Genomic DNA, 115,343 nt, shown 5'->3' with positions numbered 1-115,343 from the left:
AGCATTAATGAAGTTTTGGCTACATCACACATCGGGTCCCCCATGTTTGCGTTTGACCAATCAATTGCAACCGATTGATGTTTCGTCATTAAGATATTGTCGGGATGTAAATCACCATGACAAACCCAATGACCGGCTGGTAAAGTGTTCATAAATTCACAAATCAGCTTTGTTCTCTCTCCCAATAATGTTTTGGAGTCATTAATTGCTTGCTCCAATCTGTCTTTTTGGCGAGGAAGTGCAGTCGTTGAACAGCTATGAATGCTCCAATGAAGACGAGCCATCTCTCTTGCATATTTCAACATTTTATACGGGGAGCTTTGAATCATAGCAAGCATAGATACTCCCGGAATTCGTTCGTAAAGCAGTCCATGCCGCCCTTCTTCCTCCAACATCTCGTAAACGCCTGGGGCAGGTACTCCGGCTTCCTTGACAGCCCTGCCGATCTCGGCTTCAAATCGAACCCTTTCAGGCTGATAGCCATCGTAATAGAGCTTTAACACCTGCTGATTCCCCCATTCATAAACCTCAGCAGTCATACCTTTTCCGATCATTGCGCCTTTGCTCATTATGATTCCCCCATCCGCATTTGTTCCACCTATCACACTCTAGCCTTACACCGCCCGGTACTTACATACCTCCCGGAAATTACAGTCCCCACACGCTCTACGTGAAGGCATTGGGGTGAAAAAAGACTCCTGCTTTGGTCGATTATAGTAATCGTCATCAAGACAAGACTTCATTTCCTCGATGTATCGCCCGACATTACGAACCACCTTGTCGATATCCTCCTGCACAGGCCGGTACATTTCATGCTCTCCGGTCATCAAATATTCCACACGCACCTCGATCTTCTCCAAGGGGAGCTGGTAATGCTCCTGCACATAGGAAGCATACAAAAATAGCTGGTCGGAGAAGTCGCCTTCCTTACCTGTCTTCCAATCTACGATAACCATGTCTCCATTGGCTCTGCGGTAGAGCAAATCCATTTTGACATATACCTTCGTCTCGTAAAGCAGCATCGTATCCCACTTTTCCACCTCGACGATTCTAGCCTCGCCCTGCTGTAATTCGCGCCAAACCGCAGTACGGTACAGATTGTGTACCACCGCATGCTGTCGCTCCTTAATCCGGGCAATCCGTTCCGAAAGCACCTCGTCATCATAATAAATTTCAGCGAGCATAATGCGATTTTTGGGATTTTGCTGCCATAGCTCACGGTGCAGCGATTCCTTGTAACTGTTGTTCAGCATGTTCTTCATCGCTGTCTCCAGGTACGCCGGACGTGGAATCGCACCTTTTTCCATCCACCCTCGTATGACCGATTCACACATTTGGTGCGTAATATTCCCGAATAAAATATATAAGTTGCTCAGCTGCTTGAGCCGATACAACGTAACCTGCTCTTCACTGCCCTGTGCGGGGTTCCAGCCGTTATGCGAGCCGTAATAATGGTAGTAGTATTTGCGTAAGCATTCATCGAATGTTTGAGCCCTCGATTGCGAATAGGACCAGGACGGGTACATAGCCATAAATAGGCCCTCCTTCATTAGAACTTCCATGCTCTATTATAACGCAAGCCTGGGCTTCACCGTCCAAAAAGAACGAAGACTTTACCCCATGGGTTAAAGTCTTCGACTGTCTAGTATAGTCAATTCGCAATGACTCCTGAGGCCCATCCAGCCATGGCCTTATGGTCAATACTTCTTCTCCGCATGAATCAAATCACTAATCAAATCACTGACATTAACGGCACCGTGCTCACGGACGTTGACAACGAGTACGGGAGTTCCCAGCATTCCGCTGATCCACGTCTTATAATCTTCAACATAATCATTCGGAAGAATCGTCAAGATGACTCCAGCAAAGCCACCACCATGTACCCTGCATGCGCTGTCATCTATTGATTTCAAATACATTTCTGTTAAAGCAAGTGCAACGGATACGTCCTGTTCCCGGGCAACCTCACTTCTATATACGTTTTGAAGCCATTTCCATGAAGAATTACCGGATTCGGTGACGAGCCTCAAGAAATCAGAAAAGCGTCTCTCCTGCAGCGCCTTCACCTGTTCATCCACACGCTTGTTTTCTTCAAAAAAATGCAAGGCACGCAGCACTGCACGATCTCCTGCTGTTTCCCTGACCATTTTGAGATTGGCATACAGATCTTCCGGCGATAAGTCACGGCAAACAGAAGCCCCCAAGGACTGAGCCACTGCATACATTTCGTTTGGCACCGCAGCGTAATCATCTGTCAAATCAGCATGATTTCCGCCTGTATTTACGATAACCAGGGAATATCCGTTTTGCCCGAAATTCCAATGAACCGGGTTGATGATCGGTTCCTTGGGGTTTACAAAGTCGATCGCAACCAATCCCCCATATGCGCAAGCCATTTGGTCGAGCAGACCCGACGGCTTGTTCCAGTAGCGATTTTCCGCGTACTGGCCGATTTTGGATTTGGCGACAGCATCCAGCGTTCCCTCATTATAAAAATGACTGATGATCGTGCATATCAGAATTTCAAACGAAGCGGAAGAGCTTAAGCCTGAAGCAGAGAACACATTGCTGGATATATAAGCCTGGAATCCTCCGATTCGATAGCCGAATTCGAGCAGGCCAGCGATCATACCGCGAACCAGCAGCGTCGTACCGTCATCTTCCGGTTGTGGCGACAAGTCGTTTAAATGAATGACGTATTTCGTTTGGTAGCCTTCTGAAAAGAACGTAATTACAGGCTCCTCCACTTTAGCAGCTACAGCGATAGTATCAAGTGTAATACTGCCTGCCAGCACCTTCCCGTGATTGTGGTCTGTATGATTTCCTCCAATTTCGCATCGCCCCGGAGCACTAAACAGTTCAATATCCCCGACGCCGAAGTGCTCCTGGTATGCCTGTATAAGTGATTGATATCGCGTCGTTTGCTCTGAAACCTGCTGTTGACCATACATCCGGGCGAGTACAATTTGTCCCTCGCTGGAATTCAATAGTTCCATATCTTTCATCGTATATCCCCCTATTGTAGGTGATTTCCACTGTGGCGCCTGCCCGCAAATATATAATGGCGAAATAACACTATGATTATCTCAATTTTTCCTGTACAAAAACAGGGTACTTTTTTAATCTGTAGGCGCTTATTTTAATCGTTTTCCGAGAATGTTTCCTTACAAAATCAACAGAAAAAAAAAGGAACCGGCCCTTGAACGGGCCAGTTCCTGTGTCTATATCCGCCATATTCCATGCACCGACAGTGTTGGCTGGAGACAGATATGTGGCAGTTCTTTTTAATTGCGTTTCAGTACATATTCCCCATTACTGCTACGAGTTACAGTGGCACCAAGCGCCTCGGCAACTGTTTTGAAAGGAACATACAGCGTTCCATATTGATCCGTATATGGAGCTTGTGGCAGCGTCAACGTGCTTCCTTCCAGTGTAGCTTGTTTGGAGCCGCTTTTCAGCTTGAGTGTCTTGCCTGTAATATCATCCACTACTGTAATTTGCTTGGCAGCTGCATCCCATTTTAATTCGGAGTTCAGCTCGTATGTCAATTCACGCAGCGGAATGAAGGCTGTACCTCTACGATTCTCCAAAACGTAGTAATCGTCTTTCGGATCGAAGGTGGTTTCTACCTTTGTAATTTCCAGATCATTTTTTAAAATATTGTAGATCGGAGAATTCTCATCAAAATTACGGAGTGTCGCTCCCGGCGTTAATTCAGCTTGTTTATTCAGGTCAATAACGCCTTTCGAAATATCCACTTTGTCAGCCGTTACATTGCCATTGATATTCCAAGACTGGGTTTCAGTCAGAATCGAGAAGGACTTCACTGGAATACCTTCCACATCTGGCAAAGCCACCGTCAGGTCTGCCGATGATTTGCGGGCATTTCCTTTTTCATCAAAATACAGGTCGGTTTTCAGCACTGTATTCGCACTCAAAACTGTTTTAATTTCAGGGGACTGTGCGTACAAAGTACTAACTCCTGTATCATACTGCGCAACAGCCAGATCCAGATACTTTTTAACCTCGGTGTAAGCCTCATTAACCAGCTTTTCCTTGTTGGCATTCAGTTCAGTTGTTACTTTATCACTACCTTCAATAGCCATGCCGGAAGCGATATTTTTGGTCACATCAATGGCTTGCCCGATCAGTTCTTTCAAGCCTGCCTCGTCCTTGGCCAGATTAGTCAGGAACGGTTTCACAAGCGCTACCAGCTCATCGCCACGAAGTTCAGCATGCAGATGGGTCAGTTTCACTTTGTCCTTTTCACCATATACTTCCTCGGTTACAGATGTTGCAGAAATGGTTGAAGGGTTAGGAGCATGCTTGAGCACAAGTGCCATAGCTGTTTTGGTCAGGTCTTTTACATCCTTGGAGTATACATAAGGATCAAATCCGGCAGGCAGACCGCCTAAACCCTCATACGAGTTCAAAGGTATGTAATAAGGTTTTTTGGCACCTTCCAGTTGAATAGCCATACCTTGGCGATCCAAAGCAAGCTCAAACGGCAAATTATACTTATCGATGTGCAATGTACCCTTGGCAGAAGCGATCTCCTCCGATTGCACCTTGGCTTCATCCACCGTTACCGAAATGGAATTAAGAAGATCTATGATTTCCTGATCACCTTGCGTAATTCCTTCCCTTGGAGTCAATTTAAGAGATATCTTCTCTGTTGACTGCTGGGATTTCACATCAAGTGTTCCCAAAAGATTTTTACTTACATCAAATCCTCCTACTGCCTGACAACCTGTCAAAGCTACCATTAACAGAATAAGAGGGACAGCAATCCATTTTTTTATATTCATATTAATCCCCTTTCAAGATATTACCGTACTCTCTTCTATTATCTCAGTGTTAACACGCATTGTAAATAATCAGATTGGAAAATAGAACTAGTCATTTAGAATCAATTTTCAGCCTGCAGCATACGGTGAGCCAGTAGTGCCATCTCCAGACAGCGACGTTTGTCCGGGTCTGCCAGACTTCCCTCGACGATTTCATTAATTTTGTCCAGCCGATTATAAAGAGTTTGCCTGTGAATGTATAACATCCCGGCAGTATCACGCTTGGAGCCATGACATTGAAAGTAGGCATCCAGCGTGTCCAGTAGCTGCATATGATGCTCACGATCGTGCGCAATCAGTCCGCCCAAATGGTCCTGTACAAACTCTTGTAAAAAAGGAATACTGGGTGCTGCCTTCAATAGCTGATAGATTCCGATGCTGTCGTAAAACAGCCGATCCTTCATGGCCGGGACGCTTCGCGCTACTTCAATGACCTGATATGCCTCTTCAAAACTGCGATCCGTCCCTGTCATACGGTGCCTTACTTTACCAAATCCTGCATGAATGCGCACCTTGTCAAGCTGTCCTGCGGCATAATTCTGAATATATTGTACGGTATGGGCAAGCACTTTTCTCATTTGCGCTGCAGAACGCAGCGTTAATTCCTCCTTGGCACAAAGGATGTAGCATTGACTGCCCTTCATCATTAACAGATTATGGAGCGTCTCTTTTTTCAACAAAGAACGAAGCAGCACCAGCACATCCTGGTTGATGGATTCCTTGCGCACCTGACTGGCGTCCTTATCCTGATGCTCCACCTCGATAACCCCTGCCCAAAATAAATACTGTCCCTTCGATAATAATCGCAGCCCCATCCGGGTCTGAGCCTGTTCTTCGCTCGGAAGCTGCCCGTTCAATACATCCTGAATCAATTCATTCTGGTTGCGTAATAATCGGTCTTCGAGAAATTGTGTCCTCAGCACCAGTGTAGCGGCTGCCTTGGCTGTGTAATCAAGCAACAGTGACATTTCTTCCGTCGGGGGTTCACCGTGCAGCACCAAACCTACAGCGGAAAACACCTGACCAAAGCATACAACAGGCTGAAACAAGACGGCAGTGGATTCATTCAGCTGAAACAGCAGGTGCCCCTCGCGATCAGCAGTCATGCTGGATGCCACCTCATTGGCATAAAAATCTGCAATGCGGTCCGCCGCTTCCGACTGGACGGAAGGTACGAATCGGTTGGTGTCTATGGAGGACATGTAGATGATCTGCCGGGCGGTATAGTCATGGAGCACTCGCAAGAGAGCGTTCATATCGGTGCTGCGCAGCGTTTCCTGCTGAAGCTGACGTGAAAAGCGCTCCAGATCTTTTAGCAATTCATGATGGCGGTTAATAAGAAGGGAATGAATATCTTGCGTAATTTCCACAAAACGTACGGGCTGCTCAAATACGATGACCGGAAAATGGTGTTGTTCCGCCAGCTCCAGAATTTGCAGCGGGATTTCATGAATGCTTGTGCCCAGCTCCACACACAATCCCGCCGCTTCCGAGCGGATCAGCTGCTCCATATACTCGGCGCGCTCCTCCCCTTTCCGGGTTAGCCACAGGCCAGTCGTCAGAATCAGGTCATGGCGACTCACAAACGGAGAAACATTTGTGATTTCCAACACATGTACCCAACCAACCCGGCGGTTCGTACCCTGCTTCCCTGCCGCCAACTTGGCCCGCCGGAAAACAGGACGTTCCAGCACATCCGCAATGGTAAATGTTTTTTTACCGTTCATCGGCATTCTCCTTATGTATATGTCCTTATGTCATATTATATGACATATATTCATCAAAAAGTCGAGCCTTCAAGTCAGATAATCCGACAAAATGTATGATGTCAAGGAGCTTCACCCCCTGTAAACTGTACCTAATCTAACATGAATTGCATTTATCAGCTTGAGTCCATATAACTAATCGGCAGCTTGCACAAAATGATAATGCAATTTTTGTAATATTTAATGCCAGTAAACAGCATCATAGCAGCATAGCTGCCCTGAGTAACAATGATTGGCCGTTGGATAACTATTATTTTCAGGAGAGGTGAATGAAATGAAAATCGGGGTTCCGAAAGAGGTTAAAAACAATGAAAATCGTGTGGCTTTGACACCTGCGGGTGCCGCTCAAATGATCCAACACGGACATCACGTGTTTGTGGAAAGCCGTGCAGGGGTTGAAAGCGGCTTTAGCGATGGAGATTATGCCACTGCGGGTGCGACTATTGTGCAGCAAGCTGTCGATGTGTGGTCCCAGGCCGATCTGATTATAAAGGTGAAGGAGCCCCTAGCCTCGGAATACAGATATTTTCGACAAGGGTTGATTTTGTTCACCTATCTGCATCTGGCCGCTGAGCCAGCACTGGCCAAGGCTTTAACGGACAACGGTGTAGCTGCCATCTCCTATGAAACGCTAGACGTCGAAGGAAGCCTTCCGCTGCTCACTCCGATGAGCGAGGTTGCAGGTCGAATGGCTGTACAAATCGGAGCACAGCTGCTGGAAAAGCCAAAGGGCGGCAAAGGCATCCTGCTGGCAGGCGTACCGGGGGTCAAACGCGGCAAAGTAACCATTATTGGTGGAGGGGTCGTCGGCACGAATGCCGCCAAGGTTGCCATCGGTCTCGGCGCAGATGTGACCCTGATCGATCTGAGTCTGCAAAGGCTGCGCCAGCTGGATGATATTTTTGGCAACCAGCTCCATACGCTGGTGTCCACCCCATCCAACATTGCTGAGGCCGTGGCGCAAAGCGATCTGCTGATCGGGGCTGTGCTGATCACCGGTGCCAAGGCCCCGCGCCTCGTAACAGAAACCATGGTACAGACCATGCAGCCCGGCTCTGTGATCGTGGATGTCGCCATCGACCAAGGTGGTATTGTTGAGACGATTGACCACATCACGACACATGATCAGCCGACCTATGTGAAGCATGGCGTCATTCACTATGCGGTAGCAAACATGCCGGGCGCGGTACCGCAAACCTCGACGCTTGCCCTGACGAACGCCACCCTCCCCTATGCTCTCCAGCTCGCGGATCTGGGTGTACAGGAGGCACTTCGCAGAAGCAAGCCGTTGCTTAGCGGCACAAATGTCCTGAACGGACATATCACCTACGAAGCAGTCGCCCGCGACCTGGGTTACCCTTACGTTCCGGTGGAACAGGCATGGCAGGCGAAGGCTTTGCAATAAAATAGCGCACCTCAAAGAACCACACATTCTCTCCCCTGAGGGTTAAAGAGGTGTGGTTCTTTTTTCTGTTCACTGTAGCCAATGCATTCGTGTATTCGCTGCTTTCAGACGATTTCTGACGAAAGGAATATCTGCAGATGGCGGTAAATATCCGTGATCTCGTCCAGCGACATACGCACCAGTCCGCTGGACGAGGGTGCCACAAATTCATGCATCTCGGGGATGAGCGGTTCAGACTGAAATCCCCAATTTACTTTGGATTTTTTACTGTATTCGGTGTATACGCCTTTGCCGACAAAGCAAGCGACCTTCGGACGATATTCCTTTAGCTTCGCATGCAGCTCCAGACGTCCTTTGGCGTATTCCTCGCGCGTAATGTCCTCCACGCCCCTGGTAGGGCGGGAAACGATATTCGTAAAACCGTAGCCAAGCTTCAGCAGCTCCCGATCTTCCGATGGATCGTACAAGCGAGGCGTCAAGCCTGCTCCCTCCAGTATGCGCCAAAAACGGTTGCGAGGATTCGCATAATGATGGCCTACTTCGCCTGATTTCAAGCTGGGATTAAAACCAATGAATACGACGGATAATCCATAATCCAAATGATCATCTACCTCATGCAGCTCTGTCTCCTGCTCTGACATGGGCCTCCCCTTCCTCAAACAATATCCAGCGGCTGCTTCCGTGTTGGCGGAGAAAAAGCTTCGTCTATTCGTTGAAGCTGCTCAGAAGTAAGCCGCATATGGGCTGCCGCCGCATTTTCCCGTACGTGCGATTCCTGTATCGCCTTTGGGGATTGCCCAAACATCGCCATCCCGTATAACCCACGCGAGCGCAATTTGGGATGTTCAGTGGCCTGATGCCGCTGGCTTGTCAAAGACATGGCTCTGAGTCCAATGCTGTCCACCATCCGAGGTCGTATACATCACAGGTGCCTGCTCCGAATCCGAGAAAATAGCCCAGCCTTCCTTGGCATTCGCCATCCCGATTTGCTGGCTGCCATAGCCGTCAAAGCTTTGCTTGCCATTGTTCCACGTTTTGCCGCCGTCATTCGTCCAGCCAATCGTATTGGGCTTGTCGCACGGTGCGCAGTAGCCGCCCATCAATGCCGTATTGCTGTTAACCGCATAAAGCATCCCCGGTGCCACCCCTTCATTTTTGGGAACCTGATTGTCCTGCTGGCTAATACCGGGTGCGGGACCGCCGCCAGCCGTGGCATTGGCCAGTACAGCGCGCCAGCTTTGACCGCTATCGGCCGTATGCCAAAGCGAATACGAAGTCTGATTCATCCCCGTGCCTCCAATCAGCTCAATCCATGCGTTGCCTCGTTCCACCGAACGGATAATGGCCCCGTTCAGAGGCTCCTCGGTTGTCCGTGACATGACGGCAGTCCACTTTTGCCCCCCGTTAACGGTGTGTAAAATCTGGAACGAGCGGTCTGTGTCCTGCGCTACCACCCAGCCGTTTTGCCGATCATGAAAATAGGGCTGTCCCACTGTATGATCAGGCACAGGAAGCGCAGACCAGCTTTGTCCGCCATCCTTCGTATATTGGCTGCTGCTGAATCCTTCTTTGGAGGATATAAAGTGTAAAAAGCCTGCTATTCCTTGCTTAGGCACTGTCCCTACAGTCTCCCAGCGTTTGCCGCCATCGCGCGTTGCCAGCAGCGACCCGCTATCGGCCATAACAGCCCAGGCCTGCTGGTCGTTCAAGGCAAAAATCTGCTGCACCGTACCTTGGCCCTGATATTGCACATTCCAAGCCGATCCGACGGAGCCGGATGTACCTGCGTCTGTCCGGGCTATCCAGCCATTGCCACCGATCCAGCCGGATCGGCCGTCGATCAGACGCAGCGCGGTAATATCGTCCATGCGGACCTTCGCTGCATTGGCGTCCGTAGATGCTTGTCCTCCGGTCCCTGGCGTAGCGGATGGGGATGTAGTATTGCTCCCGTCAGAAGCGGTCTGCTGTTCCGGTGTATGTACAGCCGCTCCTGAACCGTTCGCCTGTGCCGACGTTGAACCTGGCTGCTCATTCTGGACCGCTTGTCCCTCCGATTTTTTCGGTCCGTTTTGTGCACCAGTTCCACATCCCGCCGCCATGATGGCTACGGCGAGCAAAAGCAGCCATGCCGATGTTTTTTTCTTCATTTTCGTTCATCCCCTTAGGTTGTTGATATACATGCTGTGCGGGTATCGTGATCACAGCAGGGCATATTCTATGTATTACCCTACTGTCCTCGTTTCACTCTTGCGAGTCCAGAGCAACAAAGCCTCCTCTTTCAATGGCCCGGGTTCCTTCTTCGCTTTGCAGCCAATCGAGCAATCGCTGCAGAGAAGGACGTGGCTTCTCACCTTCCCGTGTGACCACGAATAGTTGAGCCGTAAATGGATATTGCCCCGAACGGATATGTTCTTTGTTCGGCTCCACTCCATCAATAGGCAGAAACTTAACCTCTTGACGATTATGCATCACATTGGCAAAATAATAAAATGAATAGCCAAGCGCGTTGTGATCCTTGTTAAAATCTGCGACTGCATTAATCATACCACCCATAATGCCAATTTGGAGTTCCCGAGGCGGTTCAGTCATCTCATGGCCTTCCATTACCTTCTTTTCCATATACGTCTGACTACCTGAATTTTCCTCCCGCTGATAAGCAATGATTGGCTGATCCTTTCCCCCTACTTCATTCCAATTATGAATAGATCCTTCATATATGCGGCGAACCTGTTCTGAAGAAAGTCCCTTAACCGGATTTTCTTGATGTACGAGAAAAATAAATGCATCCCGTCCAATGGGGATGAGCTTCATGTGTACCCCGCGGCTTTTCGCCAGACGCAGTTCCTCATCGGATGGTCCGGCCACCAGAATCAGATCCGCCTTCTTTTCGATCAAATTTACATATGCCTGATGTGTCGTATTGAATCTCAGTTCGTGTGCTGCGCGCGCCTGGCTCATTCCGGTCAATTCATGCAGCATATCCTGTGCGAACGGAATGGCCGCAGTAGCTCCGTCAACTACCGGAAAATCCCTCTCGGCAATGTATGGATGTTGAGGAAGCCTCAATGCAATCGTCAGTACAATGATGAGCGCAGCGGACATCGAAACGACTACCCATTGCCATCTATGATCTGCCTTTCCGTCCTTGTCGGTTACCGCTGGATAACGATCTACCTCAACACCTATTACCATACCAGCTATCGGCAGCAGTACAGTCAGCAGAAACCAGATTTCACTATGCTGTGTATAAGGCTCCAATACCTCCAGCACAGGCGCCGCCCAAGCGTGATAAAGTGAAAACAGCTCCCACGAGCCTCCCCACACCTCAGCAGGTTGACCGCCAGATCCCTGTAGCCCCACAATCCACAGGCACAGCCCACACAATAATGATAACAGTCCGGTCAGCATCAGTGGAAGCTTATGCATGCTGGAAATACGTGCACTCAAGGCACCGTAAGCCGCAAAAATCAGTCCGACAATCCAAGCGTATAGCACCAGCATCACAATCACGGCTGTATCTGTTACACCTTCATGTCTCAGCAGAAGCTGCACATTGGATGCCACAACGATACTCCAAATGACATTAAACATGACTGAAAACAATCCAAACATAAACGTACCGCCCAGCCATGGCCAAAACCATGCTATCCGCACAGAAGCGCCTTTCTCCGTATCAGCTATAACTCCCTTTGGATCAGACATGCACATCCCCCTATACCTATATATGAAATGAGACTGTAAGCAATTGCTTCTTCATTGTACAATTATGGTAAAGATTAGTATACGAGGAGATGGTAAAATGTGCGTATCCGATCATCAGGATCATACATCCGATGTAACCTTGCTCCGAAAAGCACACGATGATCTATGGTATTCCTTACAGCATATTCCGAATGACGAGGCACTCAAGTTGCTTCACAGCTTTGCAACACAGGTAGCGTTCTATCATGAGAAAAAGGACAAGGAAGCGGACTGGAAAAGCTACTTCAGAACCCCCTTGCCCTATATAGCGATAGCCGTTGGTATTTCACTACCAGCCACCATGTGGCTTCTGATTTTGTTCTTACCCTAATGTGTATGGCAAAAAAGGCCTCCCCTGCAGGAAGGCCTTTTTGGTATTGGATCTTCTTTAGATTACTCTGGCATGAATCAAAAAACGGTGCTGCTTCACGTCCCAATATCCATCACGTTGGATGTCCAAATACAGACCATACAGCTGTTCTATATATTTCTGTGGCTGAAAGTCTGCAATCGCTTGACTCTCTATGCCTCTAATTACGTCAGTCCAAATGTGGAGAAGCTCTTGCTTGTTGTTCCGAGCCTTTTAAGGAGCTATCGGTAAAGCCTTCGCAAGCTCCGGTGTGATGTCTTTTGGGGCTAATAAGTAATAAACCGTATAAAAGCCGGAACCGCTGATGGACTTGATTTTGACTTGGAACAGATAAGTGCCTTTCTCCACTTGTGGATCATAGCTATAATTATTTCGGTTATCCAGCACAGTATTCCAAAGTTTTGGATCTTCAATTGCGGTGACTTTATACTTCTGCTGCAATATCCTGAATAAATTCACTTCATCAATATACTTGCCGGGTTGATACGGCTCCTTCTCTTGAGAAACCATTGGAATAGCTCGAACCGATATAATGTCTTTCGACGTGATAATCACCTTGTCGGCGTATCCTTTACGTTCCAGCCAAGCATTCAGCTTGTGGAAGGATATGCGCCAATTAAAGGAGACGTTGCGCGTCCATTCCGGTTCTTCTGCTGAAATAGATGAAGGTTTGTTCAGAATTTCAATATTCCCCAACGCATAAGAGCCTGCCTGCATTTCTCTATAGCTCATGTCCAAAACTTCTTCTTTCAGTACTGCTTCAAATTCACGAATATCTTTCGGATCAGTCAGAACAACTCGTCGTTCATTATCATCTGTCGATTGAATGCTGATCGTCTCCGCTGTACCATACAGCTTATCCAGTGAGTAGCTTACTGTTTTGTACGGCTCAGACAGCATCACTTTCGCCAGCGCTGCCTGAAAAGGCCGCTCAGGAAATGTATAGCTGCGAGTCATAATGGTACCATCATCCAAACGATAGGCAATGGATATCCTTTGTTGAGGTTCTTTATTCGACCCGGACGTCTCTCCAGCTGAATGTGCTCTTACAAGCTCACGCTGTAAATTCAGCACAGCGGCGATAAAAGCTTTATCTTGCGAAAAATAAAGATTTTTCCGTGTTGATCCCCCGTCCAGATACAAATTTGGCCCGGCATAGACTTGCTCGACTGAATGCGCGGTTGGAATTCGTTCCTCGTAGCCTATCCAACCAGACGTGGGGATGTACATTGCCAGACCCAAAACTGCACCGTATGCAATCAACTCCAGCAAAGCACGAACACGTACAATTTGCCATGTCTTGCGGATTACCATCTCCACAGCAATATAGCCCAAAATAGCTCCAAGCACATACCCGAAGATCGACCAGTCTCTCCCCTGGCCTCCTGTGCTATAAAAATATTCTCCTATCAGCAGCATGGCACATAACATGACTCCTGCCTTAAATAAGGGTTGGAAGAAAGTAAAGGCCATGGCCTGCGTTGCCTTCTCTGCGAGCCGTTTGCGATATAACACATAGCTTAAAATCATAAACAGCAAGGAAACACCAATATAAATAAGCAGCTCCACATATGAAAATGCGCTACTCGACAAATCCATAATGCGGGCGAACGGCGATAAACTATACCAAATATTATTGCCGCTACGCAACCCCACGCCATTACTATTTTGAACAATGGTTCCAATAATCTGAGAGTAACCATATAGATTGTGCCCCAGAAAACGACTAATCATGGAGTACAAAAAAAAGGGCAACAACAGCAAAACATACACTACAACGGATTGCAACAGCGATTGCCCTACACAGATACCTACAAACACGGTAAAAACAAACAGGAAAATCGTAAGAACCGATACAACCAAAGCCCATGATCCAATGTCATTGATATGGAAAATAAAAGGAAATTCAACCGACGTGTTTAGCAGGGCCGTTACTCCCGCAGTCAGCCATACGGGTACGAGTAAAAGGATAAGACCGCTAATTAAATGTGCCGTTAACAGATGCTCTCTGCGTAAGGGCAGGCTGTGATATAAATCCGAGGAGCCCTGACGCTGAATAAAACGAAGCAGCATCACACCCGCCAGCACAGGTACGGCCAATAAAATGATATTTTGCAATCCATCGCCTGAGCTCGTAACATCGAACAGGCTTCTCAAAACCGTGGGCACTCGCTCGTTTCCAGTACTCATAAATAACGGCAGTGGCACTGTAAACAGTAATCCCGCCAAGTACAACAGACCGATCCAGCCATGCTGTCTCAGGCTTTGGCGAACCACGCCGCCGCTATAGAAGAATCGGTTGGATGTCATAACCCGCGTCCTCCATTTCATAAATGAAAATTTCCTCCAGCGTCAACGGTAGCAAATCGAATACATGCGGCTCATACGCTTGAATCGTTTCTGCAATCCGCTCTCGTTCCCCACGGATAATCAGCAGCAGAACACTGCCTCTCCGCTCCTTATGTACAACCGAAAGTTGCTTGTATACGGCTTCCTCATGCGCGCTTTCACGAAAAGCAACCTGCACCTTATGGGTATCGGACTTGAGGTCGTCGACTTCCTTTTCCAGCAGCATGCGTCCCTGGTGCATAATGCCGACGTGATCACACATGTCTTCGATCTCACGCAAATTATGGGATGAGATCACGACGGTCAGCTCGCGCGCGGCGGTTTCCTGGAACAGCAGATTTTTGATCATTCGTCGCATCACAGGGTCCAGTCCATCAATCGGCTCATCCAAAATCAACAGTTCAGGCATACAGCTCAAGGCAAGTAAAAATGCAGCCTGCCGCTTCATCCCTTTGGAAAAACGGTGTAGTTTACGTTTGGGGTCCAGCTTGAAAATGCCCGTAAGCTGCATGTATCGTTCCTCACTCCAGCTTGGATAAATGGAGCGATAAAAACGGGCCATCTGTTGAATCGTCGCCTGCGGAAAAAAATAGGGTGTATCCGGCATAAACAGAATGCGCTGCTTGACTTCGGGCTGCTCATATACGGCTTGCCCCCCAATCAGCACCTTCCCTGTATCCGGTCGATAGATTCCGGCAATCATTTTGAGCAGTGTCGTTTTACCCGCCCCATTCGAGCCCAGCAACCCAAAAATGGAGCCCTTCTTCACCGTAAGGGCGAGTTGATCCACCGCCTTTTCATCTGCAAATGTCTTTGTGACTTCCCTTAATTCAATCAAGGGACATCCCCCTTTCCTTCAATTGCATCGCTTCCACGTATATGGCGTCCACTTCCGGCTGCGTAAAACCAAAATGGACGGCTTCGATCATCTGCTTTAACAGCGCTGCCCGAATCTCATCCCGCTTCATTTGCTGCGGCTGCTGCTCGGCAGGTGTGACAAAGCTGCCCTTGCCTTGGACAGAATAGATATATCCTTCGCGTTCCAGCTCACGATACGCCTTCTGAATCGTATTCGGATTCACTGTAAGCTGAGCGGACAATGCCCGTACGGAAGGCAATTGCTCATCCGGCTGAAGTGATCCGTACACGATCATTTCCTTCACCTTGTCCATTAGCTGCTCGTAGATTGGCTTGCGGCTGCGGATATCCAGCTCGAACATGGACTTCCTCCTTTCAAAACCTGATCAGATGTATCTGCATATTTCAAACTGTTCTAACTGTATTATTATTAATAGTACAGTTAGAACAGTTTGTCAATCATTTGTTTGGTTATTTATTACAAAAAATAGCCGTGATGCATGATGCATCACGGCTATTTCTTTTAACATTCCTTCGACCCATAAGGCTCATCACGGCTCATATTCGCCAGCGCTTCCTCTTCCGACAGCTTAAGATCCAGTTGGAAGCGGAACGTCGATCCCTGGGCCTCTTCACTATCCACGCCAATGGAACCGCCTATCAGGTTAACCAGGCTTTTGCAGATCGACAGCCCCAGACCTGTGCCTCCATATTTCCGGTTCAGTGCGGGATGGAGCTGAGAAAGGGGCTGAAACAATAGGTGCTGGCGATCAGTGGGAACACCGATGCCGGTATCGGTTACACTGAACTCAATCAAGCATTTCCTTTTACGGCGACTGTAAACCTTTTGCTCGGCAAAGATGTTTATCTGACATGATATTGGATGTCTATAGAGACTAATTTCAGTGGTAATCTTAGAGCTATTTGTTTATACCACCCGGCTAAGAAAATGACGCAAAAATCGCTCCGCATCGACCTCAAGTGCCACATCGACAGAGGGCAGCGCCTGAGCTTCGCGCTCGTTTTGCACCTCACGGGTGCGACCGACTTCAGGGGAATCCCCCACCTCAACAGCAATACGCATCGGACGCGTCTGCACAAAACTGGAATCTATGGCTAGTCCAACGGCCAATGGATCATGCAAAGCACAGCCTGCAATACCAGGTCTGAAATTGCCATAGGCTTCCATATAAAAGTCCGTCATATCTGCCATAAACTTGCCCAGCTCGGTTCCTTGCTCACGCCACTTGTCTACATCATGCTGGGGAAGCAGCGTCTGCATGGTCACATCCAGCCCGACGAGTGTAAGCGGGAAACCCGCTCCCAGCACATAGGCTGCGGCTTCCGGATCAGCGTAGATATTCGCTTCAGCGGCCTCGGTCACATTCCCTCGTATTGTAACCGCCCCGCCCATAATGATCAGGCGGTCAAGCAATTTCGGCAATTCGGGGCAGCGATCCAGCGCAATCGCAAGATTGGTCAGCGGTCCCACAGCTACCAGGGTAAGCTTGCCTTCATAGCGACGAGCCTGTCCAATTATAAAATCAGCCGCATCTCCAGACGCTGCCTGACGGAACGGCGCTCCTTTGAGCTGGTTGCCAATGCCGTCTTCACCATGAATATGGCGGGAATACGGCTTGAACAGCTCACGGGCATACGGCTTGTGAGCGCCGGACACGACCGGAGCCTCTACACCCAGCTTTTCCAGCAGAATCAGTGAGTTGCGTGTCGCCTCCTCCACCGAGATATTGCCAAAGGTGGTTGTAATGCCGAGCAGCTCCAATTCCGGCGAATGGACAGCGTATGCAATGGCAAGTGCGTCGTCGATCCCCGTATCTACATCTAAAATTAACTTTTTACTCATGATGACCTCCACAGTAGAACAGCATTCTTTTTTATTATACACAATTTGAATGCTTATTCCCTTGATCATGAGGTTCTTTCGCTGAAGACGATCAAAAAAGCTACGGCAGTTATGCCGTAGCTTTTCCTTCAGGGTTTTTCTTCTATTGTTTAAGCGCACATCTTCTGTCTTAATCTTAAGGCTCGATTCCCCATACCAGCTTATCATTTTGGAACAACGTTACTTTGTTCCATTCTGTATAAGAGGTTTTGGTTGGATCAAACGAGTAGTCATTGGATTCGTCGTGATTAGACCAGTCGCTTTTGTTAATGCGGACCTGAATTTCACCTGTTTGTGCTCCAGCAGCAAGCGTGCCGGCAGCAGAACTGAAACCAATTTCAATATATTTGTCTGTAAAGGTACGCAGCACGTTATCATTACCTATTTGTGCCCAGTCCACTGCAGACTGCATGTCTTGGTTACCCTCTTTAGTGAAGTAGTAGCGGATTTTCAGGTCACTCAGCTTCACAGGAGTTGTCCCATTATTTTTTACGTTAAAAAATGGTTTAATTGCATTATTCGTTGGGTCGGTATCTCCAGCCCGGTACAGAACAGCCAGGTCACCTGCAGGTTCTGGTGTAGGTGTTGGATCTGGTGTTGGTGTAGGTGTTGGATCTGGTGTTGGTGTAGGCGTTGGATCTGGTGTTGGTGTTGGCGTTGGTGTAGCCTTCGATCCAACGGTCACTTTCACTACAGCTGAATCCTTGCTTGAACCATTTGCATTCGTAGCACTTATTACATAATAGTAAGTCGTTCCATTCGTCAAATCTGTATCCGTGTATTGTGTACCTGTTACACGAGACGCAATCGTTGTAAAAGGACCTTCCTCACTGGTAGCACGCTTCACTGTGTAGCTTTGGGCACCAGTGGAAGCAGCCCAAGTCAGATTCACGCCCAATTTTCCCTGTAAGTCTGCCGGTACTGCCGGAGCTTCTGGTGTTGGTGTTGGTGTAGGTGTTGGCGTAGGTGCTGGGTCTACGCTACCATCAGCAGCTTTGATTACTGGATATGCATTGTTCACCAGCATAACGAACTGATCATGGAACCAGGCACCGGAAATCGGAGCATTCGGCAATGCGCCTGTCAATACGCCGTCACTGGTTGTGTAAGTAGGATCACACATCCGGTCAAAGCCTTTGCCCTCATCGTTCGGAATGAGCGAGCTGGAGCCGTCGGAAGCACCCGGAGGCTTCGCCCATACATATGCATCGACATGGGAAGCCGGAGCGGTTTGAGGAGGTGTCCCCATACCTGCGCCACTGTTGTTACACCAGTTACCGCGATGGTCGCGTCTGTCCACACGGCCTGAGTTCACGTACGAATTAATATCGTTACCTGTAGCTTTAGTTGGACGGTTCGGCCCACCCCAGCCGTTACGGCCGGTATCAATCAGCATACCGAGAGAACTTGGCCAGCCTGCATTTACAAAATCTTTGTGCAGACCTTCTGTGAAATGCAGCTCATCGAAGTAAGGGTTCCATTCGTAATACTTGGAAGACTTGATCGGCTGTCCGTTAATATTCAGGTTGGAATCAGGCAGATTGGGCTCAACCAGCGGCGTAGTGTTGGCTGTATTGGTGATAAAGCCGTCTACGCTGGACAGTCCTTTAGATGTGTTTCTGAAAACGTTGGTATACAGGGAAACTGTTGCTGAACGGTTGTTATCCCAACCGAGCCAGCCGGAGTGACCGATATCTACGTATTTGTATACGTTAGGAATTTCGTTCAGTTTGTTGATTGTGTACTGAATGCCGGTTTCATAGATACCGGTGGATTTGGCTTGAGCACATTTTGGATCGCTCATATTGGTTACCAGGTTCGGTAAACTGTCCGGTTCAATGATCGTTACGATACGAATGTCCTTATATTTGGGGTTGGCAAGGATCTCAGCAATCTTGTCGACATAATCCTTTTTGTACGTTTCCAGACCTGCCTGGGTCAGCGGAAGCTCACCGTTGGAAGCCAAGGCATGACAATCCCGTCCGGGCAGATCATATATAATAAACTCTGCCGTAATCGGCGTGTCGCCTTTCTTTTGGGCCAATACTTGATCCAAATGCTCTTCCAGACCAAGATTGCCTGGAGTCCCGTTAATGGCAGCGATGCGATCGAGCCATACGGATGTCGGGAACGTTTTGACGGTTTGCATTTTCGCTTTCAGCGTAGCATCGGTAACCTTGGCAATTGACGTATCGACGAAAGCGGCATAATCAGGACTAATATACTTTGTTGCCCCGATATAAGGATTGTCCACATGGGATTCTGCATTTATTTTACCTGCCAATCCTGTACCTGGTAAAAAACTACTTGCGACGAGTGATAGCGCAAAAGCATACTTCATGCCTTTACGAAGCACTTGCTTTGTTTTCAATTCTTTCACCTATCTTTCTTAAATTTTGTTTACTCATCCTATGTCGTCACCTGATTGTTACATGATTTTGCGTGATTGCACCCTCTTTCCTCAAAAAAAGTAGCGTGCATAGCCGCAAAAGTAAGCGCTTTCTGTACTTCCTCGCGCTCGAATTTCGTATTATCCCCTTTTTGTCACCTCCTATGTTAGATTATAGTAACCCTGAAATCTGCTGTAAATTGAATAAATTAGGGTCTAGATTATAAATTAGGCACTCGGATTGCCACATTTCCAGTTATTTCCGTCTTCCCGTTTCTGATGACCGAGTCCCTCGTATGATGAATCATCCCTGATGTTACAAGCTTTTCCAAGATTCGAGTTCGACACAAAAGGAGCAGATTCTTAAAAATTAGGGTGCATTCTTTAATTTCCGTCAGCTAAAATCGACAAAATAAATCTCGGACTGCGATCCATGCCAAATGGTTAAATCTATCAACAATAAAAGGGTATTTTCAGACCTCATAGCCATGAAATTACCCTTTCTTGTTGTGTAGTTATCGTTATAAATTATCGTTACGCAGCATCATGGTCATTCATCATGCATGTGAGGATTTTGCAAAAATCCAATAAGCGACTTCCAATGAACAATATATAGATCGAAATGGTCTAGTTCGTCTATATATTGCACTTTGGAGCGACTGGAATCGAATTTTGCAAAATCCTGATGTACGTACATGTAGTGAACGCTAATGCGATGGTACCAAGCTGCTAGGCTTGGCTTGGCTGCACCTTTTCACGTTCCTTGCCTTTGTCGGATTCGCCCGCATTTTTGTTGGCCGCCTCCCGGTCCAGTTGCATTTCCTCAATCGTCTTCACCTTAAGCCTTGCCGCTCCCTCATAAGGACGAGTTGGGATTAGATCACCTGCAGCCAGACGCTGACGCGCCTCGGCAATCGCCGCTTCGTATTGTGGAAGCCATGCTTCCTGCGCTACCAGCATTTCATCGACCATCTGCCAAATTTCTTGTGGGTTACAAACCGCACCCACCAGCGGGTCCATCATAAACGCTTGACGCAGCAGCTTATCATCCCCATGCACAGCCGCTTCGACAGCCAGACGCTGGACGGAAATACTTACATTGCAGACGGCCGCAGGACCAAGCGGAAGCTCCCCGACATGTGGCATGGAAATACCGTTCCGATCCACGTATCCCGGTGCTTCAATGATCGCATCGTCCGGCAGATTGGAGATTACTCCGTTATTGACGACATTAAAATGCCCGCGGTATACACGCCCGGTTTCCAGCCCTTCGATAATGTACGAGCCGTGCTCCTCACCACGATTCTCCGCCGTGTACACCAATGGGTCTTCTTTCATCCAGTTTGGAAAATCGGTCTCGAACCAGTTGCGTCCTTCCGTACATACGCGTAGATAGCCACCTGTTTCTCCGTTGATCCAGCTGCCCAGATCAATCCAGTCGAGAATTTCATCCGGGCGCTTTCGGTACCAGGGAACATATTCACTTAAATGACCGTTTGATTCTGTGCTGTAATAGCCAAAACGACGAAGCATGTCGATTCGTACCTTTTCGGTGCGGCTATATTCGGGATGCTTTTCAAAAGCCTCCAGCAGTCCTGCCGTCAGATCCTTCCCTTTATGAGATGCCTGGATGTACCACGTCTGGTGATTGATTCCGACGCACACAATGTCCACATCCTGCTTCTTCAGGCCGTACACCTCGGCAATTTGGTGATGACCGTGCTGGACGCCGTGACATAGACCAATCGTACGCACACCGCCGTACTTGTTGCAGGCCCACGTCATCATCGCCATCGGATTCGAGTAGTTCAGCAGCAGTACATCCGGTGCACTCAGCTCGCGGATATCCTTGCAAATGTTCAGCATTTCAGCAATCCCGCGCTGCCCGTACATGATCCCTCCGGCACACAGCGTATCTCCTACACATTGATCCACGCCATATTTTAATGGAATATCCACATCAGTGGAAAAGCCTTCCAGACCACCGACCCGGATTGTACAAATAACGTATTTGGCATCCTTTAAAGCTATCTTTCGATCCGTAGAGGACTGTATTTGTATGGCCAAACCGTTCTCCCGAATATCCCGCTGGCACAGCTCGGTGACCATATCCAGATTGTGCTGACTAATGTCCGTAAAAGCCACTTCAATCTCGTTAAATTCCGGCACTGCCAACAGGTCTCGCAAAATTCCACGGGTAAAACCTATGCTTCCCGCTCCAATAAAAGCTACTTTAAATGGCACGGCAAATGACACGGCAATCAACCTCCGACATTAGAGTTGTGATATACCGTCATTGTAGCAACATACCTGTGGGAAGCGTTATCAAAATCATGACCAGATTCGTGTTTAGGTGTCAAAAATCCTAACCCGTTTTCCTCTTTGCCTTGTTATATTTTGACGGCATGATTACAATTTGCAATTCCTCCTCAATTACCGCGCGTATACTGACGATAGCTGCGTGAGGTTGTTTTGTTGCTGTATAATGAGTTGAATCTGTAAATATTCCCAAAGGAGTAGGACATGTCAAACCGTAAATGGATATTTATCCTTATCCCCGTCTTCCTGCCATTTGCCTGGCTGCTGTTTCAGTTCACTCTGTCTTCTCTGCAAATTCACCAATTTTCAGAGCAATTGAAGACGGTTTCATCAAAAGACGGGGCTCCCGATACAAAAGTGGTATTGATATCGCAGGAGTTGGACAATTATTACTGGCGGTCAATCGAACAAGGAGCCCGAAAGGAAGCGGAACAGTACGGTATGCGGCTCGATTATATCGGGCCGGACCGCATTAATCCGTCCGAGCAGATCAAACTGCTGGATAAAGCGATCGCCGCCAAGGCGGATGCAATTCTGGTTCAAGGGATCAATGATCCGGAGTATCGCCGATTAATCGACAAAGCGGCCGGACTTGGCATACCCGTCATCACGATCGATACGGATGAGCCGGACTCCCGAAGACTGGCTTACGTTGGAACGGATAATGAAGGAGCAGGAAAGCGGATGGGCGTGCTGTTGGCGAAAGCCTCCGGAGAGCGTGGCGACATTGGAGTTATGATCAGCAACGAGCGCGTCGAGAACCAGCGTCTCAGGCTTGCTGGCTTTCGTTCCGTGATCAGCCGCTATCCCAAGCTCCGCATTGTGGAGATTCGCTCCTCGGACATTTCGCGGCTTCAGGCAGCCCAGCAAGCTCAGAACATGCTCAGCCGATATCCGCAGATCCGCTACATGGTCGGATTCAGTGCGCTGGACGGCCTTGGCATTCTGGAAGCCTCGGAGCGGAGCGGAGCGCGGAGTTTGCAGATTTTCGCTTTTGACGATATGGCCGATACGTTGGAGGCCGTCAAAGATTGCAAAATCGAACTGACCATTGTTCAGCAGCCTGTGGAAATGGGGGCTAAGGCCATAAAACTGCTGAATGATTATTTAAAGGGGAATGATCCCCAGAAATTAACATACACCAGGGTATATGAAGTGCATGCGAACACTCCCGACAACATGGCCGGAGATGACGAACGATGACGATCAGAACGAAGCTGCTTCTGTTCATCCCCCTCCTAGTTGTGTTCGCCAATATCATCGCTTATTTTGTATTCCAAAGCGGAAAGGTCGTACAACAGAGCTACGATGAAATGCTTGGCCGAATTCTGCTCATCGAGCAAACCTCTGAATCGGCGGAAAGCAACTTAAAGCTCCTTTACGCCTATCTGCTTAATCCGAGAGACGATAAGGCTGCGCAGGTCCCGACAGAACGCCAATTGATGCAGTTGAAAGGCAGAATTCAGGAAGTCTCCGACTCGGCCGCCCCTTCATTCGCCGAGGAGGACTACGTGAATCTGTTGGCCACATTTCTTGAACAGAAACAAGCCGCAGTTCTGGACGCAAATGCACAAGATCCTCAATCGGCTTTTGAACATTATATTGAAGCGGAGAAAACCGTCAGCTATATCCACGAGGAGGGGCAGCGACTGATCGACGCTGAACTGGCTTATTACCGGCCGATCATCGAGAACATCCGGAACAAGAATGAGCAAATGAACGGATTGGGAGTGGCGTTGTTCGGCATGAACGCGCTGATGGGGGTTTTGCTTGCAATCTGGGTCTCGCGCAGCATTACTGGTCCTGTCGGCAGACTTGTCGTACTGGCGAAGCGAATCGCAACAGGCGATCTGAATATCGAGCCCCAACCGCGACGGGATGACGAGCTAGGCGTACTGTCGGACGCCATTTCGCAAATGTCCACCGATTTGAGCATCCTCATCGAGAAGGATAAAAAGAGCCTGGAAATGCAGCGGCTTGTGAAGGAACTGGAGCTTCTGGCCCTGCAAAATCAAATTAACCCGCACTTTTTGTTCAATACCTTAAATGTGCTATCCAAGCTGGCGATCCTGGAAGGGGCGGAGAAGACCAGCGACCTGATCGTTTCGATGTCCAATCTGCTGAGGTACAGCCTGCAGAAGCTGGACAAACCCGTAACTCTCCAGGAGGAGCTGGATCATATCCGCGAATACGTAACAATCCAGCAGGCGCGCTTCCGGGACAGAATTCGCTTTGATCTTCACTTTGACGCTTCCGTACTTCAGCAGCAAATTCCGGCCCTGACGATCCAGCCGTTGATTGAAAACGCTTTTCTTTATGGTGTGGCAGATATGGAAAACGGAGCCATTATCGCGTTGACGCTGTCGAGAGCGGGCGAAGATGTGCAAATTGTAATTTCGGACAATGGAAAGGGCATGGCGGAGGAAACCCGACTGTCCGTGCTCCGTCTTGAAGGCGGAGCCGAAAGCAGCAGTTCAACGGGACTTGGAATGCAAAACGTGTTTAAGCGGCTACAGTTGTTCTACGGAAAGGAAGGAATGGTTGAAATCAGCAGCAATACCGGACAAGGTACTGCCATAACAATACGAATTCCAGTCAAGAAGGAGAGTGAGCGGACTGATGTATCGGTTGTTGATCGCGGATGACGAGGCTTTGGAGAGGGAAGGACTGGAATTGACAGTGGAACGGGCGATGCCGGGGGTATTCCGGTTTATTCATGCCGGCAATGGCCGCATGGCAATTGAATGTGCGGAAGAGCACCGTCCCCATATTGCCATTCTGGATATCAATATGCCCGGAATCGATGGGCTCGAAGCGCTTCGTGAATTAAAGGAGCGGCTTCCCGATACCCGATTCGTGCTCGTCACCGCCTATGATTATTTTGCCTATGCCCGGGAGGCGCTCTCTTTGGGCGTAAAAGAGTATATTCTGAAGCCGGCGAAGCGAGAGTTAGTCATCGGTACACTGAAACGACTGATTGAAGAAATTGAGCGCGAGAAGCGGGCACGTACGGAAGAATTGGAGCTTAAGCACAAAATTTCACAGCTGATGCCGCTCGCAGAAAATGAGCTGGCTTTAATGCTTATGGTCGACCAGACGGTGGATTCGAGCGCTTCCCAGCTGTCGGAATGGCTGGACTTTCCTCTTGATCAGGGAAGCGCCATCATTGCCGCCTTTGACGGATACATGGACGAGCAGGATAAAAAGAAAATTTACGATCATTTCCGAAGCTATGTAAAAACGCATGGCCCGAATTCCATTGTAAGCTCCTTGATCGACCATCATGTAGCCACTTTTTTACGAAAGCCGCCTGCCACCGGCGAAAACGGCTGGCGGCAGCTGGTTAAACACCTTGTCCAGCAGCTCTCCGAGCTTGCCCGGCAGCAACTTGGCATAAAGACGGCCATTGGAATCGGATCGCTGCATAACGGCGAGGAAGGACTTCGCAAGTCCTATTTCGAAGCCGTTTTTGCCTCCACCCTACGCAAGCGGGATGGGGGTTACTGCCACTTTGACGAACTGAAGTCGTCAGAGGCCGGAAACACTTCTTTGCTTGCCGTCAAAGCGGAGAAAGGAATGCTTCAGCAGACGTACGTCATGTCAGCACTGCAACGGATACGCGAACAGCGGGAGGTTCAAACACTGACTATGCTGGGCAGGGCGAAAATGTATATCGAGGAACGATTCAACGATGATCTTTCGCTGGAAGAAGTAGCTGATTTCGTCCATTTGAATCCTCACTATTTCAGCAAAATTTTCAAACAGGAATACGGAGAAACGTTCATCGACTTCGTAACCCGGCTACGGATTGATAAAGCCATTTCTCTGATTAAGGCCGGCAATCTTGCTCTTAAAGAAATCAGCTTTGAAGTGGGTTATAAGGACCCGAACTATTTTAGCCGCGTCTTTAAGAAGATAACGGGCGTTCCTCCCACTGAGTTCAAAGGCCAAAAATAGCAGAGATTCATCCATGCCGACCATCGGCATGGATTTTTTTAAGCTCGAATGACAAGGTAATGCTAGGTTTAGCCCCTCTGTCTCCAATTCGGGAATCGAAGCCAAAATCGTGCATGAAAAGGTCCGTTTATTGAAGACGATAACCGGCCTTTCTTTTATAAGCGCATGTTATACTTCTCCTCGAATAACGGAATGAGGTTCCAGGAATCTGGAGGGGAGATGATAATATGGCAGTAATCATCAATAATGAAAGCGCTCAACAGAAAGCGCTTCAATCAGAAAAACCCAATATGCTTTTTGTTACGCTGGTATCCATCGTAGCTGCGCTTGGAGGCATCCTGTTTGGTTTTGATATCGCGGTTGTTTCGGGAGCAGTCGAATTCCTACAACAGCGTTTTTCGCTGAACGAATTTCAGGTTGGTTGGGCGGTGTCGAGTCTGATTGTCGGGAGTGTCACGGGAGCGGCTCTCTCCGGCTACATGAGTGAAAGGATCGGCAGAAAAAAGGTATTGCTGGCCGCCGGATTTTTATTCGTCGTCGGCTCGATCTGCTCTGCACTTCAAGATACGTTCACCGGGTATGTGATCTTTCGCATGATCGGCGGCGTCGGCATAGGAATCACTTCCACCATTTGTCCGGTGTACAACGCGGAGATCGCTCCCGCCAAATACCGTGGCCGTTTGGTTGCTTTAAATCAGCTGGCGATCGTAACGGGCATTTTCCTGGTTTATTTTCAGAATTCGTGGATCGTCAGCCTGGGGGATGAAGCCTGGGGTGTCTCAACGGCCTGGCGCTGGATGTTCGGAGTGGGAGCCGTTCCGGGACTGATCTTTATGCTCTTGATGCTCTTCATACCCGAAAGCCCGAGATGGCTAATTAAACAGAATCGGCCTTATGAAGCGCTGCCGATTCTGCTGAAAATTCACGGTGAAGAAGCCGCTAAACAGGAAGTGCTTGATATCAAGGAATCGTTCAAAAATGAGAACGACTCACTTAAACAATTGTTCGCTCCCGGTATTCGGGTCGCTCTCTTTATCGGTGTCATGCTCGCCATTATGCAGCATATTACCGGCATCAATGCCATTTTGTATTACGCGCCGGTTATCTTTAAAGGAATGGGACTCGGTACGGACGCTTCTTTGACCCAGACCATCTGGATCGGGTTGATCAATGTGTTGTTTACCATCGTATCCGTATGGCTGATCGACAAAGCGGGACGAAAAGTCCTGCTGATGATCGGCACCTCGTTGATGACCCTCTGTTTGATCATTATCGGAGCCGCATTCAAAATGGGTTTGACCACCGGACCGCTCGTGCTCATCATGATATTGATCTACGTGGCCTCCTACGCTATATCGCTTGGGCCGATCGTATGGGTTATGATCTCGGAGATCTTTCCGAACCGCATTCGCGGCAAAGCGGTCGCCATCGCTTCGATGGCATTGTGGGCCGGCGATTATCTGGTATCCCAGGCATTCCCTCCTCTGCTGAGTTCAGCCGGTCCGTCCAATACCTTCTGGACATTCGGAGCCATCTCGTTGTTCGTCGTATTCTTTATATGGCGCAAGGTTCCCGAAACCAAGGGGAGATCACTTGAACAGATGGAAAATATGTGGCTCGGAAAATGACCCGGCTTTAGCTCTCAAGAAGCCCGGACACTTGTTATAATGCTTGAAAACATATGGCCTCTGAAGTCATACCGACTTAAAATCGGCAATACTTCAGAGGCTTTTTTTGCTTATTTGTAATTTACCCGGCGGTTAAAGGCTGCGGTTTCCCGCGCCAGATTCCTTCCGCCCAGTACAGCCTAGCCTCCTGATGGCACACTTGCCAGCATGGATAACCCTGCTGCTGCCGCGTACTTCAAGGCACGGGTTGGCCCTCCCTTGGCGACGTCACGGCGAATGGAGGTAAGCTTGCTGCTCACTATCCGGGCAGGCGTTCCCAATACAGGGGACTGTGCCGATGATACTCAGCACCTTCTGGGCTACATTCAGCATCCTACCGCTCCCGCCCAGCAGGTTTGCCTTCGGTGATGCAGGTGTGGCAGGGGGAGCACCTGTCCTCCCCGCCTGACCACCGCCTGACCCTCCCCCGTTAGGTGAGCCCATTCCAGATCCGCCAGCACTTTTGGGCGCATAAGCAGCCCGATAAGCCTGAATTGACATCAGCGGCGGTTCCGGTACAGGCTCTAGCTCTGTTGTTGTTCGTTCATCTTTTCTGCTACTACCTGTTCACGCTTTCCCATTTCATTCAGTTCTTTCATTGATTTCTCCATACTAAAAAGGCTCACTCCTAACTCATAATTCAAGTTGGAATAAGCCTTTGAAAGTTTATCAAGTGTTTGGCAAGTTTTAAAGTGTTTGGTTGGTTGAATTCTTAACAGACCCAGGTGAGGTTATTTATTCAGCCGCCAAGCAACCCTTGATTTCGTCAGCTAGTTCAAGTACTTTCCTCCATTTAGATGAACTTCTAACTGCGTCTATATTCCATTCATCGCCTTGTTGTAATTCTAGAAATAAGTTTCTTAAAATAGAACTTTTATTCATCATCTCATCACTAATTAGTCCAGCATCGTTTAGTCGTTGCAAGATATCAGCGTATAAAAAAGAAGTAACCCCTGTATCAAATTCCTCAAAGATGTTATACCCGATTACCATATCATCCTCGCTTAGCAGATATGTTCCACACTTATCAATCGTATCCACATATAGCTCCATAAGTTTTTCTATAGACATTTTCTCCATCCAACAAATCTCCCTTATTTTTGAATAATCGTAGCCTTATCGCCAGGTAACGGTTTATAGTCAGGTCCCACCACCTTGACTTTACCTGTTTGCCCACTGGAGAATCCAATGTATGACCCTTCATGTGGCACGCATCGGGTCCCATTTTGGTAAATCCTTGATCAATTGTCCAACCCCCTCACTAAGTAAACCAAACTCATAACCTTCATAACTGTTTATCGCCATATTTTTTATGTTATGTTTTAATAACTATTTTTCTAGTTTTATAATAAAACTTCTTCCGCTAGCCTGTATTTAATCGGGGGTATTCCCCAAACTCGCTTTAAGACCAGCCCCGATTCAGTCTGATACGAAAACAGCCCCTAAGGCAATTTCTGGACGCGAGAACGTCCTTTTTTCGCCGTTAGGGGCTTAAGACTTCTAATTCGGAGATACCTCTAAACTTTTTTAAAACTAACCAACGTGTATAACTGTTAGTAATTTTTTAGAACTTCAATTTGATTACGTGCTATATTTTCAAAACTTTCATATAAATGTGATATTTTCTTAATAAATATGCGGTCTTTCTCTAGTGACTTTTTATTCTCTAATTCATTTAAAATCATATAAAACTCTTCACAGGATACTGAAGATCCCTCTCCACCATCTGCTTCATCTCCTGACATTAATAGTAACTCACGCATAGAAATTTGTTTGGATAAAAATTTAAGATATAGAAATCCTATGACAGCATCACTAAAAAGAGAAGTATTTCTAATGGTATGGGACTCAGTAATTAATTGCTCACTTAATGCTTTACTTAAAGCATCTAGATCACTCGCCAACGAAACAGCAAAAACCCACTCTTCTGGTTTTTCTTCTTTCAGAATCAGTATATCCGCCCAATTTTGCCAGTCTTCTTTACTATAGTATCCGCTTAAAGAAGCAGCAAATAAATAATGTGCTATAGCTAAAATTTTTACCACCTCGGCGTTTCAGGATGTAGACCAGGTGTTCCTGGTCCATGTTGGTTGGGATTATACCATGGATTTGCATGATGATGAGGATTCGTATGTGTTGGAACATCAGGCCTCCCATGATCTGTGTAATCATTGTTACCTATTCTTCGACCATACTGATCGTATATTGTTTCCCTATCATATAACTCACCTGTCTTGCCATTAATTTTTTGATCAGTAATACTCCTAGTACCAGGTGCTGTGTACTGTCTTTGTCTTGTATTCATCTGACCTTTAGATATATCTTTATAGTCCTGTTCCCAATATCTTTTATAGCGGGCAGCTTCTTCTGTATCCATTTGATCAACGAACGTCTTATCTTTCCCCGTCCCCTTAGTCCCAATATTAACTTCTTGTTCGAGTATATTTTTCGATTGCTGTTTCAATGGGACACTATCGGAAATTATTTCCTCGGCTATTTGTTTCTTGCTCGCCTGTGAGAAAAACTGTTTAAATTCTTCTGCACTTGGGCCGCGTCCTCCGCCTCGTCCATCAAATATAAAAGGACCTTCCGTCATGTTAGATAATGACATCCACTTTTGCTCTTCTTGAGATATACCTTCTTTATCGGAAAATGCCTAAGCTCGTACTTCTTTTAACATTCTAGCAAATTTGGCACGTATCTCGGGTCCCATCTGTTGAACTACTTGTTCACTTTTTGCTATTTCATTCAGTTCCTTAGCTCATTTTCTAATGCAAAAAAGCTCATTCCTACTCATGGTTCAAGTGGGAAAGAGCTTTTGGAAGTTTATCGTTTAACAAGTGTTTGAATCATTTAGTGTTTGGTTGGTTGTATTGTACGATCTTGTTATTGGGATTGTAAACAGGTTTATACTAAAAAATCTTCTTCCGACATTAATATTAAGTGAAAATTCTACTCCACCCGTACTTTTTTGTGTTAAGCATATATTCTTTGACGGGTATAAAATTAGTACTGTTTAATTCAATATATACATTCGATCTGGTTACTATAGACAAGTCACATCTACCATAAGGCCAAGCGAGAGTCCCCTCTACTTCATAAATATTTCTTTCATCTTCCTGATATACTTCACCCCAGGTTTTGTTTATTTTCATTAAGCTATTATCTGGCCAACTTAGTTTGGTGTAAGGAGGTTCCTTACTAAATAGTTCGACTTCTATGTTTCCACCAGTAACATCATTAAATGTGAGCCTAGAGTAGCCCGATACGTAAATATCATCATTGAATGGTTTGGTATGTTCAGTTAATCCATACGCTTCTAAACCAAATACACTAATAGGTAGAGTTACCCCCATACATCTAGTACTAACTTAGTAGAAGACATTGAAGAATAATCAATGTTTATTGTGGACTCACCCAAATATATCAACTCAAATTTTTCATTAGAAATATTTAATATCAAGTTTATTTCAACCTCCTTAAAATTACTTCTAATTGTTTACTTAATGCTTTCTCACTGAAAGCATCGCCGCTATATGTGTTGTTGGTTGAATGATGGGTTCATTCGGCAACTGGGTAGCCCCCCTCAAGAAAAAAACCTTGAAAGGCATGTAGCCGATCAAGGTGTTCAAGTTATTTATCAATGATTAAGTCAGGATAAATTCCTGCATCTGTTCCTCTAGCAACAAGGTAATCTCACTCTCTTTGGACAAAATGCAAAATAAATCGCCATCTAAAATTCTAATTTCTAATTGTGCTAACTCATGCTGTATTTTGTTAAGATCTTTTGCCTCAACCTTTGGACGAAGATTATAATCAAATGGGACGTCGTTCGGAAAGCAAATAAGAACAGCGTTTCTTATTGTTTGAGTATCCTCCAGTACTTCCATGAACTGCGACAGTGTCAAATAAGCAATTTTTTCTCTTTCAACTTTGTTTCCAAAATCAAAAGCTACTTCAATAGATTTATTTTGTCCAAAACCAGGATAATCACCTTTATATTTGGGTATTATTTCAATATCACCCACTCCCCAATATATGTTACTCCATTTTTCATTGATAACTTCCAATAAATCGATAATAAAGCCACTATTGTTGTTTGCATCTGAGTATCGAAATTTCAACATACTTTTTCACGCCTCACTTAAAAGGTGGGTTTGTATCCATACGATGGTCAATTTTATACCCTCCTATTGGATATTTCTCATTCCATTGTACCTCATGCCAATGTGGAACACTATGATTCTCAGGATAGCCATGATTAGAATAATCAATCCATCCCTTTTCTCTTCCGTAATCATCATAGTATTTAGTTTGTTTAAGATTACCGAATTCGTCGTATTTATTTAGGCTTTTTGTTCCTGGTTCAACAAATTTGGGCAGATTCTTACCGTATGCCTCATCAGGTAAAAAAGGTTCTTTAGCAAAGTCATCAACTTTCCCCGTCCCCTTAGTCCCAATATTAACTTCTTGTTCGAGTATATCTTTCGATTGCTGTTTCAATGGGACACTATCGGAAATTATTTCCTCGGTTATTTGTTTCTTGCTCGCCTGTGAGAAAAACTGTTTAAATTCTTCTGCACTTGGGCCACGCCCTCCGCCTCGTCCATCAAATATAAAAGGACCTTCCGTCATGTTAGATAATGACATCCACTTTTGCTCTTCTTGAGATATACCTTCTTTATTCGATAAAATCAAAAAGTCGCCAGGATAACTTTTTTTCCAATCCTCATAATATTTAATATCAGGATCGCCATTTGCTGTGCGCACCACTCGATCTGCTGCCCAATAACTTCCTTCAGGTATATCAGGTCTGTAGTCTTCATTAACTGTTATATAAACATACGTTCCACGAATCCCCCACTTCTTTTTATCTTCCTCAGTAGGCTCTATCCTTTCCTGCACACTCATCTTTCCCCAAGGTTGCCTTGGAGGCTGTTCTGTATTCTTGGGCTTCCAGCCAGCTCTTACTTCAAGCGGAATTTTGTGATACTCCGTGTTCAGCTTATCCATATTATGGGCTAGACTTTTCACTAGCTCCCCTAATGATCTGGAGCTGGCGACGTTGCGGGCTGCCGTCCATACTTTGCCCCTATAAGCGGCGGCGTAGCGTTGTCCAACGCCGTTCTTTTTATAGGCGGCTACCCGGCGGTTAAAGGCTGCGGCTTCCCGCGCCAGATTCCTTCCGCCCAGCACAGCCCAGCCTCCTGATGGCACGCCTGCCAGCATGGATAACCCTGCTGCCGCGTACTTCAAGGCACGGATGGGCCCTCCCTTGGCAACGTCGCGGCGAATGGAGGTGAGCTTGCTGCTCACTATCCGGGCAGGCGTTCCCAATACGGGAACCATACCGATGATACTCAGCGCCTTCTGCGCTACATTCAGTATCCCGCCTAGCAAATTTGCCTTGGGCGATGCAGGTGTGGCGGGGGAAGCACCTGCCTTCCCCGCCTGGCCACCGCCTGAGCTTCCCCCGTTAGGTGAGCCCGCTCCAGATCCGCCAGTACTCTTCGGCGCATGGGCGGCCTGATACGCCTTGATCGACATCAGTGGCGGTTCTGGCACGGGCTCCAGATCAGCGACGAAAACCGGACGCTTGATTATCCCATCCAGCTTCACTCGCAACGAACGAATATCCGTCTCTCCGTCCATCACCATACTGCTGCTGCCTGCTTGCAAATAAATGGCCTCGCCTGCCGTAATATCCAGTGTGTCCTCCGCGTGGATCGTTAGCCCCCGTTTGGCTGCAATTAACAGCGCATGGTCACTGTGTACCTGTATTCCCTTCGCATCAAGTGAAATATATACGCTATTCATTTTAGCCGATACCAGCAACTCTTGCGCGCTTAGCTTAACCAGCTTGTCATGAGGAGTGCCCCAGTATTTAATGTCTGGATTGCTCAACTCGGGTACAGGCTTGCCACTGCGCCTCACAGACCTGGCTGCAAAACCATCCGACTCCTGCAGGGTCGGGAACTGTACCTGCACCATGTCTCCTTCTTCGGGCATCACATACCAGCCGCTATGGCCCTCTGCACTATAGCCTGTTGCATAGGGGAACCAGCATGCCTTTTCCCGTTCCTGTACAGCATCTATGGTGAGATGTACACGAACCTGATCCCGCTCAACTTCCAGTACCCGCCCCTCTAGTGAGGCCCCTCTCACTGAACCGTTCCAGATAGGCTTTTGCCGAATTCCATTTTCAGAAACCAGTGTATAGGTATGTAAAAACAACCCCCGGTCCATCCGGGACACGATATCCGCAACGAGCAGTTCCTTGCCTTGAAAAGAGAGTACATCTCCGGGGCGGAAATATCGTGCACTCTCCACAGTATAGGACGTACCATAGGGGGTGTTGGCTTCGTTATGGCGCATACCTGTTTGAATCCCCGGCTGTCTATGCCACAGATCTGCTCCCCCAGGCAATGCTCTACCCATGAAGCCATCCACGCTGACAGCAGATAGCCGCTCACTGCTGCTTGAATCACTCCAAAAATATTTTATTCCGTCGTCCACATGCCCCGATCCTGGAAGAGGGCCGCCAAGGATTGCTTCGGCTTCGTACACCGACGATGCTCCATATGACAAGCCGTCCCCATCAGAAAAAGCTCCATCTGCGTCGACAAAACTTTTTCTTGAGTGATACGGGACCTCATCCAGTGTTGCGGGTCGTCCCTCAGGAATGCCGAACCAGAACTTGGGGCCATCTGCGGCAGCCTCAGGCACAAGCACAGCTCCAAATCTGGAAGCCATCCTTTTCAAAAATGCCCAGTCTGTCTCTCTATATTGCAATGTCAAAGCGCCCAGTCGGGTATCCCCGCTGACTGTATCGATCACATCTGCTCCTGTATAACCAGCAAGCACCTGCTTCAGCAACTGCCCATACGTCATGGTATGATCTTGAAAAGACCGGGTCACGGGCCTCACATCGAGTCGAATTGTATGCGATACGGCCTCTAACTGCACATAATGAATGCCGTGTACCCGCTTCAGCGTGATACGCGTCATTTGTCCATGGAATAACGTACGCAGCCGCTGGCCATCCTTGTCCTTTTCGATGACTTCAACCGGTTCGGCTTCACTCTCCAACTCCATAAACCGTTCCTGCTTTTCCTCCGGCACGATGCCACTCACTACCAAACGCACATGGTCGCCCAATCTGCGCTCGATGCGAATGTCCGTCATGGTTTGCAACGGAACTTTACTCAGTAATTCCACATGACGGTAACCGGATGTTTCCTGCACCTTGTCCATTTGATGAGAAACCTCCACTATCAGTCCAGATTCTGCCCGTCATTTTCAATCGTGATTGCTCCGCAATACAGGCAGGCATTGGTACAATGCTCCAGCAGTGCAGGCTTCCCCTCGACGAGCACATCCTGCTTGCCCCCAATCCAGGGTCGAAGAATGACCGGAACACAAGGCGCCTTCTTCACACCGAAAATGTCCACCATCTGGCTATTTTGCACCGCCGGATTGGCTGGGCTAAAACAATTACCAAACCCGGAAATATGAACTCCCGGTTCGTGATCCCCCACATTCATCTGGGCCTTGTCCTTGATGTAAACACCGTGGCTAAGCGGACGCTTGAGCCGGGTGGGTTGTGTACCGCAGTTGCATTTCAAAATAGCCCCTGCAACGACATATCCTTTTTTTGCGCCTGACCCGGCCTGAATGGTCATAGATGCTTTTTCTTTTGCCATGGTCTGCTTCCTCCGTCAATTCGTTTTGACTTCACTGCCAACGACCGATGTATCACCACCGAGTGTAATATGGCTGCTGCGGCTGGACAGGTTGATTTCCTGACCAGCGGAAATAGTTACCTTTTGCCCCGCTTCCATATGGATGTTGCCACCTGCCGAAAAATGAATATCTTTATTGCTCACCATATGAATACCGTCACCTTGATTCAGCTTGATGAAAACAGCACCATCCTTGCCGGTGATTACCACCTCGTCCGGTGTCAAACGGATTGCCTTCCCATGTGGCGTCCGGAAAATTTTTACGTCCGGATGCTTCAATTGATTGTGGCCGCCATCCCCCCGATCCTGCCGGGCCGAGCTACTGGCAATGCCCTCATCATCATGCTGGTTCGGAAAATAAATACGCACTTTATCCCCCAGTTCAGGCATCACAAACCAGCCGCTATGCCCCTCTGCGCTATACCCTGTTGCATACGGAAACCAGTGGGCTGTATTTTTGTCCTGCTCCGGGTCGATATCCAGATGTACTTTAACCCGATCACGTTCGACAGCGATCACCTTTCCCTCCAGAGACAGACCTGTTAGCTGCTCGTTATAATACGTTTTTTGCCGCAACCCCTTATGCGTTGTCAAGGTATATGTGTGCAGCAGGACTCCCTGGGTCATACGAGTTTGTGCCTCGTATACATATAGCGTTTTGCCACGGAATTGGATTTCATTGCCCAGTTCCAGTACCTGCTCTGTTTCAACGGTATAATCGAGAAAATCCTGCTCATCCACCGAGGCGGTATCATTGCCTGCAAAGTAGCGATATGCCGAGATTCTTTTGCTTACCGTGTAATGATAATTGTCCAGTTGAACGGCTGCTCCACTTTCTTCAATGCCAAAATAGAACTTTGGTGTATCAAATGTGGCCGCGGGCATAAGGGAGGTATGGTAATAGGATGCCAGACGTTTGAGAAAAGCCCAATCGGTCTCGTGATATTGCAGCCGCATCCGCCCGATCGACGCTCCCCCGGTGGCTGAATCCATGATGTCCAAGCTAGGATAAAGAAGCGAAATACGACGTAGCAGCTCATCCACCTTCATATTTTTGTCTTGAAAAGAACGGCTTTGGGGCCGTACATCCAGCCTGTAAGTATGCGACACAGCCTCAACCTCCAGGTAGTACACATCCCGTACCGCCTTCGCCTCAATCGCCAGCACCGTCCGCTAAACAAGGGAACCTCCGTGCCATCCTCTGCCAGCTGTGAGATTCCGACAGGTGAGTCAAATTTGGTCATATCCACATACGTGTCCTTTAGTTCCTCAGGCACGACAGCGGTAAAACGAAGCCGGGTGTGGTCATTCAGACGCTTGACCGGATAGAGTTCCTGTACATTAACAAGCTGATAAGGCGTGATTTTCAGATTAGAATAGGTGGTGCTTATCTGCTCCATGCTTCTCCTCCTTCGGCCTCACTGGGCAGGATTTTTAGTGTGGTCATCATACGTTGAGCGACCGGACGCCATGTGTCCATACGTTCCTCCGTACAGTTAAATGAGCATATAAGCGCATGCCCTTCCAGAGCTGCAAAAAAGGTCAAATTATACAGACGCGTATTCAAAGCCGGAGTCATAAATTCACAGTATCCGACCCGTCGTCCATACACCTTGCACACACCGTCTGCATACCATTCCGTCAACTTTTGCGTATGGTGCAAAATGTAGATCATCTCGCTGGTGAACGCCTCTAGCTCCTCATCCGTCAGTTCGCTTGCTGTCAGGTTAAAAGAAAAATTGATCTCCCCCATTGGATCGGTCAAAATGAGCGGTGGGCGATAACTCGAAGGATATTTAAGTTCAATCTCCCGCTCGCCCATCTCGGTAAATGTCCGGGGCAGCCATATCGAAATTTTGTCATTTAGTAAAGGACGTTCTGCAAAAGCGATTCGTTCTTCGTCCAGCATCATAAGTGGATGAAGTTCCAATTCAAAAAAAATGGATGCGTCCGTATCCGTTTCTCTTTTTTCCAGTTCCAAGCTGCTCTCAGACTCTATGTAATTGTGTAAATCCGATTTTGGGAGACCAGATGCACCCTGTTGTTCCTTCCGTGCAGTATTAATCATGTCTGCAATTTGCTCATCCATATGTCCCATCGTCGATAAAACTCCTTTATATGTCCAATTTTAATATTTATTTTGTGGAACTTTATAACATTATTGAATCCAAAGAACCATTTGAATTCCAATTTATACCTTACATTATAGGTATCATACGGAGTGTCTTTGTTATTGTCAATTTATAACTTTTATAAAACAAACAAGATATAAGACCTATTATCATGCATGAAAATGAAATATTTACTACCATTCAGATTCTTTTGACCCAAAGCAAGCATCCATACTTGTGAAAATACGTCTTCATTTTCATAAAAATAAAGTTAATTTGCCTATGAAGCTCTTTAATTTAATAAAATCAAATGAATTTTAACGCCTAAAAAATGATTCTTTAGAACCTGAATCAAATTGACTATTTTGAAATCAAAAAAAGCCTACCTTATTTACCAGGTAAGCTCCTCACGAATATGAATAAATCATAAAACTTCCTATATACTCAGTCCCCTTCCTCCTCCGCATAGTTCCATACATGGCGTTCCACAGCAGAACGGTATTCGACTGGCGTCTTGCCTGTGTGCTTTTTGAACAACATATGAAAATACTGCCTGCTGCCCACACCTACGTAATCGGCAATTTCCTGAATGGGAATGTCCGTTTGTTGAAGCAGCATTCGGGCCTTGTCCATTCGCAGCATAGTCAAATAAGCGGTAAGTGTTTGTCCGGTATGTTTTTTGAAAATACGGTGTAAATACCCTGGATGCAGATTTACGGCTGTCGCCATATCTTGCACCACAATATCCCGGTCATAGTTCAGATGGAGAAATTCAATGCAGCGTTTGACATACATATCCGTTTGCTGCGTGTTGCTGCGCTCTGCCTCTTCGCGCAGACGCGCAATTCGCACCAGCAGCTGCATAAAAAGCAGTTCTGCCATTGCACCCGGATGTTCTTTTCGTTGATCCAGCTCCAGCACGAGACTTTTCAGCGTAAAATATACCTCTTCCGGGTCCGACAGTACCAGATACGGGAACGGACGTGACATGAAGGCTATAACCTCCTGCTCCTCCGCTGCCATTTGCCGGATTGATGGTCCTACACTCATCCCCTCCATAAAACCAAACTCTACGTTCAGCATCCGGCACGATTGTTCTCCCTCCACCACCAGTCGGTGCGGTACGCCTGCGTCCAGCATAATAAACTCGCCCTTACGCAGCGTAATGCTTTCCGCCTTCCCTCCCGTTTGCACATCCACCCGGCACAGGCCGGAAATCATGTACATAATCTCCGTGGAACGATGATCGTGGTATGGCATGGTATAATCGCGCCATTGCTTATAATAGTAAGCAAAAAAACGGGGAATATAATCCCCGTCACGCAGCCGTGGCTCAAACAGACTTCCGTTCATCCCTGCACCTCCGCAAAATAGATAAGGCTAATACGGCAACGTATCTGCAACCGTTCTATTTTCACAGTTTAACAGACCTGGTCGTGTTATTCTATTTTGCTCCACCTGAATATCTAAAACCCTTTGGCTATCTAAAATCCTTTGGAATACGCCGGGCCGTTCCTGTCAGAATAGCCGCTTCAATCACAGACTTCCTCACCTCGGTAACGACCTGTTCGTTGAATATGCTCGGGATAATATATTGCTCGTTTAATTCCCGTTCAGTTACGACAGAAGCAATGGCACGGGCAGCGGCTAATTTCATCGGTTCGTTGATGTGGCGCGCCCGGCAATCAAGCGCTCCTCTGAATATTCCCGGAAACACCAGCACATTGTTGATCTGATTGGGATAGTCACTACGTCCCGTTGCAAATACACGAACATGCGGAATGGCTTCCTCGGGAGCAATTTCCGGTTGTGGATTGGCCATAGCAAAAACAATGCTGTCCGCAACCATACGCTGTACATCCGCGGCATCCAGCAGATTGCCCCGAGATACGCCGATGAACACATCCGCATCCGCAATGACATCCTTTAATGTGCCTGACTGTGACTCTACTTGAGGCTGATCTGCCAGCCACTGCCACATCGGATATTGATAGGTTCCACCTCGTATAATGGCTCCATCCCGATCTACCGGAACAAGGCGGCTAACCCCTGCGGCGAGGAGCATTTTGCATATCGACACACCTGCGGCCCCGATTCCGTTGACAACGACCCGAACATTTTCGATCCGCTTGCCAACCACCTTTAGTGCATTTAGCAGCCCGGCAATCACAACCACCGCCGTCCCGTGCTGATCATCGTGGAAGACGGGAATATCCAGTTCTTCCGCCAGCCGGGTTTCGATCTCGAAACAGCGCGGAGAACTGATGTCCTCTAAATTAATTCCTCCGAAAATCGGGCTGATCGCCTTAATCGTACGAATGATTTCCTCTGTATCCTTTGTGTCCAGACAAATGGGGAATGCATCGACTCCTGCCAGCTGCTTGAACAGCATCGCTTTGCCTTCCATCACGGGTGCAGCCGCATGCGGACCGATATCGCCGAGCCCAAGCACAGCGGTGCCATCGGTAACAACCGCGACGGTATTTCGTTTGATGGTCAGGGAGTACGCCTTTTTCGGATTTTCATGAATGGACGTACAGACCCGGGCCACACCCGGCGTATATACCCGCGACAGATCATCCCGATTTTTAATCGGCAAATTGGGCCGGATGGATATTTTACCCCCCAGGTGCGCGAGAAACGTGCGGTCTGAAACGTTAATAAGTTGAACGCCTGCTAACGACTTGAGTGATTCGATTAGCGATGCCTCTGCTACTTCAGCGACGTGGACTGTGATGTCACGAACGGACGAATCCTGTCCGGGACGAATAACATCAATGGAGGTAATGTCTCCTCCGGCACGGCTGATGGTTGATGCGACCTCACCAAAGTTTACTTTGGAGTGAACAAGCTCCAATCGAAGAATCAGACTATTAAAGGCCACGTACATCCGCTCCTATTCTATTCATAACACGTGTGTAGCCCAAAGGCAGACACATGTATTGAAGCTTATCAGCTCCCCTGCCTTCACATGTTACCGCTTTCATAAAAGCGTTGGGAAGCTTTTGTCCATATTGTTACTTATGGTCATTTTGGTCACGCAGCAGCTCATACCGATTAACGGGACGACCGACCCCGCCGTAATGCACAACAAGGCGCACAATCCCTCTTTTCTCCAGATAATCCAGGTATCTTCTTGCTGTTACACGGGCAATCCCCACTCCCTCTGCCGTTTCTTCAGCAGACAGTTTGCCACTATGCTGCTCCATGACCGCAAGCACCTGCTTCAGAGTGGCTGCATTCAAGCCTTTTGGCAGCTCATCGTAAGACATCGCCCATTCCTCGTATACTGGAGCAGGGACTACCGCTTCCTTGGCAGCTTCTCTATTTTGCATAATGAGGTCCAGCTCTTCCTGTGTTCCTACTTCTTCTGCCCATAATCCGGCCTGCTGTACCCGGTAACGCTCCAATGTATGGTGGATACGTTCTACCTTGAACGGCTTCATGATATAATCGAACGCTCCGTTTCGCATCATTTCGCGGATCGTCTCCGTATCCTTCGCGGCCGTCACGACAACTACATCTACAGGCAATGCCATGGAACGGATGCGCTGCAGGGTCGATATCCCATCCAACGACGGCATAAACACGTCAAGAAAAACCAGATCAGGCTTTAGCTCCTCGATCAGCTCCAATCCCCCCAGCCCATTGGAAGCCAGACCTATGACCTGGAACCCGTCAACCTGCTCGATAAACTGCCGATTCACCTCTTGTACCATTGGATCATCCTCGACCAGCAGCACACGAAAAGGTGATTTTATAGGTTTACTCATCGTCGCTCCCTCTCTCCTTCAACGGAAATAGAATCTCTATGGAAGTTCCCAAGCCAAGTGAAGATTCGCATGTCAGGCGGCCGTTCCCCTTGGTGACAATCCCGCTCAGTAAATGCAGCCCCATACCGCGGCTCTCTCCGTCCTTGGTCGTAAATCCGCGTTCGAGCATTCTTTTCTTCGTGGTCTCCGACATGCCACAGCCATTATCCTCGACCAATATGGACATATATTCGTCATCCTGCCGGATGCTGACATAAATCTCCTTGGAGCCGACTTCTGTATCCGCCAGTGCATCAAAGGCATTCTCTATCAAATTTCCGAGTAACAGAACAAAATCATGTCGGTCAATCAGCCGGGGAAATTGATTCATTCTGCTGTCAGGATCAATCCTAATATCAATGCCAAGCTCTTTGCCACGGCTAATTTTGCCCAACAGCAAGCCTGCAACTCCGTCGTCATCGAAATGCCGTTGCAGGAAGCGTGTAATCTCCTCCTGTTGCTCGGTCACCTCAAACAGATAGCTCAAAGCCTCGTTCTGCTGTCCTAGCTGGAGCAAACCGGCAACAGTATGCATTTTGTTCATATGCTCATGATTTTGTGCACGAAGCGCATGAACAAACTCTTTGACACCTGTGAGCTCCTCGGCCATTCTCGTTACCTCGGTTTTATCCTGAAATATGGAGATTGCCCCCATCGTAACTCCCTGTTCGCGAATGGGAATTCGGTTGCTCCAAATAATGGTTCCGCCAATTTTTAGCTCCTGGCTCAGAATCGCGACTCCCGAATCCAGCACTTCCGGCAAACGGGTATCCGGAATGACCTCACGGATCGGCAAGCCCACTACATCACGGTGTACGTGAAAGATTTGCTTGGCTCGTTCGTTGAAAATGGTAATCATGCAGTTGCGGTCAATGGCAATGACACCCTCGTGCATCGCCTGAAAGGCCGCGCTTCGCTCGCGAAACATTCTCGCAATTTCCTGCGGCTCCAGATTGAACATCTGAAGCTTAATATGACGGGCCAGCAAGGCAGAGCCAATCACACCAAACATCATCGACAGCAGCGAAGTCATGATGATGGATTGTTTCTCCTGCCGGATAATCTCCGTCACGCTTGGCAGCAAGCCGCCCGCTACAACGACGCCCACCTGCTCCGAGGAAGCATTCATAATCGGCACGAAGGAACGCAAGCCAATCCCAGCTTCACTGCGAACTTTGGAGACATACGTATGTTCAGCAAATGCGGCATCATCGTCCCGAGCCTCAAACGTTCCGCCGATTCGCTCCGAAAGCGGATGAGACAACCGTTTGCGGTTCATATCGAGCACGACAATATAAGCCGCATTGTTTAATATCCGAATTTTATCCGCCATAGGTGCAATCACGGCAGAAGCATTCGGGTCGTCAATTCGTTCCACTACGTCCGGCAGGTTCGCAACCGTCTGAGCCGTAATCGTAAGCCGCTGTTTAAGTTCTTCTTCCTTGATCCGGGTAGCGATGCCCAGCAAAAAAAGACCGCCGATCAAAAGAGCGAAAAGCACGACTCCAAATGAAAGTATCATAATTTTCCAATACATGCGAAGTCTGTTCATCATTTGTTCCTTCCCTATTAAAGCGTTTACCTTTGAATATCATTGTGGAATAATGGGTCTAAAATAGCAACAGAGGGGGTTACTTTGTGAAAAGAGCTGTTGGATTTTCCGTTTTGCTCATACTGGGCATTCTAACGGCTTATGTGATCGGTTTTCAAAAAAATTTTAGTGAAGAGCTCCCTTATGATGATGAATTTACTGGTCTGAAGGATCGGATCGTGATCAAATTCAGCCACGTCGTGGCCGAGAACTCGCCCAAGGGACTGGCTGCGGCTCGTTTTGCCCAACTTGTTAAAGAAAAATCCAACGATCGGATTGAGATTCAAGTGTTTCCTAATGGAATACGCTATTCAGAAACTACGGAAGTGGCTGCACTTCAACAGGGAGAAATCCAGATGATAGCTCCTTCATTTTCCAATTTGAATGCAATTGACCCGGCCTGGCTGGTGATGGATCTTCCGTTTGCCTTCGAGAATCAAGCTAGGGTCGATCAGGCACTGAACGGGCAATTGGGCAAGCGGTTATCGCAAACACTTGAACCCCATGGAATGAAAGGCGTCGCTTTCTGGTCCAACGGTTTTCGTCAGATCACTAATAACACCCATCCCATCAGCCAGCCCGCAGACTTTGTGGGCTTGAAATTCCGTATCCAGCCAAGCAAGGTGCTGGAACGTCAGTTTGAAGCACTTGGGGCATCGACCATTAGCACTCCTTTCAATGAAATATACCACAACCTGGAAACGGGCACGGCAGACGGACAGGAGAACACAATATCCAATATCCTTACGAAACGGTTTTACCAGGTGCAACGATATATGACCATCAGCAATCACAGCTATCTGGGCTATGCCGTCGTATTTAACAAATCCTATTGGGATAGCCTCCCAAGTGACGCCAAATGGGTGCTGCAGGAGGCACTTGAGGAAACGACACGCTGGAACAAACGGGAAACAGATGAAAATGCCAATCGGCTTAGCCAGCTGCAACAGACCGGAGATATTACCATTACCCGTCTGTCCGAGGATGAGCGTATGCTTTGGAGGAAACGTCTGCGCGTACTCTATCCGGAGTTCACCCCCGTCATCGGGTCGGATCTGATGAATATGATTCAGGGACCTTAAAGACCAAAAAGAACGTTATGACCGTATTCTTGTTTGCCAAGAACGTAGCTTTTACACTGGGGATACAAAAAATAAAGCGTTTTCAAAAATCAAAGGAAAGCGAGAGCGTATCCCTATGAAACTGAGAATTAATTTTAAAAACTTGACGGTTCAGGTCGTTATCGCTATTGTTCTGGGCATTCTTCTGGGTCACTTTTTTCCTACAACAGGCGAAAAGCTAAAAGTGCTCGGAGACGCCTTTATCAAGCTCATCAAGATGGTCATCGCTCCCATTGTATTTTTTACGGTTGTGCACGGAATTGCCAGCATGGGAGACATGAAAAAGGTCGGTCGTATTGGCGGAAAGGCGCTTCTCTATTTTGAAATCGTTACCACAATTGCGCTAGCCATTGGTCTGCTCGTGGTTAACCTCGTAAGACCGGGCGCCGGTATTGATGTGAGCAAGGCTACCGGAGACGTATCTCAATATGCTCAAAAAGCAGCGGAATCAAGTCATGGATTCGTTGATTTTATCGTCGGCATTATTCCTGAAAATGTAGTCAGCGCTATGGCAGGCGGGGAGCTACTGCCTATCCTGTTCTTTGCCATTCTCTTCGGGCTGTCACTGACGGCCATGGGAGAGCAAGCCAAACCCGTCATTGTCCTGTTCGACAAGCTGTCGCATGCCTTTTTCGGCATCGTCAATATGGTCATGAAATTATCACCAATCGCCGCATTTGGTGCCATGTCATACACCATCGGTAAATTCGGCATCGGGTCATTGACCTCTCTCGGCAAGCTGATGGGCTCCGTCTACCTGACCATGGCTCTATTTGTTATCATTGTGCTCGGTCTGATTGCTCGTATGTATGGTTTCAGCATTTTCAAGTTTATCGCTTATATCAAAGAAGAAATTTTGCTTGTACTCGGTACTTCATCCTCCGAGTCGGCTCTGCCGCGTATGATGGACAAAATGGAGAAATACGGCTGCTCCAAGTCAGTGGTCGGTCTGGTTATTCCGACGGGCTATTCGTTTAACCTGGATGGTACGGCGATCTATTTGTCCATGGCCGCTATATTTGTGGCTCAGGCCTCCGGCGTTGATATGACTCTATGGCAGCAGTTGACACTGCTCGGCATTCTCATGCTGACCTCGAAAGGAGCAGCAGGCGTCACGGGCTCTGGATTTATCACGCTGGCAGCCACACTCGCGGCCTTCCCTTCCATCCCGCTGGCAGGAATGGCATTGCTGCTCGGTGTGGACCGCTTCATGTCCGAAGCACGCGCCATCACCAATCTGATTGGTAACGGAGTCGCTACCGTCATCGTCGCCAAATCGGAAAATGAGTTTCATCCCGACAAACAGACGGAGATTGTTCCAGCACCGGCTGAGCTTGAAGCCACTCCTTTACACAGCCCGGCTACTGAATCTGTATAATAAGGCAATGCTTTTTTGAAACTTTTAAAAGATATATAGTGTCGGTTTGGGGGTGTTCCAGCAGCCATTTCATGGCTTTTGGGACACCCCCGTTGTTTTTCGAGTAGGATGTACGTAAACACTCATATGGACGCTCCGCGAACGGACCGTTGTTCCGTCCTCTCCGCTGCTTTGAGCAGAACAAGTTTCTACAGTCCTCTTAAAATCACAAAGGTGTAGTTACTCTAAATTGAGGTGTCACAGTTTTAGGGTATCTAAACGGAACGTGCTGATTTATTCTTGTTTTACATCTTGGGCTCCCGTTTTGCAAACTCTTGTAACATACCTCTTATTTGTTCTACCAATAAAGCAGGTGCTTTCTTGGGTGAGCCCGTGTCAAACGGAGGCTGAGGATCGTATTCCAAAATCAGCTGGACTCCTTTACTCATATCTTCTCCCAATTCCCATGCTATTAGCTGGAGTGCCATGTCAATACCAGAGGAGACACCGGCTGCTGTAATGATTTTGCCCTGACGAACCACTCTCTCATCTGTAGGAATAGCTCCTAGAGATTGGAGCAGGTCTAAAGATCCCCAATGACTGGTGGCAACGGTGCCATTTAACAAGCCTGCGGCGCTCAAAATCAAAGAGCCATTACAAACCGACGTGGTCCATTTCGTAGTTTCATGTATTTGGCGAATCCAGTTTAACGTTTCTTCGTCATTCATTGGAGTTTTATAATTTGGCGGACTGCAACCTGGAACAACAAGAATATCAGCTGAAGGTACTTCAGAAAAACTGTAATCGGCATGCAAATAACCCATATTTGAGTCCAGTTTGATTAACCCTTTTTTCTTGGCGACAAACTTCACTTCACATTTTAGTGTAGCAGCAAATACATCGTATGGACCAATTGCATCTAAAGCTGTGATTCCATCGAAAAGCATGATTGCGATTTTCATGATGACCTCTCCTTTGAAGCGGGATTTTATTCTTGCACATCAATACTAACATACATATACGGGGTATGGGTATATGACTGTAAAAGCACTGCTCGACATATACCTTAATTTCAAACATCTCTTGTCACAATTATTGATTGAGAAATGCCTATGTAAACCTCTAATAGTATGTCCCTGTAAAATGGCATACTTAAAAGGTGGCGTCCAAGCGCGTCGTTGTTGAATCAGGACGCTTGCAAACCGGAAAGGAGCAGTTGATCCAAATCCTGTTCTGCGGCCCATTTCCCCACATTCATCAATGCATTTTGGCCGCTCAGCATATCGAGCGCCAGCAATTGGACAGCTTCACCAGCAGTCGTCCGGCATTGTCGGTTCACTGGCCGAGCTCATCTATTTTCCGGCTCAGTCCCAGATCGTTCATGATACCGCTGAGTAACGGCAGATAACCGACTTCAAAGAAATTATTCATTTGCATATTTACCATCCACTCCCAACCCGACTCTCCATACTATACTCTGGCATACATCAAAATTATCCATTTTCCGAGTCGTAGGGGTGTGAAATGTGAGCTATAAAGGAAAAGAGATACCCCTAAAAGAGATATCTCTCGAATAAAATGGAATTTTGATTTTAAAGAACAGCTCGGAGTTTATGTGGTAGATATATCAAAGTTGTTTAATTTTCAGGTTTCAAAAAAACTTTATAGGCTACATCATGAGCTACCGAGCTTTGAGTAGTAGGGCTAGCGTCATAATTATAGTCGTACTCGTTTGTTTCAAAACTATACATAACATCAAGCACACGATAGAGTTGATTATTCCATAAAATCATTTCTCCTTTCCTTGGGACAAAAGGCAAGGCAACTAGGTCAAATTTTTCAGCGTAGTATCCCTCTTTATCATTTAATACAATTGCCAATTCGATAACTTTCAATTCCTCACCTCTCAAATGTAGAAATACTCTCTAATTAATAACTACTACTCTTGGAGGCGAAAAGCAAGATGCAAGTCCTTTATCTGTATAAAGTTGAGCAACTCCGCCGACTGTGTAAGTCCCTGGTTGACTGTATTCCCATGTTTGAGAGAGAGTTACTCCCCCAGTGTTCGGCCCCTTAAAACTGGTACTATCCGTCCAACCGGCTCCCGTTTTAAAAGATGCATTGACTTCTCTTATAATTGAATCCGTTGCAATACCCCACTCCACCGTTACAGTTCTTCCATTCTTAGTTACATTAAACGATTTGGTTACCCATACAGGCGCTAATATTGATTGGATATTTTCATTGGAATTTGAGGAATCAGGAGCTAATTGTGAAGAAGATGGTTCGACTGATGAGGATTAATCTTGAGTAGGGGTGACGCTTTGGGCTGATACCGGGACAACTAAATCCTCAAATATAAGGATGAAGTAAACTATTAATGGAATATATAGGATATATCCTCCATACATTATAACCTCATCTTTCTATTAAAAAGAGTTGTAGATTTTTGTCAACAACACCACTTTTAAAGGGGGTGTCCCATAAGTAGTTTATCTACAGAGAAGCACTCTAAATATGAGTAAAATATGATCGAAATGATGAAAAAAGCGCAAGTTCTCGGGGTCTGTAAAATGAAACGTGGAACCTTTGAAATCGAACGAAATGAAACATACTAAGTTCCATACACATTCGATTTCGGAAGGGAGTACTATAACAGAGAAATTTTGGAGCAAGAAGCGATTCGGGAATTGATGAACGAGCATAAATTCCAGTCCAGAGCAGATTCAAACGACGTTGAAGGACATGTTCAAGGATGTGCTGGAGGAAACGCCAAATGCAGCACCTACTATGCCCGCTCAAAGCTTCGTGACGAGAGCAGCCAGAAAACGTAAAATTCAGGTTAGTCTGCCGTACCTGAAATATAAACAGGAGATGCGGTAAAAGCTGTCCAGTGAAGAAGGGTACCTCTTGAGTGTCTAGCGGATGTACGAGCCGGAAAGTGTATTTGGGCAAATCAAAAACAATCGGGGGGTTCCGGCGCTTCCTGCTTCGGGACTTATAAAAAGTAAGTTTAGAGGTCGGGTCGCTTTCACTTGCCCACAATCTGACGAAGAAGCATAAAATAGTTGAAAAATTAACTGGACTGGGCAAGGATGAGTCCTTTGCCCGGTCCGGTTCTTTGATTTTTGATTCCGCAGACTGTCCTTTTTCTACAAAAAAGCTACTTATGAGTCAGCAGTTCATCATGAGAGCTCTGCTCCTCCAGACGACCATCCTTCAAGACCAGAATCCGGTCAGCCTGACGAATGGTATTCAGCCGATGCGCGATAACGAAACTTGTTCGACCCTGCATGAGCCGTTCCAGTCCTTCTTGTATTTTCAGCTCGGTAATGGTATCGATGCTGCTGGTTGCCTCGTCGAGAACAAGAATGGAAGGGTTGGCCAAAATAGCGCGGGCGATAGCCAGCAGCTGTTTTTGTCCTTGACTGATGCCGCTACCGTTAGCCTCCAACACCTTGTCATACCCGTCCTTCATCCGCATGATAAAGGAATGAGCATTCGCCAGGCTGGATGCCTGCTCAATCTCCTCATCGGTGGCATCCAGCCTGCCGAAGCGGATATTTTCACGGATGGTTCCCTGAAACAGGAAGGAATCCTGCAGCACAAACGCCATATGGGAGCGCAAGCTTTCACGCTGTATGGTCGTAATGTCACGCCCGTCCAGCGTAATCGTTCCCTTGTCGGGGCTATAGAACCTGGAAAGCAGCTGAATGAGCGTTGTTTTTCCAGCCCCGGTTGGACCGACTAATGCGATCATTTCGCCGGGCTTGGCTTCGAAGGAAATGTCCTCCAGCGTGTCACTTCCTTGATCGTAGGCGAAGGAAACATCGATAAACCGTACAGCTCCTTCCACATGCTCCAAAGCCACCGCCCCCTGCTCGTCTTTGGACTCCTCTTCCTCGTCCAATATTTCGAATACACGTTCAGCTCCGGCAATGGCCGACAACAACGTGTTCCACTGGTTAGCCAAATCATTCAGCGGTCTCGTGAACTGGCGGGCATACTCTACGAATACGATAATCGTACCTATGGTGATGGAGCCGTGAATGGCTAAAATCCCGCCGATCCCCGCTACAATGGCAAAGCTGAGATTATTCAGTCCGTTCATCAGCTTGGGGATAAAGCCGGAAATGGTTTGTGCCCAGAAACCCGACAGACGAATGCGGTCATTCCGCTCACCAAAACCGTGGATGACCCTCTTTTCCTGCGAAAATGCTTTAATAATCTGCTGCCCGGACAGCGTTTCTTCAATATAACCGTTCAGTTCGCCCAGGTTCTGCTGGCGTTCCTTGTATAAAGGCCCGGTACGACGTGTAATCCAGCGCATCCCGGCCGCCATTAGCGGCACTACGATAAATGTCAGCAGTGTCAACAAAGGACTTAACCACAGCATGACTGCAAGTGTACCGACCAGCGTCAATATGCTCGAAAAAATTTGAATAGCCGAGCTGTTCAGTGTAGAGCTGACATTTTCGATATCATTGGTCAGACGGCTCATGATTTCTCCCTGTTGACGTTTGCCGTAAAAAGGAATCGGCAGCCTATGCAAATGTGAAAACAGATCAAACCGCATCCGGTAAACGGTCTCTTGGGCGATTTCAATCATCCATATATTTTGCAGCCAGGAGGTCAGCGAATTAAGCAGAAATACAGCCCCTAATCCAATAAGAAAATAAATCCACGTTCGTCCTCCCGGACCTTCGAGAAAATCATCCACCGCTACGCCGACCAAATATGGACCCAACAGAGCCAGCCCGGAGCTGAGCAGTACCATAAACAGCACCAGCATCAGCTTGGCCTTACGGCGGGCCAAATAAGCCCATATCCGACCTATCGTCCCCGACCAGTTCTTCGCTTTGGACCTGTGGCGTCCTTCAGCTCCTGCCGGATTACGCAGCACACCGGACGCTGGTGTCGGCTGACGGAACGGATCAATGAGTTCCTTGAGCATGCGACTCCTCCTTTCCGTATTGCGATTCATAGATGCGTCGATACAGTTCTGAGCTATTCAGCAGATGCTCATGACTTCCGCTCGCGATCAGACGACCATCATCCAGCAGTAAAATCTGATCCGCCGATGCGGTCGAGCTGATCTTCTGCGTAATGAGAAATGTCGTGCAGGATAGCCCATCCAGCGCTTTCAGCAGGGCTGCTTCGGTTCGCACATCCAGCGCACTCGTGCTGTCGTCCAGAATAAGTATCGCCGGATGGCGCACCAGCGCGCGGGCAATAGACAGCCGCTGCTTCTGACCGCCGGACAGATTGACGCCACGCTGCCCGAGCAAGGTGTCATAGCCTTGCGGCAGGCGTTCAATCGTATCATGAATTTGCGCCATCCGGGCGGCCTCCTGAATCTGCTCCAGGCTGGCATTCTCCAGCCCCCAAGCGATATTGTCCCGAATCGAGCCGGTGAATAACAATACCTCCTGCGGTACATAGCCGATGGCCTCACGCAGTATGGAAGTGTCCAGCTCATGCGCGTCCTTTCCGTCAAAGCGCACATGGCCGGCATCTTCTTCATACAGACGTGTAATCAGCTGTACAAGCGAGGATTTGCCCGAGCCGGTAGCTCCCATGATCGCTATACGCTCACCTGGCCCAACCTGAAAAGAAATATCCTTCAGTACAGCCAAATCGCTGCCCGGATAATGAAAGCTCACCCGCTCCAATTCCACCTGTCCCTTAATTCGCGTGTTATGTGTTGGAGTAGACGCCGCCTCTCCATGTTCTTCATGATGTGTTTCCAGCACCTCTCGAATCCGTCCCGTAGATGCGGTCGCCCGGGAAAACACGACCACAATACCGGACAAGGCTGACAAGGCCCCAATCGTCCGCAAGGAATAATTGACGACTGCGACCACCTGTCCTACACTCGCATCCCCTGTAGAAATTTGCCCTCTTCCGAACCAAAGTACGGCGATAATTCCCACATTCATCGTAAACAAAATGAACGGCATCGTCGTTTCCGTCCAGCGTAGAGCAGATACCGTCCCTTTCATCAATTCGCCTCCATAATGGGCAAAACGCTCGATTTCATGCCGCATTCGCACAAACACCCGAATCAGCCGAATTCCGGTCAGATTCTCCTGAATCACCCCGTTAACATCATCCAGACGACGCTGAACGCCCTTGAACAAACTGACCGTCCGCCGCATCATCACCAGCACAAATACAAACAGCACCGGAGCCATAACCGCCAGCAGCAGGCCGAGCCTGAAATGTACGACCAACGCCATCACAATACTGCCGATGACCACCAGCGGCACCCGTGTCATAAACCGCAGGCTCATAAACACCGTATCCTGCACTTGCGTAACATCCCCCGTCAAACGCGTAATCAGCGATGAGGTGGCAAAACGCTTAAACACCGGATAGGAAAAGGACTGAACCTTGCGGTACAGCTTTTCCCGCAGGTCATAGCCAAAGCCCTGACTTGCATGTGAGGCAAAAAAGGAGCTGGCAATGCCCGCCATAAAGGCGATAACAGCACTCCCTACCAGCACACCGCCCCAGAACCAGACAATGGACAAATCCTGCTGCCGAATCCCTTCATCAATGATTTTGGAAATCAAATACGGCTGCGATAACTCCACCGCCAGTTCCAGCAGCATCATCACGAGCGCTGCGATGGCCGGAACCCGATATTTTTTTAGAAAAGAGAACATCATCCCCACAAGCATTCCTCCAATTGCCAGACAGCCGTCCTTCCAGATCAGCATTAAATCGTCATATGAATCGAATCTACGGTAAAACCATCTATGCACACTTTATACAGCACTAATTGTATTATACCCCTCTGAACGACTTCGTTTAATCAGTAAGTTGGAGACTTCAGTTGTAGCCATAAAAGATACGCAAAAAAACAGCAGAACGAATAAACCTCCATTGGCGTGGAGGTTTATATGAAAGAAAGCGTTCCAGTCACGGGCACACTTACCGGACAGGAACGCTTTTTCAATTAGTTCGACAGCTCTGCCGGATAATGCTGCAGCCAGTGCCTTAAGTCCGTGCTGCGGATGACCCGCTTGGGATCTTCACCGACCAGGCGAAGCCGCTCCAGCAGGAATTTGATTTCATCGGCGCCTGCCTTGATTCCCTCCTGCTCCAGCATATATTGAACTGCACTTCTGCCCGAATGCTTGCCGAGCACGAACGAATGGTCAGTACCCAGCTCGGTCGGATCAAGGGCCTGATAGGCGGCGCGCTCCTTCAGTAGACCATTGATGTGTATGCCGGATTCATGGGCGAATACCATATCTCCCACAATTGGCTTGCCTTCGGGGATGATTCGGTTGGAGGCTTTGGATACCAGTGCAGCCAGCGGGTTCAGCAGCTCGGGACGAACGCTGCAGGTTCCTTGATACAAGTCTCTCCACGACATCACTACTTCCTCCAGCGCCGTATTGCCCGCCCTTTCTCCAAGACCCGAAACGGTGGTGCTGGCCCAGACAGCTCCCGCCTGCAAAGCTGCCAGAGTATTGGCAAGCGCCAGGCCGTAATCATTGTGGCAGTGGATCTCAAGCTCCACATCCTGCGGCACGCGCGATACAAGCCTGTCTATACGGGCAGCTATAGCAGCGGGATGGTGAACAGACAGCGTATCGGCATATCTGAACCGCCGGACGCCATCCCTATAGAGCTGATTCGTTAGCTGCTCCAGGAACAGGTCATCTGCCCTTGAAGCATCCTCAAAGCCTACGGAGACAGTCAATCCTTTACACAGACCGTAATCGACAGACCTGCGGATCAGCTCCGTCACCTGCGCAGAAGTCATACCCAGCTTGGCCTTCATCTGCACCGTCGATACGGGAATCGAAATATGGGCCCAGTCGACACCCGTCGATTCCGCTGCATCAATATCCGAGAACACTGCGCGATTCCAGGTCATTAGCTTCATCTGAAGTCCGAGAGCAGCAATCCTGGCAATAGACCTGCATTCTGCCTTCCCCATTGCCGGAATTCCGATCTCAGCCTGTTCCACCCCCGCCAGATCCAGCATAACGGCGATTTCAGTTTTCTCTTCGGCCGAAAATGCAACGCCCGGAGCCTGTTCTCCGTCACGAAGCGTCGTATCACAAACGCGCAACCGACTCATCTGCATCCCCTCCTGTTCCGCAGCACGGACAACGCGGGTTGCGCTTGACCGCAATGCTGCAGCTGCTCATATCCAGCACATTCATACGGTGCATGCGGTCAGTGAACAGATTGCCCGCAGCTGTAATCCATTTGACCGCTTCCAGTGCGGCCATGCAGCCTATCAAGCCGGAGGTGGCTCCCAGAACCGGGAAGCCCAGAGGCTCCCAAGGCTGTCCTCCTTCCGGGTAGAGACATTCCAGGCATGCCGTCCTGCCGGGAACAATGGTCATCAACGATACTTCATAGCCGTACATGGCGGCTTCTATCATCGGTCTGTCATAGCGAACACATAGCCTGTTCAGCGTATATCTTTCCGGAAAGTCATAACGTGCATCAATCACGAGATCTGCCGCTCCCACCCATGGCCCGGAGGATTGTTCCGTGATTCTGTGGGCGTGGCCCTCAAGTTCGGTCTCCGGATTGATACGATGCAAATGCTGCAATGCTGTCTCCATCCGTTCCTCGCCGATTCGTCCGCTGTCCATCAGTACCTGCCGGTTCATATCGGGCAGATGAATTACGCCCTCATGGGCCAATATCAGCTTGCCCACTCCGGCAGCAGCCAGGTACATGGCCGCTGTCCCTCCCAAGCCTCCGATGCCTGCGACCATGACAGTGGCCTGCTTTAGTCTGTTCTGACCTTCCATCCCCAGCAGCTTCAACTGGCGTTCGTATCTGCTGTCTTCCAGCAGTTGTGCCATTCGTCCACCCCCTCCATGTACGACTCTTTTAGATATTTGTTCCACATGATCTTGACACTATATATCGTTGCTCTTCCTTACAGCAGGCTCATGATTCGGTTTTGCTGCTGCCTTCCTCAGCATGCAGGATTTTGGCAAGCCACATGGGCGGATTGCGTGCCAGCATATGCTGGAGACGCTGGACCTGCTCCACAATGGAGCTGCCGTGGGCTACCTTCACAGGCATAATGGTCCGCTTGGTAACCTGTGCGGCGGCCGAAGCGCCGATCTGTACCAGGAAGATCAGGGCACAGTCCTCGATCAGGCCAATTCGGCTGGCAATCTTGCCCGCTTCGTGCTCATCGCTCCCTGGAGCTATCCGCCGATGCTCCAGGAACTGGACGCCTGAGAGCCGGATTTCGAATACAGTAAACATAGGACTCTGCCCAAAATGAGCATTCACAAGCACCCCGTCTTCCGTCGCAAATGCAACCTTCATCCTCCCTTCCCCCTCTCGGCAAGCAATACATTGCCCACCTTGTTCACCCACTCCATGGTCCCACGGTATCCGACGCTTACGGATGTGTGGGCACCCAGTTCGTCATACACCGGCAAGCCTGCCGGTACAAAGGAGGCGCCGGTCCGTGCCGCTCCCTTTCTTCCATGCGAATTGCTGATCCATAAATCCACGCCCTGCGCGCCCTCCTCTGCATCATCCAGATCACCTATCCAGACTTCCCGTTCTGTCTTTTGCAGCGCGGGCGTGCTGCAGGGTGCAATTAGCCGCTTCAGTTCCACTCCCATCTCCTCCAGCCAGGCTGCGGTCGACAGCAGATGATCCGGCTCAAGCGCCACTACAGCCGAAGCGCCGGAAAAATAGAAATGGGCATCCAGCATGCTGTCCAACAGATTTTCACGCTGCCAGCGAAAGCGGACGGGGGCCGACTCGCGACTGATCTTCTGCAGAAAATGTATGAACGCATCGCTCGCAGCCAAGCCAGACAGACCAGCGAACAAGTGGTAGGGAATGCCTGCGGCATGAGCCAGTCTGCGCGCCGGACGCTCCATGCTCGCGCCAATGGCAATGGTGCAGGAAGACTCAAGCATCTGGCAGGCTGAATCCAGCGGAGTTCCCCCTCTTGTTAAAGGGGAAAAGCCTGTCAGCAGATGACCGGACAAAGAAGTGGAAATATCGGGGAGCGTAATCACCTCCAGGCCGAAGGAGGCGATAATATCCTTGATTTCCATGACGTCTCCGGCTGTCAGATAAGAAGCTGGCAGCAGATTGACCTGCGTCCGGCGCTGTTTTTTGGGGGACTTGCCTCCAGTCGACACGAGTATGGCATCCATTAGCGACTCTACTGTGCTGGTGTAGCCCGTCTCCAGGGAACCGTGAAAATCAGGCAGCGATACAGAAAACAGCAGACTGTCCTTCAATGCCCGTTCTCGCTTGAACGCCTTTACCCTGGATTGAAAATCAACGCCTGCCACCTCGGTGAGGGCCGTGCTGATAACGCCGATGACATCAGGATGGTGCTTGGACCAGATATGATCCAGGGCCTCCTCCAGATTCCGGTCTGCGTCAAATATAACGTCCATCTCTTGCAGCGCAGAGGTCTGAACGGCGATCGGCTCTCGAAAATGGCGGGTCAGCAGCGCCTTGGAGAAGGCCGAGCAGCCCTGAGCTCCGTGCAGCAAAGGCATGGAGCGATATATCCCCTGCAGAGCCAGCACGCCGCCCAAAGGCTGTCCTACCTTGAGCGGGTTGACACTGACAGGCTTCGTGGCGGATTTAATCGGCAAATTCCGTCTCCCCCTCCCATGGAGCCAATTTGGCGGTCAGCTCCCATACCGGATGCTGCAGCGTATGCACAAGCTGTTTGGCCAGGGACAACAGCCCGTCATAGCCCGCATAGGCCTTGTGCCGCTCCTGATTGATGTCCACAAAAGGAATCTGCTCCTTAAGCGCCATATACATGTTCCGGCCTCCGGCAATGACCATGTCGGCCTTGCGGCTCCGCACGGTCTTGAGAATCTGCCGTGCGCCGCCTTCCGGGATGTATTCCACATCATCTCCGACCCGGGCAGCAATCCGGGATACATCCTCGGCAGTGCTCTTGTTCGTGCCTACACCCACCACCTTAATGCCAAGCTCCTGCAAAGCCGTAATAACAGACCAGCTCTTCACACCTCCGGTATAGAGCACTGCCCGTTTTCCTTTCAGTAGCTTGCGGTAGGGCTCCAGCTCCAGCGAAAGCCTCATTTCCTCCCGTGCGGCCAGCTTATCCACCCGTCGCTCCACATCTCGATCTCCGGTCAGGTAAGCCATCTGCCGCAGGGAATAACTCGTTTCCTTTGCCCCATAAAATGAACCTTCAAAATAAGGAATGCCGTATTTGCGCTCCATTTGGACCGCCAGACCCAGCAAAGCCCGGCTGCATACGACCATATTGGCCTTGGCACGGTGCGCCCAGCCTATCTCGCGGAACCGGCCGTCTCCGGTAATTCGGGACAGGATACTCATTCCCGTCTGCTGCATCAGCCGCTCGATATGCCACATCTCACCCGCAATATTGTATTCCCCGATGAGATTGACATCATGGGAGGTTGTCTGTTCCGGCTCGGTGGTGCCGATAATATGCTGGAACAGCACATCTCCGGCCAGCCGGGTCCCGAGATTCTTGCTGCCCACAAATCCCGGACTGTTCACCGGAATGATCGGCGTTCCCAGCCGCTCCGATTCAGCCTTGCAGACCCCCTCGATATCTTCACCGGTGAGGGCTGTGACACATGTTGTATAGACGAACACAGCCGGAGGTGCGAAACGGCTGACAATGTAGCGAATCGATTCATGCAGCTTTTGTTCACCGCCAAAAATGATATCCTGTTCTCCAAGATCAGTAGTGAAGCCATACGCCGACAACTCCGGACCGCTGGACAGGCTGCCTCTGCTCTCCCAGCTGTTGCCGAGACACGCCATCGGCCCGTGCACCAGATGAGCCGCATCTGCAATGGGAATCAGTGTAATCTGGGCCCCGTCAAAAGAGCAGCCACCCGAAGCCTCCCCCGGCACAGGCCGGGGACAGGGCGTGCTTTTGGGAATTTTGTTGCCGCAGGATATTTCCAGCCTTCCGCTAGGCACAGCCGCCTCCATCCGCACAACCCCCTTATTTCAGATAGAATCCATTGAAATCACAAGCCAAGCTGCCAATCTCCATCTACGCGGTACAGCAATTAGCGCACCAGATCAAAGCTGTGATCCGGAGCCTGCTCCTCCATGACATCCAGTATGGTATTCACGAATTGGGTAAGCAGATTCAGCGCACCCTGGTAGCCGATAATCGGATAACGGTGCATATGATGCCTGTCAAAGATCGGGAAGCCCACACGGAGCAAGGGAATTTTCGCTTCCTTGGCCGCAAACTTCAGATGGGAGCTGCCAATAGCCAGGTCCACCGGGTCCTCGAACAGCAGCGAACGCATATGCCACAAATCCTGACCGCAATGTACCGTTGCTTCTGCACCGTAGGGGCTGGACTTCAGTAGAAGCTCTGCTTCCTTCTCAAATTTCCGGTCCCCATTGGAGCAGACAATATGCACCGGCTCCATGCCCAGCTCCAGACAAAAGCCAATCAGGCCGATGAGCATATCCGGGTCTCCCGCCATAGCCACTCGTTTGCCGTGCAGATATGCATGCGAGTCCATCATGGCATCCACCATTCGGGCGCGCTCCTGCTTCAATGCCTCGGGAATTTCTCTTCCGGACAGACGGCTGATCTCTTCAAGCAGGCGATCTGTAGCGCGGATGCCCAGCGGCGTGGAGATGGAGGACACCTGCTGCCCCCAGGTTCGTTTCATATAGCCTAATGTTTTGCGAAGAGAGTGCTGCTGGATCGCCAACGTGCCGGCAGCATCTGCGGCCTTGGGTACATCCTCAAGCAGCGTTCCCCCGTAATAGTAGCTGTACTCTCCGGTTGCGCCTGAATCAAAATTACTGCTGTGGTCACCCAGAATGGTATACGGTACGCCAAACAGTCCCAGTATGCGCCGCATTTCTGCAAAATTGCCCGTATATCCGTCAAACCCGAACAGTACATTCAGCTTCAATTCATGTCCAGGCTGCGGCGTCCGGCCTGACTTGTTATACAGGGTTTCCAGCACAGAGCGCAGCATGGCATCATAGCCTGTAATATGTGAACCGGAGAAGCTGGGGGTATTGGCAAAAGGAACCGGCATATCCTCGGGAAAGGCTCCCTCCTGACGGGCATTAGCCAGGAAGGCAGACAGATCATCCCCGATCACCTCTGCCATACAGGTCGTGCATACCGCAATCATCTGCGGCTGATACAAGGCAATGCAGTTCTCCATCCCGTCAATCAGATTGCGCATACCGCCGAATACGGCGGCATCCTCGGTCATCGAGGTGGATACGGCAGGAACAGGCTCCTTGAAGTGGCGAGCGAGATGGCTGCGGAAATAGGCCGTACAGCCCTGTGAGCCATGAATGAACGGGAGCGTTTTCTCGAAGCCCAGCGCAGCCATGACCGCTCCCAACGGCTGACAAGCCTTGGCCGGATTCACGACTACGGCTGTACGGGCGAAATTCTTGTCCTTGTATTCCTTGGTCTTGGTGTACTCCAGGGTGGAAGTAACCTCCTCCGGCGAGCAAGGTGCCTCGAAGGCTCGTTTTCCCTCACGCTGGCGCACATACTTTTCCTGCCGAAACAGCTGATTGTGATCGACAATATTCAGGCGCTCGCTCATACCGACACCTCCGCAGTCTGCCGGGACGGCAGCAGGCTCCATACTGGACTGTTGATGGTCATATCCATATCACGCGCAAAAATCTTGAAGCCGTCAAAGCCATGATAAGGCCCGCTGTAATCCCAGGAGTGCATTTGACGGAAGGGAATGCCCATTTTGTGATACACATATTTCTCCTTGACTCCGGCACCCATCAAGTCAATATTCAGCCGCTGGGCCAGTTCCTCCAGCTCGTAGGCCGTTGGATCATCGTACAGAATGGTGCCTTCCTTTACATCGGGATACGTCTTTTCGTAATCATCCTTATGGGCAAATTCATAGCCTGTAGCTACAATTTCCATACCCAGATCCTCATAGGCACCGATGGTATGCCTTGCCCGCAGCCCGCCAATCAGCAGCATCACCTTTTTGCCTTCCAGACGGGGGCGGTATTTACGGATAACCGCCTCCATCTGCGGCATGTATCGGGCGATGACCTGCTCACATTTCTCCTGAATCGTCTCGTCAAAACGGGCGGCAATCGCCCTTAGGCTCTCCACCGTCTTGGTCGGGCCAAAGAAGTTATATTCCATCCAGGGAATTCCGTATTCCTGCTCCATTGTTGAGCACATATAATTCATTGAACGATGACAATGAATCAGATTGAGCTTGGATTTATGGGCAATCCCCAGCTCATTGATCGTACCGTCACCTGACCACTGCGCTATGACCCGCAGTCCCATTTCCTCCAGCAGTATGCGCGAGGCCCAGGCATCACCGCCGATATTGTAATCCCCGATAATGGACACATCATAAGGCCCGCACTCCTTCAATTCCCGGCGCCCCATCAGAAAATCGCGGATCGCATCATTGGCAATGTGATGGCCCAGAGACTGACTCACCCCGCGAAAGCCCTCACAGCGCACAGGAATGACCGGAATGCCAAGTTCCTCTGTCATCTTCTTGGCCACAGCTCCGATATCATCACCAATCAGTCCAACCGGACATTCGGATTGCACGGAGATGCCTTTGGCCAGCGGGAACATCTCCTTAATTTCCCTACAGATCACCTCCAGCTTCTTATCTCCGCCGAACACAATATCCTTTTCCTGAAAGTTGCTTGTAATCTGCATGGCGGTAAAATTGTTGATGCCCAATATCCCATTCGCATAATTGCGCCGGGTGCCCCAGCTGTATTGTCCGCAGCCGATGGGACCATGGCTAATGTGCACCATGTCTTTAATCGGGCCCCATACCACGCCCTTGGACCCTGCATAGGCACAGCCTCTCGCCGTCATGACGCCGGGTCGTGATTTCATGTTGGACTTGATGGAACAGGTTCCGCAGTTTACAAGCTCCTCATCCGCAATCTCAAAATGCTTGCTCCGGTCCTTCTTTGCCTTCTTGGGGTATACCTCCAGTATCTCCTCTACGATCTGCTTTCCCTTATCTACAATACTGCTCATTTGGCCTATTCCTCCCTCCTGCAAGCTGCGCGTTCAGTTCCCCCATCATCACACGATGATTCCGGCATTAAGCCTTCTGGCTGCGGCCTACTGCCCCGACGCCTCGGCTTTGTTCATTGCAGTCTCTTCATCCTCAATAATGCCGAATTCCATCAATAACTCCTCCAGCTCTTCCATGGAAATAGGAGTGGGAACCGTTAGCATATCGTTATTCAAAATTTTACCTGCCAGCTCTTCATACTCCGCAGCCTGCTTATGGTCCGGGTTGTATTGGGTAACGGTCATACGGCGCAGCTCAGCGTGCTGCACAACATTGTCACGCGGCAAAAAGTGGATCATCTGCGTGTTCAGCCTTCTCGCAAGCTCTGTAATCAATTCCGCTTCCCGGTCCGTATTCCGGCTGTTGCAGATTAAGCCACCCAAACGCACTCCGCCGCTGTTGGCGTACTTCAGTATCCCGCGCGCAATATTGTTGGCAGCGTACATAGCCATCATCTCGCCTGAGCATACGATGTAGATTTCCTGAGCCTTCTTCTCCCGGATCGGCATGGCGAAGCCCCCGCACACGACGTCGCCCAGTACATCGTAGGACACGAAATCCAGCCCTTCGTAGGCCCCCTCTTCCTCCAGAAAATTAATGGCCGTGATGATGCCGCGCCCTGCACAGCCGACACCGGGCTCTGGCCCGCCGCATTCCACATTCAGAATGTCACCGAAGCCCTTCTGGACAACATCCTCCAGCTCCAAATCCTCCACCGTGCCCCTTTCAGCCGCCAGATGCAGTACTGTCTGTTGGGCCTTCGTATTCAGAATAAGACGGGTGGAGTCTGCCTTGGGATCACAGCCAACGATCATAATTTTTTGCTTGAATTTGGTCGCGAGCTGAGCCAGTGTATTCTGCGAGGTTGTCGATTTGCCGATACCGCCCTTACCGTAAAACGCAATTTGTCTCATATTTTCTCAGCCTCCAAAATGTTCAATGGGTGAATGCTTACTTCCCTTACTGCTTTGTACAGGATACATATAACGTAGAAATCTTACGTATTCCAAAACGGATTCCTCAATATCTCCGCCACATACAATAGGCAGTACGCCAGCTTCCTGCAGTGCCTCTTTGGGGGCTTCGCCTATGCCGGACGACAGCAGCAATGCACAGTCATGCACCATGGAAAGGATCTCCTTCATCGTCTCAGCCTTGTCCCCATTGCAATCGGCTTTGCCGTGACAGTAGGATTGCACCTTGCGAATGCCTACGAAATGTACAATATTCCCGTCGCTTTCATAGATCATGAACTCCTTGGCACGGCCGAAATGCTGATTCACCTTTCCTCCGCCACGGCTGGCCACGGCGATCAGGACCGGCTTTGAGGCATAGCTTGCTTTAGGCTGACCTCCCGATAACGGACAGCTGCAGCCAGCCCCGGTTGACGATTGCTTACGGCCCGATTGTCCCTCCTTGCGTTCCATTTTCACTCTCACCTTCTCATCCAGTTCTTTCTGAAATTGTGCCCTTGCCCCTTCATCCATAGGAGGAGCAGCCGCTATGTTCTCCCATGTAAAATCCTGATTGCGATCATCACCCAGCAGTCCAATCGCATCCGCCCTGCACTGACGGCAATGGCGCATAATGACGGCTCCCGCGTCGGCACATTGCTCCTGCAGCTGCCGGACCAAACGGGGACGGGGTGCCCGCATCCCTTCCTGCTCATACCGGCTGCCGGGAGCGATGATGAGCGGCATAATGTTGTGAAGCACCGCACCGTGCTCCTTGACCACCCTGGCTACCTCCGGCAGATGGGTATCATTGACTTCGGGAATCAGCACCGAGTTCACCTTGCACAAAATGCCTCTGGAAGCCAGCATCTTCAAGCCTGCCAGCTGGCGGTGAATCAACAACCGTGCGGCCTCCTCTCCCGCATAGCGTTTTCCTTCATCGTAAACCCATCCATAAATGCGGCTCCCCACGGCTGGATCTACAGCATTGATCGTGATCGTGACATGTGAAATGCCCAACTCTACAATCCTGTCGACATGTCTGATCAAGGTAAGGCCATTCGTACTGAGACAGAAAATGACATCCTTAACTGTCTCACGGACCCGGCGGAAGGTATCGAAGGTTGCGTCCGCATTGGCCAACGGATCTCCAGGTCCCGCAATGCCGACGACGGACAGCTGCATGAGCTGTGCCGCTACGCCATAGGTCTTGCGTGCCGCCTGTTCCGGCGTGAGCAGTTCACTGACAACGCCGGGACGACTTTCATTGACGCAATCGAATTTGCGGTTGCAATAATGGCACTGAATATTGCAGGCCGGAGCTACCGGAAGATGAATGCGCGCAAAGTAGCGATGCGCCTCTTCGTTATAACAGGGATGTCGTCTGAGGGTTTCTAATGCTAAGGGGGTCTCCGAGAGATCAGCTAAAGAGTCCATTCATTTCCTCCTTTCCACGTTATATTCCCTTACACAAATCTCTTGTTTTTTCTGGAATATAATTACATCTTAGAGACAGAGGCCATTCCAGTCAATTCGCTTCTCCATGAAATCTCTGACATTTGTCCTCATTTCACATATGTGTCATTTTTTACGTTAGATAAGATATCATATCTTTAACATGTGTGCGGTTACATTTCATTTTCTCAATGGCACAAAGCCAAAAAAAGAGAGTCCGTACATACGGTTCTCCTGATAAAAGCAGGATTTTGCAAAATCCTCCCCTACACATACATTCACCAGCAATCTGTTGCTAACGCTGTAAAAATGCAAATAGGCTATCCCGAATGCTCAAGAATATCTTGAGAGGATAGCCCGTTTATTCTAAATTCAGCAACTATAATTTTGCATCTATTTCCGCCCCATCAACTTTCGCTCCACCGACTTCCTTTTCATCCATCTTCGTTGCATCAATCTTCGATGCCTCTGCCTCATCCGCTTCGTCGCTGCTATCTTCCTCCATCAAAGCTCTTGGTGTGTAGAGCTTGGGAATCGGCACGTTCGCCCAATCCATATCGGATGCAAAGTAAAAGCTCGTGTAGGACGGCTGGTTGTAGCCGGTATTTTGACGCGCTACATCCGCCCGGTACTGCGGATCATGCATCAACGTGTATAATTTATGCGTCGTAGGCTCGGTGCTCAAATAGATACGGATCGCCGAGCTATCCGCTGTACGGACAAGCATTTCCTCGCGCCAATCTCCGAAAACGTCGGCTACCAGTGATGGTGTTCCTTTGGTATAGTTGTTCGTTTTGGTGCCTGTTGCGGTCAGCAATGTGCCTCGTTTCCAATCTTCAATGGTTGGGGTTACGTCGATCGCCCCGTTCACGATTTGTGTGGTCATATTAGCGGCCCATTTGATGCTCATATTAGTGCCTGGCATCTTCGTATCAAGCTGCTTGCCCGCCGCAGTCCACAAGCCCATGGCCCAGGTTTCCAGCCCTCGCTGATCCGGGTCTATGTCACCGACCATTCCACGGCCTGTATCCTTGCCGGAATATCCGCCGTAGATGACTTTACCCGTCTTGGCATCTCGAAGCGAATAGCCATACGGAGCATAGGTTCCACCCTCATGCACCATAAAGATTTCTTTGCCCGGCCGATCCGGGTCAATATCGGTCACATGCAGCGCATCGCCGTGTCCCAGTCTGGCGGTTTGACCCGGAATCGCGCTTTCAGGGGGCATAACATCAAAAGAGCTGTACAGCAGACTGCCGTCATGGTCGATGGTAGCAGAGCCGTATACGATCTCGTCCTTGCCGTCACCATCTACATCCACCACACTCAGTGAATGCGCTCCCTGTGTGGTCAAAGTACCGAATTTCGGGTCCGTTCCGTCCCGTCCGTGCGGACTATCGTTAAACGGATTGGTCATCGGTGCCCAGCCACTGTCTACCATCCAATGCTTTTGGAGATGACGGCCGTCCCATGTATAGGTGACCAGCGTGGAACGGGTATAATAGCCGCGTGCAAATACAGCATAAGGCTTGCGACCATCCAGATAAGCCACCCCAGCCAGGAAACGATCCACACGGTTGGCAGGTTCAATCCGGGCCATGGCATAATCCCCCCACATAAGACCATCGTCATGACGCTCCGGCTCATAGCGGATGGTTTCCAGCTCAGCTCCCGTTTTTCCTTTGAAAATGGTCAAATACTCCGGTCCATCCACAATGAAGCCTTCGAACTCTCTCAGCTTGTTTTTGTCGCTTCGCGAAGGGGCGTATACATCCATAAAATAGTCCGTCAGGCTTTCCGCATCCTTTCGGGATAACGGATAGCTGTACTTTGGAGCAATACCAAAGCACTCCTCCAGCGTAGCAGGCCACTGCCCCTTGACCACTTCTTCATGCTTCGTCCAGTTCATGAACATGTTCACTACATGCTCATAGTAATCCGTACGGCTCAAACGATAATCATCCTGATGTGTAATTCCAGCTTTGCGATCCTCACGGGGCAAGGTAATATACTTTTCTTTTTTCGGCTTGCCCTTCTTGTCAAAGGTAATCGTTTTGGTCCCCGGAGCCGTCTTGAACATCAGCTCGGCTTTGCCGTCTCCGTCAAAATCGTACACCATCATCTGTGTATAATGTGCACCTGATCGAATATTCACACCGAGGTCAATCCGGTACAACAGCTTGCCCTCGAACGTATACGCATCGACATACGTATTTCCGGTATAACCTTTCTGAGATACATCTTTGGAATTCGACGGGTCCCATTTTACAAAAAATTCATATTGTCCGTCTCCGTCCACATCTCCAACGCTCATATCGTTGGCTGAGTAGGTATAGGCTTCACCTGCGGGTGTTACGCCATCGGCCGGCTTTTGAAGAGGAAGCTCATAGTAGCCCTGCTGCCATGGCTTCACTTTGTCGCTGCGATCCTTTTCCCGTCCGTTAACAACCGATGCCACCCTGTACACCGCATTTCCGGTGCCTTCCTTATCGAGATAGTTGGTGCTGTCGGTCACCGTCGCAATTTTCTTGCCGTCACGGTATACGTTAAAATCCGCTCCCGTCAGCCCTGTTGGGCCATAGCCACTCACTTCCTGGGCCAACAACCGCCAGCTTAAAAATACACCCTCCTGCGTCACCGCAGCCACCAGTCCGCGATTCAGCTTTTCCAGCTGGATGCTGCCGCTACGATTCTGTTCAGCAGCGATTGCTGATTCCGCCTGTAGCGTCGCCGGTTCGGACAAGTCTTCCGCAGCCACTCCTCCAGTCATACCCGTCATCGCCAGCATCGCTGCCAACGCGGCGGTCAAGCTTCCCTTTCGCCATGCGCCTTTCCTTTGAGTCATCCAAGTCGTCCTCCTCGATTGTATTGTGATGACAAGCAAATCCCCATAATGATTGCGCTTACATAACTTGAATTCCTTTTTTATTATAGTTTTGCCATTCTCCCAAAAGCGTTTAAATATCCGGGGATTCCTCTACACAAATCCGTGTTGTTCTATAACTACGAGCTCTTTCAGAAAAAGCTAAACAACCGTTCCCTGGTTGAATACCGGGAAACGGTCGCTGCATGGTGATTTTTTTCTCTTGTCTACTTGACGGAATTATGACTAATGTTGCCGCTTGCACCCTCTCTGACTGTGCCAGCTAATCAGGAAATATGCGTGCCGGCTATTCCCCTGAGGGCCGAAACGGCATCTTCGATTGAACATATAATCGTGTGTTTTCCTTGTTCTGCAAATGATATAGCCGCTTCTATCTTCGGTCCCATACTGCCTGTGGAGAAATGTCCCTCCTGAACATACTGTTTGGCTTCCTCCATACTGATATGGCCTAGCACCTGCTGCTCCGGCTTTCCGTAATGAATGAAAACATTTTGCACGTCTGTCACCATCATGAAGATATCGGCGTTCGCTTCTTCGGCCAATTTGCGGCCGCTGCGATCCTTGTCGATTACCGCTTCGACGCCTTTAATCGTGCCGTCCGTTTGCCTGATAACCGGAATACCTCCACCTCCGGAAGCAATGACAATCGCTCCGCTCTCGACAAGCTTCATAATGGTTTCTGACTCCAAAATAGACTGCGGCTGCGGCGAAGGAACGACGCGACGCCATCCCCGGCCCGCATCTTCACTCATGTTCCAGCCTTTCTTCTGAATCATTTGCCTGGCTTGCTCTTCGCTGTAGAAGGTGCCGATTGGCTTGGTCGGATGCAGAAAGGCTTCATCTTCCTCGGATACCTGCGTTTGTGTCAGCACACTGACGACCTGCTGCGTCAGGCCCCGCTTCCGCAGTTCATTCTTCAAGGATTGATCGAGCATGTAACCGATCAATCCTTGAGACTCCGCACTGCATACGTCTAACGGAAAAGGAGAGACAACTTCTTTCGCTTCTTCATTTTGCTGCAAAATCAATCCCACCTGCGGACCATTGCCATGTGTAATGACGACTTTGTAGCCCGCTTCCACGATATCAGCAATCTTTTCACTGCTGCTGCGTACATTTTCAAGCTGGTTCTCATAGGTTGCTTCTTGGTGAGGCCGCAAAATGGCGTTGCCCCCCAATGCAATCACAACTCGTTCTGACATGTTCATACCTCCTTAGGGCCATGATGGCATTGGCGATCCCGAATACCGTATCGATCCCGGAGCTGTGTCCGGTTTGCAGCAATAGCGAAAGCCTGGTTTGAAAATAGGATGCATCCTTCATAACCATCGCGTTCAACACCCGGGTTACCTTGTCGCTGAATCGGCCGTGCAGCGCATGGAGCAAATAAGCTTTGCTTACATCTGTCGTAATTGCTTCTGTTTCCAAAATATGACGCAAGATGGTCAATAACTCTGGATGAAAAGCGCCGGTCAACCTATGAACGGCCAACAATCCGATAAGGAAATCATCTCCCGACGGCGTCAGTCCTGGCCCACGCCCCAGAAAATACCGCAAAGGCGGCTCGATGGCTCGAACCTCGCCGGATAACAAGGCGTCAAGCAATTGTTCCGCATGCCGTACCGTAGTGTACTGCGGATCATCCGGTCTATAATCTTTCGCGAGAAAACGGTTCCATTCCATGTCGAGTCCCGTCGGCACACCCCAAGTGAGGCATGTTTTCACTAATGTATCAACGTGAAATAAATCACGAAAACTACAGTAGTAACCGGTACGGATTTCATAATGGAACGGCGCGGCTTGCGAAAGATCAAGCGTCACCGGGTATTGGGGATGATAGAATTGAAGCATGTCCGGCGTCCCGGCAACGACTCCGTCATTACACTTGACATAAAAACGCAGCCTGCTGACGCTTTCTTGTCCCATATGAATACCGAACGGAACTCTACCGTTCTTCGTTGTCCCGACAAAAATCAACGCGTCTTCCATAGCCAGGTTGATTCCATTCTCGAAAATGCTGTGGACACGGCCAATCGGCCTCCGGGAGAGGAGTGCCGTAAGCTGGGCGTGAATCTCCTCTCCCATGAGACAAGATGTATAAAGCGACGCTTTACAGAAGTCCAAGCTTCGACGCATAAGCTTCAAGCGCCTTCTCAAAGCATTCGACAGGCGGACGAACTGTACCGGCGCCGATCTGCCCCACACCCGGTTCTTTGTGGGCAATACCGGTATTAATGACTGGCGTAATTCCCGTTTCCACTACTTTTCTGGCATCAATACCGAGGCAAATTCCACGGAAGTTCCAGGTCGGAACAGTAAAGTTCGGGTTCTGGTCGATAGAGATTTCGACCATTTCATTGCTCGTTGCCAAGGCATCTTGAAATCCTCCGGCCCCGACGAACCGCGTAACGCCTGGAGCCGCAATCATCGCCATCCCCCCGACGCCAAACGTTTCCGTAATCGCGCTGTCGCCGATGTCCGGATTGGCGTCCACTTGCGAAAAGCCGGTAAAGAACAGCCCCTGCGGTGTATTTACAGGTGCGGTAAACCATTCGTCTCCCATGCCGCTGATGCGGATGCCAAAATCCTGTCCATTCCGGCACATGGCGGTTACGACCGTGCCTGCTTTGATGGTGCGGGCCCCATCCATTACAGCCTTGGAAGCTGCCATCATGATATTCAGGAAGAATTGATCGGTATCCGCCAAAAATTTGATAACGCTTTGCATCTCCTGCTTGTCCAAATCAAGATTAACGATATAAGGGCTGATTTCTTTCAAAAAGACGAGCGAAGCGGCAATATTGCGTTGATGGAATTCATCCCCCATCGTAATGGCTTTCGCGATCATGACATTCAGGTTAAGACCTTCCTTCGTCGCCTTAAGCGCCCGCGAAAGCGTCGGGCCAAGCACATCCTTCATCCATGTCAAGCGGGTAATAACTTCTTCTGAATAAGCGCCGAAGCGAAGCACCTTGCCGATGCCTTCGTTCATGATGCAGTAAGCCTCATTGCCTTCGGAACGGTTGTTGACTACGAATACCGGCATATTACCGGATGTGATTCCTCCCATAGGACCGACTGCCTTGACATGGTGGCACGGGATGAAATGGATATCGCCCCGTTCTAACATGCTGCGGGCCTCCATTTCATCCTTCGCCCAGCCCTCGAATAAAGCAGCACCTACGCACGAGCCTTGCATGGGGCCTGTCATGTCCTTATATGCTATCGGCGGGCCCGCATGCAGCAGCGTCTTGCCTTCCAACTCCGGAATGACGGTATATGCCGGTACTACATCGACGAGAAACGGCGCTCCGCCAGCAATTTTGTCAATAACCGCCCGATTGGCTTCATCAATAGTCTGATATTTCATATGAGATTCCCTCCTGGCCGTTCATCTGCAACGTTGATTGTTCAACATAGACGCAGTTCATAGGCAGTTGATTTATCGTTAACTCGTAAACCGGTAATCTTTTAATTGGTCTAATATTCGCTGCATCTTCACGCTGCCGCCCGCAACCGGTCTCCAGTCGTACTGGATCGCCGGAGCACCGCTTGCAGTAATGGATTCTGTAAATTTTCGCAGCCCCACATTAATGACAGACGGCTTCCCGGCAAGCAACGCTTCGATTGCGGCAGAGGCGGAGAACGCCTCGGGAGCGGCCGTTGTTGCAGGACGGTGTGCCTTCGGCACGTCTTCGAGACTGAGTTGCATCATGGCCAGCACCGTGCGCACTGCCTGGTTGTTGCTCTCTTTGACTAACACGCCCGCCTGTTCGAACTTGCGCTTCTGCTCTGCATAAGACTGCGGATCTTGATGGGTGCCGCACAGAGCAGCTACAAAATAGAGGTTGCGCCCTTCCGTCTTCGCCTTAGCTGCGGCTTTCTCAATAGCCGGAGCCAGCACACCCGCCACGTCGTCATGACCGCCGTACCCCAGCACGACGTCGAATAAAATGACCGCGGTGGCTGGATCTTGCGCAGCCTTCTCAATATGCTGAATCCGGGTAGCCGGATCAATCATCGGATGCGGCTTGCCTTGTGTGTACATATCGTCGCCTAAGTCAACGATGGCATGACCGTTTGATCTGAGGACATAACCCGCTTCATGGATAAGTCCATCCTTCAGTTGAAGGGCATCCGCGATGAGCATGGCCGCCTCGGCAGCTAATGTGCCGCCTGCATACAAACCCTGAATCGAGGTTTGTCCCGGATTCAATGCTGTCTTCGGCACATCGATCGGCAAGCTATATAGCGGCTGCACGGCGGCACCTTTTGCCAGATCAATCGCAATCATCGCCGCTTCCTCCAACGTGTAAGCCTCATAGACATTCCCTTCATGTGCAGACGGTTTCTCTCCAAGGAAGAGAGTGACCACCGGCTTCGGCAGCCCCTGCAGCTGGCTTACGACCTTCTCGCGCACCGCCTTGGCCGGCGGCTTGGAAATAATGACGATTACCTCGGTCTGGTCGTTATGCGCCAGTCCGCGGATACCGTCCAGCATCGTAATCGCTCCGATAGTCTCCGAGAGGTCTCGACCCCCGGTGCCAATCGCGTGACTGATGCCGCCGCCCATGCGGTCGATCAGCGTAGTCACCTCCTGGATGCCTGTGCCCGATGCGCCGACGATACCGATATTGCCCGCTTTCACCCGATTCGCGAAGGCGAGCGGAACGCCCGATATAATACCTGTACCGCAATCAGGGCCCATCACGAGCAGCCCTTTATCATGTGCCTTCTGTTTCAGGCTCAATTCTTCTTCTACCGGTACATTGTCACTAAAAATAAAGGCATGCAGTCCGTAATCGAGCGCTTTGTCCGCTTCTGTCGCCGCGTATTGACCTGGTACCGAAATAATGGCCAAGTTGGCATTCGGGTTCTCCTTCAACGCGCGCTCCCACGAGCGCACGCTCTCCATTGAGGACTGGCTGCTGCTAACGGATTGATCGCTTAAGAAGCTGTCAACTGCGACGAGAATATCATCCAGTCCGTTGTGCGTCTCGGTATCGATGACAATGCACATGTCGTTGGCCCCGGCTGGCTCCAGTTCATCCGTATACAACCCGGAATTGCGCATAATGTCTTTGTTGGCCGGCGTCCCCATCATGATAGACGCTTGCATCACACCTTCAAGCGCAGAAATATAATTGGTCAGAAGCATCAAATTGACCGAATCTTGATACGAATTTTTTTTAATGATCGTATGCAGCATTCCTGGTTCACCTCACTTGTCCGTTTTGATTAATTGACATTTCTTATCATGCAGGTGTTACGTTGCAAATGGATCTTTATGGTCATAAGTGTTGTTATGAACGACATCGGATACGAGATAGTTATATACCTCGTCTACAATCTCAATGCCGTTAGCTTCGTTCTCCTGCTCGATCAGGTCATAATTCTGTCCCGGATAGAGAACCCGCTCAAAGCCAGGCGCCGGATGAATGCCGTTCAAATCACTCATCGTCTTCGAAATGTTGCGCCGGAACGTATCCAAATCGGTAAAAAAGGACGGGTTAATCACAATATGAAGCTGGCCCAGATTGCGGCCTTCGGTCAGGTCGTGGTACATAGAGCTGACCTGATTGCCGAACGGTAAACCAAGAAGGATACCGGACAGCACATCGACCATCATCATCAGTCCGTACCCTTTTGGCCCTGCAATCGGAAGCAGTGCGTGTACTTTAAACGGGTCATCCGTCCTTACGCCCTGTTTATCCACCGCCCATGTATCCGGAATCGGCTCGTGCTTTGAACGGGCATGCAAAATCTTTCCCCATGCCTGGACGGTAGTCGCCATGTCAAAGGTAATGAGCTCGCTGCCCTCCCCTGGCGCGGCGAAGGCAATCGGGTTCGTGCCGTAATAAGGCTCGGCCCCGCCGAAAGGCACGACCATCGGATCGGATTGGCAGACCGAAATGCCAATTAGCCCTTCCCGTGCCGCTTGCTGTACATAGTAAGACAGGGAGCCGCTGTGCCCGATACGTCTTACCCCGACTACGGCGACACCATTTTCCTTGGCGATATTCACTGCCTCTTGCATCGCCTGCTTGGCCGCCACATGCCCGGCTCCGTTATCCCCGTCGAAGACGGCGGAGCATGGCCCCTCCTTCTTGAACACAAAACGGGGATTCACGTTCGTTCCGCCTTTCGCAATGCGCTCCGCATAATATTCGACACGCATGGCCCCATGCGAGTGAAGACCGCGGGCATCGGCATGAACGAGCACGTCCGCCACCACATCCGCATGGTCGACAGACAATCCGGCGCGGGACAATTTGGTTCGGATAAGCTCATGCAGTATTCGTTTGGTTACTCTCATGTCAATCCCCTCTTTGCACGTATTCCACCTTTTGCTGCCGATTCGGACAGCAACAAAAGGCGGTCAATTCCTGTCCCTTATAGGGACGCATCCCGATTGCAATCTTTGGAATACAAGTAGGCGAACGGCTCTCTGCCTACAGCGTAGGTCGCTTGCGGCACATAAGGCCCCATATACAGGTAATCTCCTTTTTTAATCGGAATCCATTCATTGTCCAGGTTATATACGCCTTCACCGGACAGCATAATCGCCCCATGCTCCTGATAATGCGTCTCCACAAACGGATGACAGCCGCCCGGTTCAAATGACAGAATATGAAAATTCATATCAAATGCAAGATCAGTTGGAAGTAAGTCCTGCAGCTTTACATTCGTCATGCCGTCGTAATCGATCTGCTCAAGATCGTGCACGTTCCCTGAAACAACCCATGGAAAAGAGACATTTCCTTCAAGCGGCGTATATTTCTGCTTGTACAAAAACAACCGGGTATCTTCAGCCTGCTCGTTCTTCAAGTACAGCTTCACGCCCGGCGGACAATACAAGTACCCGCCTTCCTGCAGCGAGTATGATTCTTCATCCGCAGAAGCCTTCACCCGCCCTTCCATACAGTACACGAATGTTTCCACGCCAGCTTCGCCGAAGCCTTGCTCGTTCTTGCCCCCCTCGTGCATCGTCACCACATAATCGACGAATTTGGCACCAAGACGCGGGGAAGCCAGTATCGTCAAATCGCATTGTTCAAAGCCGGGCACAGTATTTTTAACCAAACCTTCCGGCGGAATTAAGGCGAAGTTGCCACGCTTGATAATGGAACGGCTCGATAACAAATCTTTTGGATAACCCATGTTACACACTCTCCTTTTTTTAATGAACCCGGTTCCAGAATGGATTTTACAATTGCAGATGTTGAAAGCCGAGAAACTTTAAGATATCTGAGGCTTCTTCTTCATATTGGCCAGCAGCATTACTGCCGCCCCGATGACAATGATGATCGTCGCCAGATAGAAGCCCAATACCTTGCTGCCCGTCGCATCGGATATGAGACCGGTGACGAAGGGAGCAACAACAGATGAAATCATGCCGAAGAAGTTGAAGAAACCAAACGTTGCCCCTACCCCTTGCTTTGGCGCGATATCCGCCACATACGAGATTAAGACAGGCTCGACGGCAAGCTTGCCAAGAAAGCCGTAAAGCACAAGGCAGACGATAAGCAAGGTGCTCGTATTTACCGAAACAGTCAAATATAACATTGCCGCAGCCAGCAGTTCCAAAATGATAATGAACGTAATCTTCTTGTGCATAAACTTGTCGGACAGCCGGCTGAATAGCAGGGCTCCGGGTATGGCGCTGAAGGCAACCAAAGCAGCTGCAAAGCCGATGGCTGACCCTTGAAAGCCCCGTTCATTCTGTAAATAAGATGGAAGCCAGGTCACGATCATGTAATATCCGTAGCAGGTCGCAAAATAAAGCACATAGGACGCAATCATCTTCGGATTGGCTAACAGCCGTTTGAATGTCGCCTTATCTTGAGCCTCCTCATCCGTGCCCTCCGCAGCCGTTTTTGACGGCGTCGCGGTCTTCCTGATATTCTTGGCAAACACCAGCATTAAGCTGAAGGCCAGGCCTGCCGTAATAAAGAGCAGCACCCGCCAATTCCAGCCGGCATCCTTCACAAGGAAGCTTGAGCCAATGAGACCTATGGCCATGCCAATGGCGGAACCGCTGTTAATGATCGCCGTGGAAATGCCGCGCTTCTCCTTGGGGATCGTCTCCGACGAGAGGGAATATGCCGGACCATAATAAGTACCCTGTCCCAATCCCGTGACGAAGCTCGCTACCAATATGAACATGAGCGAGGTAGAGAATCCAACCAGCAGAGCCCCGACGGTGAACAGGATGAATCCCGGTATAATAATCGACTTCCGTCCGAACCTATCCGCCAGCATCCCTGACGGAATTTGCATCATCGTATAGGCAAAGAAAAATACACTGAAGATAAGACCCATGCTCGCATCTGATGTCACATTCAAATCTCGTTCAATTTCGGGAAGAATCGGATTCAAGATCGTGCGATAAATCCAAATTACTGTCCATCCAAGACAAAGCATGACGATGACTTTTTTCCAATATTCCGACTTTCCTTGTTGGCCTGCGTCCCTCACATTTATCACTCTCCTCAGCGCAAATCGATTTGTGCCTGCCTGCTTGTCCTGTTTTTCGCTGCAATCATGCTTGATACGCCAGCTCATACAGCGCATGGGTCAAAGCTTGAACCCCGTCTGCAAGATGTTCCGGGCGGGTATACTCTTCCGGATTGTGGCTGATTCCATTGCGGCTTGGAACGAACAGCATCGCCGTAGGCACAAACTTCGCCATAATCTGAGAATCATGACCTGCTCCACTATGCATCAGCTTGAACGGAATATTATGTTCCTTGCATTGCCGTTCCAATACGTCGAGAATCCGGCGATCCATCGGGACAGGGTCCTCATCCATCCACATGTCTATCTCCAATTCCACCCCGCTTGTTCTGGCGGTGAGTTGCATCAACTCTGTCACCTCGTCCGTGAATCGGATCAGCTCCGCTTTGTCCGTATGACGAATATCCAGGGTGAACAGCGCTTTGCCCGGCACGACATTCACCACGTTCGGCTTCACTTCGATCTTGCCGACCGTTGTCACCAGCGGATCGCCATGCGCTTGTGCCAGGTCCAGAATTTGTTTAATCATCCGGCTCGCTGCATAAACGGCATCTTTGCGGTATCCCATCGGCGTCGTGCCGGCATGATTCGCCTCTCCTGCAATCTCGACTGTAAAGCGCCGCTGCCCAACAATGCTGTGGACGACGCCGACTGACAGACCTTCGTGCTCCAAGACGCTGCCTTGCTCAATATGCAGCTCGACAAACGCTGTAATATCGGTGCGCGGCTCAGCCGACTCATCGCGAAAACGGAATCCCGCTTGCTCCATCGCTTTCATAAACGGAAAGCCATTGAAATCCGCAATTTCCTGAACATCCTCCTTTTTTGCCACACCGGCAAGGTTTTTACTACCCCAGAAGGCATAAGGAAAGCGGCTGCCTTCTTCTTCTGCGAACGATACCACTTCCAAAGTACGCAGCGGTTGACCATACTGCTGCTTCAAGGCCCGCATCGCCATCAAAGCGGCAATAATGCCATATTGCCCGTCATACTTTCCGCCATTGCGAACCGTGTCTACATGGGAACCGCTCATAATCGTTTGATCCGGGTATCGGCTTCCTTCCAACCGTCCGTACAAGTTGCCGATCTCATCGTAATACGTGCTGAACCCTTCCTCTTGCATGTACTGCTCCAGTGCTTTCTGTGCAGCCGTCCACTCCTTGGAATACAGCAGGCGCGAGACGCCTCCAGCCGGGTCATGGCCGAATTGGCTCAACCACTCGACAAGGCGAACGGTTTCCGTTTGGATCTTATCCATGATCTTATCTGTCCCTTCTTTAAGATGTGCGCGTTTTCCAAGCGGGATAATCGGTATTTTACTTATCCGTGGCGCAACCTTTCAGAGGTTGTTCAAACAGTCCACTTTTGATTGCGAAACACGAAGTAGGAAGTGACCTTTTGAACTCGCACTTTTTAAGGCCATTTTTTGCTTGCATAGTAATTGTAAACGCTTAAAAAGGGAATAACATCGAGGTATCCCGATAAAAAGAGACCCGTCTTTTTATCCATATCGGATAAATGGACACCAAAAAAGCTCCGCTTCACGGGAGCTTCTTCCCCCTCATGAAGCGGAGCCTGAATAGAAAGGCCATATTCTACTCTACTCACACGTTTGCATGATCTAAATGCCAAGTGACAGGATTATCGCCAATCAAGACGAGAATTTTCAAGCCGACTTGCACAGACAGCACCTCATCCGGATCTTCCAGATCAATGCCTGTAATTTCCTTGATGCGTTCAATCCGGTAGGTCACTGTTTTATAATGGACGTACAGCTCCTCGGCTGTTTTGGCGGCGTTTTGATGGTGCTGCAAAAACGTTTGCAGCGTTTTGATTAAATCCTCCCTGTTTGGCTGCTTGTAGGCAAGCAATTTTTTTAACGAGGGCGGAATAAATTTCGCCAGCTCTCCGGCGTCCTCGATTTGACAAAGCAAGCGGTATATACCCAAATCCGAAAAGGCCGCGATTGCGGAACTGCCATTCATCATCGTCCCAAGCTGTAAAGCGTCCTGGGCTTCCTTATAGCTGCGGGGCAGCTCCGTTATCGAATGGGCCGCACTCCCGATGCCGACCTGCAAGTTGAGATGCTGAAAGCTTTTATAAAACATTTTCTGAATGCGCTCGGCTGCTTTCTTTATCGTGCGCAAGCAGGCTGATTTGTCTTCTTCGGCGCTTTCCACATTCCACAAAACAATGAGTTGATCGCTCCGGCTTCGGATGGTGCCTTCCGGAACCTGCTGATGAATGAATTCATACAGCATACGCTGATATGGATTATGTAGTCCATACAGATCTGTTTTCATCGCATCGTATCCATCCGCGGCCCGCAAGCGGAACAGTACGACGACATATGTCTTGTTCAAATCCCAGCCGATCAAATTGGCCCGCTGATATACGCTCTGCAGTGATTCAATTTTGGCATGCAGCAGATCATCGATTAAGTCATCTTTGAATTTCATTTCTACTTCAGCTACGGCATATTGCTTGACGAGATCGAGCGACAAGGAAGTGGCCGCGTTTTCAATCGCAATGAAATCAAGCGCTTCTACTGTTTTGCACGTTTCATGAATAACGAGATGAATCTTGATATGATTCACTGTTTCAACCGGAATGACAAAATGGTTGCACATTCGGCCGTCCCAATCCGGATAGTTCACTCGCTGCCGATAAAAAGGGAACTCCGTATCCATCCGGGCAGTATCCGCTTCCTCGTGTTCCAGCACTTCAAACTGTACCAAATGAGGATCGGTCGACGATATGGGGTGGAAGTTCCGATCATATAAAGTCACAGGATTGCCAATCAGCTTTCTTAAGGAAGCAATAATATGTTCAGAGCCTTTATTAGCAAGTGTAAGCGCAATAAATTTGTCATGGGCTTCCTTAAAGTATTTGAGCTTTACCACTTGGTTGTTAAAAAGGGCTTCCATCACCGGATATATGATCTCTCGGTAAGGGACTTGCTTCGGAATCTGAATAACGGGCAGATGGAGCGTCTCCGACGCTTCGATGATGCCGGAAGGAATGTCGTGTACAAATCTCCCAGTTTTTATAATTAATGCGCTTGCTTGTTTTTCGGATAACTGGGCCATAAAAGCTTTCTGTTCGCTAACATTGTAGGATTGCAGCGGATACAGACTGCTTAGCAGCAATTCTCCCCCGCTAATCCACTCGGCGATATCCGGCGCCTCTATAATTGTCACTCCGCGAATCGGATTGTTCAGGCCCTGCTTGCCACTGATGACGAACGCTTGCTTTAGTGTATCGATTAGAAACAAATCCTTTACCTTGAATTCCATCATTTCCGGCTCCCATCGATATAGAAGTAGATTAGTCGAGGAAAGAAACAAGCCCAATCTCTTATTTCCTTGGTATCTATTAGTACGTGTTCGAAAAGGATTTTTATTTGAATATCATTTCACTATCGCAGTCTTATGACCAAAATCCACCTCCGGTTTTCACTGCTAATTCTTAGGATATTTTCTATCATAATAATACTGTAATCGTTTTACTATCTCCAAATTCACATTTAGAGTTTTTAATAGTACGGAATGAAGAAGCTATGTATACGAAAATAAAACCAAATAGCCAGTCGCCGATTGGTTTCCGACGACTGGCTGCTTACACGTGCAGAGTGTTTTGATCCCTGTATTTGCTATGAACATTCAAACAGTATAAGGGCTATCCTGCTTTTATACTTTAGTGATACCCGATGATTTGGGCTACGACTACGAATACTGCACCCAGTACGAACCAGATGGCCAGTAGCGGCCAGAAGAAACGAACCCATTTTTGATATGGAATACCCGATACAGCCAAGCTTCCCATTAAGGCAGAGGAAGTAGGCAAAATCATGTTCGAGAAGCCGTCTCCCAATTGGAAGGCAAGTACCGTTGTCTGTCTTGTAATGCCCAGCAGATCGGACAGTGGCACCATAATCGGCATCGTCGTCGCGGCCATACCCGAGCCGGAGGTGATGAATACGTTCATGATATTTTGGAACACATACATTCCCAGCACTTGCACTGACTCTGGCAGATGTCCGACTACCATAGCCAGACTGTTGACAATGGAGTCAATGACATTGCCGTGATCCAGCACAACTACGATGGAACGGGCAAAACCGATAATCAAGGCACCATACGTGATATCCTTCGCTCCTTTTACAAACTCTGTAGCAATACGACTCGGCCCATAGCCTGCGCAAAATCCCGAGATCACTCCCATCGAAAGAAACAGCGCTGCCAGCTCCTCCATCCACCAATCCTGTTTGGACACCCCCCAGATCAACATTGCAAAGCTCACTGCGACAGTCAAAATGATCAGGATATGCCTAAGCTGTATGGAGGGCAGATTCGATAAATCCACCGGCTTGTCTTCAGCACTCTGTTCCAATTCGTAAACAAGGCTGCTCTCCGGGCTATTCTTCACTTTGCTGGCATAGCGCATAATATATAAGCTGGTAATCACAATCAAAATGACTAACAGAATGGCACGAAGCCACAGTCCTGAAAAAATAGGAATTTGCGCAATCGCCTGTGCTAATCCGACATTAAACGGGTTCAGCAGTCCAGCCGTAAATCCGCAGGAGGCCCCCAGTGAAATCATGGCCGTGCCTGTCATGGCATCAAATTTCAACGCCCGGGCAATGGCAATACCGATGGGTACAAATACCATCACCTCGGTGGACATGCCCATGGTAAAGCCACCGACGGAAAACAGGGTAATAAATACGGGAATCACCCATATGCCCTTGTTGGAAAAAGACCTTGCGACTCTTCCAGTCACCGCCTCAATCGTTCCTGAGGACGTAATAATCTGGAAAACACCACCGATAATGAGAATAAAAAAGACGACATCGGCCGAATCGACCAGACCGGATACAATGGATTTCGGAATATCCCACAGCGTAACCGGATTCGGATCGACATGAGCGTATGAACCGGGAACGAGAAGTGTTTTACCGGTCGCTTCATTTTTAACCCGTTCAAACTCTCCAGCAGGAACAACATAGGTAAGTATCCCGGCCACTAGCGTCAGGAAAATAAGAATGACAAAGGTGTGCGGCATTTTCAGCCATTTTCTAGATCCGCTCGGTACGGTGCTGTTGCTACTCATTCGGATGCCCCCCGTTTCTCTGCGCTTGCCACTGTTCAAATTCGGTTCGTACCTCTTTTAAAGCCACGGGGTCGGTCAATAGATCATAGGTGGTCAGCGCCAGCGCTTTGGCAGCATAATTCATTTCAACCATGCCTTCCTCCGCGCCCGCAAGCCGGGCAAATTCCGGCGTATGGGTGGACGCATCACCCAGTCGGATATAAGGGTGAATGGCTGCGGTAATCTGGCTGACATTGCCGATATCCGACGAGCCGATCCCTCCCTGTGCAGGGGGTTCATGAACCTCCAGACCAAGCTGCTCCAAATTGCTTTGGAACAAAGCAGCCAATGTCTTGTTGGTATTGCGCTCCGCATAGATAAGTCCCTCGGCAATGTCCACCGTCGCGCCCATGCCTTCTGCCGCAGCACGAACAGCGCGGTACACCTTGTTCCGTACTTCGGCCAAGCCAACAACAGTTTGGGCACGCAAAATAAACACGGCCTCACATAGTTCCGGCACAACATTCGGGGCATCCCCGCCTTTTGTAATAATGCCGTGAATACGCACGTCACTGGTGACGAACTGGCGAACCGAATTAATCGCCACAAAGGCATTAATCATGGCATCCAGCGCACTGATACCCTTCTCCGGGGAGGAAGCAGCATGGGCCTGCTTGCCGTGAAACGTGAACGTGGCATCTACGCAGGCCAGTCCCCCGCGCAAAACCATCGTTTTGCTCTGCGGATGCACCATCATCACGGCGTCCACGCCGTCAAACACGCCGTGCTCGCACATGATGATTTTGCCGCCGCCCTCCTCCTCGGCCGGTGTACCCAATATCACGATGCGTCCGGGCAGGTCCGGCACCGCTTCCTTGAGGGCCATGGCTGCTCCGACCGAGGCGGTACAAATCAGGTTGTGTCCGCAGGCATGTCCAATCGCCGGCAGTGCGTCATACTCTGCCAGCAGTGCGATGGTGGGCCCGCCGGGCTTCCCTTCCCATACTGCGCGGAAGGAGGTTTCCAGTCCGGCAATTCCCTTTTCCACTGCAAAACCAGCCTGTTCCAATATATTGGTGAGCCATCCCTGAGCCTGATATTCATGAAAGCTCAATTCAGGATGTGCATGTATCGTTCGGGCAAGCTCCCGCAGCTCGTGATCCTTTGCATCTACAGCCTTCAAAATCTCTTCATGAGATGGTGTTCTGCCAGCCTGTCCATTCGTCGTTGATTCCATCAGTGAAATGCCGCCTTTCATTCGTCATAACGAATAATTATACAATTTATTAATCAACATTGTATAAGCGAATTTCAGTGAAGTAAATTTAATATTTTTTGGTTTTACACTTAAAATTATTTTATATATGACATGGAAATCCTTGAAAAACGCCGTTTTACACCAAAAAATAGGGCTACTCACGGTAATCAAAGAATTATGTTTGGAGCATCCATTCAACAAATCGTTCCACCGCCATCAAGCGGCTGGATTTATTTTTATACAACATCCATGTTCGACGCAGAACAGGATCTCCATTTTGGCGAATCAAATGAAATGCATACAATTCATCCTTTGGAGAAACAAATATTTCGGGTACGATCGAATATCCCAGTCCGTGGCGGACCATTTCCTTACAGGTTTCGTAGCTGTCCACCTCCATGGAAACACGTGGCGCCCTGCCGAATCTTTCACTCCACCACGCCTGAACGGATTCGTTGAACGAGGAATACATGTGACCAGAAAACTGCGGTTTGCCCGGGTCTTTATAACGAATCAGCGGAAGCTCCGGCAATTGCTCAAGCGCTACAGCTTCCTTGGAGATCACACAAATATGTTCCTCATGAAGAAGATGCTTTCCCTCAGACCAGGGATAATCGTTGCGGATGACACCCAGATGAATTTCATCCCCGCGAAGCATTTCATAAATTTCTGCGCTGAGTCCACAAGTTACCGAAAATTGCACATCTGGATAAATATCTTTGAAGCTCTTTAAAATCGGCGGAAGCCGGTAGTGACCATAGTAGCTCGAAATTCCCAGACGCAGCGTTCCTTTTACCTCACCGCTCAGGTGAATGACAGCTTCTTTTAATTCGGTCAGTTCTCTCAAATTTCGCTTGGCATACTGGGCCAGTCGCTCGCCTTCCATGGTTAGCTTGGTTCCTCGGTTTCCGCGTACGATAATGGGTACACCGAACTCCTTCTCCATTTGGTTCAGACGATAGGTCAAGGCGGGTTGTGTAATATACAAACGGTCGGCGGCGCGTTTCAAGCTATGTTCTTCTGCAATGTAGCACAACATCAGGCAATCCTTTTCATCCATCATCGTCATTCCTTCCGTGATCCTAATCCCTTACTTTAGCCGTTCTCATGTTCTCCGCAGGAAAAAGCCCACAGACGTTTCGGTCTATTATACCGCATGAGGAGCTTGGGAAAAGTCCAGGTTTCAATTACACGGGACCGCCTTTTTTTGCCTTTTTTCCAACAGTGACAGGTATTTCACCAGTCGTTCACCACTTCTGTTCCGTTAAAATCTTCATATCAAGCTCCTAAAAGCAGATAAAAACGGACCAAGGAATGATTTCCGTAGTCCGTAGTCCGTAGTCCGTTTTTCGCGTTAGGATTTATGATAATTGGTCTGTATTTATGTCTTCAGATTAGTGAGGGACAAATGAACTGAAATCGTCCCGGCTGGACTGGTCTGCATGATAAAACACGACATCCCCATCCTGTAAATGAAAGAGTTGTCCGTACGGGTCTTTTATCTCTCTGCGGTAACCCTCCAGTTGCCATTGGTTCAGCAGCGGACCATTAATATATTGTAAATGTGGATGCTCGGTGTCCCCCTGACGGAGCGATTCCAAATTGAAGCGAACGACGATAAAGCCCGTTTTCTTGAATATATTCGTATGCTCGTTTAGTTCCCGATGACGGCTTTCATTACGTAAATCCGTCCCTTTGGTGACCGCGTACACATCGGCAGGCAGGCTATATTCACCATACCAGCGCTGAATCGCCGCATTCGCACGGTCGACATCCACCCCCTCCGGCAGGTCTGTCTTCGGACCGATCAAGGTTCGTACCGCTGCGGGCAGCACCAGCCAATCGTAGCGGCCGATCCACGTCTTGTTACGCGTGATACGCTGGGCATATAGCGATACATAACGTTCCAGCGTCGACTGGCCACGCTGTGTTTCGCTCAATTCATGCTTATATTTGTAGACGGCTGTGTCCTGCATTTCCTCTGCCAATACATTGCGCAGCCGCTCATTCAGAATAACATACCGTTTCTCTCGATCCTCCGCCGATCCCAATCGGATAAATTTGCGGCTTCCCGCATGTGTATACAAGTCCACCTCTTCCCGCTGGCGGCCATCTTTACTCACCCAATAAAACGACGGCGTGATGCGGATACCATCTTTGGCGCTGAACATATTGCCTTTGGTTTTGAGATCAAACTTGAAATGGTAGCCCGTCTTGACCGCTACATTTTGGTAGCCCTCATGCGGATGACTGCCGGGACGTACAGGCAGGGTAAACGGCTCCTGATTTCCTCTTGGCAATCCGTCGATGCCGCCTAGCCCTGTCCAATAGGACAGACCGCTATGCAGCGGGCTTCCCTTGTGCTGACGAAATACCCGTTCCCAATGGTAATCGGCAATGTCGGTGATATGAAAATCATACATTCGTCCGATGACCTCAATGTTGACCACATCATTGGCAACATGATGATCAAGCTCCATATTGGCATGACGCTGCTCGGTGAACCCGTCCGGTGCATTTTCAGCAATAGTACGGAACTCGACGGTGTAGTTGCCTTCATCCACCCATACCGGCAAATAAAAGTCTGTGTCCAGTTGCAGCACCGGAATGTCGATCCAGGTGCCCCGTGGATAAAATTGAGTTTTCCCTTTGTTGTACACATCAAACGGAAACCGCACCTGCTTGGTTCGTACATATTTGGCATACTCACGATTCCCGTAGCCGGGAATATTCAAATGCGGGCCTGCTGTCGAAATCTTCACCCGGAAAGGACGCTCCAAAATAAGTGCCGATCGCCCCTTCGTAGGCTTGGTTTTCTGGTTATGAGCAGCATCATCCGACACACTGGAAAGATTCACGACGGGAGTGTGGACAGTCACCGTGTTAATCCCCTGTATCGGAAACGTCTTATCCGCACCGCCATTGATGTTTCCTTTAAGAATAGCGTAGGTAATGTTGCCGCTACTAGGCGTATTGGGCTTATTTATCTTGTGCTTATCAATCACATGCCCCGGACTGTACAACACATCCGGTCCAATCGCCCCGGAAGTGGGAATAACACCCGGCTTAGGTCCATTTACCTTCACGTGCTTCGGATTCATAATGATCCTGTTCTCAAAGGTCAGGGTGTCATTCTCCACTTCGACTTCCTTTACAGCTCCTTCTGCCTTGGATTGTAATGCACTGCGTTCGTCAGGTACACTCGGCTTACTGCTGCCCCCATTTTTACTGCGACTACCAGCATCCACTGTGCCCGGTGCAGGGGGCGGATAAAAGTTGCCCTGCGTCGCTGCAATATAGGAAGGGGGTGTATAGGATTGCGGATGGATGGTGATTGTTTCATTAGGTAACGCATAATTTCGGAGAGTAGCCTCCTTGATACCGTACACCTCCAAGTTGTCTATCGTCCAAAAAGAGTACGGACGGACGATTTTATAGGTATAGGTTTTTTTCACCGTTTCTCTCCGCGTAGATTTTTCCTTGGGCCGCCAGGTTAACCGATATTCCCGTTTTACATTCACCGTATATGTACACTGACCCGTCATGTTCACAAACTTATGCTGAAAAAGGTATCTCTTGGCTTGTACATGACCGTACATGCTCTCAGATGTAGGAATACCTTTGGATACGTCAAACTGTTCCCGGCCACGCTGATCCGCTTTGATAACGGCAGATACTGTCGGGTCCAGCTCGGCAGCTTCCAAACGCAAGCCAGGAGCGGGGCGGGAGCAGACAACACCTTTTGTCGGCTGTTCTTCGTCTTGGCAATCTGAGGGTGCGCCCTCTTGGCTTTCTCCAGGCTTAGGACAGCCCTGACCTTCTTTGTAATACAAATAAGCGGTAAACTGCTTAAAAGAACCGTCATACGTAAACCCGGGTACAACTCCCGGCAAAATATCTCCGCTCGGCGGTTTACCAGTTGTGCTTTTCTTGTAACCCACATACTCATATTTCGGATTAGTGGGCGGGGTGAAATCATAAAGTTGATCAGGTTTCAGCTCATCTTCTATTGGTGTAAATACGTTGTTAAGAGATTTTTCATCAATCGTTAAATGCTTGACGATAAGACTGCTCTCCAGTTCGATCTTGAATAGGATGGGCTGGTAGATGCGCCAGGCTTCTACTTCTTTAGCGCAGGTGGGGCAGGATTCGTCTTTGATATTTTTAGGTTTATCAGCATTTAACCTCATATTAACTGTAATTGGAATCACGGTGGTATCCGTACCAATTCCTTGTTTTTGGAAAGGGCGAATGTCTTCGTCCTCTGTTCCAATGCTCATTGGAAATATATAATCCTGATAGTCATCTTGCCGAGATTTATTAAAATATTGAATGTAATCTGGATTTCTTTGATTTTTTTCAGGGTTATACAATGAAGCTTCAACATTTTTGATCTTACGGCCTGGAAATTTAAATTTATATGTGAACGTAGCTTCCCCCTGCATATTCATATTGGGCTGCTTCTTTTGGGTAACCCACTCTTTTGCTGTGTTTCTCCACATATCAAAATACATCATTCCGACAAAATACCGATAGTTCTTATCTTGAAAGTATGAAAGTGGAGTTATCTCTGTATCGGCTACTGCCTTGTTAGTATGAAAAGAAAAAGGCGGAAGCTGCAAGAATAGCAGTACTCCCACCAACAATAAGGCCAGAACTCGTTTAGTCTTCATCATAAATTTCCCTTCCACGGATTGACCATTAGCGGAATATAATCATTTGTTGATAAAGGTAGACCAATATACTGAACATCTTCTAATTTAAAGGATTTATAATTTTTTACACCTTGAAATAATTCATCTGCAGATGAGTAAATCGGAAAATATTGCATCTTGGTTCCATCACCGTTGTCAGTTGTCAATTGGTCAACGGCATATCGATGTCTAGTATCACCATATTTAGTAATGAAGAAAATGCTTCCAGACAAAGAGTTGGTCTTTACTCTTACTCTCAAGTATGGTGTTCCTTTTGCATTGATGTACGACTCAATAGAATAAACGTCTCTGAGCAACTTAATGGGTAAAGAGGACTGTTTAAAAACCACAACTTTATCGTAGGTTCCACCATTAACTTTCTTAAGAAGAAATGGGTTAGACGCAAAAAGTTTCTTATACGGCTCAATACTCACCGCCTGATGCCCCGTATCCTCCAGCGCAGCGATTTCCTTCTTCCCGATCCAGACCCAGCGGCTAACCTTATCCCACTCCACCGTCTGGCCCAAGCCTTCACTTACTAACCGCAGCGGCACAAAAGTACGATTCTGCTTCAAAATAATCTTCGTTTCGTATGTTTTGGTCTGTCCGTCCACAGTAGCGGTGTTTTGTCCGACCGTCATGCTAACGGCATGTGTATCATTTTTGATCGACACAGCTAATTGACCGTCTGTTTTCTCCCAACCTACCTTGGCCCCCAGCGCCTCGGATACAAAACGAATGGGAACCATCACGTAATCGTTACTATCCTGAAAAGGCTTAGCATCCGGGAACTGTATCTTTTTCGCATTTAACAAGACTTCAATCGGTTGGGAGCTGCTTGCCGCCTCTGTCGTTGGCATTGTACTTGTCGCGCCCCATAACAACGTAACTGCAATCAAACTCAGCATCCATTTTTTTATACTCATCTCTCTATCCCCTTTGTCTGCTTATACTCCAAACTATGTATATCAACCCTGCTCTCATAGACTTATCGCATCCCCACTTTCGGAAAATAATGGATTCCAACTTATTTATTATATGGTTTCCCTATTACAAAATCTATAAGGAAAACTTCTAAATATATAGACATTCTAAAAAAGCCATATCATATCTACATCAACCGAACTCAAAAAGTGAATATAAAAACGGAGTGAGCGGAATGGTGCTAAACCAACAAAAAAGGGCTGCCTCTCCCTAGTTAAGGAAGAAACAGCCCGTGTGCTTCACGCGCAAATGACTATGAATAAATCAGTTCATACAATAATCAATATTCCAACATCATCCAATATTTCCTCTATCATAAATCATAGCCGACTAAAAATCAAACGTTATTTTTACTCGCAAACCATCTCAAATGACATCTATCCAACGCTAACCTTCAGCCAATACCACCTCGTTCAGTGCGAACGGTCTTGCTTTCATATGGGCTTTTGCTTTAAGCGTCATCTTCCGTTCCTCCTTTAAGGCGAGTTTGGGATGTAAAGCAAAAGAAAGCGCATATCAGGCATAACGAGCGATTATACGCCGCTGCCGCAGGTTTGCTCCCACTGCTGGTACAGCTGCGTTCTCGCCTCTGTAATGCCGGGATGAAACTGAATCAACGCGTGCTTCCGTGTAAAATCGACCTCACGGATCGCCTCCTGTACCCGCTGTTCCCCCTTGGCTCCGCCGAGTCCGGCGGCATGGATCATGGATGCTGCGGCTAATCGGCCTTGGGCCATGGCGACCAGCCCGCTTTCAATGCCGGTAATATTGCCGGCAACGTACAGCCCTTTGAGCGAGGTTTCCATTCGCTCACCATGCAGTGGAACATGCCCGCCCAGCTCGGGGCTGTACACGAATTTGCACCCGGCCACCGCCGCCAGCTCGGCAAGCGGATACAATCCGCCGCTCAGCGCCACGAAGTCGGCGGGTTCGACGCGCTCGCTGCCAGGTATAGGCGAGCCGTCCGGTTTCACGTGGACCAGGGTCACGGATTCGACCCGGTCCCGCCCGTTGACGGACAGCACTGCCGTCCGCAAACGGATCGGAATATCCCACAGGCGGAAGCCTCTGTGGGGATAGCAGCGCGCGATGAGGCCCTCCATGCGCATCGCCGCTGCCAGCTTGCCGCCGGCGCGCATCCAGGCGGCCGGGGCCAGCCCCGACAGCTGCAGCAGCAGCTTCGCGGAGGCTGTCGGATCTGCCGCTGCACCAGCCAGCGGATTGGTGCACGGCAGTGTAATCGCCGCCACCTTCACCCCGGCGACGGACAGCTCGCGGGCAATCGCCATGGACAGGACGTTCATGCCTACAATAATGCCGCGTTCCCCCGGCTTTACATAATGAACGTTGGTCATCACCTGCGCGGCCCCGATGGACATCACGCCCGGCAGTGTCCACCCGTCCAGCGGAACGGGAATTTCGGCGGCTCCGGTCGCAAGCAATACGTAGTCGGCAGTGAATAATCCACAGGAGGTGGAAATTTCCCATGTTGTCGTATACTCCATGCCATGCACCGATACGCCACAGCGGATGTCCACCCCAAGCTCGCTGCAACGGGTGATCAGTTCATCCGAAACATGTTTTCCAACCCACCAGCCTTTGCTGCCTTCCTCATGATATTGTCCGGGCATCCGTCCGCCCGGCTCGGTAAACTCATCCAGTACCGTGACCGGCAATCCTTGTTCAGCTGCTGTAGCCGCTGCTGACAACCCGGCGGGACCTGCTCCAATGACGATGAGATGCGCCATTTTATTCATGTCACGATTCTCCCTGTAATTTCATTCGAAAGCTGTCTGCCTGTTTCGACGATCATGCCTTCCTCCAACCGGGTCAGACAGGAGCGGACAGTGCCGAGCGGATGAACCGTCAGGCGGCATTCGTTACAGTGCCCAATGGCGCAGTATACGCCCCTGGCCGTGCCGGATTCCTCATGCCTTCTCAGTAAACGAACGCCGCTTGCCAGCAGCGCTGCCGCGAGCGGCTCTCCAGCCAATCCTTTCATGGGACGACCATCGAAAACGAAAGACACCTGCCGCCGCTCCGCCTTCGGTCCCAAAATAGGATGGTTCACAATACGCGCGCGACTCATAAAGAACCCCCTTCTGCCAGCTGACCAAACGTCACGGGACGTACCGGAGGTCTTTGCGATAATAGCTCTGCCTCTCGGCGGGCAGCGGGATATTGACTATAAAACCAAGTCTCTACCAGTTGTCGACATACCCTGCCCTGACAGGCCCCCATTGTGACTCGCGTAGCCATTTTAAGCTGGCGTACCGTATCCGCTCCCATATGGCAAGCCTGCTCCAGCTGTACCAAGCTCACTTCTTCACAGCGGCATACAAGCAAGCGACCTGACGCGCCAGACGCTCCGGATGGCCCGACCCGTGCATCAGCATACGGATTGTCTGCACTCGGATTGCCTGCACACGGATTGCCTGCATACCGGGCATCTCCATACCGCGTTTCTTCATTTCCAGTCTCTACACATCCAGTCTCATCATATCGGGTCTCTTCACCCTGTACTCCCGGTCCAACCGACTCATCTCGTCCCGTCGCCCGCTTACTCATAGCTGATAGCGCAGGTTTTAATCGCTGAATAAAAATCCAGTGCCGCCTGCCCCTGTTCCCGGGTATGTGAGCTGGACTGCTTCAGACCGCCGAACGGAGCTTGATATTCGACACCCGCCGTCTCCTGATTGACCCGTACCATTCCGGCGTCCGCTTCATCCAGAAAGCGGTGAGCCAGCCGCAAATCACGGGTAAATAATGAAGCACTTAGTCCGTAAATAGACGCATTGCACAGTCGAACGGCATCCTCAAAATCGTCCGCCTGCATTACACCGACCACAGGACCAAAAATTTCCTCCTGAATCAAGGGATGAGACGAATCCAGCCCGGTTGCCACCAACGGACGCACATAATACCCGTCATCTGTCGCAGCGCCGGCCCCGCCTTCGACCAGGATATCTGTTTCCCGGCGGGCCAGCGAAACATAGGACATGACCTTCTCATACTGACCTGCGGATGCGACAGGCCCAAGATACGCACCGGGGTCCAGTGCCGGGGCCATATGGATCTTTGCCACCGCGTGGCGCAAGGCTTCCGTAAATGCGTCATAGACAGACCGCTCGACAATCACGCGGCTGGTGGCCGTGCATTTTTGCCCGGCTGACCGAAAGGCGCCGCTGGCAATCATTGCTACCGCCTGCGTCATATCCGCATCCTTCAGCACGATCGCGGCATTTTTGCCGCCCATCTCGGTCTGGTATTTGATGTTCCTACGTGCGCACCGCTCCGCAATGCCCAACCCCGTCTTCGTAGAACCCGTGAAGCTGACCGCTTCCAGTACAGGGAGTTCCAGCAAGGCATCGCCAATACGGCTCCCCTGCCCAATGACGAGATTCAGCACACCAGGCGGAAGCTGCACTGCTTCAAACAACTCCGCAATCCGTACCGCCGTTAATGAGGCATGCTCGGCGGGCTTCCAGATGACTGTGTTTCCGCACAGGAGCGCGGGCGCGATTTTCCACAAGGGAATAGCTACCGGGAAGTTCCACGGAGTAATAAGAGCCGTCACACCCAGCGGAATGCGCTTCGTGTATTGGAGTACTCCCGGATCATTCGAGGGAATGACCGTACCGATCGAACGGACACCCTCTGCCGCGTAGTATCGAAGCAGATGGACGCCTCGCATCACCTCTCCGCGCATCTCGGTAATCGGCTTCCCCATTTCCCGGCTGGCCAACTCCGCCAAATCGGACAAATTCGCCTCCAGCAAACCGGCTGCTTTGAACAGATAAGCCCCCCGCTCCGCCGGACTCAATGCCGCCCAGCCCGCTTGTGCCAGCCGTGCCGCTTCCCCGGCCTGTGCAATATCAGCCTCAGTGGAAAAATGGACGACTCCCACCTCCTCCCTTAACGCTGAAGGGTTGCGAACCACCATTCCTTCGCCGGAAGGACTCAGCCATTCACCGCCAATCCAATTTCGGCTTTCCATCGTCTTCACCTCCATCAGGATGAAACCCCGCTCGGACGAACCGCCACCTCAAAAGCTTCGCGAATACGGTCGTAATCCGCCTGCGGCAGCGCAAGTCTGGGCGGACGTGTCGGACCGACCGGGAATCCGGCCAGCTCCATCATATATTTAATGGACTGCACCAGTTGCGGACTGGCATCGTAGTGGAACAGCGGCAGAAGTCTGCGATACAACGCGGAGGCTTCCGCCATATTTCCCGCCTGCGCAAGCCGGAACAGCTCTACTCCTTCCTTGGGCAGCGCATTAGGCACGCCCGAAATCCAGCCTGTCGCGCCGAATAATGCCCCCTCCATTGCCAGATTATCCACCCCGATCATGACCTCCAGCTCTGTCTGGTCCAAAATAGCGTGAATACGTCGCACATCGCCGGAAAATTCCTTGACTGCTACGATATTTTCAATTCGTGAGAGGTCTGCAAGAATATCCGGAGTCAGGTCAACCTTGTAATCATGGGGATTGTTATACGCTATGATCGGCAAGCCCACCTCCGACAACGCTTCATAATGGGCCGTTACCTCATGGGGCAGCGGATTGTAATTAATGGGCGGCAGCGCCATGACACCAGCGGCTCCAGCATCCTTGGCATGCTGAACCCAATGCACCGCCTGCCTGGTGGATGGAGCCGCCGAGCCGACAACGACCGGGACACGCCCTGCCGCAGCATCAATCACCGTATGCACCACCTGCGACCGTTCTTCCGGGGACAACGCCGCATACTCCCCCAGTGATCCGGTGGGAACCAGTCCACTAATGCCGTTCGCAATCAGATGCTCGCACAGCTCGGCCAGACGCTTGTAGTCGACCTCCAGCTCTGCCGTGAACGGTGTAACCAAGGCCACATATACACCTTCAAAACGTGCCATTTACTCACCAACCCTTTCCCATTTTTATATTCAGCATTTTGCATCATTCGATTCCCAACACTATACTCACATCAGTAAAAATCCTTCTCTCAGCGGGTCCTTCGGATCAAGCACAAATTGATGATGTCCTGTTACCCAGGCCGAGCCTGTAATTTGCGGGATCACCGCCGGATAAGGGCCCACCTGCGTTTGGCCCACAATTTCAGCCCGGAACATGGAGCCTGTGATGCTTTCATGTACAAACGGCTCATTTAACCCCAGCTTCCCCTTGGCATGCAGCACTGCTACCTTGGCCGAGGTTCCTGTGCCACAAGGGGAACGGTCGATACCTCCCGGCGGAATGACGACGACATTGCGACAATCGGCCTGTGGAGCCACAGGCTCCCCGTAAAATTCAATATGGGTCAATCCCTGAATAACCGGATTCTCAGGATGGACTACCTCAATAGCAGCATTCACCGCTTCCCGAATCGAGACCGCCGTCCGTACAATCTCTGCCGCATTGCTCTGCTCCAATGCAAGGTCGATGGAAGCCGCCTCTACAATGCCGTAAAAGTTGCCTCCATACGCAATATCCAGCACGACTTGACCGATGCCCTCTACATCGACCTCCACCTCACGGCGGTACACAAAGGAAGGGATGTTCGTGAACGTTACTTGCCGCACCTTGCCCGTATCCACCTCCAGCCGTACTTGAACCGGACCTGCCGGAGTATCCAGCAGTACAGACTTTTTATCCGCAGCAATCAGTCCACCTTCCATTAGTGCCGTGCATACTCCAATCGTATCGTGACCGCACATCGGTAAATAACCGCCCGTCTCTATAAAGACTACACCTATATCGGCATCCGGATGGCAAGGCTCTGTTAAAATACAGCCCGACATCACCTCATGACCCCGCGGCTCGAACATCAGCAGACGGCGAAAATCATCATGATGTGCTGCCATATAAGTCATCTTTTCCAGCATCGTATGACCTATCAGCTTAGGTGCGCCGTGAATGACCGTCCGCGTCGGATTTCCTCCCGTGTGGGTATCAATCGTCGTAATCTTTCCTGATACAGTATTCTTGCTTGGTATAGCAATCTTGCCTGGCACACTCATCCGGTTACCTCCCCGTGAAACTCATGCCCGTTCTCATACCCGTTCCAAGCCTCCCCAAATCGGTCATACCGCAGCGGCTCTACTGGTATGCAAGTGGGTTCACCGCGTACCATTTCGGTCACCAGCTTGCCCGTGACAGCGGCGAGGCTAATGCCATCCCCCTCATGGCCGGAAGCGATAAACAGCCCCGGCATTTCATCCACGGCTGATACAATTGGCAAATGATCAGGTGTCCATGGACGCAGGCCGGTATATGCCCTCATCAGCGGCACGTTTGCCAGGGTTGGAAAAAAGCGTATCGCCCTGCGGGCAATTAAGCGGATCACCTGCTGATCGACCCCCGTATCCATACCGACAAACTGACGGCTGCTGCCGATCAGAATGTTTTGTGATGCGGTTGGCTCGAATACCAGTGCTACACCGTATTTTTCATAAACCTTATCCACACTCCGCTGTCCGCCGAACTTGCTCATCAGGTACCCGAATTCCATCACCTTTCGGTTCCCGATCGAGGGCATTCGGGTAGACACCAGAATATGTCCTTTACGCGGCATAATCGGAAGACTCAAACCGAGTGAATGACCGATGCTGCGTGTCCACACACCTGCCGCCAATACCACAGCACCCGCATGGATCACACCGCCCGGCGTCTCCACCCCGCGGACGTTTCCCCCTTCGTCCTTGAGGACGGACCGTATCGGCGTGCGCGGCAATAGTCTGGCTCCCATCCGACGTGCAGCGTTGGCCAGTGCATACGTCATCAGCACCGGATTTACGGTGGAATCTGTCGCACATTCCAGCCCGCCTGGCAAATCTTTGGCCAAATGCGGCCATTCCTTCCGCAAAGCCTGCTGATCCAGCATGCGAAACGGAAGTCCCTCCTGCTGCTGACGGGCTACCCATTGCTCTGCCGCCTGCATCTCCTGCTCATTTTCACAGACCAAAATACTGCCAGGCGCACGGTACTCAAACTCATCCTCCAGCTCCCTGGCCAGCTCTGCCACCAGTTCCTGCGATACCAGCGACATCCTGCTGTCAAATCCGGGCTCTTTGTCGATTGCCAATATATTTCCATCGCAACGGGACGAAGTGCCTCCGGCAATCTCTCCCCGCTCAGCCAGTACGACCTTCAAACCGGACTTAGCCGCATAATAAGCGATGGCCGCACCGATGATTCCGCCGCCGACAATGACTAGATCCGCCGCATCGTGTTTCACTCGCTTTTCCTCCCTTCGACCGTTTCAACCCGAGTGTCACAACACTCAGGTCGCTCTGCCCCAAATTTCAACCGTGGTCAGCCCAGTTAGATGTTAGCCCAGCTAAATGTTAGTCAGTCAAATGTAAGCTCCGTCAGGAAATTCGGGGCAGCCGCGCCGGGAATTTCAGTTACAGCTTGAGCGTAAAGCTTTGGGTCACGGGCTTGCTCAGCTCGTCATAATCCCGCAGCTGTACGGTGAACGTATACGTCTTGTTCGCTGCTCCGCTTTCTGCCGTACCGCTGATCGTTCCTGTGAAGCGATCCAGCGTGAAACCTGCGGGTAGCTGACCACCCGTTACCGTCCAATCGTAAAACGGAACGCCTCCCTTGGCCTCCAGCTTGGCCGTGTACGCTTTCCCTTTAACGGGTGCTGGCAGTTCCTTCGTTACTATTTCTGGCGCGAGGAAAGGAGTCAGGTCCTTGCGCAGCGGCCAGCCTGCTTTTTCTGCTACCAGCAGCGAGAGCTTCGTGTTCATCCAGCGCCGTGTCGGGAACATGTGGCGCCAGCCACCGTTTTGTCCGCTCAGTCTGTCGACCTCGGCAAGCTCCCCGGAGAGATGATAGCTGTCGTCCAGCGCAGCCGGTCTGTGTTGATAAGCCAGAATGTCCGGGTCATTGCCTGCTGCCTCCTTCAGCGCCCTGACACCCGGGAACGTGTCGCTGAACACAATCGCATGACCAAATTCATGCATAATCAGCCCGTGCACATCCGTCACCTTGGACAGATCGGATTGATACCATTCCTCATCGTCCACCGATGTGAATGGAGTCGCATCATCATAGAAATCCAGAATCAGACTATAGGAACGGTTCAGATTCCCCGGGACGGTCACACCGTTACGTGTATGATAATTGCCGTTATTGGCTGGAAACCCCGTAGAATAAGGCCCGTTCAATCCTCTCAAAAACACCCACATGCCTTTATATGGCTTGTCATTCGTCACCTGTATTTCATTTTGCCAGTCGTCTCCCGGCAGATGGTTGACCTCCGCATTCGCCGGAACCTCATCGAAGGGGCTCAGATCAAAGAAATAGAACCAGTCCTTCACCGCCAGCTCTGCGGCTTTTCTTGTAGCAGCATCATTGAAATAGGGCATGATCGTATCAAAGCGGTAGTCAAAATGGATGGGAACTTGGGGCTCTTCATTATCGTCCTGATCCAACACCCGAATCGGAATGGACTGGGTGGTCTTGCGCCCATCGTTTCCCGCCACAGATAGAGACAGCGTATAATGCTCAATTTCACCATTTCCCCCAATCCGGTCGGGATGGATGGCTAGACGGAAATCTTTTTCCTCCTGAGCATTGGCAAAGGTCAGCGTTTTGCTTGCACCTTGCGCCGACAGCGTACTTGGCAAATCCATCATCAACCGGGATGTGCCCTGCGCATTCAGCGTTATCGTTACCGGAAAGACGGCGTCTGCCGGCGGTTTGACCTTTAGCTTCACATACGGGTTCGCAAGATACCCTTGCCAATCGACCAGCTCTATACCGTAATCGTTCACCGTTCGACTAAAGATGTCGATGACTTTGGCATCCGACTCCGCCTCGGCATAAGCCTCATGACCCGGAATAGCTGGTGTTAAAGCAACGATGAGAGAAACGGCCAGCGCGATCAGCCACATTTTCGTGCGTCTTTTTTGTGTGTTCATTCGATCCCTCCATATCGTTTTTGGATGACTACTTTTTATAATAAAATCATCTCCTTCGGCGAGGAGGTCAGTACCTTCACACCGTCATCCGTGATCAGCACATCATCCTCAATCCGAACCCCGCCGAAGCCGGGGATATAAATGCCCGGTTCCACGGTAATGACATGGCCCGGTACGAGCACGGATTTACTTTCACGGGACAGCCGTACCTGCTCATGAATTTCCAGACCAAAGCCGTGACCCAGCCCGTGGCCAAACTGCTCCCCATAGCCATACGAGGCAATCACATCCCGCCCCAGACTGTCCCCCTCCCGGCCGCTTAAGCCTGGGCGAAGTCCTGCAATCGTCTTCATATTCGCTTCCAGCACAATGGCATACAGTTCCTTATGACGTTCCGACGGCTTGCCGACGAATACGGTGCGCGTAATATCGGACAGATAGCCACGCACATTCGCGCCAAAATCCATCGTGACAAACTCATCCTGGCCGATTTCCTTGTCACTGGCCAGTCCGTGCGGCAGTGCCGAACGCTCACCCGAAGCGACAATGAACGCAAAGCCACCCGATTCTGCGCCCGCCAGCCGCAGCTGATATTCCAGTTCCGCCGCGATCCGTCGCTCAGTAACCCCCGGCCGGATGTAATTCAGCACTTCCGTAAATGCAGCATCCGTGATACGCGCCGCTTCACTGATGGTGCGAATCTCATCTTCGTCCTTCACATCGCGCAGCCGTTCTATTACATCCTCTGTGTGCACATACTCCAGCGGGCCCAGCGCGGCTTGAAGCTGACCCGACTGCTGGAGTGAGACATGACGACTTTCCAAGCCCAGTCGGTGAACGCCTAATTTACCCGTCAGCGCGGCTACCGTCCGGAAAATTTGTACTTCGTGCTGAATGACCGAATACTCCGGTGCCTGATCCTTTGCTTGTGTCATATAGCGGAAATCCGTTACCAGAAAAGCGTCTTCCTCCGTAATAAGCGCCATCCCGGCCGAGCCTGTAAATCCGGTCATATAACGCCGATTCGGCCCATGTGTAATGAGCAGCGCGTCTATACCCAGTGCCGGGAATTCCGAGCGTAGTCGGGCCAGTCTGCCTGGAATACCTTGTAACGGCTTTGCCGCAGCCTGCACATTTCGAACTTCTTCCTCATTCACTCACACTGCCTCCCTGTTCATTTTTCCAATACTCAAGCTCATTCCAGTTCCAGCTTCCTTGCTAGCCTTTTATGCCTGTCAGTGTAATGCCTTCAATAAAATACCGTTGTCCGATAAAAAAAATGAGAACGATGGGAGCCAAAATGGTACTGGAAGCCGCCATCAGATAAGGCCAGTTCGTATTGTTCAACCCGCGAAAGGTCGCCAATCCCAGCGCCAGCGTAAAATGCTTTTCGTCACTCAAATAAATAATCGGGCCCAAAAAATCGTTCCACACATCTATAAAGGTAAATATCCCGATCACGATCAATGCGGGCGAAGATAAGGGAATAATGACACGCCATAGCACGGTCAGAGGTGTGCCTCCGTCCATATAAGCCGCTTCGTCCAGATCACGCGGGATCGTCAGCATGAACTGGCGCATCAAAAAGATATTAAATGCTCCCCCGCCAAACCATGCAGGAGCAATCAGCGGCAAAAAGGTGTTCAGCCCTCCCAGCTCACGCCACATGACGAAGGTGGGAATCAGCGTCACCGCGTACGGCAGCATCATCGACCCGATCAGCAGGGAAAAGATCAGATTGCGTCCAGGCCAGCGCAGGCGGGCAAACGTAAACGCCGATACAATCGAGGTCAACATCACACCTGTCAGTACACACACCTCAATCAGGAATGTATTCATAAAATACCTGCCGAACGGTACCGAAGTCAGCGCCTCCGGGTAATTGCTCCATTGAAAAGGAGACGGTATCCACTCTGGCGGGAACACAAAAATTTGCGAGGTTCCCATCAGAGAGCTGCGAATGAGCCATACAAACGGCAACAGCATCAAAATACTGCCCAAAATTAAAACGATATACAGCAGAACACGACCAATTCGGAAAGATTTTGCACGAGCGGCGGTAGCAGGACTGCGCGAGCGTTCGGGCTGTGGAGGCGGATGCTGCTGTGCTTCGGAAGCATGGGCAGCAGAAGTGATCTGGTTCATGATCGTTCCCCTCCTTCATAGTGGACCCACTTTTTGGACGTGGAGAAAATCAGGACGGTCAGCACCATAATGACGAAAAATAAGATCCAGGCCAGCGCTGAGGCATAGCCGATTTTGGTCTCCGTAAAGGCCGTACGCCATAAGTAAAACACATAGAACAGGGTTGCATTGTTGGGTCCTCCGTTGGTCATGACATACGCCTGATTGAAGGCCTGAAAGGTGCCGATTAACGACATGACCAGATTGAAGAAAATGGTGGGTGTCATTGAGGGAACGGTAATATGAAAAAATTTGTGCCACAGATTGCCGCCATCCACCTCAGCCGCTTCATACAGATGGGTGGGAACCGACTGGAGTCCTGCCAAAAAGATAATGACCGTGTTCCCGATCCCCCAGGTACTCATCATGATGAGAGAAGGTATCGCAGTGCTTTCGTCATAAATCCATTTGCTTCCCGGCAGTCCAACACTCTCCAGCAATGAGTTCAGCAAGCCAAAATCCGGGTTGAACATCCACAGCCACAGCATCGTATTCGCAATACTTGGCACAATGGTGGGTAAATAATAAATCGTGCGGAATACCGACAGGCCTTTCACCTTTTGATTTAATAACAGCGCAATGATAAAAGCCGCCGTTAAGCCAAGAGGCACGCTGCCCAGCGCATAATACGTGGTCACAAACATCGATTGGGAAAAGGTTGTATCCTTGGTCAGAATGGTCCGATAATTCTCCAGTCCTACAAAGCTCATCTGTCCACCAATAGTCCAGTCGGTCAGGCTGAATATGAATGAGGCGGCGATTGGCCCAATCGTAAATATGAGTAGTCCCAGAATGGCAGGAAGCGCGAACAACAGACCCCAGTTACGCTCCATGCGCATCATTCCTGATTGCTGCCGCTTCATGGGCCAATCTCCTTTCGCAGCTGCGCTGCCGATTTATTCATCCGGATATACTCCCTGGAGCAACGGCTGAATAATAGGCTCCAGTTCATCCAATGCCTGCTGCGGCGTTTTCTTATTTGTCCAGATCAGATCCAGCCCCGGGGTCAGCTTGGAACCGATATCCGGCCAGTTGCGCAGCGTAGAAGTGGACGGCTTGATGGCGTAGTCTCTGGCATACTCGATGCCTGCCTGCCGAAATTCCGGCGGATGGGCCGCATTATTCGTCCATGACTGGATGGCCTGCTCATCGGTATAATATTTTTCCTCGATAGGCATCCACAGACCGGACTTGAACAGGTCCACCTTTTCCGGATTGTTGTGGTACAAATAAAATTCGAGCGCTTCCTTCGGATGCTTGGTGCTCTGGAAAATGACGGTGGCCCCCGCAACGATCATCGTTTTGGGTTCCTTCAGCTTCGGCAATACGCCGATACTCCATTGCAACTGCTTGTTGTTCGAAAAATCAAGCAGGGACCACGTCCCGTCCACCACCATGGCGACTTTTCTCGTCTGAAGCCGAATCGTATTGGATGGCATGTCCTGCTGCTGGATCAAATCGGGAGCAACATGCTCCTTGAAAACCAGGTCCTGCAGCTTCTGAAATACCTCCACCGACTCGGGACGGTTCAGGGTGTACTTCTTGCCTGTTTTGTCGGTCAAAGCTCCTCCATTACTCGCCAGGAGCGGTCCCCAGGAGCTGCGGTCGTTGCCGAAGGCAAAGCCGTATTGCACAATATTTTTCGGATCAAAGCCACTGTCACCGGGATGCTTGCCATTCTGATCCTTGGTCAGCTTTTTGGCAATCTCCAGAAATTCATCCCATGTCCACGCTTTTTGAGGATCGGCCGGAGGGACGGGTACACCCGCTTCTGTGAACAGCTCCTTGTTGTAAAATAACTGCATCACTTCCAATGCGGTATAATTGCCGATAGACTTGCCGGGTTCACTGTAGAGATAGGAGGATTTAAGCTTGTTTTTTAATTCGGGATATTCATCATAATAGGAGGATAAATCCAGGAGTCTGCCTTCACTTGCCCATTTCATCGTGAGCGAATCGCCCAGGTAGGCGATATCGGGTAGCTGATTAGCGGCCATTAACGTGTTAATTTTGGTCGTGTAGTCACCAGGGACATGCTCGCCCTTTACCCGGATATTCGGGTGGGATGCATTAAAGCTCTGAATCATTTTTTCCATTGCCTGCTTCTCGTCATTGCTTCCCCAGTACATGAACTTGAGCTCGACCGCATTCGGATTGACCGGTTCGCCAGCATTGCCGCTGCAAGCCGCCAGTCCTGTCAACATCGCCGTCATTATAAGAGCCATCCATGTCCGTAACCTTCGTTTCAGCAAATCAATCGGCCCCTTCCTGAACTGGATTCTCCTTACAAGCCTATTATGCGCCGAGAGTCCGGAGCCGACCACCCAACGACTCCAGACTCTCTTTGTTTTGGTATGATTTTTTTAACAGCACGTTTACAAAAATGTTCTACGGAACTCCGTCGGGGTCAGCCCGGTATGTTTTTTGAAGGCGATGCTAAAATAATTCGTATCCGAGAATCCCACCATCTCGGCCACCTCCGCCACCTTCCGGTGCGGGTCCAGCAGCAGCTCACGCGCACGCTCAAAGCGGACGCGGGTCTGGTACTCAGCAAAGCTCTCCCCCGTGACCTGCTTGAAACGGGCACTCAAATATTTGGGGCTCATATTCATGTAAGCCGCAAGGCTGTTCAGGCCGCCATCCTCCTGAAGATGCTCACGAATCCATTCCTTGGCCCGTTGAAATTTGCGCGGAATCCCCTTCTCGCGCGCTTCCCGGACATGACGACCCACCCGGACAAAATAGCGGGATACATAGTCGATCATCTCGGGTCCGTGCCGCAAGCGGGACAGCTCCAGCAGCGGGTCCTGCTCCTGCATGGGCAGTTGGCAGACGGATGCATCGCTCTGGACGATGCGCATAACGAACAGCACAAGCTGGGTGACGATCATTTTCACCTGCTTGACGGGCAAGCCTGCCAATTGTCCCGACCATTCCTGTAAAATCGCATGGACTGCAGCATCATTTCCGGCCCGAATTTCCGTAATCATGAGCAGCTCCTTCTCCAGCAAATGACTGCTGCTCGGCTCGGTCGCCTGAATGCTCTCATAGGGGATGATCTGGCTATAGCCGACCCAGCCCCGATGCTCCGCCGCCCGCACCGCTTCCTCATAAGCTTCGGGAAGCTGCTCCAGCCGTTGCACAGGTCGGCTAATCCCGATGGACACCGCCCGGTTCAGCCGTTCCTGCACCGTCTGCCGGATTTGCTGTGCCGTCCGCTCCGCGGCCCGGCAGGATGCTGCTGCCAGCAGCACGACCCGGCGATCACGGGAAACCGCCGCACTGTGCGCCTTTGCCCCGGCTGCCGCCGCAGCCTCCCAAGTCAGCTCGGCAAATATGTGGCTGCTGAGATCCTTGCAGCCGTGCAGCTCGCTTGCAGCGGCAGCTTCCTGCTGCTCCGGCTCCTCCAGCTCGCAGCACAGGACAGTAAAAGGCGGCCCGCCTGTCTCGAAGAGCCCAAGCCCATCCAGCTCCCGTAAGACCTCGGCTGCGGGGCGCCGCTGCTGCAACAGATCCAGCAGCAGATGCTCCCTGTACAATGGCTCCGATGAACGATGACGGTGAATGGCCTCCTCCTCGCTTCTTCGCCATTGCACGATCCGGTCCTCGGCCCGCCGCAGGGCCGCTTCAAAATCCCCGCTGGTTATCGGCTTGAGCAGATAGTCAACCGCCTGAAGCGAAACTGCCTGACGAATGTATGTCACTGATTCGTAGCCTGTCAGAAATAACAGAGGCGTCTGCTGATCCTTTTCCCGAATGGCTTGGGCTATGTCCAGCCCGCTCATATCCGGCAAATTAATATCCAGTAAAATCATGTCCGGTCGCCGCTCCGCATACAAACGCAATGCCGTCTCGCCGTCACTTGCCACATCACTGACCTCCACAGACAGGCCGCTTTCTGACACCATCAGCTTGAGTCCTTCCCGAATATGGTATTCGTCGTCCACAATCAGCAGCCGGTACATGTCATCCTCTCCTTCTTATTCAGTTCGAAGCGGTGCCAGCAAAGTAACCGAGGTGTAATGTCCCGGCTCGCTTGCCACGGACAGCCCATATTCCGGACCATAATGCCGAAGACGCTCATGTACATTGCGCAGCCCAAAGCCAATCGCACTCCCCCGCTCGGCCTCCAGCGATTTCCGAATATCGTCCAGACGCTCGGCTCCGATACCATCCCCGTCATCACTCACCGTCAAGCGCAGCATATCACCTTCCCGTGTACCGGATAACATGATATATCCACGGTCGGTACGGCCTTTTAATCCGTGGTAAATGGCATTTTCAACAAGTGGCTGGAGGATAAGCTTGGGGACGTAAAATTCGCAAATATCCTCCTCCACCTCGCAAATCCACTCGAACGAATTTCGAAATCTGAACTGCTGCACCTTCACATAGGCGCTTACGTGCTCGACCTCCTGTCCCAGGCTTATTTGCTCCCGTCCATAACTTAGCGAGATGCGAAAACATTTGCCAAACGCCCCAATCACCTCAGCCATATCCCGTTGCCCATTTGCCAGTGCCATTCCCTTGAGCGACTCCAGTGTGTTGTACAAAAAATGCGGGTTAATCTGCGCCTGAAGCGCGCGAAACTCCGCCTGCTTGCGCGATAGCAATGCTTCGTACACCTGCCCGTACAGCTCATGATTTTTTTGCATCATATGAAGAAAACGCTCCCCGATCTGCCCCACCTCATCCTTGGGGTTAAACACAACGGGGGCAGGAGCTTCTGGACCGTTGGCTGATCCTGTTTCTTCCACACTCCCATCCACCGCCATTAATCGGCTCAACTGAAGCAGCGGACGACGAATCGTATCACTCAGCCGATAAGACAGCATCCAGCCCAGAGCCAGTGCAATCAAAAAAGTCCAGATGGTCCAGGCTCCAATATTCCGCGCATCCTCGAACAGCACGGACTGATCGACTTTTTGCAGCAACGTCCATTGCCCTTCATTTAACGGGCCATAGGAGATCATCGTCTGTCGCCCGTTCCATGCTCTCCAGTCCTTTGTAAGCACGGGTTTGTCCACAGCGGATTTGGCAATCTCCCGCAGCAGCGACTTGTCCGCAACGTCCTGCTCAGGCAATCGGTACACAGGCTCGCCCTCCTGATCCAGCACCCACATCTGGGTGTTGCCGTCTGTTTCATGGAAAGCAAGTCCCCTGAACAGACTGGCCTTGTCAATTTCCAGTAGCAAAAATCCAAGCGGCGCATAATCCCCAGTCGTTTTTCGCAGCAGCTTCCCGACATATATGCGATCCTCTGCCATCCCGTGTCCTGATGCAAACGGCGAATGAGCCATCCACATCATCGGCCGTTCGGTGAGCAGGCGGCGATAGTACACACGTGCTTCCTCTAATGTAGGAAGGCCGCCAAAACGGACCGAAACATTCCCCTGATAGAGGGAGTGCTTGAGCCCGCCATTGGCGGCATATATGAGGGAGGACGTGATATACGGCTTGGTTTGGGTTTGCGTTCGAACGATCATGCTGAGTGTTTCATCGTTCCGTAAGTATTCATAATCGTCTCCCGGCTTGGTCTCCAGCGTGGCCTGCACATCGGGATTGCCGAGAATGGCATTGGTCAGATCATTCAAATCGGAGAGCGTGGCGTTGACGTAATTTTCACTCATTTGCCGGGACTGCATAGCCAGCGCTTCTGACTTTTCACCAAGAGAATGGGCCGCGATCCGGTAAAAGGTAAAGGTCAGCACCACCATCGGAATGACGGTGAGCACCAGCGTCAGTACAATGAATTTGCCACGGATCGTAGGAATCCCGGCAAACTTTTGACGACCACGGCCTCCCATTCAGCCGCCTCCCTTACACATAGGCCGGAAGCCACTGTCCATGCGCCGCAATCAACTCATCGCACAGAGAAACAATATCATCCATGGACAACTCGGCTGATGTGTGCGGGTCCAGCATGGCGGCATGATAAATATGCTCTTTTTTTCCCGTGATCGCTGCTTCAATCGTCAATAGCTGTGTATTAATATTCGTCCGGTTCAGCGCAGCGCATTGGGGCGGCAAATCTCCGACAAAGTTTGGCGTAACTCCGCCCCGATTGACCAGACAAGGCACCTCCACACAGGCTTCCTTCGGCAGATTTGTAATTAAGCCCGTATTCATCACGTTGCCGCCAATGGCAAAAGGCCGATCCGTTTCGATGGCCTCCAAAATATAGGAAGCATATTCGTTTGACCGTTCATGACGCAGGTCCTGATTACCTAAAAGCTCTTCGCGCATCGTTTGCCATCGTTCAATCTGGCTCACACAGCGACGTGGATATTCATCCAAAGGAATATTGAAGCGCTCGATCAGCTCAGGATATGCCCGTTTGATAAAATACGGATGATACTCCGCATTATGCTCGGACGATTCTGTAATGTAATAGCCGAATTTCAGCATCATTTCAAAGCGTACCATATCATGATGCTTCTCCTGCTGCTTGGCGGCAGCCCGTTTTTTAATTTCGGGATATAAATCCTTGCCGTCCTTGCTCACTTCAAGTAGCCATGCCATATGATTGATGCCTGCAATTTTGGCCTTCACACCTTCCTGCTCCAGCCCGAGGCTTTTGAACAGCTCCGGTATACACGCCTGCACGCTATGACACAGCCCTACCGTACGGACACCGCCGTATACGTTCATCACATTCGTCAGCACAGCCATCGGATTCGTGTAATTGAGAAACCATGCATCCGGGCATACCTCGCGCACATCTGCTGCAAAGTCGAGCATCACCGGAATCGTCCGCAAATTGCGAAAAATACCGCCAATGCCAACCGTATCAGCAATCGTTTGGCGCAGACCGTATTTTTTGGGGATTTCAAAATCCGTAATCGTACACGGATCATAGCCGCCCACCTGAATGGCATTTACCACATAGGCAGCTCCACGCAACGCTTCCTTGCGGTCGGTGTAGGAGCGGATCACACAGGTGCTTCCTGTCGTTTTTTTCAGATTCGATAAAATATTTTCCGAATCCTTCAGCCTTTCGGGGTCAATATCGAACAACGCCAGCTCGAAGCCCTCCAAGGCAGGTGTCAGCATACAATCGCCAAGCACATTTTTCGCAAATACCGTACTGCCTGCACCCAAAAATGCAATCTTGCTCATGCCCGTTCCTCCATTCACATTGTATTCGCAGCTGCGCACTCCAAATGTAAGGATACCCACCGCCACTCCCTTTGCAGAAAGAGGTGACGGTGGGAAAGGTTAGCCAAGACTATGCGTTGTTGCCTCCCAATCAGAATCCCCCTACTGATTTAGCGAAGCTAACAGACCGAGCCGGGAAGGCAGATGTGACTGGGGATGCCGTAGTTGGCGGGGTTACTGGAGTTGCTGAGACTGCTGGAGTCCCCGGGTTAGCCGGAGTTGCCGCTGGTGCCGCGCTCCCTGCCTCAATGACGGTTACCTTCGCAATCGCCTTCAGCTCTGTCCCTTCTACCTTGCCCTTTAATTCAAAAGAACCCGGAGCAGCATATTGTGCAGGATCTATATCCTCCCATTCCACAGCCACCCATTTGGTCGAGTCTTCTCCATACGTAGCTTCCACTACGTTTGGCAGTTCAGGCTTTTCACCCGCATGAGTGGTTACACTTACTTCTTTTAGTGCGGTGATTTTCTCGGCTGTCGTCAGACTCTGCGCTGTACCGGAAGCCAGATTGGCCACTTCGGCTGCATTCAAAGCACGGCTGTAGATGCGGAATTCATCCACCAGACCATTGAAGTACGGATCAGGGTACTGGGATTTGCCGATAAAATTATTTTTGGTCTGACCCAGACTGGTAGGATTCAAGGTGAGATTGGTGTTGCGTCCCACTTCTTTCCCATCCACATACAAAATACCTGTGGAGCCCGAAAGCGTGACCGCAACGTGCTTCCATACACCTGTCGGCAGTACAGGGGCATCAATCGTCTGTTCCTGTCCCTGTCCGTTACCCTGATTCGTAATGGCAAATAGCATCCGGTCCCCGGCTTTAGGGGTCAGGAACATGTATTCATTCGTCCCGGAGCCGAAGTCAAAAATCCGTACATAATCGCTCAGGCTGTTCGCTTTGACCCAGCCGGATACGGTCAATTGCTGTGCCCGGCTCACAATGCCCGCTGGAAGCTGCACATAGCTATCCTTGCCATTGAGGCTGACGGCATTGCCTGTTTTACCCGCTGCCCATGCCACGGTCCCCTTTACAGTAGCATCATTGCCGCTGTCCGATGAATCTGCTGCCAGAGAGCCGCTGGTTTCGTTAAACTTGTAAAACGCAAGCTGTTCAAGCAGCGGAGCCGCCGGTTCGGCTACCACAGTTACTTTGGCCTCCGCTGACAGCTGGGAATCGCTGGCTGCTAGCTTGAATACATACGTTCCCGGCTCGGAAACGTCTACCTTCGTGCGCAGCGATGTTTTGCTGCTGAATGTGACCTTGGCGTTCTGTGGTCCTTCGACCAGGCTCCACTCGCTTGTCACCTTTCCTTGCGGAAGCCCATCATCCGTAGCCGTACCTTTCAAAATGATCTGATCCGGCAGCTTCACCTTGGCATCTTTGCCGGCATCGACGACAGGAGCCTTGTTCGGATCAGGCGTTGTCGGTGTCAGCTCCACCGTGTAGGAGGATGCTGTGCCAATCTCCAATTTCAGCTTGTTGGAAGGTGCATATGCATTAAACTTGCCTAGCGATTGACCACCCACTTTAACCAGATACGTTCCTTTCTTCAAACCGTCAAATGTAACGTACGTAGAATGGGCTTGGCCCGGCGTTTGGTTTTTCAGTTGGAACCATACATAATCCTTGGATGTGGCCAGCTTGGCTTCTGTATATTGGTCCTTATCCAGCTCGATATACAGCTTTTCCGTGATCAGATTGACCCGCTTGAACAGGCCGTCCAGCGGCTTGATCGTATACACGTTGCCGCTTTTGCTCACCTCTGCACCGTAGCCCGTCAATCCGAAAATCGGATCCATCGCAATATCGGCGCTTAACGTTTTGAGCGCACCGAACAATCCGAGATCAGCTTCGCCGCTCATGCCACGCCAGCCATTCAGGAGTGGAACATTTTTACCACCACCAGTGCCGTTCGTTCCGTTATTGCCTTTTTCCGCTTGATACGTCCATGCGACCGCCCCGATGTTCTCGGGGTCCGAGCTGATTTGCCCGGAATTAATCGCTCCGACATTGGCAATTTTAGCTGCGTAGGACAGCCGTTGTTGCTCCTCACGCTGATTGTCCTCATGATACCGAATCCAGTCATCCATCGCATAGCCTGCGAGCGAGGTCGTGTACTGAAAGTTAAACCAGTTCTCCCCGGTAATCGTCACCGGATCGGTGTAGTAGTACCATACCGGCATATGACCGCGTGCCGCGCGGGTTTTGGCGTTGATTTTACTCATCATTTCCAGGGCTTTGCTTTGCTCGCCTTCTGTATCTATATTCTGTTTGGCTAACGTATATACAGCCTCTTCTCCGGTATTGTCATAGCTGTATTCGGAGCCGTAAGGATACTTTGTATTTTTAAAATTGTTATATTTGCGAGCCATTTTATCCTTGAGATCGTTCGCTTCATCATCATAGCCTTCATCTTGAAGTGCCTGAATAATATCCGGTGTGGTCAGTTCGCCCATCAAGCCTGTTTCCCAGTTGTACGCGACTGGCCCTTCATACAATGCTTTGAAAATGTTATAAGCCCTCAGCAAATAGGTTTCCTTGGGATGCTTGTAAGTGACAAGATCCGGGTATTCCTTGGCAATCTTGTACATGCTGAAATACGTGTTGTATACATGCGGGTACGCATAGCCCCGATAAGTTGGTGTATCGTTCGGCTCCGGCATCAGGAAATCATGAATTAAATAATCCTCATGATGCCCGTTCATCAGATTCGTCCAGATCGCCGTCTCCAAATAATCGTCTACGGCCCGCACCTCTTTGGCGACTGGAGACAGTGCATTTTTCTCAGCCAGGAACTGTCCGTGGGTCAGACCCCAATCATCCCCCCAGCCCCAATAGCCGTTAAAAATATTGCGCTTGGATTTGGTATGCATCATCCAATCGTCAAATACCTTGTCACGCAGATCTCCCGCCACATTCCACTGGGTTTTGTCCACCATAAAGGTAGCGTGCCGTTGCAGCGCCTGATCAATCGGCTCGATGGCATAGAACTGTAAAACCGTTTTGCTGCCATTTCCATATTCCACGGTTATAAAGTTCGGGCCCAGCTTGGTAAATTTCAGTTCATAAATGTGGTGTCCTTCGGCCTTGCTATCCGTCTGCGGAATAACGGTTCCGTCTGGATAGGTCACCTTGTTGATCGTTTGCTTGGTGCGCAGATCCACCTTCGCCTTTTGATTCGTAGGCACGATCATGCCCGGTACGACCGTAGTGTCCACCAGGTTTTCTTGATACAACGTATCCTTTACATCATGCTCGTCCTTCACCGCCAGAAGCTTGAAGCCATAGCTTTTGCTTTGGCCAGGATTCAGGACCAGACTTGTGTTAGGCAAATATCCGCGGTTGGTGGACTTGATGACATTGGAATGAATATAAAATACATTCAGTCCTTCCACCCATTTTCCTTCGTTTGCCGGATTCCACGCCCATTTGCTGCCCGGATGCTCCTCATCCCGCCAACGGTCCTGATACTCAAAGCCTGCACCCGTTGAGGCATCAGGGATCAGTAGCAGGGAAGAACCAATGCCGCTGGGACGTCCAGCTGTAATATAGGAGCTGTTATTGCCAACAAAGGAATGCGTTACGACTCTGGTTTCGTAAATCGCATCACCGTTGGTCCACTGCTCATTAAAAGGCAAAGGCAAACCGAAATCGCCAATCTCCAATTTTTTGCCACTCGTATTCTGGACCTGTATATTCCACAACACCGAACCGTTCGCCTCCGCCGAATACGTTTCGATGACTTTAAAATTGCGTATGCCCTCAGCGTTGCTGGAATTCTCGTACGTGACGGTAACACGGTTGCCACTGGTCGTGATCTTGCGTGCGTCTGCCGACTTGTTCGTCCAAGCCTTTGTCCAGCTACCATTGTCCAGTCGGTACGTGAACATCAGCTCACCCAGCCATTGATGATCTGCGGTGTTCTGCTCAGGTGTTACCGTTGCATTCATGACATACTCAGTCGGGAAAGCATCCCCTTTGATACGAATGGATGAAATTTCCCCATGCTCGCCTGTCTGAATCGTCAGCTTGTCATTGGATAGTTCATAAGCCTCTGCCTTATGCGCCCCCAATAGCACAGACGCTACGGTTAAAAACAAAAATGCCGCCAATATTCCCTTAAGTTTCATCAACACGGCCTCCTTTTGGATTTTGGAGTTCTCATTTGCTTGCCAATCACCTGAAGTCTCTTCATTTCGCCGCAACCTCCTTGGAAATGTAAGCGCTACAACTCCATTGTACAAATCCTTGTCCATTGGTAAAATCAACATTTTCAACCGATTTATATAGGATTTCAACCTAATCGTGGGATGAGTTACTATAGGGAGCACGCTGCGCGTGCAGATTGTTCTTCCGATCGCTGTTGCAACGGGATTTTTTATTTATATAACACCTGTTAAGGTTAAAATCCCGTTACAAAGGCGAACGCTCCGCTTCTCCAGAACAATTCTGCCCGCTCCGCTGACCGACCGCCGTAAAATCATCACCACTTTCAGGGAATTGGGGCAGTAGGAGGACTGCAAATGCGGAACAGCAAGAAGGCTTGCAGCTTCTTGATATGTACAGAAAAAGGAGCAGGAAGGATAACTTATTAAGATCTAAAATAAAAAGAATTAAAACAATTGGGATCCTACATATTAGAACTGAACCGTGAAAATAAAACAGCGACGGACTAGGACCGGATAACTAAGTCTTAGACTGCCGCTGTTGTATCGAACTAACGTCTCCCGTTAGTTGAAGGTCGTTACCAATTTAGAGCTTTTATTTCCACTGTCTATTACTTTATTTTTCTAATTTTAATACGCTATTTTCTTCGAACAATTGCAATTGAATTCGATTTAGCAAATTCCAAAATTGTTCAACCATGACCGATGCCGGATACGGCATCGAGCGGGTAATCCACCATTCCAGTAAACCCACTCCGGCTGAAATTAAAAATTGCACCGTGATGTCCCTATTCAACTCCCGATCAAGAGTGATCGATTTCATGCTCAGACTTTGCTGGAACATTGTCTCCAATTGGTTTCGGAAAACTGCGCTTCCATTGTTCGTCAGCATTGTGGAATAGAAATCAGCATTCTGTTCCAAATATTCAAACGTGCGCAGCAGCGCGGTTTTTGAAGTGAGAAGAACCAAGCCCTCTTCAGGCATACAACTGCGCTGCAACTGGTTTAATTGATCCTCCACACATTGATCGCGCAGATCGTACTTGTCAGCGAAATGCAAATACACTGTTCCTCGATTGACATTCGCTTCCTCCGCAATTTGGTTGATCGTTATGCTCTCCAAGTCCTTTTCCAACATCAGTTTCATAAAAGCATTCATAATCGCTTGCCTCGATTTTTGAATACGCCTGTCCATATCGTTCTCCCCTTTATCCCATGCAAAATGAACATATCGAGCCCCTCTGTTGAAAAATCAACAACCAAGCTTGTTTTAACCATTGAACACCATCTGCCGTCCTGATACATTCACTATATAAAACATATGTTGAAAATTCAACGTATGTTCAATTTACGAGGAGGCAGAATCATGAAAGCTATTGCTTTGACAAGCTTTGGAGTCCCCGAAGCGCTGGAGGAACTGGAAATACCAGTTCCCGCACTCACCGACACACAGGTTCTCATTGAAATGCGCGCCTCTTCCATCAATCCCGCAGATATTCAATTGCGCAGCGGTGCGATTCTGCAGAGCCCGATGGCCGATAAATTTCCGGTTCAGTTGCCGCTTGTCCTTGGTATTGATGTAGCCGGCATCGTAAAAGAGGTTGGCGAAAAAGTGCATCGTTTCAAGCCAGGGGATCGTGTCATGGGCATGGTTCCAATGGGTTCCTACATGGAATATGTTGCAGTGGAGGAAGATCATCTTGCCGTTATTCCGGAGAGTCTTTCCTTCGAAGAGGCAGGCGCCGTGCCTACAGTTGCCCTGACAGCTTGGCAAGCGCTGTTCGAGCATGGCCGTCTGCAACCGGGAGAGCGCATTCTGATTCATGCCGGGGCCGGAGGCGTGGGGCATGCGGCGGTCCAGCTGGCCAAGCAACATGGAGCATATGTTATCGCAACTGCGAGGGACTATAATCATGATTTCGTCAAAGGACTCGGTGCGGACGAGGTGTTCGACTACACGAAAGTCGACTTTGCCGCCCAAATAACCGAGCCAGTCGATATCGTGCTGGATTCCGCTATGGACCCATCCACCTTCGGTACCGGGCTACCAGGAGATATCGGAAAGAAAAACTACTCGGTCATCAAGGATGACGGCACCTATATTTCAGTAGTAGCATTCGCGATCAATCAATATCCAAAGGTCCGGGGTATTGACGCACGTTTCTTTCAGGCAAGACCCAACCGTGCCGATTTTGAAGCCATTGTTCGTCATATGCAAAAGAACCAGCTGAATATCCACATCGATAAGACCTATCCCTTTACTGCTCAAGGCCTGCTTCAGGCGTACCGCAAAAGCGAAGAGCTGCCGAAACGGGGAAAAGTCGTCATATCGAAAAACATGGGATAAACATCTTGCCGTAAAACCAAGCTGTAGCCTCCTCGTTCGGGAGCGTATCTCGGCTTGCTGACAGATAAAAAAAGGGTTCAACATATTAGTCATGACTAATATATTGAACCCTTTGTATTTAACTATCGTTCCTCGTAGCGTAAACTAATTTCTCGGAAGACTGTTATCCCCTAATACTAATAATGAGACTTTCTTGGCTATTATCTCTTTGTCAAATGATACTTTCCCAGAAGCCCATAAGTAACCAGCCTCAAGGATGATGTTGGCATAAATCGGTACATAAAAACTCTTCTCTGTATCTGTATATATGACTTCTAAACTTTTGGATAAATATTTTTTCAACTCAATTAACATTTTGTCTTTCAATTGCGGAATTAAACTTAAATAACTGCGGCGACATTGAATATTCGGTTGTTGATGATAGTCGCATACGGCTAGAACGAGTTGATATATGCTCTCTTTATCGAATTTTACAACTCCAGATGTGCGATTTTCAACGACAGACGAAGCAGACTCACCAACAATGTAGTCCAATAATTCGTACTTATCATTGAAATGCGCGTAGAAAGTAGCACGATTCACTTGAGCCCCTTTGGTTAGATCAGCAACTGTGATTTTTTCAAAATCCTTTTCATTCACTAAATTAACAAAAGCGTTAATCAAAGACTGCTTCGTTTGAGTCATTCGTATATTCCTAACTTTTGTCCCCGCTTCATTCACTCCTAACCCAACAATTTTTCATTTTTGTTGCTATAGCAACATTCCCCACCTTATTGTTGGTTGTCCTGTTTAGATATCGGCTGTATGTTTATTAAAGCAACACACGTTTGTTTAATAATATCACTCATAAGGAGTTTAAGAAAGATGAAAACTATTGCAATCATTGGTGCGGGACCTGGGTTGGGATTGTCTCTTGCGAAAAAATTCGGGGAGAAAGGCTTTAAGGTAGCTGCTATTGCACGCAACCCCGAGAAATTGTCGAATATTGTGGATCAACTAAACAAGCTAAATATTGAAGCGAAGTCTTATGTCGCAGATGTCACGGATTTAACAGCTCTAAAAGAAGCGTTACAAGCTGCTAAAAAAGATTTTGGTCATATTGATGTACTCGAATTTAGCCCTTATGCAGGACCGGATAAATTCAGACATGTTTTAGAAACAACGTCTGAAAATGTCTTGGAACAAGTAAATGGCTATCTGTTGCCTGCAATTCTTGCCGTCAATGAAGTAGTGCCAGAGATGATTAAAAATGCATCAGGGGCGATTCTATTTACAACAGGCTTATCTGCCATGTTTCCATTGCCTTTTATCGGAAATGTTGGAATCGTTATGTCAGGTCTTCGCAACTATGCGACAAACCTGCACAATGAATTAAAAGAAAAAGGCATATTTGTTGGACATTTATCCATTGGAACCTTCATACAGCCGGGTACAGTAGGTGATCCTGATTACATTGCAGAAGTTTGGTATGACTTATACGAAAGAAAGAATCGCTTTGAAGAAACATTCCCTCTAGGGATTGATCCAACTAAACTGTCAAATTAAATATGAGGCGATAAGATGGTTATTAAATGGCGATCTTATCGCTTTTCCTCAAATTTTTTTATTCATGGAGAGACAAAGAATTTGGAGTCTACGTATGTAAAGAATCTTGGGGATTATGTCCTTTCTTCTTCTTCGGTTTCGTCAGTTGAAAGCTATGCTGCACCATTTCAAAAAGATCATCCTCTTGCATGTTGCCATCTAAAATAACGGTATTCCAATGCACTTTATTCATATGATATCCCGGCTTAACATCTTCAAATATGCTGCGCAAGAAATCGGCTCGGCTTGGCTCACATTTGAGATTGATGCAAAGGTGACCATCATGCTTGTAAATCATCGCAAATATTTTTTTATTATCCTTATGACGTATTACAGTCCATTTTTCGTCGAAGGGATAGTCTTTATAAACGTCAGAATATGTCAGACAGTAATTAATTATTTCCTCTTTAGTCATCTAACTTCCTCCACAAATCTATTTTCAAGCGCAACCTTTACGTTCAAAATGCATCGTAAGGTGGAACTATAATCAAACATTTAGTTTACCACCAGCAGGTAGTCCCCACCTTAAAACCATTATAAAGAACAAGTGTTCTCTAATCCACCTTATTTATTAACTAAAACGGATAATTCACCTTCAAATACTTTCTCATCCTTGTCATTGAAAGTCGTCAGCATAACAGTAACGATTCCTGTTTCATTCAGTTTCTCTCTAAGTGCAGTTACCTCCACAATTGTATGTAATTCATCTTCCGGATACACGGGTTTCATAAATCTAATATTGTTCATAGCCGTTCCAGCAATGACATCATCACCATAACTCCCCGTTTCAACCCAAAGCTTAAATGAAACTGCTAGCGTTTGAATTCCTGAGGCTATGATTCCATTAAATCTCCCCTGCGTTGCTTTATCTTCATCCAAATGCATATATTGTGGGTCAAACTCCGTTGCAAATCTGGTAATATCCTCTTTTGTTAGTGTTAAAGACTTGGTTCTAAATCGTTGTCCGATATAAAATTCATGGTATCGCATGAATGTATCTCTCCTCTTGGTCAAATGATCTGTTTTTTTTAAGCATATCATTTATTAAGCTAATCTGCCTGTTCGTATAATGAATAGTTCCAGCAATAAAGCTCCTGTGAATCATCACGGGAGCTTTACTTTGCATGTTATGCCTTTTTACCTGTAACGTTTAGGATTATCTGTCTGACCAAGAATAAAGTCGATACTCACCTTGTGGAAATCCGCCAATTTGATCAAGACAACACTTGGCACGTCCAGGTTCCCATTTTCATATCGGGAATAGGTTGTTTGTGAGATTTGTAAGAAGTCAGCACCAAGTTGAACAAGAACGAAGTGGGCGGAATGGTGCTGTACAAGCGATAGCGTTCGCCTTTGTGCCCGGATTTCAACCTTCTTAGCTTGATTAAGAAATCCGGGCGCAACAGCGATGGGAAGCACCATCCGACCGCGTAGTGGCGCCTCATGTACATTTTTAACTCAGCTTATAAAAAAACTTTATGCAAATAACGCATAAATATCAATATTCATCCATCGCATGCTGTAAACTGTGCTTGGGGGATAAACAGCGCATAAGGGAATTCTCGATTCAAGTGAGGATAAAACATTTAACTTTTCATAGGGGGCTTGATGAAAATGATTTTGGAGGATCTGTATTATGGGAATTGGCGTCCCAGTGAACAAATAAAGTCAACCGACCCTGAGTCTCAAAAAGTGAACCAAAAAATTAGTGAATATATGGAGATGTTGAAAAATAAATTACCAGCAGTCGATTTTGAGCAAATTGAAGTCATGTTTGATTTATTAAGCGAGTCAACTTCCTTGCACTCCGCCGCAGCGTTCATCCACGGGTACCGAACGGGAGCAATGACGATGATTGAAGTATTTAGTGGAGAGAAAAAATTGATTGCTGGTAATAAACCATAAGAAAGATGATGGATAAATTTAACTAATGACTTAAAATAAAAGCACGCCAAGCGACAGAAAGAATCTTTTGCCTTGGAGTGCTTTACTTTTTACACTGACATGCTATTTCGTTGCCATCGCTCGATATTAAGTTAATTGTTCCTTAACTACGGCGGGTGTCACGATTATCCTATTACTCGTTATTTGTTCTTTCCTAATAAATAGATTCCGCAAAGAGCTACTACTATAATCGCTGGAATACGCCAAGCATGGGGCAGAAATTTGGTTAGCCACAGTGCGGCGAAAATAGTCGCTACTGCTAAGTAGCCCAATCTTTCATTGGGTTCGAATTTTTCTCTATTTAAAAACACATTCAAATAGCCAATGGGTGGTGCGATGATAATTAAAACGAGCACCACCATGGGACGTAAATACCATTTTCTTTTCATAAATCCTCCGTTAATCTCTTGATGCGCTATGTTCATTCTAAAACCTAGCTGTCAAGTTTAAAGAAATATAGCACTTACTGCTCTAGCTAAAATATCAGCAATCCAGGCTGGTACTCCTAAATACTGAATAGCTTGCGAGAGTGCATCTTCCACACTTCCACTAAAATCGGTGACCACATCCAAAGCCTTGATAATTGCGTCTACTTTCACGACATTCGTAAGATTATTTTTTACGGTTTGACTCACAGGTAACCAGTCAATAGCTGTTCTTATTGCATTATCAATTTTGCTTGCGCTTGCTTTCAGGGCTGCTTTAATGGCTTTAATTGACCACGAAACCTTACCTTGTGTTGTGACATCTCCGTTAAGATTTATATCAGTGCCATTGGGTGCTGAGGGGGTAATACCTGATTGATTAGAAGATTCACCATATGTAGCAGA

General features: G+C 49.4%; 88 protein-coding genes and 5 pseudogenes (2 of these 93 running past the window's edge). 12 read left to right on the top strand and 81 right to left on the bottom strand.

Annotation, left to right across the window (positions count from 1 at the left end; translation table 11 throughout):
• The 5 genes from BAZ21_RS06970 to BAZ21_RS06950 all read right to left on the bottom strand — a co-directional run.
• Positions 1–569, bottom strand: partial view of an aminoglycoside phosphotransferase family protein gene (locus tag BAZ21_RS06970; protein ID WP_068498435.1) — the 5' portion only. It extends 235 nt beyond the left edge of the window; the window shows 569 of its 804 coding nt (coding positions 1–569); the start codon lies at positions 567–569; the stop codon falls past the left edge of the window.
• Between the two features lie 45 nt (positions 570–614).
• Complete coding sequence (locus BAZ21_RS06965) at positions 615–1,532, bottom strand: PD-(D/E)XK nuclease family protein (protein ID WP_068498432.1); 918 nt, start codon at positions 1,530–1,532, stop codon at positions 615–617.
• A 165-nt stretch (positions 1,533–1,697) separates the two neighbouring features.
• Entirely contained in the window at positions 1,698–3,005 is a 1,308-nt protein-coding gene (locus tag BAZ21_RS06960; protein ID WP_068498429.1) for a galactokinase, read from the bottom strand.
• Positions 3,006–3,284: 279 nt separating this feature from the next.
• The gene (locus BAZ21_RS06955; protein WP_068498427.1) at positions 3,285–4,808 is read right to left on the bottom strand and encodes a copper amine oxidase N-terminal domain-containing protein; all 1,524 of its coding nucleotides are present in this window, start codon (positions 4,806–4,808) and stop codon (positions 3,285–3,287) included.
• A gap of 101 nt (positions 4,809–4,909) precedes the next feature.
• Positions 4,910–6,574, bottom strand: a complete 1,665-nt coding sequence (locus BAZ21_RS06950) for a PucR family transcriptional regulator (RefSeq protein ID WP_068498426.1) — start codon at positions 6,572–6,574, stop codon at positions 4,910–4,912.
• Positions 6,575–6,887: 313 nt separating this feature from the next.
• Here BAZ21_RS06950 and ald point away from each other — a divergent pair, with 313 nt between their 5' ends.
• A complete protein-coding gene (ald, locus tag BAZ21_RS06945) occupies positions 6,888–8,018 on the top strand; it encodes an alanine dehydrogenase (RefSeq protein WP_068498424.1) in 1,131 nt (376 codons plus the stop codon).
• Positions 8,019–8,122: 104 nt separating this feature from the next.
• On the opposite strand, the gene BAZ21_RS06940 is transcribed toward ald, so the two are convergent.
• From BAZ21_RS06940 to BAZ21_RS06930, 4 genes and pseudogenes are all read right to left on the bottom strand, one after another.
• Positions 8,123–8,659, bottom strand: coding sequence for a mismatch-specific DNA-glycosylase (locus tag BAZ21_RS06940; RefSeq protein WP_068498421.1), 537 nt, complete (start codon positions 8,657–8,659; stop codon positions 8,123–8,125).
• A 14-nt stretch (positions 8,660–8,673) separates the two neighbouring features.
• A pseudogene (locus BAZ21_RS28420) lies at positions 8,674–8,860 on the bottom strand (aldo/keto reductase); the annotation flags it as partial.
• 3 nt (positions 8,861–8,863) lie between these two features.
• Positions 8,864–10,165 (bottom strand): hypothetical protein, encoded by a 1,302-nt coding sequence (locus BAZ21_RS06935; RefSeq protein WP_068498417.1) that lies wholly within the window; start codon positions 10,163–10,165, stop codon positions 8,864–8,866.
• Positions 10,166–10,259: 94 nt separating this feature from the next.
• Positions 10,260–11,720 carry a PstS family phosphate ABC transporter substrate-binding protein gene (locus BAZ21_RS06930; protein WP_068498415.1) on the bottom strand — a complete coding sequence of 487 codons (1,461 nt, stop codon included), beginning with the start codon at positions 11,718–11,720 and terminating at the stop codon, positions 10,260–10,262.
• 64 nt (positions 11,721–11,784) lie between these two features.
• Between BAZ21_RS06930 and BAZ21_RS06925 the strand changes: the two genes are divergently transcribed.
• Positions 11,785–12,090 (top strand): hypothetical protein, encoded by a 306-nt coding sequence (locus BAZ21_RS06925; protein ID WP_141694949.1) that lies wholly within the window; start codon positions 11,785–11,787, stop codon positions 12,088–12,090.
• Positions 12,091–12,342: 252 nt separating this feature from the next.
• Here the strand turns inward: BAZ21_RS06925 and BAZ21_RS06920 are convergent, their stop codons facing one another.
• The 7 genes and pseudogenes from BAZ21_RS06920 to BAZ21_RS06890 all read right to left on the bottom strand — a co-directional run bounded on the left by BAZ21_RS06920 (position 12,343) and on the right by BAZ21_RS06890 (position 21,872).
• On the bottom strand, positions 12,343–14,439 hold the full coding sequence (locus tag BAZ21_RS06920; RefSeq protein ID WP_068498409.1) for a multidrug ABC transporter permease: 2,097 nt from the start codon (positions 14,437–14,439) through the stop codon (positions 12,343–12,345).
• Positions 14,414–15,316, bottom strand: a complete 903-nt coding sequence (locus BAZ21_RS06915; RefSeq protein ID WP_068498406.1) for an ABC transporter ATP-binding protein — start codon at positions 15,314–15,316, stop codon at positions 14,414–14,416. Before BAZ21_RS06915 ends, BAZ21_RS06920 begins: the two co-directional genes overlap by 26 nt.
• Positions 15,309–15,698 (bottom strand): GntR family transcriptional regulator, encoded by a 390-nt coding sequence (locus BAZ21_RS06910; protein ID WP_068498404.1) that lies wholly within the window; start codon positions 15,696–15,698, stop codon positions 15,309–15,311. The genes BAZ21_RS06915 and BAZ21_RS06910 overlap by 8 nt, the downstream gene beginning before the upstream one ends.
• Positions 15,699–15,859: 161 nt before the next feature.
• A pseudogene (locus BAZ21_RS06905) lies at positions 15,860–16,204 on the bottom strand (ATP-binding protein); the annotation flags it as partial.
• A 60-nt stretch (positions 16,205–16,264) separates the two neighbouring features.
• Positions 16,265–17,200, bottom strand: coding sequence for a nucleoside hydrolase (locus BAZ21_RS06900; protein WP_068498399.1), 936 nt, complete (start codon positions 17,198–17,200; stop codon positions 16,265–16,267).
• 175 nt (positions 17,201–17,375) lie between these two features.
• The gene (locus BAZ21_RS06895; protein WP_256020023.1) at positions 17,376–19,580 is read right to left on the bottom strand and encodes a glycoside hydrolase family 6 protein; all 2,205 of its coding nucleotides are present in this window, start codon (positions 19,578–19,580) and stop codon (positions 17,376–17,378) included.
• Between the two features lie 777 nt (positions 19,581–20,357).
• Entirely contained in the window at positions 20,358–21,872 is a 1,515-nt protein-coding gene (locus tag BAZ21_RS06890; RefSeq protein ID WP_068499014.1) for an alpha-glucosidase/alpha-galactosidase, read from the bottom strand.
• 279 nt (positions 21,873–22,151) lie between these two features.
• On the opposite strand from BAZ21_RS06890, the gene BAZ21_RS06885 reads away from it, so the two are divergent.
• The 4 genes from BAZ21_RS06885 (at position 22,152) to BAZ21_RS06870 (ending at position 27,532) form a co-directional block, all read left to right on the top strand.
• The gene (locus BAZ21_RS06885) at positions 22,152–23,150 is read left to right on the top strand and encodes a substrate-binding domain-containing protein (RefSeq protein WP_068498395.1); all 999 of its coding nucleotides are present in this window, start codon (positions 22,152–22,154) and stop codon (positions 23,148–23,150) included.
• A complete protein-coding gene (locus BAZ21_RS06880; RefSeq protein WP_068498392.1) occupies positions 23,147–24,592 on the top strand; it encodes a sensor histidine kinase in 1,446 nt (481 codons plus the stop codon). Before BAZ21_RS06885 ends, BAZ21_RS06880 begins: the two co-directional genes overlap by 4 nt.
• The gene (locus tag BAZ21_RS06875; protein ID WP_068498389.1) at positions 24,567–25,904 is read left to right on the top strand and encodes an AraC family transcriptional regulator; all 1,338 of its coding nucleotides are present in this window, start codon (positions 24,567–24,569) and stop codon (positions 25,902–25,904) included. Before BAZ21_RS06880 ends, BAZ21_RS06875 begins: the two co-directional genes overlap by 26 nt.
• Positions 25,905–26,131: 227 nt before the next feature.
• Positions 26,132–27,532: a sugar porter family MFS transporter gene (locus BAZ21_RS06870; RefSeq protein ID WP_068498387.1), complete on the top strand. Its 1,401-nt coding sequence runs from the start codon at positions 26,132–26,134 to the stop codon at positions 27,530–27,532.
• 267 nt (positions 27,533–27,799) lie between these two features.
• Here the strand turns inward: BAZ21_RS06870 and BAZ21_RS06865 are convergent, their stop codons facing one another.
• The 13 genes and pseudogenes from BAZ21_RS06865 to BAZ21_RS06800 all read right to left on the bottom strand — a co-directional run bounded on the left by BAZ21_RS06865 (position 27,800) and on the right by BAZ21_RS06800 (position 42,788).
• The gene (locus BAZ21_RS06865) at positions 27,800–28,072 is read right to left on the bottom strand and encodes a hypothetical protein (protein ID WP_068498385.1); all 273 of its coding nucleotides are present in this window, start codon (positions 28,070–28,072) and stop codon (positions 27,800–27,802) included.
• Positions 28,073–28,306: 234 nt separating this feature from the next.
• Positions 28,307–28,651 carry a hypothetical protein gene (locus tag BAZ21_RS06860; protein ID WP_068498383.1) on the bottom strand — a complete coding sequence of 115 codons (345 nt, stop codon included), beginning with the start codon at positions 28,649–28,651 and terminating at the stop codon, positions 28,307–28,309.
• A gap of 473 nt (positions 28,652–29,124) precedes the next feature.
• Positions 29,125–29,616 (bottom strand): hypothetical protein, encoded by a 492-nt coding sequence (locus BAZ21_RS06855; protein ID WP_068498381.1) that lies wholly within the window; start codon positions 29,614–29,616, stop codon positions 29,125–29,127.
• Positions 29,610–30,182 (bottom strand): hypothetical protein, encoded by a 573-nt coding sequence (locus BAZ21_RS06850; RefSeq protein ID WP_068498379.1) that lies wholly within the window; start codon positions 30,180–30,182, stop codon positions 29,610–29,612. The genes BAZ21_RS06855 and BAZ21_RS06850 overlap by 7 nt, the downstream gene beginning before the upstream one ends.
• Before the next feature lie 1,036 nt (positions 30,183–31,218).
• Entirely contained in the window at positions 31,219–31,698 is a 480-nt protein-coding gene (locus tag BAZ21_RS06840; RefSeq protein ID WP_068498375.1) for a hypothetical protein, read from the bottom strand.
• 13 nt (positions 31,699–31,711) lie between these two features.
• Positions 31,712–34,825: a contractile injection system protein, VgrG/Pvc8 family gene (locus tag BAZ21_RS06835; RefSeq protein ID WP_068498373.1), complete on the bottom strand. Its 3,114-nt coding sequence runs from the start codon at positions 34,823–34,825 to the stop codon at positions 31,712–31,714.
• A 20-nt stretch (positions 34,826–34,845) separates the two neighbouring features.
• Positions 34,846–35,274 carry a DUF4280 domain-containing protein gene (locus BAZ21_RS06830; RefSeq protein WP_068498371.1) on the bottom strand — a complete coding sequence of 143 codons (429 nt, stop codon included), beginning with the start codon at positions 35,272–35,274 and terminating at the stop codon, positions 34,846–34,848.
• Positions 35,275–35,289: 15 nt separating this feature from the next.
• A pseudogene (locus tag BAZ21_RS06825) lies at positions 35,290–36,713 on the bottom strand (hypothetical protein).
• A complete protein-coding gene (locus BAZ21_RS06820) occupies positions 36,701–37,411 on the bottom strand; it encodes a hypothetical protein (RefSeq protein WP_068498369.1) in 711 nt (236 codons plus the stop codon). Before BAZ21_RS06820 ends, BAZ21_RS06825 begins: the two are co-directional and overlap by 13 nt.
• Positions 37,412–37,868: 457 nt before the next feature.
• Complete coding sequence (locus BAZ21_RS06815) at positions 37,869–38,777, bottom strand: AraC family transcriptional regulator (protein WP_068498367.1); 909 nt, start codon at positions 38,775–38,777, stop codon at positions 37,869–37,871.
• A 127-nt stretch (positions 38,778–38,904) separates the two neighbouring features.
• Positions 38,905–40,308: an NAD-dependent malic enzyme gene (locus BAZ21_RS06810; protein WP_068498365.1), complete on the bottom strand. Its 1,404-nt coding sequence runs from the start codon at positions 40,306–40,308 to the stop codon at positions 38,905–38,907.
• 133 nt (positions 40,309–40,441) lie between these two features.
• Positions 40,442–41,197 carry a response regulator gene (locus tag BAZ21_RS06805; protein WP_068498364.1) on the bottom strand — a complete coding sequence of 252 codons (756 nt, stop codon included), beginning with the start codon at positions 41,195–41,197 and terminating at the stop codon, positions 40,442–40,444.
• On the bottom strand, positions 41,190–42,788 hold the full coding sequence (locus BAZ21_RS06800; protein ID WP_084011533.1) for an ATP-binding protein: 1,599 nt from the start codon (positions 42,786–42,788) through the stop codon (positions 41,190–41,192). The genes BAZ21_RS06805 and BAZ21_RS06800 overlap by 8 nt, the downstream gene beginning before the upstream one ends.
• 86 nt (positions 42,789–42,874) lie before the next feature.
• Here BAZ21_RS06800 and BAZ21_RS06795 point away from each other — a divergent pair, with 86 nt between their 5' ends.
• Together BAZ21_RS06795 and BAZ21_RS06790 are read left to right on the top strand one after the other, a co-directional pair.
• Positions 42,875–43,909 (top strand): DctP family TRAP transporter solute-binding subunit, encoded by a 1,035-nt coding sequence (locus tag BAZ21_RS06795; RefSeq protein WP_068498360.1) that lies wholly within the window; start codon positions 42,875–42,877, stop codon positions 43,907–43,909.
• Between the two features lie 115 nt (positions 43,910–44,024).
• Complete coding sequence (locus BAZ21_RS06790; protein ID WP_141694947.1) at positions 44,025–45,326, top strand: dicarboxylate/amino acid:cation symporter; 1,302 nt, start codon at positions 44,025–44,027, stop codon at positions 45,324–45,326.
• Positions 45,327–45,610: 284 nt separating this feature from the next.
• On the opposite strand, the gene BAZ21_RS06785 is transcribed toward BAZ21_RS06790, so the two are convergent.
• From BAZ21_RS06785 to BAZ21_RS06780, 3 genes are all read right to left on the bottom strand, one after another.
• The gene (locus tag BAZ21_RS06785; protein WP_068498359.1) at positions 45,611–46,267 is read right to left on the bottom strand and encodes a DJ-1/PfpI family protein; all 657 of its coding nucleotides are present in this window, start codon (positions 46,265–46,267) and stop codon (positions 45,611–45,613) included.
• Between the two features lie 224 nt (positions 46,268–46,491).
• Positions 46,492–46,644 (bottom strand): hypothetical protein, encoded by a 153-nt coding sequence (locus BAZ21_RS28885; protein WP_176718113.1) that lies wholly within the window; start codon positions 46,642–46,644, stop codon positions 46,492–46,494.
• 298 nt (positions 46,645–46,942) lie between these two features.
• A complete protein-coding gene (locus BAZ21_RS06780; RefSeq protein WP_068498356.1) occupies positions 46,943–47,200 on the bottom strand; it encodes a hypothetical protein in 258 nt (85 codons plus the stop codon).
• A gap of 934 nt (positions 47,201–48,134) precedes the next feature.
• Between BAZ21_RS06780 and BAZ21_RS30365 the strand changes: the two are divergent.
• Positions 48,135–48,306 (top strand): annotated as a pseudogene (locus BAZ21_RS30365) (transposase); the annotation flags it as partial.
• Positions 48,307–48,468: 162 nt separating this feature from the next.
• Here BAZ21_RS30365 and BAZ21_RS06775 read toward each other — a convergent pair.
• The 43 genes from BAZ21_RS06775 to BAZ21_RS06565 all read right to left on the bottom strand — a co-directional run bounded on the left by BAZ21_RS06775 (position 48,469) and on the right by BAZ21_RS06565 (position 109,833).
• On the bottom strand, positions 48,469–50,259 hold the full coding sequence (locus BAZ21_RS06775; protein WP_068498354.1) for an ABC transporter ATP-binding protein: 1,791 nt from the start codon (positions 50,257–50,259) through the stop codon (positions 48,469–48,471).
• Positions 50,240–51,976: an ABC transporter ATP-binding protein gene (locus BAZ21_RS06770; protein ID WP_084011545.1), complete on the bottom strand. Its 1,737-nt coding sequence runs from the start codon at positions 51,974–51,976 to the stop codon at positions 50,240–50,242. Before BAZ21_RS06770 ends, BAZ21_RS06775 begins: the two co-directional genes overlap by 20 nt.
• Before the next feature lie 290 nt (positions 51,977–52,266).
• Entirely contained in the window at positions 52,267–53,403 is a 1,137-nt protein-coding gene (locus tag BAZ21_RS06765) for a homocitrate synthase/isopropylmalate synthase family protein (RefSeq protein WP_068498351.1), read from the bottom strand.
• Positions 53,381–54,145, bottom strand: coding sequence for a HesA/MoeB/ThiF family protein (locus BAZ21_RS06760; RefSeq protein ID WP_068498349.1), 765 nt, complete (start codon positions 54,143–54,145; stop codon positions 53,381–53,383). The genes BAZ21_RS06765 and BAZ21_RS06760 overlap by 23 nt, the downstream gene beginning before the upstream one ends.
• 88 nt (positions 54,146–54,233) lie before the next feature.
• Positions 54,234–54,623: a NifB/NifX family molybdenum-iron cluster-binding protein gene (locus tag BAZ21_RS06755; protein ID WP_068498347.1), complete on the bottom strand. Its 390-nt coding sequence runs from the start codon at positions 54,621–54,623 to the stop codon at positions 54,234–54,236.
• Entirely contained in the window at positions 54,620–55,927 is a 1,308-nt protein-coding gene (nifN, locus tag BAZ21_RS06750; protein ID WP_068498345.1) for a nitrogenase iron-molybdenum cofactor biosynthesis protein NifN, read from the bottom strand. The genes BAZ21_RS06755 and nifN overlap by 4 nt, the downstream gene beginning before the upstream one ends.
• A complete protein-coding gene (gene nifE / locus BAZ21_RS06745) occupies positions 55,917–57,278 on the bottom strand; it encodes a nitrogenase iron-molybdenum cofactor biosynthesis protein NifE (RefSeq protein WP_068498343.1) in 1,362 nt (453 codons plus the stop codon). The genes nifN and nifE overlap by 11 nt, the downstream gene beginning before the upstream one ends.
• A gap of 80 nt (positions 57,279–57,358) precedes the next feature.
• Positions 57,359–58,888 (bottom strand): nitrogenase molybdenum-iron protein subunit beta, encoded by a 1,530-nt coding sequence (gene nifK, locus BAZ21_RS06740; RefSeq protein WP_068498339.1) that lies wholly within the window; start codon positions 58,886–58,888, stop codon positions 57,359–57,361.
• Positions 58,885–60,333 (bottom strand): nitrogenase molybdenum-iron protein alpha chain, encoded by a 1,449-nt coding sequence (nifD, locus tag BAZ21_RS06735; protein ID WP_068498338.1) that lies wholly within the window; start codon positions 60,331–60,333, stop codon positions 58,885–58,887. The genes nifK and nifD overlap by 4 nt, the downstream gene beginning before the upstream one ends.
• Positions 60,334–60,420: 87 nt before the next feature.
• The gene (gene nifH, locus BAZ21_RS06730; protein WP_007429042.1) at positions 60,421–61,287 is read right to left on the bottom strand and encodes a nitrogenase iron protein; all 867 of its coding nucleotides are present in this window, start codon (positions 61,285–61,287) and stop codon (positions 60,421–60,423) included.
• A gap of 6 nt (positions 61,288–61,293) precedes the next feature.
• Positions 61,294–62,763, bottom strand: coding sequence for a nitrogenase cofactor biosynthesis protein NifB (nifB, locus tag BAZ21_RS06725; protein WP_068498336.1), 1,470 nt, complete (start codon positions 62,761–62,763; stop codon positions 61,294–61,296).
• A gap of 397 nt (positions 62,764–63,160) precedes the next feature.
• Positions 63,161–65,626 (bottom strand): rhamnogalacturonan lyase, encoded by a 2,466-nt coding sequence (locus tag BAZ21_RS06720; RefSeq protein ID WP_068498334.1) that lies wholly within the window; start codon positions 65,624–65,626, stop codon positions 63,161–63,163.
• Between the two features lie 305 nt (positions 65,627–65,931).
• Positions 65,932–66,867: a carbamate kinase gene (gene arcC / locus BAZ21_RS06715; protein WP_068498332.1), complete on the bottom strand. Its 936-nt coding sequence runs from the start codon at positions 66,865–66,867 to the stop codon at positions 65,932–65,934.
• On the bottom strand, positions 66,797–67,750 hold the full coding sequence (locus BAZ21_RS06710) for a DUF2877 domain-containing protein (protein ID WP_305119088.1): 954 nt from the start codon (positions 67,748–67,750) through the stop codon (positions 66,797–66,799). Before BAZ21_RS06710 ends, arcC begins: the two co-directional genes overlap by 71 nt.
• Before the next feature lie 25 nt (positions 67,751–67,775).
• Positions 67,776–69,035 carry a YlbE family protein gene (locus tag BAZ21_RS06705; protein WP_068498328.1) on the bottom strand — a complete coding sequence of 420 codons (1,260 nt, stop codon included), beginning with the start codon at positions 69,033–69,035 and terminating at the stop codon, positions 67,776–67,778.
• 78 nt (positions 69,036–69,113) lie between these two features.
• Entirely contained in the window at positions 69,114–70,874 is a 1,761-nt protein-coding gene (gene fdrA / locus BAZ21_RS06700) for an acyl-CoA synthetase FdrA (RefSeq protein WP_068498327.1), read from the bottom strand.
• 57 nt (positions 70,875–70,931) lie between these two features.
• Positions 70,932–71,981: an ureidoglycolate dehydrogenase gene (gene allD / locus BAZ21_RS06695; protein WP_068498325.1), complete on the bottom strand. Its 1,050-nt coding sequence runs from the start codon at positions 71,979–71,981 to the stop codon at positions 70,932–70,934.
• Between the two features lie 77 nt (positions 71,982–72,058).
• Positions 72,059–72,826: a (S)-ureidoglycine aminohydrolase gene (gene allE, locus BAZ21_RS06690; protein WP_068498323.1), complete on the bottom strand. Its 768-nt coding sequence runs from the start codon at positions 72,824–72,826 to the stop codon at positions 72,059–72,061.
• 78 nt (positions 72,827–72,904) lie between these two features.
• On the bottom strand, positions 72,905–74,143 hold the full coding sequence (locus BAZ21_RS06685) for an MFS transporter (RefSeq protein WP_068498322.1): 1,239 nt from the start codon (positions 74,141–74,143) through the stop codon (positions 72,905–72,907).
• Between the two features lie 64 nt (positions 74,144–74,207).
• Positions 74,208–75,440 (bottom strand): allantoate deiminase, encoded by a 1,233-nt coding sequence (gene allC / locus BAZ21_RS06680; RefSeq protein ID WP_068498319.1) that lies wholly within the window; start codon positions 75,438–75,440, stop codon positions 74,208–74,210.
• A 346-nt stretch (positions 75,441–75,786) separates the two neighbouring features.
• Entirely contained in the window at positions 75,787–77,478 is a 1,692-nt protein-coding gene (locus BAZ21_RS06675) for a PucR family transcriptional regulator (RefSeq protein ID WP_068498316.1), read from the bottom strand.
• A 400-nt stretch (positions 77,479–77,878) separates the two neighbouring features.
• Entirely contained in the window at positions 77,879–79,297 is a 1,419-nt protein-coding gene (locus BAZ21_RS06670) for a YfcC family protein (RefSeq protein WP_068498314.1), read from the bottom strand.
• Positions 79,290–80,513 carry a M20 family metallopeptidase gene (locus tag BAZ21_RS06665; RefSeq protein ID WP_068498312.1) on the bottom strand — a complete coding sequence of 408 codons (1,224 nt, stop codon included), beginning with the start codon at positions 80,511–80,513 and terminating at the stop codon, positions 79,290–79,292. The genes BAZ21_RS06670 and BAZ21_RS06665 overlap by 8 nt, the downstream gene beginning before the upstream one ends.
• 196 nt (positions 80,514–80,709) lie before the next feature.
• On the bottom strand, positions 80,710–81,603 hold the full coding sequence (locus tag BAZ21_RS06660) for a LysR family transcriptional regulator (RefSeq protein ID WP_084011531.1): 894 nt from the start codon (positions 81,601–81,603) through the stop codon (positions 80,710–80,712).
• Between the two features lie 325 nt (positions 81,604–81,928).
• Positions 81,929–85,210, bottom strand: coding sequence for a DUF5704 domain-containing protein (locus tag BAZ21_RS06655; RefSeq protein WP_068498310.1), 3,282 nt, complete (start codon positions 85,208–85,210; stop codon positions 81,929–81,931).
• Positions 85,207–86,154 (bottom strand): copper amine oxidase N-terminal domain-containing protein, encoded by a 948-nt coding sequence (locus BAZ21_RS06650; RefSeq protein ID WP_068498307.1) that lies wholly within the window; start codon positions 86,152–86,154, stop codon positions 85,207–85,209. The genes BAZ21_RS06655 and BAZ21_RS06650 overlap by 4 nt, the downstream gene beginning before the upstream one ends.
• 591 nt (positions 86,155–86,745) lie before the next feature.
• Entirely contained in the window at positions 86,746–87,969 is a 1,224-nt protein-coding gene (locus BAZ21_RS06645; RefSeq protein ID WP_084011530.1) for an NAD(P)/FAD-dependent oxidoreductase, read from the bottom strand.
• Positions 87,966–88,301 carry a (2Fe-2S)-binding protein gene (locus BAZ21_RS06640; RefSeq protein ID WP_068498305.1) on the bottom strand — a complete coding sequence of 112 codons (336 nt, stop codon included), beginning with the start codon at positions 88,299–88,301 and terminating at the stop codon, positions 87,966–87,968. The genes BAZ21_RS06645 and BAZ21_RS06640 overlap by 4 nt, the downstream gene beginning before the upstream one ends.
• The gene (locus BAZ21_RS27675; protein WP_084011529.1) at positions 88,298–88,780 is read right to left on the bottom strand and encodes a (2Fe-2S)-binding protein; all 483 of its coding nucleotides are present in this window, start codon (positions 88,778–88,780) and stop codon (positions 88,298–88,300) included. The genes BAZ21_RS06640 and BAZ21_RS27675 overlap by 4 nt, the downstream gene beginning before the upstream one ends.
• Positions 88,773–90,209: an aldehyde dehydrogenase family protein gene (locus BAZ21_RS06630; protein WP_068498302.1), complete on the bottom strand. Its 1,437-nt coding sequence runs from the start codon at positions 90,207–90,209 to the stop codon at positions 88,773–88,775. The genes BAZ21_RS27675 and BAZ21_RS06630 overlap by 8 nt, the downstream gene beginning before the upstream one ends.
• A 14-nt stretch (positions 90,210–90,223) precedes the next feature.
• Complete coding sequence (locus tag BAZ21_RS06625) at positions 90,224–91,111, bottom strand: dihydrodipicolinate synthase family protein (RefSeq protein ID WP_068498299.1); 888 nt, start codon at positions 91,109–91,111, stop codon at positions 90,224–90,226.
• Between the two features lie 66 nt (positions 91,112–91,177).
• A complete protein-coding gene (locus tag BAZ21_RS06620) occupies positions 91,178–92,215 on the bottom strand; it encodes a 4-hydroxyproline epimerase (RefSeq protein ID WP_068498298.1) in 1,038 nt (345 codons plus the stop codon).
• Positions 92,212–93,432 carry an NAD(P)/FAD-dependent oxidoreductase gene (locus BAZ21_RS06615; RefSeq protein ID WP_068498296.1) on the bottom strand — a complete coding sequence of 407 codons (1,221 nt, stop codon included), beginning with the start codon at positions 93,430–93,432 and terminating at the stop codon, positions 92,212–92,214. Before BAZ21_RS06615 ends, BAZ21_RS06620 begins: the two co-directional genes overlap by 4 nt.
• Positions 93,433–93,601: 169 nt before the next feature.
• Positions 93,602–95,125 carry an Ig domain-containing protein gene (locus tag BAZ21_RS06610; RefSeq protein ID WP_068498294.1) on the bottom strand — a complete coding sequence of 508 codons (1,524 nt, stop codon included), beginning with the start codon at positions 95,123–95,125 and terminating at the stop codon, positions 93,602–93,604.
• A 35-nt stretch (positions 95,126–95,160) separates the two neighbouring features.
• Positions 95,161–96,258, bottom strand: coding sequence for a M24 family metallopeptidase (locus BAZ21_RS06605; RefSeq protein WP_373441524.1), 1,098 nt, complete (start codon positions 96,256–96,258; stop codon positions 95,161–95,163).
• Positions 96,259–96,343: 85 nt separating this feature from the next.
• Positions 96,344–97,270 (bottom strand): carbohydrate ABC transporter permease, encoded by a 927-nt coding sequence (locus BAZ21_RS06600; protein WP_068498292.1) that lies wholly within the window; start codon positions 97,268–97,270, stop codon positions 96,344–96,346.
• Positions 97,267–98,172 carry a carbohydrate ABC transporter permease gene (locus BAZ21_RS06595; protein ID WP_068498289.1) on the bottom strand — a complete coding sequence of 302 codons (906 nt, stop codon included), beginning with the start codon at positions 98,170–98,172 and terminating at the stop codon, positions 97,267–97,269. Before BAZ21_RS06595 ends, BAZ21_RS06600 begins: the two co-directional genes overlap by 4 nt.
• A 33-nt stretch (positions 98,173–98,205) precedes the next feature.
• Entirely contained in the window at positions 98,206–99,561 is a 1,356-nt protein-coding gene (locus BAZ21_RS06590) for an ABC transporter substrate-binding protein (RefSeq protein WP_256020006.1), read from the bottom strand.
• A 123-nt stretch (positions 99,562–99,684) separates the two neighbouring features.
• Positions 99,685–101,274 (bottom strand): response regulator, encoded by a 1,590-nt coding sequence (locus BAZ21_RS06585; protein WP_068498284.1) that lies wholly within the window; start codon positions 101,272–101,274, stop codon positions 99,685–99,687.
• Positions 101,275–101,289: 15 nt separating this feature from the next.
• A complete protein-coding gene (locus BAZ21_RS06580; RefSeq protein ID WP_068498282.1) occupies positions 101,290–103,116 on the bottom strand; it encodes a cache domain-containing sensor histidine kinase in 1,827 nt (608 codons plus the stop codon).
• Between the two features lie 13 nt (positions 103,117–103,129).
• On the bottom strand, positions 103,130–104,428 hold the full coding sequence (locus BAZ21_RS06575; RefSeq protein WP_068498281.1) for an alpha-glucosidase/alpha-galactosidase: 1,299 nt from the start codon (positions 104,426–104,428) through the stop codon (positions 103,130–103,132).
• Positions 104,429–104,558: 130 nt separating this feature from the next.
• Positions 104,559–108,602: a DUF5695 domain-containing protein gene (locus BAZ21_RS06570; protein ID WP_068498279.1), complete on the bottom strand. Its 4,044-nt coding sequence runs from the start codon at positions 108,600–108,602 to the stop codon at positions 104,559–104,561.
• A gap of 652 nt (positions 108,603–109,254) precedes the next feature.
• Positions 109,255–109,833 carry a TetR/AcrR family transcriptional regulator gene (locus tag BAZ21_RS06565; RefSeq protein ID WP_068498277.1) on the bottom strand — a complete coding sequence of 193 codons (579 nt, stop codon included), beginning with the start codon at positions 109,831–109,833 and terminating at the stop codon, positions 109,255–109,257.
• Positions 109,834–110,004: 171 nt separating this feature from the next.
• Here BAZ21_RS06565 and BAZ21_RS06560 point away from each other — a divergent pair, with 171 nt between their 5' ends.
• Positions 110,005–110,985 (top strand): NADP-dependent oxidoreductase, encoded by a 981-nt coding sequence (locus tag BAZ21_RS06560; protein ID WP_068498274.1) that lies wholly within the window; start codon positions 110,005–110,007, stop codon positions 110,983–110,985.
• A gap of 144 nt (positions 110,986–111,129) precedes the next feature.
• Here the strand turns inward: BAZ21_RS06560 and BAZ21_RS06555 are convergent, their stop codons facing one another.
• Positions 111,130–111,669 carry a TetR/AcrR family transcriptional regulator gene (locus BAZ21_RS06555; protein ID WP_068498272.1) on the bottom strand — a complete coding sequence of 180 codons (540 nt, stop codon included), beginning with the start codon at positions 111,667–111,669 and terminating at the stop codon, positions 111,130–111,132.
• Positions 111,670–111,849: 180 nt separating this feature from the next.
• Between BAZ21_RS06555 and BAZ21_RS06550 the strand changes: the two genes are divergently transcribed.
• A complete protein-coding gene (locus BAZ21_RS06550) occupies positions 111,850–112,530 on the top strand; it encodes an SDR family NAD(P)-dependent oxidoreductase (RefSeq protein ID WP_068498270.1) in 681 nt (226 codons plus the stop codon).
• Between the two features lie 88 nt (positions 112,531–112,618).
• Here the strand turns inward: BAZ21_RS06550 and BAZ21_RS06545 are convergent, their stop codons facing one another.
• The 3 genes and pseudogenes from BAZ21_RS06545 to BAZ21_RS06535 form a co-directional block, all read right to left on the bottom strand.
• Positions 112,619–112,984 (bottom strand): MmcQ/YjbR family DNA-binding protein, encoded by a 366-nt coding sequence (locus BAZ21_RS06545; RefSeq protein ID WP_068498267.1) that lies wholly within the window; start codon positions 112,982–112,984, stop codon positions 112,619–112,621.
• 149 nt (positions 112,985–113,133) lie between these two features.
• Positions 113,134–113,559, bottom strand: coding sequence for a MaoC family dehydratase (locus BAZ21_RS06540; protein WP_068498265.1), 426 nt, complete (start codon positions 113,557–113,559; stop codon positions 113,134–113,136).
• Between the two features lie 147 nt (positions 113,560–113,706).
• A pseudogene (locus BAZ21_RS06535) lies at positions 113,707–113,862 on the bottom strand (helix-turn-helix domain-containing protein); the annotation flags it as partial.
• A 321-nt stretch (positions 113,863–114,183) separates the two neighbouring features.
• Between BAZ21_RS06535 and BAZ21_RS06530 the strand changes: the two are divergent.
• Complete coding sequence (locus BAZ21_RS06530) at positions 114,184–114,474, top strand: DUF6809 family protein (RefSeq protein ID WP_068498263.1); 291 nt, start codon at positions 114,184–114,186, stop codon at positions 114,472–114,474.
• Between the two features lie 179 nt (positions 114,475–114,653).
• Here BAZ21_RS06530 and BAZ21_RS06525 read toward each other — a convergent pair whose 3' ends face one another.
• Together BAZ21_RS06525 and BAZ21_RS06520 are read right to left on the bottom strand one after the other, a co-directional pair.
• Positions 114,654–114,902 carry a hypothetical protein gene (locus BAZ21_RS06525; RefSeq protein WP_068498260.1) on the bottom strand — a complete coding sequence of 83 codons (249 nt, stop codon included), beginning with the start codon at positions 114,900–114,902 and terminating at the stop codon, positions 114,654–114,656.
• A gap of 57 nt (positions 114,903–114,959) precedes the next feature.
• On the bottom strand, positions 114,960–115,343 hold the 3' portion of the coding sequence (locus BAZ21_RS06520; RefSeq protein ID WP_068498259.1) for a hypothetical protein. The gene runs 105 nt beyond the window's last position; only the last 384 of its 489 coding nucleotides appear in the window; its start codon lies beyond the right edge, outside the window — the gene reads right to left on this strand; its stop codon occupies positions 114,960–114,962.

Source organism: Paenibacillus kribbensis (genome assembly GCF_001705305.1).
Classification (GTDB): domain Bacteria; phylum Bacillota; class Bacilli; order Paenibacillales; family Paenibacillaceae; genus Paenibacillus; species Paenibacillus kribbensis_B.
The sequence above is the reverse complement of the archived record's forward strand: the minus strand, read 5'-3'. Positions and strand labels throughout refer to the sequence as shown.

Excerpts from the sequence above, each read along its gene's own strand:
- BAZ21_RS06965 (WP_068498432.1), bottom strand. The coding sequence starts at position 1,532 with ATGGCTATGTACCCGTCCTGGTCCTATTCGCAATCGAGGGCTCAAACA.
- BAZ21_RS06960 (WP_068498429.1), bottom strand. The coding sequence starts at position 3,005 with ATGAAAGATATGGAACTATTGAATTCCAGCGAGGGACAAATTGTACTC.
- BAZ21_RS06955 (WP_068498427.1), bottom strand. The coding sequence starts at position 4,808 with ATGAATATAAAAAAATGGATTGCTGTCCCTCTTATTCTGTTAATGGTA.
- BAZ21_RS06950 (WP_068498426.1), bottom strand. The coding sequence starts at position 6,574 with ATGAACGGTAAAAAAACATTTACCATTGCGGATGTGCTGGAACGTCCT.
- ald (WP_068498424.1), top strand. The coding sequence starts at position 6,888 with ATGAAAATCGGGGTTCCGAAAGAGGTTAAAAACAATGAAAATCGTGTG.
- BAZ21_RS06940 (WP_068498421.1), bottom strand. The coding sequence starts at position 8,659 with ATGTCAGAGCAGGAGACAGAGCTGCATGAGGTAGATGATCATTTGGAT.
- BAZ21_RS06935 (WP_068498417.1), bottom strand. The coding sequence starts at position 10,165 with ATGAAGAAAAAAACATCGGCATGGCTGCTTTTGCTCGCCGTAGCCATC.
- BAZ21_RS06930 (WP_068498415.1), bottom strand. The coding sequence starts at position 11,720 with ATGTCTGATCCAAAGGGAGTTATAGCTGATACGGAGAAAGGCGCTTCT.
- BAZ21_RS06925 (WP_141694949.1), top strand. The coding sequence starts at position 11,785 with ATGGTAAAGATTAGTATACGAGGAGATGGTAAAATGTGCGTATCCGAT.
- BAZ21_RS06920 (WP_068498409.1), bottom strand. The coding sequence starts at position 14,439 with ATGACATCCAACCGATTCTTCTATAGCGGCGGCGTGGTTCGCCAAAGC.
- BAZ21_RS06910 (WP_068498404.1), bottom strand. The coding sequence starts at position 15,698 with ATGTTCGAGCTGGATATCCGCAGCCGCAAGCCAATCTACGAGCAGCTA.
- BAZ21_RS06900 (WP_068498399.1), bottom strand. The coding sequence starts at position 17,200 with ATGAGTAAAAAGTTAATTTTAGATGTAGATACGGGGATCGACGACGCA.
- BAZ21_RS06895 (WP_256020023.1), bottom strand. The coding sequence starts at position 19,580 with ATGAAGTATGCTTTTGCGCTATCACTCGTCGCAAGTAGTTTTTTACCA.
- BAZ21_RS06885 (WP_068498395.1), top strand. The coding sequence starts at position 22,152 with ATGTCAAACCGTAAATGGATATTTATCCTTATCCCCGTCTTCCTGCCA.
- BAZ21_RS06880 (WP_068498392.1), top strand. The coding sequence starts at position 23,147 with ATGACGATCAGAACGAAGCTGCTTCTGTTCATCCCCCTCCTAGTTGTG.
- BAZ21_RS06875 (WP_068498389.1), top strand. The coding sequence starts at position 24,567 with ATGTATCGGTTGTTGATCGCGGATGACGAGGCTTTGGAGAGGGAAGGA.
- BAZ21_RS06870 (WP_068498387.1), top strand. The coding sequence starts at position 26,132 with ATGGCAGTAATCATCAATAATGAAAGCGCTCAACAGAAAGCGCTTCAA.
- BAZ21_RS06865 (WP_068498385.1), bottom strand. The coding sequence starts at position 28,072 with ATGTCAATTCAGGCTTATCGGGCTGCTTATGCGCCCAAAAGTGCTGGC.
- BAZ21_RS06860 (WP_068498383.1), bottom strand. The coding sequence starts at position 28,651 with ATGGAGAAAATGTCTATAGAAAAACTTATGGAGCTATATGTGGATACG.
- BAZ21_RS06850 (WP_068498379.1), bottom strand. The coding sequence starts at position 30,182 with ATGTCATTATCTAACATGACGGAAGGTCCTTTTATATTTGATGGACGA.
- BAZ21_RS06840 (WP_068498375.1), bottom strand. The coding sequence starts at position 31,698 with ATGTTGAAATTTCGATACTCAGATGCAAACAACAATAGTGGCTTTATT.
- BAZ21_RS06835 (WP_068498373.1), bottom strand. The coding sequence starts at position 34,825 with ATGGACAAGGTGCAGGAAACATCCGGTTACCGTCATGTGGAATTACTG.
- BAZ21_RS06830 (WP_068498371.1), bottom strand. The coding sequence starts at position 35,274 with ATGGCAAAAGAAAAAGCATCTATGACCATTCAGGCCGGGTCAGGCGCA.
- BAZ21_RS06820 (WP_068498369.1), bottom strand. The coding sequence starts at position 37,411 with ATGGGACATATGGATGAGCAAATTGCAGACATGATTAATACTGCACGG.
- BAZ21_RS06815 (WP_068498367.1), bottom strand. The coding sequence starts at position 38,777 with ATGAACGGAAGTCTGTTTGAGCCACGGCTGCGTGACGGGGATTATATT.
- BAZ21_RS06805 (WP_068498364.1), bottom strand. The coding sequence starts at position 41,197 with ATGAGTAAACCTATAAAATCACCTTTTCGTGTGCTGCTGGTCGAGGAT.
- BAZ21_RS06800 (WP_084011533.1), bottom strand. The coding sequence starts at position 42,788 with ATGAACAGACTTCGCATGTATTGGAAAATTATGATACTTTCATTTGGA.
- BAZ21_RS06790 (WP_141694947.1), top strand. The coding sequence starts at position 44,025 with ATGAAACTGAGAATTAATTTTAAAAACTTGACGGTTCAGGTCGTTATC.
- BAZ21_RS06785 (WP_068498359.1), bottom strand. The coding sequence starts at position 46,267 with ATGAAAATCGCAATCATGCTTTTCGATGGAATCACAGCTTTAGATGCA.
- BAZ21_RS06775 (WP_068498354.1), bottom strand. The coding sequence starts at position 50,259 with ATGCTCAAGGAACTCATTGATCCGTTCCGTCAGCCGACACCAGCGTCC.
- BAZ21_RS06770 (WP_084011545.1), bottom strand. The coding sequence starts at position 51,976 with ATGATGTTCTCTTTTCTAAAAAAATATCGGGTTCCGGCCATCGCAGCG.
- BAZ21_RS06765 (WP_068498351.1), bottom strand. The coding sequence starts at position 53,403 with ATGAGTCGGTTGCGCGTTTGTGATACGACGCTTCGTGACGGAGAACAG.
- BAZ21_RS06760 (WP_068498349.1), bottom strand. The coding sequence starts at position 54,145 with ATGGCACAACTGCTGGAAGACAGCAGATACGAACGCCAGTTGAAGCTG.
- BAZ21_RS06755 (WP_068498347.1), bottom strand. The coding sequence starts at position 54,623 with ATGAAGGTTGCATTTGCGACGGAAGACGGGGTGCTTGTGAATGCTCAT.
- nifE (WP_068498343.1), bottom strand. The coding sequence starts at position 57,278 with ATGGAGGCGGCTGTGCCTAGCGGAAGGCTGGAAATATCCTGCGGCAAC.
- nifK (WP_068498339.1), bottom strand. The coding sequence starts at position 58,888 with ATGAGCGAGCGCCTGAATATTGTCGATCACAATCAGCTGTTTCGGCAG.
- nifD (WP_068498338.1), bottom strand. The coding sequence starts at position 60,333 with ATGAGCAGTATTGTAGATAAGGGAAAGCAGATCGTAGAGGAGATACTG.
- nifH (WP_007429042.1), bottom strand. The coding sequence starts at position 61,287 with ATGAGACAAATTGCGTTTTACGGTAAGGGCGGTATCGGCAAATCGACA.
- nifB (WP_068498336.1), bottom strand. The coding sequence starts at position 62,763 with ATGGACTCTTTAGCTGATCTCTCGGAGACCCCCTTAGCATTAGAAACC.
- BAZ21_RS06720 (WP_068498334.1), bottom strand. The coding sequence starts at position 65,626 with ATGACTCAAAGGAAAGGCGCATGGCGAAAGGGAAGCTTGACCGCCGCG.
- arcC (WP_068498332.1), bottom strand. The coding sequence starts at position 66,867 with ATGTCAGAACGAGTTGTGATTGCATTGGGGGGCAACGCCATTTTGCGG.
- BAZ21_RS06710 (WP_305119088.1), bottom strand. The coding sequence starts at position 67,750 with ATGGGAGAGGAGATTCACGCCCAGCTTACGGCACTCCTCTCCCGGAGG.
- BAZ21_RS06705 (WP_068498328.1), bottom strand. The coding sequence starts at position 69,035 with ATGAAATATCAGACTATTGATGAAGCCAATCGGGCGGTTATTGACAAA.
- fdrA (WP_068498327.1), bottom strand. The coding sequence starts at position 70,874 with ATGCTGCATACGATCATTAAAAAAAATTCGTATCAAGATTCGGTCAAT.
- allD (WP_068498325.1), bottom strand. The coding sequence starts at position 71,981 with ATGAGAGTAACCAAACGAATACTGCATGAGCTTATCCGAACCAAATTG.
- allE (WP_068498323.1), bottom strand. The coding sequence starts at position 72,826 with ATGGGTTATCCAAAAGATTTGTTATCGAGCCGTTCCATTATCAAGCGT.
- allC (WP_068498319.1), bottom strand. The coding sequence starts at position 75,440 with ATGGATAAGATCCAAACGGAAACCGTTCGCCTTGTCGAGTGGTTGAGC.
- BAZ21_RS06675 (WP_068498316.1), bottom strand. The coding sequence starts at position 77,478 with ATGGAATTCAAGGTAAAGGATTTGTTTCTAATCGATACACTAAAGCAA.
- BAZ21_RS06670 (WP_068498314.1), bottom strand. The coding sequence starts at position 79,297 with ATGAGTAGCAACAGCACCGTACCGAGCGGATCTAGAAAATGGCTGAAA.
- BAZ21_RS06665 (WP_068498312.1), bottom strand. The coding sequence starts at position 80,513 with ATGGAATCAACGACGAATGGACAGGCTGGCAGAACACCATCTCATGAA.
- BAZ21_RS06660 (WP_084011531.1), bottom strand. The coding sequence starts at position 81,603 with ATGACGATGATGGATGAAAAGGATTGCCTGATGTTGTGCTACATTGCA.
- BAZ21_RS06655 (WP_068498310.1), bottom strand. The coding sequence starts at position 85,210 with ATGATGAAGACTAAACGAGTTCTGGCCTTATTGTTGGTGGGAGTACTG.
- BAZ21_RS06650 (WP_068498307.1), bottom strand. The coding sequence starts at position 86,154 with ATGAGTATAAAAAAATGGATGCTGAGTTTGATTGCAGTTACGTTGTTA.
- BAZ21_RS06645 (WP_084011530.1), bottom strand. The coding sequence starts at position 87,969 with ATGAATAAAATGGCGCATCTCATCGTCATTGGAGCAGGTCCCGCCGGG.
- BAZ21_RS06640 (WP_068498305.1), bottom strand. The coding sequence starts at position 88,301 with ATGAGTCGCGCGCGTATTGTGAACCATCCTATTTTGGGACCGAAGGCG.
- BAZ21_RS27675 (WP_084011529.1), bottom strand. The coding sequence starts at position 88,780 with ATGAGTAAGCGGGCGACGGGACGAGATGAGTCGGTTGGACCGGGAGTA.
- BAZ21_RS06630 (WP_068498302.1), bottom strand. The coding sequence starts at position 90,209 with ATGGAAAGCCGAAATTGGATTGGCGGTGAATGGCTGAGTCCTTCCGGC.
- BAZ21_RS06625 (WP_068498299.1), bottom strand. The coding sequence starts at position 91,111 with ATGGCACGTTTTGAAGGTGTATATGTGGCCTTGGTTACACCGTTCACG.
- BAZ21_RS06620 (WP_068498298.1), bottom strand. The coding sequence starts at position 92,215 with ATGAGTGTGCCAGGCAAGATTGCTATACCAAGCAAGAATACTGTATCA.
- BAZ21_RS06610 (WP_068498294.1), bottom strand. The coding sequence starts at position 95,125 with ATGAACACACAAAAAAGACGCACGAAAATGTGGCTGATCGCGCTGGCC.
- BAZ21_RS06600 (WP_068498292.1), bottom strand. The coding sequence starts at position 97,270 with ATGAACCAGATCACTTCTGCTGCCCATGCTTCCGAAGCACAGCAGCAT.
- BAZ21_RS06595 (WP_068498289.1), bottom strand. The coding sequence starts at position 98,172 with ATGAAGCGGCAGCAATCAGGAATGATGCGCATGGAGCGTAACTGGGGT.
- BAZ21_RS06585 (WP_068498284.1), bottom strand. The coding sequence starts at position 101,274 with ATGTACCGGCTGCTGATTGTGGACGACGAATACCATATTCGGGAAGGA.
- BAZ21_RS06580 (WP_068498282.1), bottom strand. The coding sequence starts at position 103,116 with ATGGGAGGCCGTGGTCGTCAAAAGTTTGCCGGGATTCCTACGATCCGT.
- BAZ21_RS06575 (WP_068498281.1), bottom strand. The coding sequence starts at position 104,428 with ATGAGCAAGATTGCATTTTTGGGTGCAGGCAGTACGGTATTTGCGAAA.
- BAZ21_RS06570 (WP_068498279.1), bottom strand. The coding sequence starts at position 108,602 with ATGAAACTTAAGGGAATATTGGCGGCATTTTTGTTTTTAACCGTAGCG.
- BAZ21_RS06565 (WP_068498277.1), bottom strand. The coding sequence starts at position 109,833 with ATGGACAGGCGTATTCAAAAATCGAGGCAAGCGATTATGAATGCTTTT.
- BAZ21_RS06560 (WP_068498274.1), top strand. The coding sequence starts at position 110,005 with ATGAAAGCTATTGCTTTGACAAGCTTTGGAGTCCCCGAAGCGCTGGAG.
- BAZ21_RS06555 (WP_068498272.1), bottom strand. The coding sequence starts at position 111,669 with ATGACTCAAACGAAGCAGTCTTTGATTAACGCTTTTGTTAATTTAGTG.
- BAZ21_RS06550 (WP_068498270.1), top strand. The coding sequence starts at position 111,850 with ATGAAAACTATTGCAATCATTGGTGCGGGACCTGGGTTGGGATTGTCT.
- BAZ21_RS06545 (WP_068498267.1), bottom strand. The coding sequence starts at position 112,984 with ATGACTAAAGAGGAAATAATTAATTACTGTCTGACATATTCTGACGTT.
- BAZ21_RS06540 (WP_068498265.1), bottom strand. The coding sequence starts at position 113,559 with ATGCGATACCATGAATTTTATATCGGACAACGATTTAGAACCAAGTCT.
- BAZ21_RS06530 (WP_068498263.1), top strand. The coding sequence starts at position 114,184 with ATGATTTTGGAGGATCTGTATTATGGGAATTGGCGTCCCAGTGAACAA.
- BAZ21_RS06525 (WP_068498260.1), bottom strand. The coding sequence starts at position 114,902 with ATGAAAAGAAAATGGTATTTACGTCCCATGGTGGTGCTCGTTTTAATT.